This is a genomic window from Pseudomonas sp. Tof1, assembly GCF_055390395.1.
This window is the reverse complement of the sequence record NZ_AP024344.1, coordinates 5,768,327-5,881,027: the sequence shown is the minus strand read 5'-3', so window position 1 is coordinate 5,881,027 and position 112,701 is coordinate 5,768,327. Positions and strand designations below refer to the sequence as shown.

Annotated in this window: 100 protein-coding genes and 4 pseudogenes (1 of these 104 running past the window's edge); 49 read left to right on the top strand and 55 right to left on the bottom strand. The window is 63.8% G+C overall.

The features are described 5' to 3' along the window. Positions 1–76: 76 nt before the first annotated feature. The 4 genes from ACZ5KU_RS26450 to ACZ5KU_RS26435 form a co-directional block, all read right to left on the bottom strand. A complete protein-coding gene (locus ACZ5KU_RS26450; RefSeq protein WP_464736473.1) occupies positions 77–535 on the bottom strand; it encodes an REP-associated tyrosine transposase in 459 nt (152 codons plus the stop codon). A gap of 233 nt (positions 536–768) precedes the next feature. Next, positions 769–1,674: an acyltransferase gene (locus tag ACZ5KU_RS26445; protein WP_464736472.1), complete on the bottom strand. Its 906-nt coding sequence runs from the start codon at positions 1,672–1,674 to the stop codon at positions 769–771. Between the two features lie 101 nt (positions 1,675–1,775). Beyond that, a complete protein-coding gene (pta, locus tag ACZ5KU_RS26440) occupies positions 1,776–3,875 on the bottom strand; it encodes a phosphate acetyltransferase (RefSeq protein WP_054061736.1) in 2,100 nt (699 codons plus the stop codon). A gap of 56 nt (positions 3,876–3,931) precedes the next feature. Continuing rightward, on the bottom strand, positions 3,932–4,270 hold the full coding sequence (locus ACZ5KU_RS26435; protein WP_464736471.1) for a DUF3565 domain-containing protein: 339 nt from the start codon (positions 4,268–4,270) through the stop codon (positions 3,932–3,934). Here ACZ5KU_RS26435 and ACZ5KU_RS26430 point away from each other — a divergent pair. The 3 genes from ACZ5KU_RS26430 (at position 4,239) to ACZ5KU_RS26420 (ending at position 6,701) form a co-directional block, all read left to right on the top strand. After that, complete coding sequence (locus ACZ5KU_RS26430; protein WP_054057319.1) at positions 4,239–4,724, top strand: FKBP-type peptidyl-prolyl cis-trans isomerase; 486 nt, start codon at positions 4,239–4,241, stop codon at positions 4,722–4,724. The genes ACZ5KU_RS26435 and ACZ5KU_RS26430 overlap by 32 nt on opposite strands. Positions 4,725–4,860: 136 nt before the next feature. Further along, entirely contained in the window at positions 4,861–5,343 is a 483-nt protein-coding gene (locus ACZ5KU_RS26425; RefSeq protein WP_054057318.1) for a glutathione peroxidase, read from the top strand. 254 nt (positions 5,344–5,597) lie between these two features. Beyond that, positions 5,598–6,701 (top strand): NADH:flavin oxidoreductase, encoded by a 1,104-nt coding sequence (locus ACZ5KU_RS26420; protein WP_464736470.1) that lies wholly within the window; start codon positions 5,598–5,600, stop codon positions 6,699–6,701. A gap of 3 nt (positions 6,702–6,704) precedes the next feature. Here the strand turns inward: ACZ5KU_RS26420 and ACZ5KU_RS26415 are convergent, their stop codons facing one another. Further along, the gene (locus ACZ5KU_RS26415; RefSeq protein WP_416770492.1) at positions 6,705–7,883 is read right to left on the bottom strand and encodes a glycosyltransferase family 4 protein; all 1,179 of its coding nucleotides are present in this window, start codon (positions 7,881–7,883) and stop codon (positions 6,705–6,707) included. A gap of 147 nt (positions 7,884–8,030) precedes the next feature. On the opposite strand from ACZ5KU_RS26415, the gene ACZ5KU_RS26410 reads away from it, so the two are divergent. Next, positions 8,031–8,609: a hypothetical protein gene (locus ACZ5KU_RS26410; protein ID WP_054061733.1), complete on the top strand. Its 579-nt coding sequence runs from the start codon at positions 8,031–8,033 to the stop codon at positions 8,607–8,609. A 50-nt stretch (positions 8,610–8,659) separates the two neighbouring features. Here ACZ5KU_RS26410 and cysZ read toward each other — a convergent pair whose 3' ends face one another. Then, entirely contained in the window at positions 8,660–9,415 is a 756-nt protein-coding gene (gene cysZ, locus ACZ5KU_RS26405) for a sulfate transporter CysZ (protein WP_464736469.1), read from the bottom strand. Positions 9,416–9,717: 302 nt separating this feature from the next. Here cysZ and trxB point away from each other — a divergent pair, with 302 nt between their 5' ends. Next, a complete protein-coding gene (trxB, locus tag ACZ5KU_RS26400; protein WP_054057313.1) occupies positions 9,718–10,680 on the top strand; it encodes a thioredoxin-disulfide reductase in 963 nt (320 codons plus the stop codon). A gap of 169 nt (positions 10,681–10,849) precedes the next feature. Here trxB and ACZ5KU_RS26395 read toward each other — a convergent pair whose 3' ends face one another. The 6 genes from ACZ5KU_RS26395 to ACZ5KU_RS26370 form a co-directional block, all read right to left on the bottom strand. Next, the gene (locus ACZ5KU_RS26395; protein WP_010445219.1) at positions 10,850–11,188 is read right to left on the bottom strand and encodes a HopJ type III effector protein; all 339 of its coding nucleotides are present in this window, start codon (positions 11,186–11,188) and stop codon (positions 10,850–10,852) included. Further along, positions 11,181–11,477 carry a DUF1244 domain-containing protein gene (locus tag ACZ5KU_RS26390; protein WP_054057312.1) on the bottom strand — a complete coding sequence of 99 codons (297 nt, stop codon included), beginning with the start codon at positions 11,475–11,477 and terminating at the stop codon, positions 11,181–11,183. The genes ACZ5KU_RS26395 and ACZ5KU_RS26390 overlap by 8 nt, the downstream gene beginning before the upstream one ends. A gap of 76 nt (positions 11,478–11,553) precedes the next feature. Further along, the gene (gene folX / locus ACZ5KU_RS26385) at positions 11,554–11,925 is read right to left on the bottom strand and encodes a dihydroneopterin triphosphate 2'-epimerase (RefSeq protein WP_054057311.1); all 372 of its coding nucleotides are present in this window, start codon (positions 11,923–11,925) and stop codon (positions 11,554–11,556) included. Beyond that, positions 11,926–12,486 (bottom strand): GTP cyclohydrolase I FolE, encoded by a 561-nt coding sequence (folE, locus tag ACZ5KU_RS26380; RefSeq protein WP_054057310.1) that lies wholly within the window; start codon positions 12,484–12,486, stop codon positions 11,926–11,928. It abuts the gene before it with no gap. Between the two features lie 23 nt (positions 12,487–12,509). Then, on the bottom strand, positions 12,510–13,220 hold the full coding sequence (gene folM, locus ACZ5KU_RS26375; protein ID WP_054057309.1) for a dihydromonapterin reductase: 711 nt from the start codon (positions 13,218–13,220) through the stop codon (positions 12,510–12,512). Positions 13,221–13,312: 92 nt separating this feature from the next. Next, the gene (locus tag ACZ5KU_RS26370) at positions 13,313–13,882 is read right to left on the bottom strand and encodes an antibiotic biosynthesis monooxygenase (protein WP_054060562.1); all 570 of its coding nucleotides are present in this window, start codon (positions 13,880–13,882) and stop codon (positions 13,313–13,315) included. A 211-nt stretch (positions 13,883–14,093) separates the two neighbouring features. Between ACZ5KU_RS26370 and ACZ5KU_RS26365 the strand changes: the two genes are divergently transcribed. After that, positions 14,094–15,053, top strand: coding sequence for a MerR family transcriptional regulator (locus ACZ5KU_RS26365; protein ID WP_464736468.1), 960 nt, complete (start codon positions 14,094–14,096; stop codon positions 15,051–15,053). 19 nt (positions 15,054–15,072) lie between these two features. Here ACZ5KU_RS26365 and ACZ5KU_RS26360 read toward each other — a convergent pair whose 3' ends face one another. Continuing rightward, positions 15,073–15,678 carry a hypothetical protein gene (locus ACZ5KU_RS26360; RefSeq protein ID WP_054061730.1) on the bottom strand — a complete coding sequence of 202 codons (606 nt, stop codon included), beginning with the start codon at positions 15,676–15,678 and terminating at the stop codon, positions 15,073–15,075. Positions 15,679–15,745: 67 nt separating this feature from the next. Then, complete coding sequence (locus ACZ5KU_RS26355; protein WP_464736467.1) at positions 15,746–16,210, bottom strand: PAS domain-containing protein; 465 nt, start codon at positions 16,208–16,210, stop codon at positions 15,746–15,748. 154 nt (positions 16,211–16,364) lie between these two features. On the opposite strand from ACZ5KU_RS26355, the gene ACZ5KU_RS26350 reads away from it, so the two are divergent. Continuing rightward, the gene (locus ACZ5KU_RS26350) at positions 16,365–16,820 is read left to right on the top strand and encodes a flavodoxin (RefSeq protein ID WP_054061728.1); all 456 of its coding nucleotides are present in this window, start codon (positions 16,365–16,367) and stop codon (positions 16,818–16,820) included. Here the strand turns inward: ACZ5KU_RS26350 and ACZ5KU_RS26345 are convergent. Next, the gene (locus ACZ5KU_RS26345; RefSeq protein WP_054060567.1) at positions 16,801–17,697 is read right to left on the bottom strand and encodes a LysR family transcriptional regulator; all 897 of its coding nucleotides are present in this window, start codon (positions 17,695–17,697) and stop codon (positions 16,801–16,803) included. The two genes, ACZ5KU_RS26350 and ACZ5KU_RS26345, sit on opposite strands and share 20 nt — an antisense overlap. Before the next feature lie 98 nt (positions 17,698–17,795). Here ACZ5KU_RS26345 and ACZ5KU_RS26340 point away from each other — a divergent pair, with 98 nt between their 5' ends. The 6 genes and pseudogenes from ACZ5KU_RS26340 to ACZ5KU_RS26315 all read left to right on the top strand — a co-directional run bounded on the left by ACZ5KU_RS26340 (position 17,796) and on the right by ACZ5KU_RS26315 (position 26,456). Next, positions 17,796–18,182 (top strand): CidA/LrgA family protein, encoded by a 387-nt coding sequence (locus ACZ5KU_RS26340; RefSeq protein WP_054060568.1) that lies wholly within the window; start codon positions 17,796–17,798, stop codon positions 18,180–18,182. After that, complete coding sequence (locus ACZ5KU_RS26335) at positions 18,172–18,858, top strand: LrgB family protein (protein ID WP_054061727.1); 687 nt, start codon at positions 18,172–18,174, stop codon at positions 18,856–18,858. The genes ACZ5KU_RS26340 and ACZ5KU_RS26335 overlap by 11 nt, the downstream gene beginning before the upstream one ends. 148 nt (positions 18,859–19,006) lie before the next feature. After that, a pseudogene (locus tag ACZ5KU_RS26330) lies at positions 19,007–19,917 on the top strand (SDR family oxidoreductase). Between the two features lie 538 nt (positions 19,918–20,455). Continuing rightward, positions 20,456–22,240 carry a DUF1302 domain-containing protein gene (locus ACZ5KU_RS26325; protein ID WP_273825806.1) on the top strand — a complete coding sequence of 595 codons (1,785 nt, stop codon included), beginning with the start codon at positions 20,456–20,458 and terminating at the stop codon, positions 22,238–22,240. Between the two features lie 24 nt (positions 22,241–22,264). Beyond that, positions 22,265–23,631: pseudogene (locus ACZ5KU_RS26320) on the top strand (DUF1329 domain-containing protein). A 275-nt stretch (positions 23,632–23,906) separates the two neighbouring features. After that, a complete protein-coding gene (locus tag ACZ5KU_RS26315) occupies positions 23,907–26,456 on the top strand; it encodes a LuxR C-terminal-related transcriptional regulator (protein WP_464736466.1) in 2,550 nt (849 codons plus the stop codon). A gap of 124 nt (positions 26,457–26,580) precedes the next feature. On the opposite strand, the gene ACZ5KU_RS26310 is transcribed toward ACZ5KU_RS26315, so the two are convergent. Next, positions 26,581–27,375, bottom strand: a complete 795-nt coding sequence (locus tag ACZ5KU_RS26310; RefSeq protein ID WP_054060357.1) for an IclR family transcriptional regulator — start codon at positions 27,373–27,375, stop codon at positions 26,581–26,583. Between the two features lie 182 nt (positions 27,376–27,557). On the opposite strand from ACZ5KU_RS26310, the gene hmgA reads away from it, so the two are divergent. Genes hmgA through maiA form a run of 3 tightly spaced genes read left to right on the top strand, consistent with a single transcriptional unit; the run spans position 27,558 to position 30,815 of the window. Next, positions 27,558–28,856: a homogentisate 1,2-dioxygenase gene (gene hmgA / locus ACZ5KU_RS26305; protein WP_054060358.1), complete on the top strand. Its 1,299-nt coding sequence runs from the start codon at positions 27,558–27,560 to the stop codon at positions 28,854–28,856. A gap of 3 nt (positions 28,857–28,859) precedes the next feature. Then, positions 28,860–30,164, top strand: coding sequence for a fumarylacetoacetase (fahA, locus tag ACZ5KU_RS26300; RefSeq protein WP_054060359.1), 1,305 nt, complete (start codon positions 28,860–28,862; stop codon positions 30,162–30,164). A 12-nt stretch (positions 30,165–30,176) separates the two neighbouring features. Further along, positions 30,177–30,815, top strand: a complete 639-nt coding sequence (gene maiA, locus ACZ5KU_RS26295) for a maleylacetoacetate isomerase (protein WP_054060360.1) — start codon at positions 30,177–30,179, stop codon at positions 30,813–30,815. 44 nt (positions 30,816–30,859) lie between these two features. Here maiA and ACZ5KU_RS26290 read toward each other — a convergent pair whose 3' ends face one another. Next, positions 30,860–32,215 (bottom strand): Fic family protein, encoded by a 1,356-nt coding sequence (locus tag ACZ5KU_RS26290; RefSeq protein ID WP_464737436.1) that lies wholly within the window; start codon positions 32,213–32,215, stop codon positions 30,860–30,862. Between the two features lie 142 nt (positions 32,216–32,357). Further along, entirely contained in the window at positions 32,358–33,161 is an 804-nt protein-coding gene (locus ACZ5KU_RS26285; RefSeq protein ID WP_054060362.1) for a SirB1 family protein, read from the bottom strand. A 183-nt stretch (positions 33,162–33,344) separates the two neighbouring features. On the opposite strand from ACZ5KU_RS26285, the gene ACZ5KU_RS26280 reads away from it, so the two are divergent. Next, entirely contained in the window at positions 33,345–34,364 is a 1,020-nt protein-coding gene (locus ACZ5KU_RS26280; RefSeq protein WP_054060363.1) for a Leu/Phe/Val dehydrogenase, read from the top strand. A 9-nt stretch (positions 34,365–34,373) separates the two neighbouring features. Here ACZ5KU_RS26280 and ACZ5KU_RS26275 read toward each other — a convergent pair whose 3' ends face one another. After that, positions 34,374–34,640: a YebG family protein gene (locus ACZ5KU_RS26275; RefSeq protein ID WP_054060364.1), complete on the bottom strand. Its 267-nt coding sequence runs from the start codon at positions 34,638–34,640 to the stop codon at positions 34,374–34,376. Between the two features lie 311 nt (positions 34,641–34,951). Here ACZ5KU_RS26275 and ACZ5KU_RS26270 point away from each other — a divergent pair, with 311 nt between their 5' ends. Continuing rightward, positions 34,952–35,452, top strand: a complete 501-nt coding sequence (locus tag ACZ5KU_RS26270; RefSeq protein ID WP_054060365.1) for a phosphate-starvation-inducible protein PsiE — start codon at positions 34,952–34,954, stop codon at positions 35,450–35,452. 28 nt (positions 35,453–35,480) lie between these two features. On the opposite strand, the gene ACZ5KU_RS26265 is transcribed toward ACZ5KU_RS26270, so the two are convergent. Further along, on the bottom strand, positions 35,481–35,825 hold the full coding sequence (locus ACZ5KU_RS26265) for a YXWGXW repeat-containing protein (RefSeq protein ID WP_054060366.1): 345 nt from the start codon (positions 35,823–35,825) through the stop codon (positions 35,481–35,483). Between the two features lie 281 nt (positions 35,826–36,106). Here ACZ5KU_RS26265 and ACZ5KU_RS26260 point away from each other — a divergent pair, with 281 nt between their 5' ends. Together ACZ5KU_RS26260 and ACZ5KU_RS26255 are read left to right on the top strand one after the other, a co-directional pair. Further along, positions 36,107–37,642: a DUF1800 domain-containing protein gene (locus ACZ5KU_RS26260; protein WP_464736465.1), complete on the top strand. Its 1,536-nt coding sequence runs from the start codon at positions 36,107–36,109 to the stop codon at positions 37,640–37,642. Between the two features lie 8 nt (positions 37,643–37,650). After that, the gene (locus ACZ5KU_RS26255) at positions 37,651–38,850 is read left to right on the top strand and encodes a DUF1501 domain-containing protein (RefSeq protein WP_464736464.1); all 1,200 of its coding nucleotides are present in this window, start codon (positions 37,651–37,653) and stop codon (positions 38,848–38,850) included. On the opposite strand, the gene ACZ5KU_RS26250 is transcribed toward ACZ5KU_RS26255, so the two are convergent. Then, complete coding sequence (locus ACZ5KU_RS26250; protein WP_054059997.1) at positions 38,847–39,170, bottom strand: DUF3509 domain-containing protein; 324 nt, start codon at positions 39,168–39,170, stop codon at positions 38,847–38,849. The two genes, ACZ5KU_RS26255 and ACZ5KU_RS26250, sit on opposite strands and share 4 nt — an antisense overlap. A gap of 428 nt (positions 39,171–39,598) precedes the next feature. Between ACZ5KU_RS26250 and ACZ5KU_RS26245 the strand changes: the two genes are divergently transcribed. Next, positions 39,599–40,012, top strand: a complete 414-nt coding sequence (locus ACZ5KU_RS26245) for an HPF/RaiA family ribosome-associated protein (RefSeq protein WP_054059996.1) — start codon at positions 39,599–39,601, stop codon at positions 40,010–40,012. Positions 40,013–40,015: 3 nt separating this feature from the next. Here ACZ5KU_RS26245 and ACZ5KU_RS26240 read toward each other — a convergent pair whose 3' ends face one another. Continuing rightward, entirely contained in the window at positions 40,016–40,174 is a 159-nt protein-coding gene (locus ACZ5KU_RS26240) for a hypothetical protein (protein WP_464736463.1), read from the bottom strand. Between the two features lie 176 nt (positions 40,175–40,350). Here ACZ5KU_RS26240 and ACZ5KU_RS26235 point away from each other — a divergent pair, with 176 nt between their 5' ends. From ACZ5KU_RS26235 to dacB, 4 genes are all read left to right on the top strand, one after another. After that, complete coding sequence (locus ACZ5KU_RS26235) at positions 40,351–40,923, top strand: RNA polymerase sigma factor (RefSeq protein WP_081006049.1); 573 nt, start codon at positions 40,351–40,353, stop codon at positions 40,921–40,923. Next, the gene (locus ACZ5KU_RS26230; RefSeq protein WP_054061718.1) at positions 40,920–41,906 is read left to right on the top strand and encodes a FecR family protein; all 987 of its coding nucleotides are present in this window, start codon (positions 40,920–40,922) and stop codon (positions 41,904–41,906) included. The genes ACZ5KU_RS26235 and ACZ5KU_RS26230 overlap by 4 nt, the downstream gene beginning before the upstream one ends. A 174-nt stretch (positions 41,907–42,080) precedes the next feature. After that, positions 42,081–44,531: a TonB-dependent siderophore receptor gene (locus ACZ5KU_RS26225; RefSeq protein ID WP_464736462.1), complete on the top strand. Its 2,451-nt coding sequence runs from the start codon at positions 42,081–42,083 to the stop codon at positions 44,529–44,531. Positions 44,532–44,778: 247 nt separating this feature from the next. Then, a complete protein-coding gene (gene dacB, locus ACZ5KU_RS26220) occupies positions 44,779–46,299 on the top strand; it encodes a D-alanyl-D-alanine carboxypeptidase/D-alanyl-D-alanine endopeptidase (protein WP_464736461.1) in 1,521 nt (506 codons plus the stop codon). 42 nt (positions 46,300–46,341) lie between these two features. Here the strand turns inward: dacB and ACZ5KU_RS26215 are convergent, their stop codons facing one another. Then, positions 46,342–47,217 carry a helix-turn-helix domain-containing protein gene (locus tag ACZ5KU_RS26215; RefSeq protein ID WP_464736460.1) on the bottom strand — a complete coding sequence of 292 codons (876 nt, stop codon included), beginning with the start codon at positions 47,215–47,217 and terminating at the stop codon, positions 46,342–46,344. A 148-nt stretch (positions 47,218–47,365) separates the two neighbouring features. On the opposite strand from ACZ5KU_RS26215, the gene ACZ5KU_RS26210 reads away from it, so the two are divergent. Then, positions 47,366–48,268 carry a DMT family transporter gene (locus tag ACZ5KU_RS26210; RefSeq protein ID WP_054060421.1) on the top strand — a complete coding sequence of 301 codons (903 nt, stop codon included), beginning with the start codon at positions 47,366–47,368 and terminating at the stop codon, positions 48,266–48,268. Positions 48,269–48,354: 86 nt separating this feature from the next. Next, a complete protein-coding gene (locus tag ACZ5KU_RS26205; RefSeq protein WP_464736459.1) occupies positions 48,355–54,663 on the top strand; it encodes an NEL-type E3 ubiquitin ligase domain-containing protein in 6,309 nt (2,102 codons plus the stop codon). Between the two features lie 21 nt (positions 54,664–54,684). On the opposite strand, the gene ACZ5KU_RS26200 is transcribed toward ACZ5KU_RS26205, so the two are convergent. The 5 genes from ACZ5KU_RS26200 to ACZ5KU_RS26180 form a co-directional block, all read right to left on the bottom strand. Next, positions 54,685–55,659: a 2-hydroxyacid dehydrogenase gene (locus ACZ5KU_RS26200; protein ID WP_054060426.1), complete on the bottom strand. Its 975-nt coding sequence runs from the start codon at positions 55,657–55,659 to the stop codon at positions 54,685–54,687. 236 nt (positions 55,660–55,895) lie between these two features. Further along, entirely contained in the window at positions 55,896–56,852 is a 957-nt protein-coding gene (locus tag ACZ5KU_RS26195; protein ID WP_054060423.1) for a LysR family transcriptional regulator, read from the bottom strand. A gap of 97 nt (positions 56,853–56,949) precedes the next feature. Then, the gene (locus ACZ5KU_RS26190) at positions 56,950–59,247 is read right to left on the bottom strand and encodes a hypothetical protein (RefSeq protein ID WP_464736458.1); all 2,298 of its coding nucleotides are present in this window, start codon (positions 59,245–59,247) and stop codon (positions 56,950–56,952) included. Positions 59,248–59,253: 6 nt separating this feature from the next. Beyond that, on the bottom strand, positions 59,254–59,601 hold the full coding sequence (locus ACZ5KU_RS26185; protein WP_054060424.1) for a hypothetical protein: 348 nt from the start codon (positions 59,599–59,601) through the stop codon (positions 59,254–59,256). Positions 59,602–59,616: 15 nt separating this feature from the next. Further along, a complete protein-coding gene (locus ACZ5KU_RS26180) occupies positions 59,617–60,024 on the bottom strand; it encodes a hypothetical protein (protein WP_464736457.1) in 408 nt (135 codons plus the stop codon). 262 nt (positions 60,025–60,286) lie between these two features. Here ACZ5KU_RS26180 and ACZ5KU_RS26175 point away from each other — a divergent pair, with 262 nt between their 5' ends. From ACZ5KU_RS26175 to ACZ5KU_RS26160, 4 genes are read left to right on the top strand one after another with little or no spacing between them, the layout of a single operon-like run. Next, complete coding sequence (locus ACZ5KU_RS26175) at positions 60,287–61,798, top strand: efflux transporter outer membrane subunit (RefSeq protein ID WP_054061714.1); 1,512 nt, start codon at positions 60,287–60,289, stop codon at positions 61,796–61,798. Between the two features lie 10 nt (positions 61,799–61,808). Continuing rightward, complete coding sequence (locus ACZ5KU_RS26170) at positions 61,809–63,995, top strand: FUSC family protein (protein WP_464736456.1); 2,187 nt, start codon at positions 61,809–61,811, stop codon at positions 63,993–63,995. Next, positions 63,985–64,185 carry a DUF1656 domain-containing protein gene (locus tag ACZ5KU_RS26165; protein ID WP_010445139.1) on the top strand — a complete coding sequence of 67 codons (201 nt, stop codon included), beginning with the start codon at positions 63,985–63,987 and terminating at the stop codon, positions 64,183–64,185. The genes ACZ5KU_RS26170 and ACZ5KU_RS26165 overlap by 11 nt, the downstream gene beginning before the upstream one ends. Before the next feature lie 10 nt (positions 64,186–64,195). After that, entirely contained in the window at positions 64,196–65,056 is an 861-nt protein-coding gene (locus ACZ5KU_RS26160; protein WP_054060197.1) for an efflux RND transporter periplasmic adaptor subunit, read from the top strand. A gap of 92 nt (positions 65,057–65,148) precedes the next feature. Here ACZ5KU_RS26160 and ACZ5KU_RS26155 read toward each other — a convergent pair whose 3' ends face one another. The 16 genes from ACZ5KU_RS26155 to yaaA all read right to left on the bottom strand — a co-directional run bounded on the left by ACZ5KU_RS26155 (position 65,149) and on the right by yaaA (position 85,472). Beyond that, the gene (locus ACZ5KU_RS26155) at positions 65,149–65,973 is read right to left on the bottom strand and encodes an SDR family oxidoreductase (protein ID WP_054060198.1); all 825 of its coding nucleotides are present in this window, start codon (positions 65,971–65,973) and stop codon (positions 65,149–65,151) included. A 10-nt stretch (positions 65,974–65,983) separates the two neighbouring features. Then, positions 65,984–66,385 carry a thioredoxin family protein gene (locus ACZ5KU_RS26150; RefSeq protein ID WP_054060199.1) on the bottom strand — a complete coding sequence of 134 codons (402 nt, stop codon included), beginning with the start codon at positions 66,383–66,385 and terminating at the stop codon, positions 65,984–65,986. A 107-nt stretch (positions 66,386–66,492) separates the two neighbouring features. After that, a complete protein-coding gene (locus ACZ5KU_RS26145; RefSeq protein ID WP_054060200.1) occupies positions 66,493–66,957 on the bottom strand; it encodes a hypothetical protein in 465 nt (154 codons plus the stop codon). A 202-nt stretch (positions 66,958–67,159) separates the two neighbouring features. Beyond that, complete coding sequence (locus ACZ5KU_RS26140) at positions 67,160–68,611, bottom strand: mannose-1-phosphate guanylyltransferase/mannose-6-phosphate isomerase (protein ID WP_054060201.1); 1,452 nt, start codon at positions 68,609–68,611, stop codon at positions 67,160–67,162. A 139-nt stretch (positions 68,612–68,750) separates the two neighbouring features. After that, positions 68,751–69,416 carry an alginate O-acetyltransferase AlgF gene (locus ACZ5KU_RS26135; RefSeq protein WP_054060202.1) on the bottom strand — a complete coding sequence of 222 codons (666 nt, stop codon included), beginning with the start codon at positions 69,414–69,416 and terminating at the stop codon, positions 68,751–68,753. Positions 69,417–69,432: 16 nt separating this feature from the next. Beyond that, positions 69,433–70,611, bottom strand: a complete 1,179-nt coding sequence (locus ACZ5KU_RS26130) for an alginate O-acetyltransferase (protein ID WP_054060203.1) — start codon at positions 70,609–70,611, stop codon at positions 69,433–69,435. A gap of 11 nt (positions 70,612–70,622) precedes the next feature. Next, positions 70,623–72,179: an MBOAT family O-acyltransferase gene (locus tag ACZ5KU_RS26125; RefSeq protein WP_054060204.1), complete on the bottom strand. Its 1,557-nt coding sequence runs from the start codon at positions 72,177–72,179 to the stop codon at positions 70,623–70,625. 188 nt (positions 72,180–72,367) lie between these two features. After that, positions 72,368–73,477, bottom strand: a complete 1,110-nt coding sequence (locus tag ACZ5KU_RS26120) for a mannuronate-specific alginate lyase (RefSeq protein WP_301600503.1) — start codon at positions 73,475–73,477, stop codon at positions 72,368–72,370. A gap of 11 nt (positions 73,478–73,488) precedes the next feature. Continuing rightward, positions 73,489–74,922: an alginate O-acetyltransferase gene (locus tag ACZ5KU_RS26115; RefSeq protein WP_464736455.1), complete on the bottom strand. Its 1,434-nt coding sequence runs from the start codon at positions 74,920–74,922 to the stop codon at positions 73,489–73,491. Positions 74,923–74,933: 11 nt separating this feature from the next. Then, positions 74,934–76,523, bottom strand: coding sequence for a mannuronan 5-epimerase AlgG (gene algG, locus ACZ5KU_RS26110; protein ID WP_192842766.1), 1,590 nt, complete (start codon positions 76,521–76,523; stop codon positions 74,934–74,936). 26 nt (positions 76,524–76,549) lie between these two features. Beyond that, positions 76,550–78,034, bottom strand: a complete 1,485-nt coding sequence (locus ACZ5KU_RS26105) for an alginate export family protein (protein ID WP_054061710.1) — start codon at positions 78,032–78,034, stop codon at positions 76,550–76,552. Then, positions 78,031–79,434: an alginate biosynthesis TPR repeat lipoprotein AlgK gene (algK, locus tag ACZ5KU_RS26100; RefSeq protein ID WP_054061709.1), complete on the bottom strand. Its 1,404-nt coding sequence runs from the start codon at positions 79,432–79,434 to the stop codon at positions 78,031–78,033. The genes ACZ5KU_RS26105 and algK overlap by 4 nt, the downstream gene beginning before the upstream one ends. Before the next feature lie 9 nt (positions 79,435–79,443). After that, a complete protein-coding gene (locus ACZ5KU_RS26095; protein ID WP_054057818.1) occupies positions 79,444–80,622 on the bottom strand; it encodes an alginate biosynthesis protein Alg44 in 1,179 nt (392 codons plus the stop codon). A 37-nt stretch (positions 80,623–80,659) separates the two neighbouring features. Beyond that, positions 80,660–82,141, bottom strand: coding sequence for a mannuronan synthase (gene alg8, locus ACZ5KU_RS26090; protein WP_464736454.1), 1,482 nt, complete (start codon positions 82,139–82,141; stop codon positions 80,660–80,662). Between the two features lie 167 nt (positions 82,142–82,308). After that, complete coding sequence (locus ACZ5KU_RS26085) at positions 82,309–83,625, bottom strand: nucleotide sugar dehydrogenase (RefSeq protein ID WP_054057820.1); 1,317 nt, start codon at positions 83,623–83,625, stop codon at positions 82,309–82,311. A gap of 1,067 nt (positions 83,626–84,692) precedes the next feature. Then, positions 84,693–85,472, bottom strand: a complete 780-nt coding sequence (yaaA, locus tag ACZ5KU_RS26080) for a peroxide stress protein YaaA (RefSeq protein WP_054057822.1) — start codon at positions 85,470–85,472, stop codon at positions 84,693–84,695. Between the two features lie 239 nt (positions 85,473–85,711). Here yaaA and ACZ5KU_RS26075 point away from each other — a divergent pair, with 239 nt between their 5' ends. The 6 genes from ACZ5KU_RS26075 (at position 85,712) to ACZ5KU_RS26050 (ending at position 90,957) form a co-directional block, all read left to right on the top strand. Then, positions 85,712–86,836: a polysaccharide deacetylase family protein gene (locus ACZ5KU_RS26075; protein ID WP_054061708.1), complete on the top strand. Its 1,125-nt coding sequence runs from the start codon at positions 85,712–85,714 to the stop codon at positions 86,834–86,836. Positions 86,837–87,215: 379 nt separating this feature from the next. Continuing rightward, positions 87,216–88,610, top strand: coding sequence for a PhoH family protein (locus ACZ5KU_RS26070; RefSeq protein ID WP_054057824.1), 1,395 nt, complete (start codon positions 87,216–87,218; stop codon positions 88,608–88,610). Between the two features lie 105 nt (positions 88,611–88,715). Next, positions 88,716–89,189 carry a cyclic pyranopterin monophosphate synthase MoaC gene (gene moaC / locus ACZ5KU_RS26065; protein ID WP_054057825.1) on the top strand — a complete coding sequence of 158 codons (474 nt, stop codon included), beginning with the start codon at positions 88,716–88,718 and terminating at the stop codon, positions 89,187–89,189. Next, the gene (locus ACZ5KU_RS26060) at positions 89,186–89,431 is read left to right on the top strand and encodes a MoaD/ThiS family protein (RefSeq protein ID WP_054061707.1); all 246 of its coding nucleotides are present in this window, start codon (positions 89,186–89,188) and stop codon (positions 89,429–89,431) included. The genes moaC and ACZ5KU_RS26060 overlap by 4 nt, the downstream gene beginning before the upstream one ends. 1 nt (position 89,432) lies before the next feature. After that, positions 89,433–89,882 carry a molybdopterin synthase catalytic subunit MoaE gene (gene moaE / locus ACZ5KU_RS26055; protein ID WP_054057827.1) on the top strand — a complete coding sequence of 150 codons (450 nt, stop codon included), beginning with the start codon at positions 89,433–89,435 and terminating at the stop codon, positions 89,880–89,882. A 298-nt stretch (positions 89,883–90,180) separates the two neighbouring features. After that, on the top strand, positions 90,181–90,957 hold the full coding sequence (locus ACZ5KU_RS26050) for an ABC transporter substrate-binding protein (protein ID WP_054057828.1): 777 nt from the start codon (positions 90,181–90,183) through the stop codon (positions 90,955–90,957). Between the two features lie 52 nt (positions 90,958–91,009). On the opposite strand, the gene ACZ5KU_RS26045 is transcribed toward ACZ5KU_RS26050, so the two are convergent. The 5 genes from ACZ5KU_RS26045 to ACZ5KU_RS26025 all read right to left on the bottom strand — a co-directional run bounded on the left by ACZ5KU_RS26045 (position 91,010) and on the right by ACZ5KU_RS26025 (position 96,242). Then, complete coding sequence (locus ACZ5KU_RS26045) at positions 91,010–91,639, bottom strand: helix-turn-helix transcriptional regulator (RefSeq protein ID WP_054061706.1); 630 nt, start codon at positions 91,637–91,639, stop codon at positions 91,010–91,012. Positions 91,640–91,707: 68 nt separating this feature from the next. Then, entirely contained in the window at positions 91,708–92,835 is a 1,128-nt protein-coding gene (locus ACZ5KU_RS26040; RefSeq protein ID WP_464736453.1) for an NAD(P)/FAD-dependent oxidoreductase, read from the bottom strand. A gap of 129 nt (positions 92,836–92,964) precedes the next feature. After that, the gene (locus ACZ5KU_RS26035; protein WP_464736452.1) at positions 92,965–93,912 is read right to left on the bottom strand and encodes an ornithine cyclodeaminase family protein; all 948 of its coding nucleotides are present in this window, start codon (positions 93,910–93,912) and stop codon (positions 92,965–92,967) included. A 131-nt stretch (positions 93,913–94,043) separates the two neighbouring features. After that, positions 94,044–95,504, bottom strand: a complete 1,461-nt coding sequence (gene rhlB, locus ACZ5KU_RS26030) for an ATP-dependent RNA helicase RhlB (protein WP_419735239.1) — start codon at positions 95,502–95,504, stop codon at positions 94,044–94,046. An 81-nt stretch (positions 95,505–95,585) separates the two neighbouring features. Beyond that, positions 95,586–96,242, bottom strand: a complete 657-nt coding sequence (locus ACZ5KU_RS26025; RefSeq protein WP_054057833.1) for an alpha/beta hydrolase — start codon at positions 96,240–96,242, stop codon at positions 95,586–95,588. A 477-nt stretch (positions 96,243–96,719) separates the two neighbouring features. On the opposite strand from ACZ5KU_RS26025, the gene ACZ5KU_RS26020 reads away from it, so the two are divergent. The 9 genes and pseudogenes from ACZ5KU_RS26020 (at position 96,720) to ACZ5KU_RS25980 (ending at position 104,998) form a co-directional block, all read left to right on the top strand. Beyond that, complete coding sequence (locus ACZ5KU_RS26020) at positions 96,720–97,751, top strand: amino acid ABC transporter substrate-binding protein (RefSeq protein WP_017904198.1); 1,032 nt, start codon at positions 96,720–96,722, stop codon at positions 97,749–97,751. Positions 97,752–97,818: 67 nt separating this feature from the next. Then, a complete protein-coding gene (locus ACZ5KU_RS26015; RefSeq protein WP_054057834.1) occupies positions 97,819–99,000 on the top strand; it encodes an amino acid ABC transporter permease in 1,182 nt (393 codons plus the stop codon). Between the two features lie 10 nt (positions 99,001–99,010). Next, positions 99,011–100,105 (top strand): amino acid ABC transporter permease, encoded by a 1,095-nt coding sequence (locus ACZ5KU_RS26010; RefSeq protein WP_054057835.1) that lies wholly within the window; start codon positions 99,011–99,013, stop codon positions 100,103–100,105. A 10-nt stretch (positions 100,106–100,115) separates the two neighbouring features. After that, a complete protein-coding gene (locus tag ACZ5KU_RS26005) occupies positions 100,116–100,880 on the top strand; it encodes an amino acid ABC transporter ATP-binding protein (protein ID WP_054057836.1) in 765 nt (254 codons plus the stop codon). Positions 100,881–101,025: 145 nt separating this feature from the next. Further along, positions 101,026–101,685, top strand: a complete 660-nt coding sequence (locus ACZ5KU_RS26000; RefSeq protein ID WP_054057837.1) for a FadR/GntR family transcriptional regulator — start codon at positions 101,026–101,028, stop codon at positions 101,683–101,685. Further along, positions 101,675–102,987: pseudogene (locus ACZ5KU_RS25995) on the top strand (CynX/NimT family MFS transporter). Before ACZ5KU_RS26000 ends, ACZ5KU_RS25995 begins: the two are co-directional and overlap by 11 nt. Positions 102,988–103,089: 102 nt before the next feature. After that, positions 103,090–103,560: a nuclear transport factor 2 family protein gene (locus tag ACZ5KU_RS25990; RefSeq protein ID WP_416770441.1), complete on the top strand. Its 471-nt coding sequence runs from the start codon at positions 103,090–103,092 to the stop codon at positions 103,558–103,560. A 46-nt stretch (positions 103,561–103,606) separates the two neighbouring features. After that, on the top strand, positions 103,607–103,936 hold the full coding sequence (locus ACZ5KU_RS25985) for a GIY-YIG nuclease family protein (RefSeq protein WP_054057840.1): 330 nt from the start codon (positions 103,607–103,609) through the stop codon (positions 103,934–103,936). A 126-nt stretch (positions 103,937–104,062) separates the two neighbouring features. Beyond that, positions 104,063–104,998, top strand: coding sequence for a glutathione S-transferase family protein (locus ACZ5KU_RS25980; protein WP_054057841.1), 936 nt, complete (start codon positions 104,063–104,065; stop codon positions 104,996–104,998). 125 nt (positions 104,999–105,123) lie between these two features. Here the strand turns inward: ACZ5KU_RS25980 and ACZ5KU_RS25975 are convergent, their stop codons facing one another. Next, positions 105,124–105,474 carry a glutaredoxin family protein gene (locus tag ACZ5KU_RS25975; protein WP_054057842.1) on the bottom strand — a complete coding sequence of 117 codons (351 nt, stop codon included), beginning with the start codon at positions 105,472–105,474 and terminating at the stop codon, positions 105,124–105,126. A gap of 3 nt (positions 105,475–105,477) precedes the next feature. Continuing rightward, complete coding sequence (gene yejK / locus ACZ5KU_RS25970) at positions 105,478–106,485, bottom strand: nucleoid-associated protein YejK (RefSeq protein WP_054057843.1); 1,008 nt, start codon at positions 106,483–106,485, stop codon at positions 105,478–105,480. Between the two features lie 399 nt (positions 106,486–106,884). Here yejK and ACZ5KU_RS25965 point away from each other — a divergent pair, with 399 nt between their 5' ends. Further along, positions 106,885–107,166 (top strand): HU family DNA-binding protein, encoded by a 282-nt coding sequence (locus ACZ5KU_RS25965; protein WP_010445708.1) that lies wholly within the window; start codon positions 106,885–106,887, stop codon positions 107,164–107,166. Positions 107,167–107,238: 72 nt separating this feature from the next. On the opposite strand, the pseudogene rlmF reads toward ACZ5KU_RS25965, so the two are convergent. The 4 genes and pseudogenes from rlmF to ACZ5KU_RS25945 all read right to left on the bottom strand — a co-directional run bounded on the left by rlmF (position 107,239) and on the right by ACZ5KU_RS25945 (position 111,614). After that, positions 107,239–108,278 (bottom strand): annotated as a pseudogene (gene rlmF, locus ACZ5KU_RS25960) (23S rRNA (adenine(1618)-N(6))-methyltransferase RlmF). Positions 108,279–108,335: 57 nt separating this feature from the next. Further along, the gene (locus ACZ5KU_RS25955; RefSeq protein WP_054061698.1) at positions 108,336–109,157 is read right to left on the bottom strand and encodes a M23 family metallopeptidase; all 822 of its coding nucleotides are present in this window, start codon (positions 109,155–109,157) and stop codon (positions 108,336–108,338) included. 18 nt (positions 109,158–109,175) lie between these two features. Continuing rightward, the gene (gene xseA, locus ACZ5KU_RS25950; RefSeq protein ID WP_464736451.1) at positions 109,176–110,555 is read right to left on the bottom strand and encodes an exodeoxyribonuclease VII large subunit; all 1,380 of its coding nucleotides are present in this window, start codon (positions 110,553–110,555) and stop codon (positions 109,176–109,178) included. Positions 110,556–110,717: 162 nt separating this feature from the next. Next, positions 110,718–111,614 carry a LysR family transcriptional regulator gene (locus tag ACZ5KU_RS25945; protein WP_464736450.1) on the bottom strand — a complete coding sequence of 299 codons (897 nt, stop codon included), beginning with the start codon at positions 111,612–111,614 and terminating at the stop codon, positions 110,718–110,720. 101 nt (positions 111,615–111,715) lie between these two features. On the opposite strand from ACZ5KU_RS25945, the gene ACZ5KU_RS25940 reads away from it, so the two are divergent. Together ACZ5KU_RS25940 and ACZ5KU_RS25935 are read left to right on the top strand one after the other, a co-directional pair. Beyond that, on the top strand, positions 111,716–112,483 hold the full coding sequence (locus ACZ5KU_RS25940) for a sulfite exporter TauE/SafE family protein (RefSeq protein ID WP_464736449.1): 768 nt from the start codon (positions 111,716–111,718) through the stop codon (positions 112,481–112,483). A 92-nt stretch (positions 112,484–112,575) separates the two neighbouring features. Continuing rightward, positions 112,576–112,701, top strand: partial view of a hypothetical protein gene (locus ACZ5KU_RS25935; protein WP_054057406.1) — the 5' portion only. 423 nt of this gene lie beyond the right edge of the window; the window shows 126 of its 549 coding nt (coding positions 1–126); the start codon lies at positions 112,576–112,578; its stop codon lies beyond the right edge, outside the window.

The following is a 112,701-nucleotide window of genomic DNA, read 5'->3' as shown; positions in this document are numbered from 1 at the left end:
TTCACAGGACGGGGCACGACACAATCCTGTAGGAGCCGGGCTTGCCCGCGAATGCGTCCTCAAATCCACTACAAGATTAAAGCCAGACGGCATCCCAAAGCGGATAATCCCCAATCCGCTCCACCAACCCCGCCCGCAACGGATTAGCCACGATATAGCGTGCCGCCGCTCGCAAATCTTCCTCCCGACGCAACGCCCGGTCATGAAAACCTTTCTGCCAGAGCGCTCCGGTTCTCTGCATTCGCCGGTTTACCGCCAACGCCGTGCGGGATTTGGTCTTGCCCATCAGCTCACCGAGACTGGCCTTCTGCAGTTCGACCAGCCAGTGAAAATGGTCCGGCATCACCACCCAGGCCAGGGAAAGGGCCGCGTGTTCTTCCTGCGCGGTCCTGAAGCTCCGTACCAGCAGGCGGCCCAGGTGGAACTTGCTGAACAGCGGTTCGCGGTCGGACAGTACGGCAGTCAGCAGGTAGATCCGACCGGGTTCGGAATAGCGGCCGGTGCGCAGGTTCTTGGCTTTGTAGCGGTGCGTCATCCTCGCGGCTTCCGAGATATTGAGAAGATCTCAAGCTACAGCAGCGGGGACTGGGGATTGGAGGTGCGCAAGGGAACGGGAGGTGTCGGAGAGTTCTGAGGCGTTTTGGGGGATCTTGCGGGCCCATTCGCGGGCAAGCCCGGCTCCTACAGGGTTGTGCCGTACATCTGTTCGATAAACGGCGCGCCCGTGTAGGAGCGTGGCTTGCCCGCGAAGACGATCTCCCAGATACCTCAGGCCTTGGCGGGGTACTCACTGTGCAGGCGCGCGAGCAAGGCATCCTTGTCCGCCCACAGCTGGTTGATCCAGGCCTGGAACGCCTGGCGGTACTCGGCATCCTGTTCGTAGTTGCGGCCGATGAATGCCGCCGGGATCTGTAGTTCCTCGAAATGCACCACCACCTCACGCACCTTGCCGCACAGCAGGTCCCAGAACCCCGGCCGTCCCGCCGGATAGTGAATGGTCACATTGACGACGGACTCCAGCTGCTCACCCATCGCGTCCAGCACGAAGGCAATACCGCCGGCCTTGGGCCTGAGCAGGTAGCGGAATGGCGATTGCTGTTGCGCATGCTTGCCGGCAGTGAAGCGCGTGCCTTCGGCGAAGTTGAAGATACCCACAGGGTTGTTGCGAAATTTCGCGCAGGTCTTGCGGGTGGTTTCCAGGTCCTTGCCTTTCTTTTCCGGGTGTTTCTCCAGGTATGCCTTCGAATAGCGCTTCATGAAGGGAAAGCCCAGGGCCCACCAGGCCAGGCCGATCACCGGGACCCAGATCAGTTCCTGCTTGAGGAAGAACTTCAGCGGGCGGATCCGCCGGTTGAGCACGTACTGCAACACCAGGATATCGACCCAGCTCTGGTGATTGCTGGTGACCAGGTAGGAATGCTGGTAGTCCAGCCCCTCCAGACCGCTGAGGTGCCAGCGGGTCTTGCTGACCAGTTGCATCCAGGCCTTGTTGTTGCTGATCCAGGCCTCATGGGTGTGGTTCATCAGCCAGTGGCTCAAGCGCTGGGTCAGGGCAAAGGGCAGGGCCTTGAACAGTGCCGCGCCGAACAGGAACGAGCACAGCAGCAGGGTGTTGAGGGCCAGCAGCAGCGAGGCGAGCAGGCCGCGCAGGGGCGCCGGGAGGAAGTCGAGCATGGTGTCTTTCTCAGGGATACGTTCTTGTTTGAGCGAGCGGCCGCAGCCCTCACGCCTTATGGCATGAGGGTAGCGGACGTCGATGCGATCGTGCAGCCGGTTCAGATATCCACAGGTCGGTTGGCGGCCTGAATGGCCGTCAGGGCGATGGTGTAGACGATGTCATCGACCTGGGCGCCGCGCGGCAGGTCGTTGACCGGCTTGCGCAGGCCTTGCAGCATCGGCCCCAGGCTGACGCAGTCGGCACTGCGTTGCACGGCCTTGTGGGTGGTGTTGCCGGTGTTCAGGTCGGGGAACACGAACACCGTGGCGCGGCCGGCGACCTGACTGTTGGGCGCCAGTTGCCGGGCGACGTTTTCGTTGGCGGCGGCGTCATATTGCAGCGGGCCGTCGATCAGCAGGTCGCGCTGGGCTTCGTGGGCCAGCAGCGTGGCCTCGCGGACCTTCTCCACTTCCTCGCCGCTGGCCGATTCGCCACTGGAATAGCTGATCATCGCCACCCGCGGGGCGATGCCGAACGCCTGGGCCGAGTCGGCGCTCTGCAGGGCGATTTCCGCAAGCTCCGTGGCGGAGGGGTGCGGGTTCATCACGCAGTCGCCGTAGACCAGCACCTGCTCGGGGAACAGCATGAAGAACACCGACGACACCAGGGTGCAGCCCGGCGCGGTCTTGATCAGTTGCAGGGCCGGGCGGATGGTGTTGGCGGTGGAGTGGATCACCCCGGAAACCAGGCCATCGACCTCGTCCAGCGCCAGCATCATGGTGCCGATCACCACCGGGTCTTCCAGTTGCTGCTCGGCCATCGGCGTGTTGAGGCTCTTGTTCTTGCGCAGGGCCACCATCGGCTCGGCATAACGTCCGCGAATCTCGTCCGGGTCGAGAATCTCCAGCCCCGGCGGCAGCTCGAAACCGTGGGCCTTGGCCACCGCCTCGACATCCGCCGGCCTGGCCAGCAGCACGCAACGGGCGATGCCCCGCGCCTGGCAGATTGCCGCGGCCTGGACGGTCAGCGGCTCGCTGCCTTCGGGCAGGACGATGCGCTTGTTGGCCTGCTGGGCGCGCTGGATCAGTTGATAGCGGAACACCGCCGGCGTCAGGCGCATTTCCCGCGGGGTGCCGCAGCGCTGGTGCAGCCACTGGGCATCGAGGTGGCTGGCGACGAAATCGGTGATGATTTCCGCCCGCTCGCGGTCATCGACCGGGATTTCCTTGTTCAGGCTGTTGAGCTGGTTGGCGGTGTCGTAGGAGCCGGTGCTCACCGACAGCACCGGCAGGCCGGCCTGCAGGGCGCCGCGGCAGAGTTCCATCAGCCGCGGGTCGGGCTTGGTGTCGCTGGTCAGCAGCAGGCCGGCCAGCGGCACGCCGTTGAGTGCCGCCAGGCTGACGGCGAGGATGATGTCGTCGCGGTCGCCGGGGGTCACCACCAGCACGCCCGGCTTGAGCAGTTGCAGGGTGTTGAGGACGGTACGGGCACAGAGGATGATCTTCGACATGCGCCGGGTTTCGTAGTCGCCGGCATTGAGCACCTGGGCGCCCAGCAGTTCGGCGACGTCGCGGGTCCGCGGTGCGTTGAGTTCCGGCTGGTACGGAATGCAGCCGAGCAGGCGGAAGTCGCCGCTGCGCAACAGCGGCGAGTGTTCCTTGAGACGGGCGGCAAAGGCTTCCATGCTCTCGTCGGTGCGCACCTTGTTGAGGATCACGCCGAGAACCTTGGGGTCCTTCGGGCCGCCAAACAGTTGCGCCTGCAACTCGACCCGGCCGGACAGTTCGGTCAGCACTTCGTTTTCCGGTGCCGAGACCAGGATCACCTCGGCGTCCAGGCTTTTCGCCAGGTGCAGGTTGACCCGCGCGGCATAGCTGGCGCTGCGGGTCGGGACCATGCCCTCGACCACCAGCACGTCCTTGCCGATTGCGGCCTGCTGGTAGAGGGTGATGATTTCTTCCAGCAGTTCGTCGAGCTGGCCGTCACCGAGCATCCGCTCGACATGGGCCAGGCCCAGTGGCTGGGGGGGCTTGAGCCCATGGGTACGGGCCACCAGTTCGGTCGAGCGTTCCGGCCCGGTATCACCCGGATGCGGCTGGGCGATGGGCTTGAAGAAGCCGACCTTCAGGCCGGCGCGTTCCAGCGTGCGGACCAGCCCGAGGCTGATCGAGGTCAGGCCCACGCCGAAATCGGTGGGCGCGATAAAGAAAGTTTGCATGCGTAGTCTCTTGTGGAGCGCAACTGCGGGGACCGATGGTTGATCCCCTGCGATGTTCAGACGCCAAGGTTAGCGCTAACCGAGCCCTGTGCGCACCAACCACATTCAAAGGGCTGGCCGATTCGCGCCGAACGCTGCGTCGGGGCCTGCACCCAGGCACGCGACTGCCACGGCGGCTGGTGGCGCAGGTGCTGGGTGTGGCCGCAGGACAGTTCGGCGACCCAGTGGCCGTCCTCGTCCTGATGGAAACCGAGGATGAAAGATGGGGTTGGTTCAACCCGTCCGTCCGGGTTCCGTTCGCTTTCGGACGAATCCTTGTTTAGACTTGTCCGTTCTTCATTCTTCTGCAAAAGGTCTCGCCCCATGCTGATCGCCGCCAATAAGGCTGTGTCCATCGACTATACCCTGACCAACGACGCTGGTGAGGTCATCGACAGCTCTGCCGGCGGCGCGCCGCTGGTGTACCTGCAAGGTGCAGGCAACATCATTCCAGGCCTGGAAAAGGCCCTGGAAGGCAAGGCCGTGGGTGACGAACTGAACGTCACCGTCGAGCCTGAAGATGCCTACGGCGAATACTCCGCTGAACTGGTCAGCACCCTGAGCCGCAGCATGTTCGAAGGCGTCGACGAGCTGGAAGTGGGCATGCAGTTCCACGCTTCCGCTCCGGATGGCCAGATGCAGATCGTCACCATCCGTGACCTGGACGGCGACGACGTCACCGTCGACGGCAACCACCCGCTGGCTGGCCAGCGCCTGAACTTCAAGGTCAAGGTCGTCAACATCCGTGACGCGAGCCAGGAAGAAGTCGCCCATGGTCACATCCATGGCGAAGGCGGCCATCACCACTGAGTTCTGCTGCTAAGCTCTGGTTGTAGGAAGGCGCCCACGGGCGCCTTTTTAGTCCGCCGCGGTTTCGTCGCTGGAAACCGGTCGTGGTGTCGGGCAACAATGTCGGGACGTAACAGGGGATTATCGGGAGTTCGCCATGAGTGCTTTTCACGACCTTACGCTGGTGGCGCTGGACGGCCAGGACCTGCCTCTCGCTCCCTTCAAGGGGCATGTCGTGCTGGTGGTCAATGTCGCCTCCAAATGTGGCCTGACGCCGCAGTACGCGGCACTGGAAAACCTCTACCAGCAGTACAAGGGCCAGGGGTTCACGGTGCTGGGCGTGCCGTGCAACCAGTTCGCCGGCCAGGAGCCGGGTTCCGAAGACGAGATTCGCGAGTTCTGCAGCCTCAACTACGGGGTGACCTTTCCGTTGAGCCGCAAGCTGGAAGTCAACGGCCATGATCGTCATCAGCTCTATCGGCTGCTGGCGGGCGAGGGGGCCGAGTTTCCCGGGGACATCACCTGGAACTTCGAGAAGTTCCTGATGGGCAAGGACGGGCGCGTGCTGGCGCGTTTCTCGCCGCGTACGGCGCCGGATGATCCGGCGGTGATCCAGGCCATCGAAAAGGCGTTGGCCTGATACCGGTCCGTGACAGCCGGACTGCCTGGGGCGGACCAGTGGGAGCGGGCTTTGGCTTGACCGTGAAGCTTTTGGCGGCCTTGCGCTCCCCTTCGCGGGCAAGCCCGCTCCTGCAGGGTTCAGCGTTTTTCGGGCGCGGCCGGTTTCCTCACACTTTTCGAGCTTGATCACTCAGATCAATAGTGCTGGGCGTGGCGCTGACGGCGGAATATTATCCTGATCATAAATTCCCCTTCAGCCGTGGAGTGCCACCCATGTCGGTCCAAGCCTTGTTCAAACCTTTCCACCTTGGTGCCCTGGAACTGCCGACCCGGGTGGTGATGGCACCGATGACCCGTTCGTTTTCCCCAGGCGGCGTGCCCAATTCGAAAGTCATCGAGTACTACCGCAAGCGGGCGGCGGCGGGTGTCGGCCTGATCGTCACCGAGGGCACCACCGTCGGCCACCCGGCGGCCAACGGGTACCCGAACGTGCCGCATTTCTATGGCGAGGCGGCCCTGGCCGGCTGGAAGAAAGTGGTGGAGGCGGTACACGCCGAAGGCGGCAGGATCGTTCCGCAGCTCTGGCACGTGGGTAACGTGCGGCGCCTGGGTACCGAGCCGGATGCCAGCGTTCCCGGCTACGGCCCGAGCGAAAAACTCAAGGACGGCCAGGTGGTGGTCCACGGCATGACCCACCAGGACATTCAGGACGTGATCGCCGCGTTCGCCCAGGCGGCGAAGGATGCCAAGGCCATCGGCATGGACGGTGTCGAGATCCACGGCGCCCACGGCTACCTGATCGACCAGTTCTTCTGGGAAGGCAGCAATCAGCGCAGCGACGAATACGGCGGCAGCCTGGCCAACCGTTCGCGCTTCGCCATCGAGTTGATCCAGGCCGTACGCGCCGCCGTCGGCTCGGGCTTTCCGATCATCTTCCGCTTCTCCCAGTGGAAGCAGCAGGACTACACCGCGCGTCTGGTGCAGACACCGGAGGCGCTGGGTGAGTTCCTCAAGCCGTTGGCCGATGCCGGCGTGGATATCTTCCACTGCTCCACCCGACGTTTCTGGGAGCCGGAGTTCGAGGGTTCGACACTCAACCTGGCCGGCTGGACCCGCAAGCTGACCGGCAAGCCGACCATCACCGTGGGCAGCGTCGGCCTGGATGGCGAATTCCTGCAGTTCATGGTCAATACCGACAAGGTGGCCCAGCCGGCCAGCCTGGAAAAGCTGCTGGAGCGCCTGAACAACGATGAGTTCGACCTGGTGGCGGTGGGCCGTGCGTTGCTGGTCGATCCGGACTGGGCGGTGAAAGTGCGCGACGGGCGCGAGCAGGACATCCTGCCGTTCAGCCGCGAGGCCCTGGCCAGCCTGGTCTGAGGGCTATCGCGGAACCGGGGGCGCATGGGGCGTCCCCTGTTCCGCTTCGCAGGCGCCGCGCAACTGCATCTCGAACTGTTCGACGATCGCCCCCCAGCTCTGCCGGCTGGCATGCTGGCGCGCGTTCAGGCGCACGTTACGCAGGGTTTCCCCGCCTTCGAGCAGCCAGCAGGCGGCGTCACGAAAGGCCTCCTCATCGCCGGGCATCGCCAGCACGCCGTTGTAGCCATGGCGGATATGCTGGGCCGCCGCCGCCTGGTCATAGGCGACCACCGCCAAACCCGAGGCCAGCGCTTCGAGCACCACATTGCCGAAGGTTTCGGTCAGGCTGGGAAACACGAACAGGTCGCCGCTGGCATAGTGCGCCGCCAGGGTCTCGCCACGCTGGGTGCCGCAGAAAATCGCCCCGGGCAGTTCCTTCTCCAGCGTGGCGCGCAGTGGACCGTCGCCAACCACGATCAGCTTCAGCGTCCGTTGTGGATAAGTCGTCTGCAGGGCCTGGAAGGTACGGCCCAGCAGGCCGAGGTTCTTCTCGGTCGCCAGCCGTCCGACATACATCACGGCGATATCGTCCTGCGCCAACCCCCAACTTTCCCGCAGTGCATGCTGCCGCTTGGCCGGGTGGAACAGTTGGCTGTCGACGCCCCGCGACAGCAGTTCCAGGCGTTCGAAGTGCCGCCGCTCCAGTTCCAGGCGCTGGCTGACACTGGGCACCAGGGTCAGCTTGGAGCGGTTGTGGAACCAGCGCAGGTAATGGGTCAGCAAGCGCGTCAGCATCCCCAGGCCGTACTGGTGGGAGTATTGCTGGAAATTGGTGTGGAAACCGCTGACCACGGAGATTCCCAGGCGGCGTGCCGCGCGCAACGCGGAGAGGCCCAGGGGCCCTTCGGTGGCGATGTACAGCACGTCCGGGCGCTGGCGTTTCCAGCGGCGCAACAGCTTGTGCATCGACGACTGACCCCATTGCAGGCCCGGATAGCCCGGCAGTGGCCAGCCGCGACACAGCAACAGTTCGGTGTCACTGGGACGGGTCTGGTCGCAGCTCTGGCGCGGGCGCACCAGCTCGATCTGGTGACCCCGGGCGCGCAAACCCTCGCACAGGCGGCCAAGGGTATTGGCCACGCCGTTGATTTCGGGTGGGAAGGTTTCGGTGATCAGGGTGATATGCAGAGCTGTCGTCATGGTTGCAGTATTCACCCGGGCCCGTTGCGGGGTTGTGGCATTTGGGTGATGGATTTGTGACGGAGGCTCCAGACTGCCCTTCGCGTCCTCGATATCCGGGTCACTGGCTCGTTATCATCAGGCGTCCACCACGTTCAAGGAGATCCCGTGACCGACAATATCTATGCGCCGCCCCAGGCGGACCTGAATGCACCGCGCAGCGAGGCCATCGGCCGCTTCTACGTGGTTTCGAAAACCAAGTTCTTCCTGCTGTTCATCTTCAGCCTGGGGATTTACCAGATCTACTGGTCCTACAAGAACTGGAGCCAGTACAAGGCATCGACACAACTGGATATCTGGCCGGCTGCCCGCGGGCTGTTCGCGATCTTTTTTGTCCACGCGCTGTATCGCCATGTCGAAAAGAGCATCCTGGCCAGCGGCCGCGGCTATCGCTGGGATGCCTCGCTCTGGGCGACCCTGTTCGTGGTCTTCGCGGTACTCGGCAACGTGCTGGAGATGCTGGTCAGGAAGAATATCGGCGGCTCGCTCCTGGTGGTGCTCAGCACCTTCTGGGTGTTTGCCCAGGTCTTCGTCACCTGGCAGGGCCAGCAGGCGATCAATTTTGCCAGCGGTGATGTCGAGGGTGACAGCAACGCCAGCTTCAGCCCGCTCAATTACCTGGTTATCGTGCTCGGCGGTATCGTCTGGGTGCTCGCCCTGATCGGCATCTTTGCACTCCCGAGCTGAAATGAGCACCGGGCCGATGACTGGCCCGGTGCCATGTGACTGGCCTGGCGTCAGCGTGCAACCGGCGCCAGTGCCTCATCCCCGCGTTCCCGTACCCAGAACAGCGTTGCCCCGGCAATCGCCGCCGGCATCATCAGCAGGTTGACCACCGGAATCAGCAGCGCCAGGTAGACGCTGCCACCGAAGCTCATGCTCTGCCAGCGCTTGCTGCGCAGCCAGGCGAGCATGTCCTGCCAGCTCATCTTGTGGTTGTCCGCCGGATAGTCGATGTACTGGATCGCCATCATCCAGACCCCGAACAGCAGCCACAGCGGTGCGGCGATGATGTTCACCACCGGGATGAACGACAGGATGAACAGCCCGATGGCCCGTGGCAGGAAATAGCCCAGCTTGCGCATTTCCCGGGCCAGGGTCCGTGGCACCATCGCCAGCAGTTCGCCCCAGCTGAAGGCTGGGAAGTTGTCATTGCCGCGCACCACCACCTCGACCTTTTCCGCAAGAAAACCGTTGAACGGCGAGGCGATGATGTTGGCCAGCATCGTGAAGGTGAAGAACACCATCAGGATCACCAGCACCACGAACAGCGGCCAGAGGATGTAGTTGAGAAAGCTCAGCCAGCCGGGCAGGGTCGGCATCAGGTGATCGACCCAGAGGCTGAACTCATGGCCGGCGAAATAGATCAGCCCGACGAACAGCACCAGGTTGACCAGCAGCGGCAGCAGGACAAACAGGCGCAGCCCCGGGCTCAGGACCAGTTTGAGGCCCTCGCGCAGGTAGTGTGGGCCGGACATCACGGGTGCGGGCATAACGGGCTCCGAAGCAGGTGAAAACGCGCCGACCTTACCGGCTTTGCACAGGCGGTGAAAGCGTCGACATTTAAGGTAACAAAGGGATCGGGCAGAACGTCCCTATGGATAGAGACCTGCTATGAGCTGGATTGTTATTGCGTATTTCCTTAATCTTTGCCCCCTCGTTACGCTGCACAACATTATTTTTCAGGACTGTGTGCTACAAGCCTTCCCCAAGCGCTTTCGCAGTCCTTTTTTATTCCAGCCGGTTCGCCGGCGTTCCGTCCCGGTGCCATACGGGCGGTCGACAGGAGTGAGTCATGTCTGAAGTACGTCATTCGCGAGTGATTATTCTCGGTTCCGGCCCTGCCGGTTACAGTGCTGCGGTCTATGCGGCTCGGGCCAACCTCAAGCCGCTACTGATCACCGGCATGCAGGCCGGCGGCCAACTGACCACCACCACCGAAGTCGACAACTGGCCCGGTGACGTGCACGGCCTGACCGGCCCGGCGCTGATGGAGCGCATGCGCGAACACGCCGAGCGTTTCGAAACCGAAATCGTCTTCGACCACATCAACGCGGTGGACTTCGCCAAGAAGCCCTACACCCTGGTCGGCGATAGCGGCACCTTCACCTGCGACGCCCTGATCATCGCCACCGGCGCCAGCGCCCGCTACCTGGGCCTGCCTTCGGAAGAGGCCTTCATGGGCAAGGGCGTTTCGGCCTGCGCGACCTGCGACGGTTTCTTCTACCGCAACAAGCCGGTCGCCGTGGTCGGTGGTGGCAACACCGCCGTGGAAGAGGCGCTGTACCTGGCCAACATCGCCAGCACCGTGACCCTGATCCACCGTCGCGACACCTTCCGCGCCGAGAAGATCCTGATCGACAAGCTGCACGCCCGTGTCGCCGAAGGCAAGATCATCCTCAAGCTGAACGCCACCCTGGACGAAGTGCTTGGCGACAACATGGGCGTGACCGGTGCCCGCCTGAAGAACAACGATGGCAGCTTCGACGAGATCAAGGTCGACGGCGTGTTCATCGCGATCGGCCACACCCCGAACACTTCGCTGTTCGAAGGCCAGCTGGAACTGAAGGATGGCTACCTGGTGGTGCAGGGCGGCCGTGAAGGCAATGCGACCGCCACCAGCGTCGAGGGTATCTTCGCGGCGGGCGACGTGGCTGACCATGTCTACCGCCAGGCGATCACCTCGGCCGGCGCCGGCTGCATGGCGGCACTGGACACCGAGCGTTACCTGGACGGTCTGCAGAACGCATCGTTCTGAGTGAACCTGAAATGAAAAAACCGGCCCTTGGCCGGTTTTTTTGTATCTGTGCCAGGCAATGCTGTTCTGTGGCACTTGTTCGCGGATAAATCCGGCTCCCACAAGAGCCATCTGCCGCACACCACATAGGTGCCTGACGGGACCATTGTGGGATTTATCCGCGAAAGCCTCAGCGCCGGGTCAGCGGCTGCGCGGTGAACTTCACGCCGGCCAGGCCGTGCTTGATCAGCGCACGGATGTTGCCGTGATCGCTGCCTTCAGGGGTCGCCAGCACCGAACGGTAATGCTCGCCAAACGCCAGCAGCGCCTGCTGGTCACTCAGGCCTTCGAGCAGGGCCAGGCCCAGGGTCTTGCACGAGCCCTCGTTCTGCCCGGCGGCATTTTCCACGCCACCATTGTTGAAGGCCTGTGGCTGGTAGTCGTAGCCGGCGGCGATGAAGGCCAGGGTGTCGGCAAAGACGTGCTCGCCGCTCTCTAGGCTGGCGCGCAGGGTGTTCAGATCAGTCATGGGGTTTTCCTTTGGCGAATGCCGCCTGTTGTTCGGCACTGGCTTCTTTCTGGTATTGGGCTTTCCACTCGGCGTAAGGCATGCCGTAGACCACTTCACGGGCCTCGTCGAGGCTCAGCTCGATCCGGCGCTCGTCGGCTTCGGCCTTGTACCACTTGGACAGGCAGTTGCGGCAGAACCCGGCGAGGTTCATCAGGTCGATGTTCTGCACGTCCTTGCGGTTGTCCAGGTGGGCGACCAGCCGGCGAAAGGCGGCGGCTTCGAGTTCGAGGCGTTCTTGCTCGGTCATGATGGGCTCTGTGCTTGGGGAACGTAGGGCGCGATGATATGAGCCTGGCGCCGCTAGCGCCAGGCAGCTCAGGTTTTCAGCGGTTTGCCGCCAGGGTGATCGATACCGACTCGGCGAACCGCAGGGCGTGCGGCTTGTCGACTTCGACCTCGGCGTAGAGCACCGCCTGGTTGCTCATCACCAGGTCCAGCAGTTCCTGGGTCATGCGTTCGAGCAGGGCAAAGCGGTTGCCCTCCACGTGCTGGATGATCGACTTGGTGATGGTGCGGTAATTCAGCGCATGATCGATATCGTTGTCACGCACCGCCTCCTGGGCGGCGTACAGGATGGTCAGGTTGATCAGCACATCCTGCTTGTTGAGGATCTCTTCCTCATTGATCCCGATGAAGGTGCGCAGGCGCAGGTCCTTGACCCGGATCCGGGCCATTCCCGGTTGAAGTTGTGGCATTTACTTGCTCCGTCCGATCAGTTGCAGGAACTCCATGCGGGTGGTGTTCGAGTCGCGGAAGGCGCCGAGCATCACCGAGGTGTTCATGGTCGAATTCTGTTTTTCCACGCCGCGCATCATCATGCACATGTGCTGCGCCTCGATCACCACCGCGACTCCGGCAGCGCTGGTTACCTGCCGGATCGCCTCGGCGATTTCCCGGGTCAGGTTCTCCTGGATCTGCAGGCGCCGGGCGAACATGTCGACGATCCGGGCGATCTTCGACAACCCCAGCACCTTGCCGGTCGGTATGTAGGCGACGTGGGCCTTGCCGATGAACGGCAGCAGGTGATGTTCGCACAACGAGTACAGCTCGATGTCCTTGACGATCACCATCTCGTCGTTGTCCGAGGCGAACAGCGCCCCGTTGACCACCTCGTCGAGGGTTTCGGCATAGCCGTGACACAGGTACTGCATGGCCTTGGCCGCCCGTTTCGGGGTATCCAGCAGACCCTCGCGATCCGGGTCTTCACCCAGGCCGAGGAGGATCTCGCGGTAATGCTCGGGCAGTGATGCGCTCATTGCGTGGTTTCCTCGCGGGCGGCCTACTTGAGGTGCCGGCCGCCATTGACGGTCAAGGTTGTGCCGGTGACATAGGGATTGTCCAGCAGATAGCGCAGGCTCTGGTAGATCACCTCGGCACCGGGCTCGATGCCCATGGCCGACTTGGCCAGGGTCTTGGCGCGGTACGCCGCGTCGTCGTCGGGGTTGAACATCAGCAGGGCCGGGGCGATGCCGTTGACCTTGATCCGCGGGGCGTATTTGGCCGCGAAGGACAGCGTCAGGCTGTCGAGCCCGGCCTTGCTGGCGCAGTAGGCGATGTGCTTGCTGCTGCCCTTGCGGGTCACGTCATCGCTGATATGAATGATGTCGGCCTGTGGCGAACGGCGCAGCAGCTCGGCGCAATGCAGGTTGATCAGGTACGGCGCGAGCATGTGGATGCCGAACATCCGGGTGAAGGCTTCGCTTTCGTCTCCCGGGGTCTCGGCCAGCCACGCCGAAGCATTGTGGACGATCGCCCGCAGGCTGTCGGCGTGCTGCTTGAGGCTGTCGATGAAGGCCAGGATGCCGGCTTCGCTGGCGAAGTCGGCGAACAGCGTGATCGCGCCCTGTTCCCGCAGGCTCTGCAGGCCCGGGCGCTCGCTGCGGTAGCTGACGATCACCGGGCAGCCGTCGGCCAACAGCCGCTCTGCGCAATGCAGGCCGACGCGCTGGCTGGCGCCAGTGATCAGGATCGGGGCGGAGGACGATGGCATCGAAGGCTCGCGGCAGGCTGTGAAGGGGTGACTGGAGTCAAACTATACCAGCCACACGCCTTCCACAACCATGCCGCGAGCCCGCGCCAGCCTCAGCGGCTGCGGGTGGGCGCCGTGCCCGGCAGCGTCCGCGGCGGGGTGCCGTGCAGCCAGCCGGCGAGCAGTCGGGTCGACAGGGGAATGAAGCAGTACACCATCATCGGTGTCAGCATCAGGGTGCTGACGAGAATCCGCGGCACCAGTTCCAGCTCGGCCAGTAGGGGCCCCAGCACGAAGTTGAACAGCAGCGACACCGGAAAGAATGCCAGCCAGATCGCCACGCTCTGCTTCCAGCGTGGCGGGCGCTGGTCGGTGTTGCCGAACCAGCCTTCCAGGCCGCTGACACGATGTTCGGAAGGCCGTGCGAACAGGTCGCCGCCGCGTTCCAGCCAGGCCTTGCGCGAGGCGGAGTGCTCCCAGGCGTGCAGGGTGTCGGCGTCGCTGAAGCGGAAAATCATCTGGAATTCGTTGTCGCCGGGAGGTGGCGCGAGTACACCGGAACCCAGGTAGCCGGGAAAGTCGGTAGCCAATTGTTCGCCTTCCTGGAGCCAGGCGAGCATGTCGTGATAACGGCCGTCGGCGACGCGACGGGCCACCATCATGGTGACGGGTGAGGTAGACATCATGTATCTCCACAAGACGGGCAGGCTGTCCGGGTAGGACCACTGCGAAATGCAGCGCCGGGGTGTTGGGCTGCACCTGGAGGTAGTGCAAGAATCATTCCCTGTTGCGGGAAAAGCACAAGTTGTATTAAACGTAGTGTTTCATGTTTGAAGAAACGGGTGCGGTATAGGCTAGAATATCTGGAAAATTTTACACATTGATGTGAAAAACATGTCTGTCATCAGCGAACGTGACGCGATCGAGCTGCCGTTGCCGGCTCTGAAGCAGGAAGAGCTGTTTCCCATCCGCGAGGTTTCGCGCCTGACCGGTGTGAACCCGGTGACCCTGCGTGCCTGGGAGCGGCGCTATGGCCTGATCCAGCCGACACGCACCGAAAGTGGGCATCGTCTCTATGCCATGAGCGATATCGAGACGGTGCGCAGCATTCTCGGCTGGATCGAGCGTGGGGTGGCCGTCAGCAAGGTGGGCAAGCTGCTGGCGAAGCAGGCGGCGGTGCGGGTGCCCGAGACTGAACGGTTGTTGCCGTTGCCGCTCGAGGACTGGCAAAACTGCCAACTGCAACTGGGCGGCGCCATCAGCCGCTTCGACGAACTGGCGTTGGAGCGCCTGTACGGGCAGATTTTTTCCAGCTATCCGCTGACGGTGGTCTTCCAGAATATCCTGATGCCGCTCTGGCAGGAGTTGCGTGCCCAGTGCGACGCCTACGGCCAGACCAGCGAATGGCTGTTTCTCGACAGCTTCCTGCGTGGCCGGGTGTTGCAGCGGTTGCAATCGGTCAGGGGAGGCACCGGCGAACGGATCGTTCTCGCCGCCTTGCCGGGCGATTGCCGCGAACTGGAACTGCTGGTCGCTGGCCTGCTGCTGGGCAATGGCGAATGGCCGATCAGCGTACTGGCCATCGGGCAGCCGTTCGACGAGTTGCCGCTGATCTGTGAAAAGGCCCGGCCTCGGGCGCTGGTGTTGTACTCCAACCGCTCACCGGCCTCGGACATGCCCCGGCGGTTGAACCGCCTGGCGCTGGCGGTGGAGTGCCCGGTGATGCTGGCCGGCGATGCCTCGGATCTGCTGCAGGATACGCTGGAAGGCACCAGCATCGGTTGCCTGGGGCACGACGGCCAGTCGATGCGCCAGCGCCTTCAGCAGTTGCTGGCCGGCAAGCTCGATACCTGATGATCGGCCGTGCAGGCCTTCAGGCGTGAAATTCCGGGTGCGCCAGGCGGTGCTGTTGCAGGATGTACTGGCGCAATCGCTGGATTTCGTCCGGGTTGCTCTGGTTGAGTCGGTAGGCGTACAGGCCCTGTTCGGTTTCGCGCTCGAAACGTCCCTGCAGGGCGATACGTTCATAGCCTGACGGGCTGAACCACTGGTTGAACTGCCGGGGCGGCTTGAGACCATTGCGCAATTCCAGCAATACCCCCTTGAACGAAATCTCGCGGACCGCCAGTGCTCCAGGCTCGCCGCGGACGTTCTCCAGGTACACCGGGGTTGCCAGGGCCAGGCGCCACGGCCGGACCCGCGGACCGTCCTCGAAGATGCTCGGCACGCCCAGGCGCAGGTGCTGGGCATGGAACTCGTCCTCGACCAGGTGCAGCGGAAAACTCATCTTCTGGTTTTCGAAATTGGCCTGGAGGGTGACCTGCTCATGGGCCGCCAGCCTCGTCAGCAGGTCGCGGATCTGCGACACGCCGTTGACCAGCAGGCTCGACGAATTGTCGCGCTTGTTGAGCTGCGGGTTGTGCTGCATGTTCCGGATGAAATCCAACTCGTCCTGAGTCAGAAGGGCAGTGCGGGGCATGATCGGGCTCGAGAAAACAAGGCGGTCTGGTTGAGGCGGCTGACGCTGCATAAGACAACGGATTGCATCATTGGTTGACGCCACTGGTCGCCCGGAGGGCTTCGAGTTCGGCCTTGACCTCGGCCAGTTGCGCCTCCAGTTGGGCAGCCCGTTGCTGGGCCTTCACCTGGGCCGTGACATCCTTCTGCACACCGACGAAATAGGTCAGTTGGTCGCTTTCGTTGAACACCGGCGAAATCGACAGTTCGTTCCAGAAATGCGTTCCATCCTTGCGATAGTTGCGAATGATATGGCGGCACGGCTGGCGTGTGCGCAACGCTTCGCGAATCAGCGCCAGGGCCGGCTGGTCGCGATCGCCGGACTGCAGGAAACGGCAGTCCTGGTAGAGAATTTCCTCCTTGCTGTATCCGGTAAGGCGTTCGAAGGCGGGGTTGGCGTAGATCAGGATGTTGTCTTCGCCTTCCTGCTCCGCAACCACGATACCTTCGTTGGAGGCATCGATGACAAGTTGCAGCAATTTCGAATTGATCATTGTCGGAGAAATCCACAGTCCATTGGCACGCCATTCAAGTTTAAGAGAATGTCCCGGCGGGTCAATGCCGGCCGGGACGTGTGGAGGGAATTTCAGTGGGAATATTTCTCATCTGGTAATATCCCCGGCTTTACACAGCTCCAGGATGAGATTGATGAAAGTCGCCATTCTTTCCGGCTCGGTCTACGGCACCGCCGAAGAAGTAGCCCGTCACGCCCAGCGGATCCTCGACAAGGCCGGCCTCGAGGCCTGGCATGACCCGCGTGCGAGCCTGGCCGACGTCCAGGCGTTCGCCCCCGAGGCCTTTCTGGCGGTGACCGCCACGACCGGCATGGGCGAGCTGCCGGACAATATCCAGCCGCTCTACTACGCCATTCGCGATCAGTTGCCAGCGGCCTGGCGCGGCCTGCCGGGTGCGGTGATCGCCCTCGGCGATTCGAGTTATGGCGACACCTTCTGCGGTGGCGGCGAACAATTTCGCGAACTGTTCGCCGAACTCGGCCTGCGTGAGGTCCAGCCGATGCTGCGCCTGGACTCCAGCGAAACGGTCACCCCTGAAACCGACGCCGAGCCCTGGCTGGCCGAGTTCATCAGCGCACTGAAAGGTTGACCGGCCGCTCGCGCAGCAGCGCCAGCCAGGCCTGCGCGGCTTGTGACAGATAGGCGCCACGGCGCCATATGAAGGCGATATCCCAACGCAGGTCGGTGGGCGAACTGAGGCTCAGGCGGACCACGCCGGGCCGCACCAGCGAGCGGGCGACCACGCTGGGCATCAGCGCCACGCCTTGCCCGGCGGCCACCAGTGCCGCGAGGAAGTCCGCCTGGCCGCTGCGCCCGCTTTCCCTGGGGGTGAACCCCAGCCGCTCGCAGGCCTGGATCAGCCGATGGTTGAGCACGAAACTGCGCTGATACAGCAGAAAGGGCGTGTCGGCCAGTTGCTCCAGGCGAATCGAGCCTTCCTCGGCCAGTGGATGGTCGATTGCCAGCAGTACATCCAGGGGCTCGTCGCAGAACGCCTGGCAGTCGAACGCCGGGTTGCTTGGCGTGAGACCGGCACCCAGCTCCAGCTCGCCACTCAGCACCGCCGGTTCGATGTTCAGGCTGCCGCCCTCGAGCAGTTGGATGGCGATATTCGGATAGCGTCGCCGATACTCGGCGAACAATCCGGCGAACAAGGTATCGCCGCCCAGTTGCGGCAGCCCCAGGCGCAACTCGCCCCGGGCCAGTTGGCTCAGGTCATCGAGTTCGTGCAGCAGCCCGTTGCGCAGGCGCAACATTTCCTCGGCCCGTTGCAATACCACCCGGCCGGCAGCGGTCGGCAGCACCTGTGGGCCCTGGCGGTCCAGCAGCATGACCCCGAGGCTGTGTTCCAACTGGGCGACCTGCTTGCTCACCGCCGACTGGCTGATGTGCAGGGTCTTGGCGGCCTGGGTGAAGCCGCCCTGGTGAACCACTTCGACAAAACTGCGCAGTTGCTTGAATTCCATGGGCCAATTCCAATTTGGAATGGATGTCAGTCTAACAATTCGCTTTTGGGATGAAAGGCCCGGCTCTAGAATTTTCGCCATGGGAGGGCCTGAATCCGATGAACAGATCACTGCTGAAAAAAACCGCGCGTCTGCTCGCCGAACTGTCGGTGTTGTGCGGCCTCTATCTGCTCGGCGGTCAGGTGGCGGCCTGGACCGGCTGGCCGATTCCCGGCGGGGTGATCGGGCTGGCGCTGCTGTTGCTGCTGTTCGCCTCGGGGCGGGTCAAGCCGGCCGCGCTGCAACTGGGCGCCGGCTGGCTGATGGCGGAGATGCTGCTGTTCTTCATCCCGGCGCTGATGAGCCTGCTGGACTATGGCGCCATGCTGCGCCAGGACGGTTGGCGGATCCTGCTGGTGATCATGTGCAGCACCCTGCTGGTGATGCTTTCGACCGCGTTCACCGTCGAATGGGTCTGCCGCTGGAGCAGCCGCCGTGAAGCTTGAGTGGATGTCGCTGTTCTGGCTGGCGTTGACCCTGGGCGCCTATGCCTTCAGCCGCTGGAGCTACCGACGCACGGGGCGTTACCTGTTGTCGCCGCTGATCCTGGTGCCGATCATCCTGCTGGCGGTCGCCGTTCCGTTGCACACCGCCTATGCCGAATACTCGCGCGACACCCATTGGCTGGTCCTGGTACTGGGGCCTGCCACCGTGGCCTTCGCGGTGCCGATCTGGCAGCAGCGTGGCCTGCTCGTTCGCCATTGGCCGGCGCTGTTGCTGGGCATGCTGGCCGGCAGCGTGGCCTCCATCGGCAGTTCCTACGGGCTGGCCCGTGCCCTGTCGCTGGACAGTGCCCTGGCCCTGTCGCTGGTGCCGCGCTCGATCACCACGCCCTTCGCCATGCCGCTGGCCCGTGATCTGGGCGGTGTACCCGACCTGACGGCGGTGTTCGTGCTGGTCACCGGGGTGTTCGGCGCGATGGTCGGTGGCGTCCTGCTCAAGTGGCTGCCATTGCGCAGCAGCCTGGCGCGTGGTGCGCTGTTCGGCGTCGGCGCGCACGGTGCCGGGGTCAGCCGGGCCCGTGAAGCCGGAGGCGAGGAGGGTACGGTCGCCGGCCTGGTGATGGTCCTGACCGGCCTGCTCAACCTGTTTTGCGCGCCACTGCTGGCTATGCTGATCTGAATCGGCCGGGCTGATGCCAGCGGGGAGGCGCGGACTATCCCTCTGCCTTATCGCGCACCATTCACCCCCAGCCGTATTTATTGTGACCGGATGCCACGTGTCCGACACTCAGGCTCTATATCCCATTGCCCCTGGCTGGAGAGCTGTCATGAGTGAGTCTGTGCGCTTCGAAGATAAAGTGGTGATCGTCACCGGTGCCGGCGGTGGCCTGGGGCGGGCCCACGCGTTGCTGTTCGCCCGCCACGGTGCGCGGGTGGTGGTCAACGATCTGGGTGGCTCGACTCACGGCGAGGGCGCCAGCGCCTCGGCAGCGGACCGGGTAGTAGCGGAAATCCGCGAGGCTGGCGGCACCGCCGTGGCCAATCACGATTCGGTAACCGACGGCGACAAGATCGTGCAGAACGCCCTGGATGCCTTCGGTCGGGTCGACGTGGTGGTGAACAACGCCGGCATCCTGCGCGACAAGACCTTCCTCAAGATGGAGGACGCCGACTGGGACCTGGTCTACCGGGTGCATGTCGAGGGTGCCTACAAGGTCACCCGCGCCGCCTGGCCGCATCTGCGCGAGCAGAACTACGGCCGGGTGATCTTCACGGCCTCCACCTCCGGCATCTACGGCAACTTCGGCCAGTCCAACTATGGCATGGCCAAACTCGGGCTGTATGGCCTGACCCGCACCCTGGCGATCGAGGGGCGCAAGAACAACATCCTGGTCAATGCCATCGCGCCCACCGGCGGTACCCGCATGACCGAGGGGCTGATTCCGCCGCAGGTGTTCGAACTGCTCAAGCCGGAACTGATCAGCCCGCTGGTGGTGTTCCTCGGCAGCGAGCAGTGCGAGGAAACCGCCGGCCTGTTCGAGGTCGGTGGCGGCTGGATCGGCAAGACCCGCTGGGAGCGCAGCCTGGGCGTCGGTTTCGATCCGCACAACGGTTTCGGCGTGGACGAGGTCGCGGCCAACTGGCAGAAGATCTGCGACTTCGACAATGCCGTGCACCCCGCGGATACCCCGAGTCCCTGCAACAGATGATGGCGAACCTGCAAAAATACAGCGGCTGACAGGCGTCGCCGGTGAGCGAACGCCGGCCATAAAAAAGGCCGCTGTAATCACAGCGGCCAAGGAAAGACGTTTGATCAAGGAGCGATAAATCAACGTCAGTGAAGCAGGTGACCATCGGTTCGCCGGCGAGCCGATGTCGAAACCGGGGCGGCCGCACTGGCCGCAACCGCCTTCAGTGCAGAGTCGATGACTCGATGCCCGAACCTCTCCCGAAGCTTTGACCCTCCGAGCGATTCCCCTGAAAGCCAGGCCAGGATAGGGAATTGTCGCGCCCTGAAACAGTGCGCTTCATGACAATCACTGTTGCAGCGGGCGTAACAGTCGCGAATGACTGTGCCGAGGTCGCACCTTGTGTCGGCGAGCCTCATCCATTCCCCCTATGGCGTGCCATCCAGCCCTTCGATGGTCCCCTGCAAGCCCGCGCCGGTGCGGCCATTCATCCTTTGGAGGTACAACGAAAATACCTCCTTGGTGCGCTTATCGCTCCCGCTGGCGCTGGGTAGGGTGAAGCCTTCTGTCACTCACCGGGGAAGACGCATGACAAAAACAACAATGCGCGCCATCTTCACGCCGCAGGCGCTGGCGGTAGCCGTGGCTCTGGGGGCGAGCGCCCAGGCCAATGCGGTTTCGTTCAATATCGGGGAGATCGAGGGCAAGTTCGACTCGTCCCTGTCGGTCGGTGCGAGCTGGGGGATGCGCGATGCCGACAAGTCGCTGGTCGGGGTCTCCAACGGCGGTACCGGCCAGGCGTCCACCGGTGATGACGGACGGCTGAATTTCAAGAAGGGCGAGACCTTCTCGAAGATCTTCAAGGGCATCCACGATCTGGAACTGAAGTACGGCGATACCGGTGTATTCGTCCGTGGCAAGTACTGGTACGACTTCGAACTGGCGGACGACGACCGTGAGTTCAAGGACATCAGCGACCATCATCGCGACGAGGGCGCCCGCTCTTCCGGCATCGAACTGCTCGATGCCTTCGTCTACCACAACTATTCGATTGCCGATCTGCCGGGCACCGTGCGCCTGGGCAAGCAGGTGGTCAGCTGGGGCGAAAGCACCTTCATCGGCAACTCGATCAACAGCATCAACCCCATCGACGTTTCGGCCTTCCGCCGGCCCGGCGCCGAAATCAAGGAGGGGCTGATTCCGGTCAACATGTTCTTCGCCTCCCAGAGCCTGACCGATTCGCTGACCGTCGAGGGCTTCTACCAACTGAACTGGCAGAACACGGTTGTCGATAACTGCGGCACCTTCTTCGGCAACGACGTGGTGGCCCATGGTTGCAACAACAACTACACCGTCGGCAGCCCGGCCATCGCGCCGCTGCAGCCGGTAGCCGCGGCCTTTGGCCAGGGCTTCGAGGTCACCTCCGAAGGCGTGGTGGTGCAACGCAGCAAGGATCGTGAAGCCCGTGATGGCGGCCAGTTCGGCGTAGCCCTGCGCTGGCTGGGCAATGACACCGAGTACGGCCTCTATTTCATGAATTACCACAGCCGGACCCCGACCGTCGGTACCACCACGGCGGGCCAGGCCACCATCAACTCCCTGGGCAGCATTCTGCCGCTGGTGCCTGCCGCCTTCCGCACCGGCCTGGCCCAGAGCATCATGCTGGGGCGCGGCCAGTACTACCTGGAGTACCCGGAGGATATCCGTCTCTACGGCGCAAGTTTCTCCACCACCTTGCCCACCGGCACCGCCTGGAGCGGCGAGATCAGCTACCGGCCCAATGCGCCGGTGCAACTCAACACCACCGACCTGACCCTGGCCCTGGTCAACCCGATTGCCGGTGGTGCCGCCTCGCCGATCCGCACCACGGCCGGCTCCGACAACACCGGCTATCGCCGCAAGGAAATCACCCAGGCGCAAACCACCCTCACGCAGTTCTTCGACCAGGTGCTGGGCGCCGATCGCCTGACCCTGGTGGGCGAGGCCGGGATCACCTACGTCGGCGGCCTGGAGTCCAAGGACAAGCTGCGCTACGGGCGTGACTCGGTCTATGGCGCCTACGGCTTCCAGGGTGATACCGGCGGTTACGTCACCGCCACTTCCTGGGGCTACCGTGCCCGGGCGATCCTCGACTACAGCAACGTGATTGCCGGGATCAACCTCAAGCCCAATCTGTCCTGGTCCCACGACGTCAAGGGCTACGGCCCCAACGGCCTGTTCAACGAGGGCGCCAAGGCGGTCAGCATCGGCGTGGATGCCGACTACCGCAACACCTACACCGCGAGCCTGAGCTACACCGACTTTTTCGGTGGCCGCTACAACACCCTGATTGACCGCGATTTCCTGGCGCTCAGCGTCGGCGCGAACTTCTGATCAAGGCTGAATAAGGACTACTTCATGCGCAAGATGATTCTGCAATGCGGCGCCCTGGCCCTGAGCCTGCTGGCGGCCAACGTGATGGCGGCGGTTTCCCCGGAGGAAGCGGCCAAGCTGGGCACCACCCTGACCCCGATCGGCGCGGAAAAGGCCGGCAACGCCGATGGTTCGATTCCGGCCTACACCGGCGGCATTCCGAAAAACGCTGGCGCGGTGGACAGCAAGGGCTTCCTCGCCGATCCGTTCGCCAATGAAAAACCGCTGTTCGTGATCACGGCGGCCAACGCCGAGCAGTACAAGGCCAAACTCTCCGATGGCCAGTTGGCGATGTTCAAGCGTTATCCACAGACCTACAAGATTCCGGTCTACCCCAGTCATCGCACCGTGGCCCTGCCACCGGCGGTGCTCGAGTCGGCCAAGCGCAGTGCCCTCAACGTCACCGCGATCAACGACGGCAACGGCCTGGCCAACTTCACCGGCAACCGCTACTACGCCTTCCCGATTCCGAAGAACGGCGTGGAGGTCCTGTGGAACCACATCACCCGCTACCACGGTGGCAACCTGCGCCGCACCATCACCCAGGCGACGCCGCAGACCGACGGTTCCTTCACCCCGATCACTTTCGAGGAAGAGGCTGCGGTGCCCTCTGAGATTCCTGATCTGGCGCCGGACAAGGGTGCCAACGTGCTGACCTTCTTCAAGCAGGAAGTCACCGCGCCGGCGCGTCTGGCGGGTAACGTGCTGCTGGTGCACGAAACCCTCGACCAGGTGAAGGAGCCGCGCCTGGCCTGGGTCTACAACGCCGGCCAACGCCGTGTGCGCCGGGCCCGCAGGTCGCCTATGACGGGCCGGGTACCGCCGCCGATGGCCTGCGTACCTCGGACAACTTCGACATGTTCTCCGGCGCGCCGGATCGTTACGACTGGAAACTGATCGGCAAGAAGGAGATGTACATTCCCTACAACAGTTACAAGCTGGACTCGCCCAGCCTCAAGTACACCGATGTGATCAAGGCCGGGCATATCAACCAGGACCTGACCCGCTACGAGCTGCATCGGGTCTGGGAAATCGAGGGCACGGTCAAGCCGAGCGAGCGGCACATCTACGCCAAGCGTCACATGTACATCGACGAGGACAGCTGGCAGGTCGCGCTGGTGGACCACTACGACGGTCGTGGCCAGCTGTGGCGGGTGGCCGAAGGGCATGCGCAGTTCTACTACGATCACCAGGTGCCGGCCTACACCGTCGAAACCCTGTATGACCTGATTGCCGGTCGCTACATCGCCCTGGGCATGAAGAACGAAGAGAAGCACAGCTTCCAGTTCGGCTTCGTCGGCAAGGCCGCGGACTACACCCCGGCGGCGCTGCGGGCCAGCGGCGTGCGCTGATAACAGTCGCCACGGAACTCGTGGCCGCTGTGGAGTCCATGGGAGCACACGTGCCGGTGGGAGCTGGATGTACCCGCGAAGAACGATCACGCACTTATCCTGGATAAACGCGTGGTTGGGTTCGCGGATAAATCCTGCTCCCACTGAGGCCGGCTCCCACAACCTTTCTCTCCTGAAGCTTTTTTATGAGGTCCGATCAGCCTCCTGAATACTTGTTCATGCCGGTGCCCGAACAGGAATAGGGTAAGCGGATAAAACCAAGAAAGGCTGCCGCCATGACCGCCATGACCCCGCGTCTGGATCGTCCCGGGTTCCTGCCTCGCCTGTCCTCCCGTCATCTGTCGCGCCCACGCCTGAGTATTCCCCTGATCGAGTCCCAGGCCCGGGTCCGTCTGCTTTGCGCCCCCGCCGGCAGCGGCAAGAGCGCGCTGCTTGCCGAATGCCTGCTGCAGGCGCCCGCCGAGTGCGGGGTGTGCTGGCTGCCTCTGGCCGGGGCGAACCTGGCGACCGAGGCCTTCTGCAGCGCCCTGGCCGAAGCCCTGGGCCTGGACGGCCCATGTGACGAGTCGAGCCTATTGGCCCGGCTGGCCCGCTGGAGCACACCGACCTGGATTTTCCTCGACGACTATTGCCGCCTGCCCGACCCGGCACTGGATCAGTTGCTCGACCGCCTGCTGGCGGTCAGCAGCCCGATGTTGAGCTGGTGGCTGGGTGGACGGCGCCGGCCCCACTGCAACTGGCCACGACTGTTGCTGGAAGGCGAACTCCATGAGGTCGGGGCCGCGCAACTGGCTTTCGAGCGCAGCGAGATCGAACGCCTGGTGGTCAACCCGACGAGCCAGGTGTCCCCCCAGTGCATCGAGCGGATCAGCCAGTACACCGGCGGCTGGTGTGCCGGCGTGCGGGTGGCGTTGCTGGAGGCGCCGGCCTGGATCGCCAACGACCCGGATGCCGGTTCGCGGCGCTCGGCGACCCTGCTCGATTACCTGCAACACGAACTGTTCGACGTGCTGGCGCCCGAACTGGCCGAGGCCTGGCGGGTACTGGCCCATTTGCCGCGGTTCAACGCCGACCTGTGCGAGCACCTGTTCGGTGTGGGCGAGGGGGCCCAGTGGATGCGCACCCTGCAGGAGCTGGGGTGCTTCGTCGAACCCTGGGAGGAATCCGGCGAATGGCTGCGGATATTCGCCCCGCTGACCCTGCTGCTGCGTGACGAGCCGTGGCCGGCCGCACGCTCCTGGCATCGGCGGGCCTGCCAGTGGTTCAGCGCCCGGGGTGACTGGCAGGCGGCGGTGGAGCAGGCCCTGGCGGCCGAAGAGCTGGAAGTCGCGGCGAGCCTGCTGCACAACTTCAGTTTCGACTACCTGTTCGAGGGCCAGAACGTCCCGTTGCTGTTGCGCCTGCACGAGCAGCGCCCGGACGAGCTGTTGTTCGGTACCCCGCATCTGCTTGGCCTGATCACCACCGCGCTGCTGTTCGCCGGACGTTTCGACGAGGCGGCGCGGAGCATCGAGCAGATGGCCCGCTTCGCTCCACAACCGTCGGCGGCGGCCCAACGGCAGTTGGTTGCGCGTTGGCAGGCGCAGCAGGGTTGGCTGTTGCACCTGCAGGGACGGGCGGCAGCGGCCCGCGAGCATTTTCTCGACGCACTCCAGGACCTGCCGCCGGCGGCCTGGCCGGCGCGGCTGTTCTGCCTGTCGGGCTTGACCCAGCAGGCCCTGCTCAATGGTGAACTGGAGCAGGCCCATGCCTTGAGCCGGGAGGCCCTGTGCCTGGCCCGGGCGCAAGGCTCGCTGCTGTTCGAGGCGTTGCTGGAACTCGACCACGCGCAATTGCTGGAGCAGCGCGGGGCCTTGCAGCGCAGCGAGGCGCTGTTGGAGAACATCCAGGCGCTGCTGCTGGCCAAGCATTACGTGACCGGTCCGTTGCGCGGGCGTGTGGCCCTGCGCCAGGGGCGTCTGGCCCTGCGCCAGGGCCATGACCAGCAGGCCGCCGAATACTTCCGGACCGGGCTCGATGAATGCCTGCGTTGCCACGATAAACGGGGGCTCTACGGCTTTCTCGGGCTGGCGTTGCTGGACGCCAACCAGGGTAATTATCCCCAGGCCTTCGTACGCTTGCGCGATGCCGAGCGGCTGATGCAGCAGCGGCATATTCCCGACACGGTATACCGGGCGGTGCTGCTGATGATCAGCAGCCATTTCTGGTTACAGCAGGGACGTCCCGAACTGGCGGATGAAGCGCTGACCCGGGTGCTGCGCCACTATCGCGGGCCGAACGCGGTACAGGCGCCGCCGGCCACCCTGGAGCTGATTCCACGGCTCGAGTATCTGCTGGTGCTGGCCCAGGTCTACCAGCACAAGCCTTGTGCGGCGCTGGAGTCGCTGGCCCGGCAACTGGAGCAGGCCCAGCACCGGGGCATGCAGGGCATCGAGACGGAGATTCGCCTGGCCCTGGCGGAGGTGGCGTTCCTGCAGGGGCAGGTAAGCCTGGCCCGGACTCATCTCGGCGAGGGCCTGGCACTGGTCGGTCGCTGCAATCTGCAACAGGCGCTGCGCGAACTGCGCCTGCGTCAACCGGGCCTGCTGGCGGCGCTGGGGGTCGAGGAGGAACTGGTGGCCAGCGGCGACAACCCGTTGAGCCAGCGCGAACTGGAAGTGCTCAGGCTGATCGCCCAGGGCAGTTCCAACCTGCAGATTGCCGACCAGTTGTTCATCTCGCTGCACACGGTGAAGACCCATGCCCGCAGGATCCACAGCAAGCTCGGTGTCGAGCGCCGCACCCAGGCGGTGGCCAAGGCCAAGGCGCTGGGCCTGATGGGCTAGGACAAGGCTGATGTCGTGGGCGTTGGGCTCAGCTGCGCAAGCGCTAGCCTGTGGGAGCCGGATGTATCCGCGAAGCCTTTGGCAGTCCCAAGGGCCTATTCGCGGATAAATCCGGCTCCCACAGTCACGGGCTTTTCTGGTAGCCCATCCGCCAACTGATCGCCTCGCTGGCCGCCAGCAGGCGCTTGGCCGCCGGGCCGTTTTCATCGGCATGGAACAGCGACGTCGGGCCCACCACCGTCAGCACCGCCACCACCTGGCCCAGGGCATTGAACACCGGTGCCGACAACGCATCGACCCCCGGCATCAGCAGGCCATGGACGAAGTGCAGCCCACGCTGGCGGATCTGTTCGCAGGTCGCGGCGTAGGTGGCGGCATCGGCCAGGGGATGCGGGTGGCCGGCCTTGAGCTCGGCCTCGCGCAGGTCGACGGTCTCGCGATCCGGCAGGAAGGCGTTGAACACCAGGCCGGTGGATGAACTGAGCAGCGGCAACACCGAGCCCAACTGCGTGACCACGGTCACCGCACGCACCGCCGGCTCGATATGCACCACGGTCGCCCCGTGATTGCCCCAGACCGCCAGGAAGCAGCTTTCATTCAGGTCATCGCGCAGCTCCGCCAGGGGCATCGCCGCCACCTGCAGCACATCCATGCCGTTCAGCGCCGCGAGACCGACCCGCAACGCCTCGCGACCGAGGCCATAGTGATTGGTGGCGACGTTCTGTTCGGCGAAACCGCTGGCGATCAGCGCCTGCAGGTAGCGGTGCACCTTGCTCGCCGGCATCTGCACATGCTCGGCCAGGCGCGACAGCGAGGTGCTGGGCGACAGCTCGGCGAGGGCCTTGAGGATATCGGTGCCGACCTCGGCCGAGCGGACTTTCTGTTTGGCGTTGCTGTCGCTGCTGCGCGGCTTTTCCATGGAGGCGATGTGATCCCGGGACGAATGGGCGTCTTTATAGCTTGACGAGCACAGGCAATCAAATTACGTTTTGCATAATCGAATTACGCAATTCATAAATTTCGATCCAATAAAAACAACCGACCTTGCTGCCTGTCCGTGATTGGGGGAGCCGGCACGGGTCCACTCCACCAGGAGGCTCCATGAACCTCGACTCCACGACGCTGGCCTACCAGTCCGGCTTCGGTAACGAATTCAGCAGCGAGGCGCTGCCCGGCGCGCTGCCGGTCGGCCAGAACTCGCCGCAGAAAGCCCCTTACGGGCTCTACACCGAGCTGCTGTCCGGCACCGCGTTCACCATGGCCCGCAGCGAAGCCCGGCGCACCTGGCTGTATCGCATACAGCCCTCGGCCAACCATCCGGCGTTCGCCAAGCTGGAGCGACAGCTGGCCGGCGGCCCTCTGGGCGAGGTCACGCCCAATCGCCTGCGCTGGAACCCGTTGCCGATTCCGGAGCAACCCACGGATTTCATCGATGGCCTGGTGAGCATGGTCGCCAACTCGGCAGCGGATAAACCGGCCGGCATCAGCGTCTACGGCTATCGCGCCAACCGCTCGATGGAGCGGGTGTTCTTCAACGCCGACGGCGAACTGCTGCTGGTACCCGAACAGGGGCGCCTGCGCATCGCCACCGAGCTGGGGGTGCTGGAACTCGAACCGCTGGAAATCGCCGTGCTGCCCCGTGGCCTGAAATTCCGCATCGAACTGCTCGATGCAACGGCTCGTGGTTATGTCGCCGAGAACCACGGCGCGCCGTTGCGCCTGCCGGACCTGGGACCCATCGGCAGCAACGGCCTGGCCAACCCACGCGATTTCCTCGCGCCCGTGGCCCATTACGAGGACCGCCGGCAGCCGACCACCCTGGTGCAGAAATTCCTCGGCGAGCTGTGGGGCTGCGAGCTGGATCATTCGCCACTGAACGTGGTCGCCTGGCATGGCAACAACGTGCCGTACAAATACGACCTGCGGCGCTTCAACACCATCGGCACGGTCAGCTTCGATCACCCGGACCCGTCGATCTTCACCGTGCTGACCTCGCCGACCAGCGTGCCGGGCATGGCCAACCTCGACTTCGTGATCTTCCCGCCGCGCTGGATGGTGGCGGAGAACACCTTCCGTCCGCCGTGGTTCCACCGCAACCTGATGAACGAATTCATGGGGCTGATCCAGGGCGCCTACGATGCCAAGGCCGAAGGTTTCCTGCCCGGCGGCGCGTCCCTGCACAGTTGCATGAGCGCCCATGGGCCGGACGGCGAGACCTGCAGCAAGGCGATCGCCGCCGAGCTGGCGCCGAGCAAGATCGACAACACCATGGCCTTCATGTTCGAGACCAGCCAGGTACTGCGTCCGAGCCGCTTCGCCCTCGACTGCCCACAGTTGCAGAACAATTACGACGCCTGCTGGGCAAGCCTGCCCAACACCTTCACCCCGGATCGGAGATAACCCATGACTCAACCCAACCTTGCGCGCAGCTGGGTCGCATCCGCCAACGGGCATGCCGACTTCCCGTTGCAGAACCTGCCACTGGGCATCTTCAGCCATAAGGGCTCGGCCCCACGCAGCGGCGTGGCGATCGGCGAGCATATCTTCGACCTGCAGGCGGCGCTGGAAGCCGGCCTGTTCGACGGTGCGGCCAAGGCCGCGGTCGAAGCCACCCGTGGCGGTCAACTGAACGCCTTCTTCGAACTCGGCCGCAGTGCCCGCCAGGCCCTGCGCCAGCGCCTGCTGGAACTGCTCGGGGAAAACAGCAGCCTGCGGGGCCGGATCGAAGCCGAAGGGGCGAAGCTGCTGCCGCTGGCGGCGGACTGTGTCATGCACGTGCCGGCGAAGATCGGCGATTACACCGATTTCTACGTCGGTATCCAGCACGCGCAGAATGTCGGCAAGCTGTTCCGCCCCGACAACCCGCTGCTGCCCAACTACAAGCATGTGCCGATCGGCTACCACGGCCGGGCCTCGACCGTACGTCCATCCGGTACCGAGGTACGTCGGCCCAAGGGTCAGACCCTTCCTGCCGGGCAGAGCGAACCGGTGTTCGGACCTTGCGCCCGGCTGGACTACGAGCTGGAGCTGGGGATCTGGATCGGCCAGGGCAATGCCATGGGCGACTCGATCGCCATCGCCGACGCCGCGGAGCATATTGCCGGCTTCTGTCTGCTCAACGACTGGTCGGCGCGTGACGTGCAGGCCTGGGAGTACCAGCCGCTGGGGCCGTTCCTGTCCAAGAGTTTCGTCACCAGCATCTCGCCCTGGGTCGTCACCGCCGAGGCCCTGGAGCCGTTTCGCAAGGCCCAGCCGGCGCGTCCCGAGGGTGATCCGCAGCCGCTGCCGTACCTGCTCGACCCGCGGGACCAGGAAACCGGTGCCCTCGATATCGAGTTGGAAGTGCTGCTGCAAACCGAGGCGATGCGCGAGCAGCAGTTGCCACCCTTGCGCCTGGCCTTGAGCAACACCCTGCACATGTACTGGACCGTGGCGCAGATGGTTGCGCATCACAGTGTCAACGGCTGCCAGTTGCAGCCCGGCGACCTGTTCGGCTCCGGCACCCTGTCCGGCCCCGAGGCCGGCCAGTTCGGCAGCCTGCTGGAAATCACCGAGGGCGGCAAGAAAGTGGTGGAGCTGCCGTCGGGCGAAGTGCGCCGGTTCCTCGAGGATGGCGACGAAATCATCCTGCGTGCTCGCTGCCACCGCGAAGGCTTTGCGTCGATCGGCTTCGGCGAATGCCGTGGCAGGATCCTGCCGGCGCGTTGAGAGGAGCGAGCCATGGAGCTTTACACGTACTACCGCTCGACCTCGTCCTACCGGGTGCGGATCGCCCTGGCGCTCAAGGGCCTGGACTATCACGCGCAACCGGTCAACCTGATCGCGCCGGGGGGCGGTGAACACCGCCAGCCGGCGTACCTGGCACTCAACCCGCAGGGGCGGGTGCCGGCATTGCGCACCGATGCCGGGCACCTGCTGACCCAGTCGTCGGCGATCATCGAGTTTCTGGAGGAGCGTTATCCACAGGTGCCGCTGTTATCCCGCGACCTGGCGACCCGGGCCCAGGAGCGGGCGGTGGCGGCGTTGATCGGCTGCGACATCCATCCGCTGCACAACGTCAGCGTGCTCAACCTGCTGCGCCAGTGGGGGCATGATGAGCAGAAAGTTCAGGAGTGGATCGGGCACTGGATCACCCAGGGGCTGGCCGCCGTCGAGCAGTTGATTGGCGAGACAGGCTACTGCTTTGGCAATGAGCCGGGATTGGCGGACGTCTACCTGATTGCGCAACTGTACGCAGCCGAGCGCTTCAAGGTGCCGCTGGAGGCCTATCCGCGTATCCGCCGGGTCGCGGCGCTGGCACAGCAGCATCCGGCGTTCATCCAGGCTCACCCGGCCAATCAGCCGGATACTCCGGCCTGAGGAACGCCATGAGTGGGCCTCGATGTTCCTGATCGGGGCCTGCTTCATGCCTTCCAGTTTTTCTGGATGGCTGTCGCCTCGATCATTTCATAGATCCATTCATTGCCCACCTTGCGCTTCCTGAACAGATTCAGCTCGACGAGACCGTTCAATACCGCCGCCGCCGTGTTGTAGGCGCAACCGAGATTGTCTTTCACGCCAGTGACGGTGAATTGTTGCGCCACACCGGATTTTGCGACATTGAACACGACCCGCTGTTTTTCCGAAAGCTTCGCGTAGAGGCCGGATTCGTACAGGAATGTACTGAATCGGTTCATCGACTCGACAGTGGCGTCGTAAGTTTTCTTGAACTCTCCTATGGCACGGGTGATGACACGGCACTGATAGTCAACGAAGTAAGTCAGGTCCATGTCATCCGTTTCCGTGTACAGGTAGCTCTTTCCATATTGTATGGGCGCCGATTTCAGCAAGGTGCTGATGGCGATGTAACGGAACGCGCCAAACCCCCTTTTGAACAGATACCAGTAGAACAGCGAGCGGGCGACGCGGCCGTTACCATCATGGAACGGGTGCTCGAACCCTATCGCGAAGTGAAGAATGATCGCCTTCATGAGCGGGTGGATGTAGCTGAGGTTGCTCATGTCCGAATGGCTGGTATTGATCCATTCGCAGATCTGACGAAGGCGTGCGACGAGATTTTCTGCGGGAGGCGGTTGGTGGACCACATCGCCCCTGCCATCCTCGATGACGATACTGTCGTCATCCCTCAGGGCACCGGGGTGATAGTGTTGGTCGTCGATGCCTTCGACCCCCACCTGATGCAGCTCGGTGATCAGTTCCAGCGAGAGTTCACGGTCCCTGCATTCCCAAGCCAGTTTCATCATCTTGAAGTTGCCGATGATCATTTTTTCATCAGGTGTTCTCGGGCCCCGAGCCCGCTTCAACAGTTCCTTGGCCGCCCTTGTGGTGGTGGCTGCACCTTCCAGCTGGCTGCTGCTGATCGCTTCGTCTTCAACCAGATCCTTGAGCAGGTATTGCAGGTGTTTTTCCTCGCCAATTTTCGAACACATCCATTCCAGGGCAGCATTAGTCGTGTGCTGGTCACAGGCGGAAATGGCGATATGCATCGCTGGTGTATAGAACAGGGGGCAAGGAAGTAACGGATCGCCTAGCGAGAGCACGGCCCTTTGTTGTTTCTTGCGTTCTACCTTGACGACAGCCCAGGCCAGTTGCGGGTCCACCGCCTTGGGCCAGCGATAACGCAGTTCGTCGAAATGCCGGTAGCGCCCCCTGGCATCGACTGCCTGTGCGAGTTCCAGATACACCTCGAGCATCCCCATATGCTTTTCGATGATGGTTGCATAGGGACTGAGAAGAGTCGGTGGTGGAGCCTTGATCAGATTCATTTCAAGAAAACTCTCATTTGAAATGAGCATAGCGATGAGAGGAGTGCATTTCAATAAAGCCAAAAAATGAAATGCTGAATCTGATGGTTGTCCGCGAATGCTCGATGACCGCGATTGATCCGTACCCGGTGTCCTGCTAATGCACGACGGTATCGGGCGGCATGCGCCCAAGGCGTTCGGTCAGGCGCAGGCGCTGGATCGGGTCGTCGCTGAGCAGCAGGGCGCGTTCCAGGTCATAGCGTTCGGCCCGCGGACAGTCGAGTTTCTGGTACAGGCTGGCACGGGCCAGGTAGTCGCTGGCGTTGCCCTGGCCCAGTTCCAGGACCCGTTCGGCATCGCGCAGGCCGGCGAGGAAGTCATCGTTGGCCAGGTGCAGTTGCCGCAGGTTGCGCGACAGGCGCTGGAGCATGTCCACCGGTGACGCCGTCTGCATGTGTTCGGCACTCAGGAGCAGGGTCGGGCCGTACTGGCGGCTGAGCAACTCACGGCAATCGTTGGGGTAGAGACGGCGGCCGCCGCAGGGATCGAGCAGGTGGTCCGCGCCCGGTACCCGCAGCAGGAAGTGCCCGGGAAAGTTGACCCCCACCAGCGGAATCTCCAGGCCTCGCGCCAGCTCCAGGGCAATCAGTGCCAGCACCAGCGGTTGTCCGCGACGACGTTGCAGGACCTTGTCGAGCAGGGCGGCATGGGGGCGTAGCGGGGTGAACTCGTCCTGCTGGAAACCCAGCTCGTTCATGCGCCGCAGCAGCGGTTGCGCCAGCTCGCTGACCGGCAGCAGTGGCAGCCCCGCGCTGACCCGCTGTTGCAGATCCTTGAAATCGCGCAGCAGGCTTTCGGGCTGCACCTTGGAATCATGCTCGGCGGCGATCCACAACGCCGCTTCGAACACCGCGGGCGGCGTACGCTCCAGACAGGCAAAAAAAGCTTGGCGGGGGTTCATCGAAATCTCCGGCAGATGCTCTGTTTTAGCGCTGCGGCGGGGTTTCGTCCAGTGGTTTGGGCACCCCGGCGGGTTATGTCATAAAGCCTGCAATGCTGGCCGGCTTATTCCCCGGTACTTCGGCATTCTTTGCGGGCAGGCCTATACTCGCTGTGTACAAGAAGTGATCAGGGGGGCTATTCGATGTTTGCTCTCATGCAAAGCACTCGCCTTGAATCGCTGCACCTCAGCGTCGACCCGGTGACCGGGTTGAAGGCGGTGATCGCCATCCATAACCGTCGCCTGGGGCCTGCCCTGGGTGGTTGTCGTTACCTGGCCTACCCTGACGACGAATCCGCCATGACCGACGCCATCCGCCTGGCCCAGGGCATGAGCTACAAGGCGGCTCTCGCCGGCCTCCCGGTGGGCGGTGGCAAGGCGGTGATCGTCCGGCCTGCCCATGTCGAGAGCCGGGCCGCGCTGTTCGAGGCCTTCGGCCGCTGTATCGAACAGCTCGATGGCCGCTACATCACGGCGATTGACAGCGGCACTTCAACGGCCGACATGGATTGCATCGCCCAGTACACCCGGCATGTCACCAGCACCACCAGCGCGGGCGACCCTTCGCCTTACGCGGCCCTGGGGGTATTCGCCGGCATCCGTGCCACGGCCATGGCGCGCCTGGGCAGCGACAATCTCGAAGGCCTGCGCGTGGCGGTCCAGGGGCTGGGCAATGTCGGTTATGCCCTGGCCGAACAACTGCACGCGGTGGGGGCGGAGTTGCTGGTCAGTGACAACGACCCGGGCAAGGTGCAGTTGGCGATGGAGCAGTTGGGCGCCCACCCGGTCGCGACCGAGGCGTTGATCAGCACACCCTGCGATATCTTCGCGCCTTGCGGCCTGGGCAACGTCCTGACCAGCCAGAGCGTGATGCAGTTGCGTTGTGCGGCTGTCGCCGGTTCCGCCAACACGCAATTGACCAACCTGAGCGTCGCCGACCAGTTGGAAAAGCGCGGGATCCTCTATGCGCCGGATTACGTGATCAACTCCGGAGGGTTGATCTATGTGGCGCTCAGGCACCACGGGGGGGAGCTGTCGGACATCACCGCGCACCTGTCACGAATCGGTGCGCGGCTGACCGAGGTCTTTGCCCATGCCCAGGCGGAAAAACGCTCGCCAGCGCGGGTCGCGGACGAGCTGGCGGAACGCCTGCTGTACCGCTGAGGTCCCGGGTTACTCGGCGTCTGCCGGGGCCGAGAGCAGTTCGGACAGGGCGTCCGGCTGGCTCTTGAAGGCCTTGGCGAATACATCGCGGTTCTTCGCCATGTAGATGCCGACTTCTTCCACCTGTTGCTCGTTCAGCGAAGGCACGGCCTTCTGCAGGACTTCAGCCAGCAATTCGGCCAGTTCGAGCATCTTGTCATGACGGTCAGCTTCGGCTTTATCCATGAACAAACGCTCCAGATCTCGGCTGCTGCGGTATACCACTTCGACGGCCATTTACCACCTCACATGCCTTCTCGATAGGTTGTCTTGTGCGATTACTGTATTTATATACAGTTGAGAGGATATGCGAATCCTCGAGGTTTGGATAGTGGCTTTTTAATGTAGACCTGTTTCGGGTTTTGTCAGGGGGTGCGGCTTCCGGTCGCGGGCAAAGCCGCCGTCATAGGCCGGGGGCACGTGCCTCGAAGGCCGCGGTCACCATCTCACTCCAGCCCCTGGCCTTTTTTCTGCATGGCTTTTACGTGCAGTGAAACAGTCACCTTCAACCCGCATCATCCGATCGAGCCGATCTAAGGACGTGCACCGTGAAAATCAATTGGGCCGAGAAACTGCGGCAAAACGTGCATCAGGTGGCCGAGTCCCTGGGCAATCTGTTCGTCGAGTCCTTCCATTACCTGGCACTGTTCGCCATCGGTGGGGTCACGGCCTGGGCGGCCGTGATGGAGTTCCTGCTGATGATCGAGGAGGGGCACATCAAGATCGATGACATCCTCCTGTTGTTCATCTACCTCGAGCTGGGCGCGATGGTCGGGATCTACTTCAAGACCAACCACATGCCGGTGCGCTTCCTGATCTACGTGGCGATCACCGCGCTGACCCGCCTGCTGATCTCCAATGTGTCGCACCACAACCCACCGGACATGGGCGTGGTCTACGTGTCCGGGGCGATCCTGCTGCTGGCGTTCGCGATCCTGGTGGTGCGTTACGCCTCGTCGCAGTTCCCCTCGGTGAAGATCGAGCACCCGCAGCGCAAGGTCGGCGAGGGTTCGGCCGAACATCCTGAAGTGGAAAAAGGCGAGCTCTGAGCCCGCCTTCCAGGAACGCTCCCGTGGGTCAGTTGATCCACATCCCGGCCCGCAGGTGCCAGCCATCCCCACGCTGCTCCCAGTGCGGGTGCACGTAGCGGTAGCCGGGTCGCACCGGCTCCCAGTGGCCGTGCACCGCCACATAGCGGCGACCATCCCAATGCCAGTAGCCGCGGGCCCAGATGAAGCCCGGACGGTAGGCCGGCTCGACTTCGATGACTTCCTGCGGTGGCGGTTGTGGCGCCACCACCTCGACGTACCTGACCGGCGCAGGACGCTCGACGATCACCGGGCGTTCACGTACCACCCGTTCCTGCACACAGCCCGCTGCGGCGACCACAGCGATGGCCAACACGGCATAACGAAAAAACATCAGACCTCCTCGGACTCTTCCTGGCATGGCGTGTCTGTAGTGAACGACGGAATTTTCAGGTTCGGCCGTTGAATAGGTTGTAACAGTGTGTGTCTGTCCGTTGGCTGAACCCGAAGGCGCTTTGTTCCGTGTCGGCTGCCGTTTGTCGGGTGGGATGAAAGGGGCGTGGTCAGGCGCCTCAGGCGGCCCGATGAGTGAGGGGCCGTCAGGTTTCATACAGGCAGGCGGATGGACACTGGTCCTGTCGTGGACAATATTTTCCCTGCAAGGAAATCTCCCGCATGTCGCTTGCCCGTGCTGTTTTTCGACCTCTGTGCTGCTGGCTGCTCGTCTCTCTTTTCTGCCCCGTGGCCGCCATGGCGGCGGCCGCGCCCCTGAGCCCGGCTGATGCGGCCTGGCTGCGGCGTGACGGTTTCGACCTGGATGCAGCCAATGTCGCCCGCTTCCGGGCCATGGGCCGTACCGGGCTGTTGCAGGCGCAACTGAACGATCGTCTCCACGATTCGTTGCCGCCCGCCATCGAGGCCCAGTTGCAGGCCTATCCGATCCTGGCGACCCCGTTGCAGGCGACCCTGCTGGCCTTCCGGCAGGCCCAGGAGCAGGTCAAGGCGATGCCCACGGGCGATCCCCAGGCCGAGGCGAAGAAGTCCTTGCAGCGACAGGCCAACGACGCCGCCGACCAGGCCCGGCAGATCGTCCTGCTGCGGGCGGTCTACGGCAGCAACCCGCTCCAGGAACAGCTGGTGTGGTTCTGGCTCAACCACTTCAGCGTCTTCGCCGGCAAGGGCTTGGTGCGGCTGATGGTGGCCGACTACGAGGAACGGGTGATCCGCCCCCACGCGCTGGGCAAGTTCAAGGATCTGGTATTGGCGACGCTCAAGAGCCCGGCCATGCTGGAATACCTGGACAATGCGCAGAACGCCCGGGGCAAGGTCAACGAGAACTACGCCCGTGAACTGATGGAGCTGCACACCCTGGGTGTCGGCTCCGGCTATACCCAGCAGGATGTCCAGCAACTGGCGCTGATCCTCACCGGTGCCGGGGTGCTGCCGCTGGATGGCCGGGTGCAGAAGTTCGGCCCGCGGGTCGCGCCGCTGGTGGTGCGCGACGGCCTGTTCCAGTTCAACCCCAACCGGCATGACTTCAGCGACAAGGTGCTGCTGGGCCAGCCGATAGCCGGCAGCGGCTTCGACGAGATCACCCGCGCGGTGGAGTTGATCACCCGGCAGCCGGCCTGTGCCCGCTTCATCTCGCGCAAGCTGGCCGAATACTTCGTCGCCGATCAGCCACCGCAGGCCCTGGTCGATCGCATGAGCGCCACCTTTCAGCGCACCGACGGCGATATCGCCCAGGTCATGGGCACGCTGTTCGAGTCGCCGGAGCTGCAGCACAGCGCCGGCAGGAAATTCAAGGATCCGATGCAGTTCCTGGTCTCGGCCGTACGCCTGGCCTACGACGGCAAACCGATCGCCAACCCGCGTCCGCTGCTCAACTGGCTGAACCAGCTGGGCGAGCCGTTGTTCGGCCGTCTGACGCCCGATGGCTGGCCGCTCGATGCGGCCGGCTGGGCCAGTTCCGGGCAGATGTCAAAGCGCTTTGAAATCGCCCGGGCCATTGGCGCGGGCAGCAATCGGCTGTTCACGCCCGAGGGCAGCCAGAGCATCGGTGCCGGATTCCCGCTGATCACCACGCCGCTGTACTACGACGCCATTGAGCCGCATCTGTCGGCGGCCACCCTTGGGGCGCTGAATCAGGCCCGGTCGCCGCAGGAGTGGAACACCTTTCTGCTGTCCTCCCCCGACTTCAACCATCGCTAGGTGCCCTGATGAATCGTCGAGACTTTCTGCTGGCCTGTGCGGCAGGCGCGGTGACGCTGCCGGGCCTGTCGTTTTCCACCCGGCTGTTCGCCGCCCCCGCGTCGGCCCCGCGTTTTCTGCTGGTGTTCCTGCGCGGTGGCTACGATTGCAACAACCTGCTGGTGCCCTACGCCAGCGACTTCTACTACGAGTCGCGTCCGAGTCTGGCGATTGCCCGCCCGGATGCCCACAACGCCGACAGCGCCATCGCCCTGGATGGCCACTGGGGCCTGAACCCGGTGCTGCGGGATTCGATCTATCCGCTGTGGCAGCGCAAGCAGATCGCCTTTGTGCCGTTCGCCGGGACCGACGACCTGTCCCGCAGCCATTTCGAGACCCAGGACAATATCGAGGCCGGGCAGCCGGCCGGGCAGCAGGCCCATTACCGGTCGGGCTTCCTCGCCCGCCTGGCGGGCGCCGTCCCCGGCAGCGCGCCGATCGCCTTCACCGACGCCCTGCCGGCGAGCTTCCAGGGCGGCCGGGATATCCCCAACCTGTCGCTGCGTGGGCTGTCCAGCCCGGTGTTCGATGAGCGCCAGTCGAACATTCTCGCCTCGATGTACCAGGGCACGCCGCTGGCGGCGTCGGTCGCCGACGGCCTGGAACTGCGCCAGCAGGTTTCCCGAGAGTTGCAGGAGGAAATGCAGAAGGCCGGGCGCGGCGCACCGACGGCCCGCAACTTCGCCGCCGAAACCCGGCGCATCGCCACCCTGTTGCGCGATCAGTACCGCCTGGGTTTCGTCGATGTCGGCGGCTGGGATACCCATGTCAATCAGGGGGGCGTCCAGGGGCAACTGTCGAACAACCTGGCCAACCTCGGCCAGGGCCTGGCCGCGTTTGCCGAGGCCATGGGCGAGCAGTGGAAAGACACCACGGTGGTGGTGGTTTCGGAGTTTGGCCGAACCTTTCGCGAGAACGGCAACCGCGGCACCGACCACGGGCACGGCACGGTGTATTGGGTGCTGGGCGGCAGCTTGCGGGGCGGGCGGATCGCCGGTGAGCAGGTGGCGGTGAACGCGGCCGGCCTGCTGCAGAACCGCGACTATCCGGTGCTCAACAACTACCGTGACCTGCTGGGTGGGCTGCTGGGGCGGACCTGGGGAATGTCCGCTGCGCAGTTGCAGGTCGTTTTCCCCGGCGCGCGCCCCAATGGGCTGCAATTGGTCTAGATCGCCAGGTAGCCGAGCTCCGGCCGGGGAAGCCTGGCAGGGCGGGCCAGCAGCTTGAGATTGTCGTCATCGGTCATGGCCGTGAGAATCTCCAGGGCGCTGTGGCCCTGCTCGATGGCGATGCCGAACTGCACGCTCTGTATCAGGCGTTTCAGGCGCTGCGGGTCGTTGCGTTGCGCCGGGCTGATCATCCGCTTGGCGACCACGCCGTCGGCATTGGACAGAGTCAGCAGGATGCTGCCATCCAGGCCCTGCAGGCTCAGGTTGACCCGGTACTCGGGCTGGAAGGCGTCGTTGATCAACTGGAAGGGATTGTCCATGGTTTTCACCGTTCTGATCGGAACATGCAGGCATTGACTACGTGGAAACCGGATTGGTTCGTTATTCCGGACCACTGGCCATCCGTGGTCCTGGCTTCATGCCGGAACCGTCGAACTGGAGAATGACAAAGCAAGCCCTGTGCCGGATCGCGGGCGGGGCGTTCGCCATGAGCGGGGAGGTCGATTCGGTGGGGATTTTCAGCTGACGTTGTGTCGGGAAATTTCAGATGCTAAGGCCTGACCCAATTCCCGACCATACCAGTGCTTTTGCGGCTTGTCCGGCTTTTTTTGTCGAAAAATATTTATCTTTTCAAAGGGCTTGAATTGTTTTTCCAGCTGCCCAACTCTGTAGACAAGAGGCTATGTTTCGCACTGCCTCCAGCGGTGCGGCGAACCTCTTGCGAGCTAGCTGAAATAAGGGAAGAACTATGCAAATCCAAGTCAATAGTGATAACCATATTCAAAGCAGCAAACGACTGGAGGAGTGGGTCCGTACGACCGTTGAGAGCACGCTCGAACGCTACGAAGACGACCTGACCCGGGTCGAAGTCCACCTCGGGGATGAGAACGGCGACAAGCCCGGCCCCCACGATATTCGTTGCCAGATCGAAGCCCGGCCAAAAGGCCGCCAACCGATTTCCGTCACCCATAAGGCCGATACGCTGGAACAGGCGATCGACGGCGCGTCCAGCAAACTGGAGCATGCACTGGAACACCTGTTCGGCAAACTGGCGGCCAAGCGCGCCACCATCGTCAGGGGCGAGCGCCGCGACCTGGGTGATGCCCTTCTGGAAGAGGAGTTCGAAGAGAAAGAGCGCGTACGCCTGGCCGCCAATGGCTGACCGTCAGCGCTGAAGAAAAGGGCCTGCATTTGCAGGCCCCTTTTTTTTGCCTGGCGTAATCCCCATCGCGGTGTCGTCGATGATCAATGAAATATTCGTTTGGTACCTTTGCGTATGAGAATATTTATCATTAGTATTGCCTGACCATTTGTCGCGACTCATCGGAGACTTCCCCGTTGTCGTCTCTCGCTTCTTCCTCTTTTCCCAGGTTGGTCCATGAATAGCAGCGCTGATGGGCTGTCGGTTTCCTATGGTCTGCTTGCCTATTCGCAGGTGAACGCGGCGCCGCAGGGCCTGGTGTCCCGCCCGGCGGCTGCGCGAGTGCTGGCTTGAACCTGATGCTGACGCCACCCGAATCGCCACAAGGCAATGACCTGGAAAGCAGTGCCGGGCGCGCGCATTTCCTGCGGGTATTCCTCTCCCAGCGTTCGCAGATGGAAGCCCTGGTCAGCCGCCGCGTCGGCTGTCGGGCGACGGCGGCCGACCTGGTGCAGGACCTGTTCCTGCGCTTCTGGCGCCGGCCGCTGGTGCAGGTGGAGGAGTTGAGCACCTACCTGCTGCGCTGTGCCGGCAACATTGCCATCGATCATCTGCGCAGCGAGGGGGCCCGGGTGCGAGTCAATGAAGGCTGGTTGCCCGAGCAGCCCACCGAGAGCCACGAGCCCGAGGCGGCCTTGGAAGCCGGCAATGACCTGCGGCATGTCGAAGCGGCGTTGCGGGCGCTGCCGGAGCGCACGCGGCAGATTTTCCTGCTGAACCGCATCCATGGGCGCAAGTACGCCGAGATCGCCCGGGCCATGGGGTTGTCCCAAAGTGCCGTGGAAAAACATATGATGCGCGCCCTCGAAGCCTGCAAGGCCAGCCTTCGTGATCCCCAGATACCGCGCACGCCAGGGAATGCCTCGAAATGAACCGCTCCAGCGTCCAGGTGACGCCCGCTCAGGAACAGGCCGCGCTGGTCTGGTTGAGCCGCTTGCACGACCAGCCCGGCAGCGCCGAGCAGGCGATGTTCAGCCGTTGGTTACAGGCTGATCCGGCCCATGCCGAGGCCTATGCCCAGGCCCAGGTGCTCTGGGAACTGAGTGAGGTGCCGGCCAGCCGCCTGGCGCAGGAAGAGGCCTTCGCCCTGCAGGGGTTGCTCAGGGAAATGGACCGTCCGCGTCGTAGCGTCTTGCGCCGCTGGTCCGGGCCGTTGGCAATGGCCGCCTGCCTGTTGTTGATGATCGCCATCGGCGCCGGTTGGCAGCCGCAGCGCTGGCTCGACGATCTGGGCGCGGATTATGTGTCGGCGCCGGGGCAGGTGCGTACGGTGACCCTGGCCGATCGCTCCGAGGTGACCCTGGACACCGACAGTGCCATCGCCGTGGATTTGCGCGGCGGCGAGCGGCATGTTCGGCTGCGTCGTGGTTCGGCGTTCTTCAGTGTCAGCCACACCGGCGAGCCGTTCGTGGTCGAGGCCAGGGGCGGCGAGGTGCGGGTACTGGGGACTCAGTTCGAGGTCCGCCTGCAGGGCGAGGGCGCGCGGGTCACCGTGCTGTCCGGGCGGGTCGGGGTTACGCCCGCTCAGGGCGCGGCGCAACAGGTGCTGACCGCCAACCAGCAGCAGGCCTATGCCGACGGCGCGGCGCAACCGCTGCAGACGGTGGACAGCGATCTGCAACTGGCCTGGCGCCAGGGCTGGCTGAACTACTCGAAGGCGCCGCTGGCCGAGGTGGTGGACGACCTGCGACGCTACTACCCGGGGCGCATCCTGCTGTTCAACGACGCCCTGGCGGCGCGGCGGATCAGCGGCAGTTTCCCCAATCGGGACCCGCAGGCGGTGCTGGATTCGCTGCAGGGCGTGCTGGGGTTCGAACAGCACAGTCTGCTGGGGCGGGTCATCGTGTTGCGCTGAGTGTCCTGGCCTGGACCTGAGCATCAGCCGCGGCTCCGGATAATCAAGCCATCACCCTGCGAGCCCTGAAAATATTTTCAAAAAGGAGGTGAGGTAAACCCGGACGTCATTCGTGTAGTGGGTGAAAGTGCGATGCATTCGCATCAACGGCTTATCTATACACGGGTCTCCAGCATGAAGTCCAAGGCAAAATCGGTGGCAGGCAATTCGGTCAAACAGTGGCTCGGCGCTTCGGCGCTGGCGGTTTCAGGGCTGGCCCTGTTGCCGTCGAGCGTGGTCCGGGCGGTTGAAGCGAGCACGCAGCAAAGTGCAGTCTTCAACTTTTCCATCGCCGCCAAGCCGCTGCCCCAGGCCCTGAACGATTTCAGCCGGGTCACCGGCCTGAGCGTGGTCTACACCGATGAGGCGCCCTACAACCTGCAGGCCCCGGCGGTCAGCGGTCAGTTGAGTGCCGAGCAGGCCATGCAGCGCCTGCTCGGCAACTCCGGTTTCACCTTCCGTCGTACCGACGAACACACCCTGGCCCTGGAGCCGCTGCCGACCGAAGGTGCGCTGAACCTCGGCGCCACCACCATCAACGGCAACCGCCCGAACGATGGGGGCGGCACCAGCTACCAGCCGCCGCAGGTCACCTCGATTGCCCGCTCCAGCGCCTCGCTGCAGGAGATCCCGCAGACCATCAACATCGTCCCGGCCCAGGTCATCCGCGACCAGACGCCGCGCAATCTGGACGATGCGTTGAGGAACATCAGCGGCATCACCCAGGCCAACACCCTCGGCAGCACCCAGGACGCGGTGATGATCCGTGGTTTCGGCGACAATCGTAATGGCTCGATCATGCGCGACAGCATGCCGGTGGTGCAGGGCCGTGCCCTGAACGCCACCACCGAGCGGGTCGAAGTGCTCAAGGGTCCGGCGTCGCTGCTCTACGGCATCCAGGACCCGGGCGGGGTGGTCAACCTGGTCAGCAAGAAGCCTCAACTGGAGCAGTACAATGCGGTGACGATCCGCGGCTCGACCTATGGCTCGGGCAAGAACGGCAGTGGCGGCAGCCTCGACAGCACCGGGGCGATCGGCGACAGCAACCTGGCCTACCGGATGATCGTCGATCATGAAGACGAGGATTACTGGCGCAACTTCGGCACCCACCGCGAGACCCTGATCGCACCGTCCCTGGCCTGGTTCGGCGACAACACCAAAGTCCTGTTCGCCTATGAACACCGCGAGTTCCTGACCCCGTTCGACCGTGGCACCGCCATCGACCCGAAGACCAACCATCCGCTGAATATTCCGGCCGACCGCCGCCTGGACGAGCCGTTCAACGACATGGAAGGCCGTTCCGATCTCTACCACTTCGAGGTCGACCACGACCTGAACGACAACTGGAAAGCCCACTTCGGCTACAGCTGGAACCGCGAGACCTATGACGCCAGTCAGGTGCGTACCACTTCGGTGAATGCCAACGGCACCCTGACCCGCAGCATGGACGGCACCCAGGGCGCACTGACCACCGACCGCTTCACCACCGCCAGCCTCGAAGGCAAGGTACAACTCGTCGGCCTGCAGCATGACCTGGTGTTCGGCGTGGATGACGAGTACCGCAAGGTCTACCGGGCCGAGCTGATCCGCCAGAACCAGCGCCGCGCGTTCAACTACCTCAATCCGGTGTATGGGCGTGAAGTGGAGGGAACCACCGTCAGCGCCAAGGACAGTGCCCAGACCGATCTGCTGCGCAGCGATGCCGTGTTCCTGCAGGACTCGATCCACCTCGATGACCAGTGGATCCTGGTCGCTGGCGGGCGTTTCGAGACCTTCGACGAATATGCCGGCAAGGGCCAGTCGTTCCAGGTCAACACCAATACCAACGGGCAGAAGTTCTCGCCACGTTACGGCCTGGTCTACCGCTACACCGACGAGCTGTCGTTCTATGGCAGTTACACCGAGTCGTTCAAGCCCAACTCGACCATTGCCCCGCTGTTCACCACCGGCACCCAGCGCCTGGTTCTCGACGGCTCGATCGATCCGGAAGAGTCCAAGTCCTGGGAACTGGGCGCCAAGCTCGACATGCCGGGCCGGGTGACCGCCACCGCGGCACTGTTCGATATCCACAAGCGCAACGTGCTGGTCACCGTCGCCGAAGGCGCGACCAACGTCTACAGCGTGGCCGGGGAAGTGCGTTCCCGTGGCCTGGAAATGGATGTCAGCGGCCAGTTGAGCGACCGCTGGAGCGTGATCGGGAGCTATGCCTACACCGATGCCCAGGTCACCCGGGATGCCAACTTCCAGGGCAACGACCTGCAGAACGTGGCGAAGAACAGCGGCTCGTTGTCGGCGGTGTACGACTTCGGCACGATCATCGGTGGCGACCAGCTGCGCGTCGGCGCCGGGGCCCGTTATGTCGGCGAGCGTGCCGGTGATGCGGCCAACACCTTCGAACTGCCGGGCTACACCGTGGCCGATGCCTTCGCGACCTATGACACCAAGGTCGAAGGGCAGAAGGTCAAGTTCCAGCTCAACGTGAAGAACCTGTTCGACAAGACCTACTACACCTCGGCGGCCAGCCGGGTCTTCGTCTCCATGGGGGATTCGCGGCAGGTCTCGCTGTCCAGCACCCTGGAGTTCTGAGCAGGTATACGGTTCGCCTGCCGGGTATCGCCGGCAGGCTCACCCTCTGGCACCTTAACCGCAGCTGTCCGAGCGCTTCATGTCCCGGGAAAGCCGGCTATCCTGCATGGATTCCCGGGGCCCTGTTACCGCATAATTCCTTCTGTTGACTCGATAAGTACCTTTTCCTATGTGCCTCGTTGAGTGATGGGCCGCGCCTTGCCGCGCGGCTCTTCTGTGTCTGTGTCAATTGAAGTTGGGGCATTGGATGAATTGGCTACAAGGTTTCACCGGCAGGGGCGTCGTGGTCGTCTGCTGCGCATTGCTCGGGGCCTGTTCCAGCAAGGCGCCGCCAGCACCCGAGCCGGTGCGTACGGTTATCCTGCAGGCGGCGCAGTTGCCGTTGCCGCTGCCACGTTCGAATTTCTGCGCCGGGCTCGACAACACCCTGCGCAGCCCGGTCATGCAGGGGGCGGTGACCTCGCTGGTGGTGCGTGAGGCGGGCAGCGGCAGTCTGGTCTGCGAATACAACGCCCAAAGCCGGCTGGTGCCGGCTTCGAGCATGAAGCTGGTGACCACGGCGGCGGCCATGGACGTGCTGGGCGCCGACTTCCGTTTTTCCACCACCGTGCTGAGCACCGGCGTGCAGCAGGGTGGGCTGCTGGTCGGCGACCTGTACCTGCGCGGCAGCGGCGACCCGAGCATGCGTCAGGAGGATTACCAGGCCCTGGCGGCGGATCTCGCCCGCAAGGGCATCACCCGGGTGCGGGGCCGGCTGATCCTCGACGACACCGCTTTCGACCGCCAGCGCCTCGGGCTCGACTGGGACCCGGCGGATGAGCAGCAGTACTTCGCCGCGCAGATTTCCGCGTTGAGCGTGTCGCCGAATGCCGACTTCGATGCCGGCTCGATCCTGGTCAATGTGCGGGCCGCGGGTGTACGCCAGCCTCCACGGGTCAGTTTCACTCCAGAGAACCGCTACATGACCCTGGCCAATCGCGCGATCACCGGGCGTGGTGGTCCGCTGGTGGTCAGCCGGGCCTCCGGCAGCAACCTGCTGCAGATCAGCGGGGCCTTGCCCAAGGGCGCCGAGCGTGTGGTGCAGCTGAGTGTCTGGGAGCCGACCGGGCTGGTGGCCGACGTGTTCCGTAGCGCGCTGCTCCAGCGCGGTATCGTCGTCGAAGGTGGCAGCGTGCTGGGACTGACCACGCCAGCCCAGGCCCGGCCGCTGGCGGAGCACCAGTCGCCGGTGCTGGCGGAGCTGATGCCGCCGTTGCTCAAACTGTCGAACAACAACATGGCGGAAATCCTGCTCAAGGCCATGGGCCGCAAGACCGCCAACAGCGGCACGGCGGTGGCGGGCGCGGCGGCGGTGAGCGGTTTCCTGCAGCGCCAGGGCGTCTCGCCGGCCGGTTTGCAGCAGTTCGACGGTTCCGGCCTGTCCCGGCGTAACCAGGTGTCGGCGCGGACCCTCAGCGATCTGCTGCTGGCGGTGCGCAACCGGCCCTGGTTCAACGCCTGGTACGCGGCGCTGCCGGTGGCCGGCAACCCCGAGCGGATGGTCGGCGGCACCTTGCGCAAGCGTCTGCGCGGCACGGCGGCGGCGAACAATGTGCACGCCAAGACCGGCAGCATGCGTGGCGTGTCGTCGCTGGCCGGGTACGTCACCAGCGGCAACGGACAACCGCTGGTGTTCGCCATGTTGACCAACAACTACCGGGTGGGCGGCTGGGCGATCAAGGACATCGAGAATCAGGTGGTGACGGCGCTGGCCAACAAGACCGATTGAGCCCTGGCCTGTGGGGGCAGTCCAGGGAGCAGTGTTCGACCTTCAGTACAGAAATGCCTGCCGGTACTGGCCGGGCGTGGCCCCCAGTACCTGGCGGAAGCGGTTGGTGAAGTGGCTGGCACTGGCGAAACCACAGGCCAGGGCGATCTCTCCGAGTGGCCGGGCACTGCCGCGCAACAGCACCCGCGCCCGTGCCAGGCGGCGCGCCAGGACATACTGGTGGGGCGGCAGGCCGAAGCTGTGGCGGAACATCCGCGCGAAGTGATATTCGGACAATGTACATAACCCGGCCAGCTCGCCAAGGCTCAACGGCTGTTCCAGCCGGTGGTCGATGTAGTCCACCAGCAGGCGCCGCTGATGCGCGGCCAGCCCGCCCTTGAGCCGCAATCCCTGGCGCAGGCCGACCTGGTTGAGCAGCGCATGATCGAGCAGGTCATGGGCCAGGCTGCTGCCGAGCAGGCGTTCCGCCGGTTCGTTCCAGTCCAGCCCGATCAGTTGGCGAAAGCGGCCGGCCTGCTGCGGGTCTTCGAGAAAGGTGTGCTCCTGCAACTGCAGTTCACGCGGCTCGCGGTCCAGCAGGGTGACGCAACCGAGGGCGAACTGCTCCGGGCTGAAGTACAGGTGCGCCAGCCGGATGCTGCCGTTGATCACCCAGCCGGACTGGTGTTCGGCCGGCAGGATGCACAGCTTGTCCGGGCCGCCCTTGGTCTCGGGCCGGCCACGGCGGAAGGTGCCGGTGCCACCGGCGAGGTAGCAGGACAGGGTGTGATGGCCGGGCGCCTCGTAATCCTGGGCATCGTGGTGGTTGCTCCAGATGGCGGCCGCCAGCCCGTCGCCCAGCTCGGCGCTGTGTTCCAGGCGCGAATGGGGCGAGCGGTTGAGGGCTTGAAAGACTTGCAGGGTATCCAGTGCGGACATGGTCTGTTCTCCAACGTCTCGCATGCTACTCCCTCGCGGGCCGGCTGCCAGCCCCAGGCGATGACCGTCGCGACAAAAGCGCAAGTTTCTGCAAGCGCGAGCCTGCGCCATGGCCGCAGACTGGGCCGGACTTTCAGGAGCCCGCACCATGAACCTCTTTCTCTATCTGCTCACCGTACTGATCTGGGGTACCACCTGGATCGCCTTGAAACTGCAACTGGGCGTGGTGGCGATTCCGGTGTCGATCGTCTATCGCTTCGGCCTGGCGGCGCTGGTGCTGTTCGTCATGTTGCTGCTCAGCCGGCGCCTGCAGCCTATGAACCGGCGGGGTCACCTGATCTGCCTGGCCCAGGGCCTGTGCCTGTTCTGCCTGAATTTCATGTGTTTCCTCACCGCCAGCCAGTGGGTTCCCAGTGGCCTGGTGGCGGTGGTGTTTTCCACCGCGACCTTGTGGAATGCCCTGAACGCCCGGGTATTCCTCAGGCAGCGGATCGCCCGTAACGTGCTGCTGGGCGGCGCCCTGGGCCTGCTGGGGCTGGGCCTGCTGTTCTGGCCCGAACTGTCCGGGCACAGCGCCGGCCCGCATACCGCGCTGGGCCTCGGCCTGGCGTTGCTCGGTACCCTGTGCTTCTCGGCCGGCAACCTGCTTTCCAGCCTGCAGCAGAAGGCCGGGCTCAAGCCACTGACCACCAACGCCTGGGGCATGCTCTACGGCGCGGCGATGCTCGGCACCTACTGCCTGCTCAGCGGCATTCCCTTCGCCATGGAGTGGAACACCCGCTATATCGGCTCGTTGCTGTACCTGGTGATTCCGGGCTCGGTGATCGGTTTCACCGCCTACCTGACCCTGGTCGGTCGCATGGGGCCGGAACGGGCCGCGTACTGTACGGTGCTGTTCCCGCTGGTGGCGCTGAACGTCTCGGCCTATGCCGAGGGTTACCACTGGAGTGCCCCGGCACTGCTCGGGCTGCTGACGGTGATGGCCGGCAACGTGCTGGTGTTCCGCAAGCCCGCTGCCCCACGGCCTGCGGTGGCGGTGAAGACAGCATGAGCCCGGTCGGCGTGATACCCGGCTAACGCCCGGCGACCGTCGCGGTTTTCTAGGCTGGCGTTTTCAACGCTTGCCAGGGAGGCCGAATGAGCCCGCCGGAACCACCATCGCCAACCACCGCGTTACTCCCAGCCGATATCGCTGCGGGCGTCGACCCGCAGCTCGACGCCTTCGTCGCCCGCCAGAACCCGGGCCTGCATTCCCGTGACAGTTGGGCCCGGCAGCAGGTCCTCGACCATATCACCCAGACGTTCCAGGCTTCCATGGGCCCGCTGAACGAGAGGGAGCAGCGCACCTGGCTCGGTCTTTTCCATTCATTGAACGCGACCGGAAATGCCCTGGATACCGAGAGCCGGCGTCTGCTCGACGAGTTCGAACAGAACGGTCTGCGCGAGTTGCGCAAGTGGCTCAAGCAGATCAGCCGCCTGGACCTCGACCCGCAAACCACCTATCTGCACACCGCCTATGCCCTGGATCCGCAGACGCCTGGCAGCTTGCCATCGATCTTCAAGCGGGCACTCGATACCAGTAGCGTGACGGTCGTGGAGGTGGCGACGCTGTCGCTGTGGGACGCCGCACGCCTGAACTTCGCCTTCTTCGACTTCCCTGAAGTGAAAGGCCGCTGGATCAGCCATGACCAGGGGGCAGAGAGTGTCAGCAAGTACGGTCTGCTCGAGGTGGACGATTTCATCCGCATCGTCCGGGAACTGAACCTGGGCGCCGACCTGCGCCAGCGGGTCGAGAAGGCCCTGGCTCCCGATGCCGGGCTGAGCCGGGCGATCAGCGCGCACATGCACGACCTGTTCCGCTTCAACCTCTATGACGCGCCACGCAATGCCAACAACAGCGGCCTGAGCCGGGAACTGTTCGACGCCTTGCGCGATGCGCTGGAACTCGGCCTGCCCTGGCTGAAGGTCGAGCATGTGTCGCTCAAGCTGCCGGACTCGCTGCCGGGCCGTATCGCCGAGGTGGAATTCACCATCGAGGAGGCGATCCTGCAGCTGTTTTCGTCGAGTCCTTCGGACCACGGGCGTTTCCATTTGCCGTTGCTGATCATCCGGGTCCCCGGGGTGGTCGGGCTGTACAGCTATTGTGCCGAACGGCCGGGCGGGGTGTTGCGTCACCACGTGTCGCAGGCGGCCTTCGAACATGAGTTCAAGGCCCTGCTCCAGGTCGACAACGCCCGCGGACAACTGGGCTGGCTGATCTCCTCGCTGTCCTTCGAGCAGCAGGGCCGGCTCTGGCCACTGCTCGATCCCGAGCACAAGCCAGAGGGCCTGAACTGGGCCGCCGGGAAACTCTACGACGCCTTTCACTGGGTGTTTCCGGTCCGGACCCTGGATGACCTGGAGTTTGCCTACCAGCCCACCGGGCAGGATCCACAGCAGGCGTTGAGCACGTTCTACAGTTGGCGTTTTCGCGTCAATGTCGAGGCGATGGCGGTGTCCAAGGGGCAACAGGATTGGCGGGCGGTCAAGGAGGGGGTGGTCACCTTCATGCACCATTTGCTCGACCTGTTGCTGACGCCGGTGCCGGGAGGGCTGGGCAGTATCGGCCGGATCGTCACGGCTGCCCTGGGCATGAATCTGGTGATGGAGCTGTACGAAGGGATCGAGCAGGCCGGGCAGGGCCATCCGGAAAGCCTGCTGCAGGCTGGGCTGGAAATCGGCAGCCTGTTGCTGATGGGCGGCTTGCATGGCTATGCCGGGCGCCTGGCTTCGCGACACATTGCCAGCGAGTTCGCCCAACTGGACCGGTACCGCATGGTGCCGGGTGGGAGCACGGTCACCCGCCTGTGGAAAGACAGCCTGATTCCTTATGCGCGCAAGCGTCTCGAACTGGCCTCGGTGTTCGATGGCGACGGGCTGGGCCGCCAGGGTGGCAAGCTGTATGGCCAGGCCAGGGAGAACGATCAGGAACTGACGGTCGAGCTGCAGTACGACAAAATCCTGCCGGGTTATCGGGCGGTCCCGGCCGACCCTGCGGCATTTCACCCGCCGATGGCCTACGATCCCGAGTCCCGGCGCTGGTCGGTGTCCCTCGACGACAGTCGAACGCTTTCGGATACCCGCCTGCTCGAGCGCATGGTCGCTCTGAAAGGGGGGACCCCGGAGCAGTTGCGGCGGGTTCTGGAGACCAGTGGCGTTTCCCGCGATCACCTGGACCAGGTCTGGTCGGGGCAATCGCCGCAACCGGCACTGGTTGAAGCGCTGGAGCGTTTCGAGGTCGAGCAGGGGATCGCCGGGATCGTGGCCGCCGACGAAGAGCAGGGCCTGCTGTCGCCCATGTCCCTGCGTGTGCTGTTCTGCCTCTTGCCTCACTTGTCACTCTGGCCCGAGGACCTTTGCCTGCGGGTTCATGACAGCAACGGCGAACTGCAGCAGGTTTATGGCCGGCGCCAGCGCCTGGGCATGTTCAGTCGCTCGGTGAAAATCAGGCAACTGGCGCAGGGCGGTTTCGTCGAGCATTCCGGGGTGGCCGGCGCGGCGATGACCACCCTGGCCCATGAAGCCGGCGTGCTCGACCTGATCCTCGGCCTGTTGCCCGGTGAGACACTGATCGGCGGCATGGAGCCGGTGGTGCGACGTGTGCTGGTGGGCGAGGTGCGTCTTCAACTCGGCGTGATGGCGCGTGAACGTTCGGCAGAACTGTTCGAAGCTCTGGGCATGTATTCGGGCTGGTTGAAGATCGATGCCGGCACCAGTACCCATGCCTCGAGCAGCGGCGCCATCGGCTACCTGCCGGTATTCCTCGGCGGCATGCCGCATTCGGTGGTGACCCTGCGCCTGTTGTATCCACACCTGTCGTTGCCCAGGCTGGCGCGGTTTCTGCGCGACCATCCGCTGTCGTCGACGCAGGTCGGGGAGTTGCTGGACGCTCGACGTGTGCCTTATCGGCTGCGCTACAGCCTGGATCGCGAGCAGCAGTTCAGCGTCCTGGGACGTGTGCTGGATGGCATTCGCCAGGTGCGTTCGTTCCATGAGTCAACGGATGCCTGGTTGCAATGCATCGCCGACGACTTTCTCCATGATCGCCTGGGCAGCGGCCTGAGGTGGGTCGAGGGTGACAGTGCGGCCCTGCCCGTGGCGGACCGGTTGTCGCTGCGTCGATACGGGCAAGGCACCTACTCCACGTTGCAGGCACGCCACCAGCCGAACGTCGACCTGTCGGTGCCGAGCCAGAGTTTCTATCTGGCACTGGCCGCGTCGCTCTCGACGCGGGAGCAGGGACTGCTGGGGATGTCTTCGCCGCAGGACATCCAGTCGCTGCGCGACGGCATCTTTGCCTATCTGCTGACGTTGCGTCGGGAGGACGGCAGCCTGGGGCTTCGGCTGGAACAGTATGCGCGCCCGCTTCCGGTCAGCCCCCTTGCGGTGGCGGCTGTGCCAGGGCTGTACACGCTGGATCGGCGTTGGCTGGTACGCCTTGGCGAAGACTTTCATGAAGTCGAGTGGGATGGTTTGTTCGGTGAGTGGCGGGGGCGGCACCCGACGGCCATGGGCGCCTATGGGCCCTTGCTGGAACACAATGGGCGCGGCGGCTGGTGGCATGAGTTCGAGCAGCCGTTGGCCTGGAGCGCGGAGCGGGCGCTGCGGCGCCTGCTGGGGGACGGCCCGGAGCTTTCCGAGAGTCTGGTCCGCCAGGTGCTGGGCACCAGTGGGGTGCCGGACAGCCTGCCCGGTCGGCTGCTGTTCGAGAACCAGGTGCCGGTGCCGCTGCTGGACGAGGTCAGCCGGCACTTCGGCCTGGCCCGCCCGCCGGCCCGTGCTGAGGCCTCCAGTGAACTCGCGCCCTTGGTGAGCGTTGTCCGGGAGCAGTTTCCGTCACTGAGTGAGGAACTGGCGCAGGCCATGCTGGAGCAGGCGGAGTCGTCCGAATGCCGGCTGATTCGCGAGTCCCGGCGGCTGCCGCTGGGGTTGGCCGAGGAGGCCCGCTACCTGAGTGGCGAGATCGACGTCTGCCGGCTGTACGAGAGCCTGTGCCTGCCCACCGAGAGAACCGACGTCAACGATACGTTGCTGTTGCAGTTGCTCGAACATTTGCCCGGTTGGGAGCCGAGCCTGCGGATCGAGTTGCGCCGCGATACGGCGGCCGGTCCGTTGATCGCCCGTGTCGGGGTCGATACGGCCATGACTCGCCGGATACTGGTCAAGAGCGATGCGGGTTATGAATCGTTCGCCATGGAGCGCGATGGTGCCCGCAGCCTGGCGACGGTTCATGAGGATCCGTTTTCCGCCGTGCTGCTGGCCTTGCCGCAATTGCGGCGTACCACTCTGGGGATCGCTCATCTCGGCGAGACGGTCGAGCAGGATCTGAAAAGGGTGATGTTCCAGAGGGCGGCAAGTGATCGCAATCAGCTCAGGCGCCTGCTCGGACAATCTCCGGTCATGCCCTGGGCCCACCTGCCGCAACGCCTGGTGCGCCTGGTCGGTGGCACGCTGGGCTATCCGCTGACCGGACGGGCAAGAGCGAGCGGCTATCCGCCCGGCCTGCTCAGAAAGCTCAGGGGGCTCTATCGCGGTTGTAGCGATGCGCAGTTGTTCAGCATTCTGGCGGACCTGGGCCGCACGACCGAGGAACGCACCCGGGCTGTCGAGGGGCTGCAGGCCGAGTATCGCCGGCTCAGGAAGGAACTGGCTGCCTGGGTGGCTGCACCGCTGCTCTATGAGCCCGAGTCTTTCTCTGTCGATAGCCGGGTCGTCCCGCGTCGGGAGATTGCCCGGCGTATCCGGCGCTGCTGGCGTCGCCAGAGCACCGGGGCGCAATCGCCGTTGTCCTACGTGTTGGTGCTCGACGGCCTGGAAGTCGAGGATCTGCCGGAGCTGAATGCCGATTTCAGCCATGTCACGCTGCTGTCGATGAACAACATGGGACTGGAAGGCGTTCGCTACCTGAGCCGGTTCCTGAGAAGCTTCACCGGGCTGACCACCTTGCGCATGGAGCGTAGCGGCTTGAGCAGCCTGCCCAACGGTATCTCCCAGTTGCAGAAGCTGCAGGTGCTGTCGCTGGAGAACAACCGCGTGCGCCTGATCCGGGGTACTGCACGGGAGCTGGAGGGATTGACGCAACTGCTCGAACTCAATCTCAATGGCAACCCGCTGGCCGTGCTCCCCGATTTTGCCAGCCTGCAGCGTTTGCGGGTGCTGCGGCTCAGTCACACCGGTATTCACGAATGGCCCCCCGGATTGCTTGGGCTCAGGGATCTGGTGAGGGTTGAGCTGCGGATGAACACCATCAGCGATCTGCCGGTGCAGTTGTTCAATGGGAACGATCAGCTCTGTCATGGGACCGATCTGTCGGGTAATCCACTGTCCTCCCAGGCACTCAGTGCGATTCTCAACTACCGGCAACGGCATGAGCAGCAGGTGAACTTCGGCATTGAGGACCTGCCGGTATCGTCCACGTTCGGGATCGACCGTTGGGCGGTGGGTGGCGAAAAGACCCCGCACAGGATCGCACTGTGGCGTCAGCTCAGGGATCTGCCGGGGGCGGACGTGTTCTTCCTGCTGTTCGAGCGCATGAGCTCGCCGCCGACCTTCTTCAGTGTGCACTATCAGGGGGCGCGCAACGATCTGAGTGCGCGGGTCTGGCGAGTGCTCGAGGTGGCCTCGCAGAGCCTGAGCCTGTGCAACCGGTTGTTTCAGATCGAGGGGCACTGGCGTTATTCGGGGTCCACCAGTTACCAGATTTTCAACCGCCTGGAGTTTGCCGTGAATTGCCACGAGGCCTTGAAGCTGGAGCCTCAGGCCGCCGAGTCCCGCTTGCTGACACTGTTGAGAGGGCAGTTCCGCCTGGAGGCCATGCGCCTGGCAAGCACTGTCCGGCATACGTCGCCGCTTTTCTGGTATCGGGCCTACTATGATGCACTGGCGCGGGACCTGGCCTTGCCCGACCAGTTCAATGGCCTGTTCAGCACCAGCCCGGTACGGCTCAGCCCACGACAGATCGAAGAGATGAAGGCGCAGGTGCTGAGCCAGGAGCTTGCCGTGCAGTCTCCCCAGTCACCGGTCACCGATCCGTCACGGATGTTGCTGAGTGAGGTACTCGAAGAGTTGCCCGAGGAGGTTGCGCCGGAGCCGCCCGAGGTGTTGCCCGAGTACCTGCCCCAGGAGGATGCCATGCCGGTCGAGGATGGCAGTTCTGCGCTGGTGCGGTTCCTGGTGAGCAACGATGTCTGGAGCAATTTCCTGATTCATGCCCATGACGCCGATTTTCAACGGGTCTTCGGCAAGCTGCTGGCGTACGACAGCCATCCGGAAGACAACGAGTATCGCCTGCTCTGGCGTACCCGGATGAGCCAGTTCCAGTACAACACGCGGCGTTCGGTCTGGGTCAGGTACTGGACCATCCGGGCACTGCTCAAGGAGGGGGTATCGGCCTTGGGCAGTGCCTGAGGCCGATCGGTCGCAAACGCCTCAGCCTTTCCAGACCTGCGGGTTGACCAGGTCCTGCGGGCGCTCGCCGAGCAGGGCGCTGCGCAGGTTGGCCAGCGCCCGGTTGGCCATGGCTTCGCGGGTTTCATGGGTGGCCGAGCCGATATGCGGCAGGGTCACGGCATTCTTCAACTGGAACAGGGGCGATTCGGCCAGCGGCTCCTTCTCGTAGACATCCAGCCCGGCACCGCGCAGGGTGCCGGCCTGCAGCGCCTGGATCAGTGCCGGCTCGTCCACCACCGGGCCGCGGGAGATGTTCACCAGGATCGCCCCCGGTTTCATCAGGCCCAGCTCACGCTCGCCAATCAGATGGCGGGTCTTCTCGCTGAGCGGCACCACCAGCACCACGAAGTCGGCTTCGGCCAGCAAGGCGTCGAGGCTGCGGTACTGGGCCCCCAGTTGCTGCTCCAGCTCGGTCTTGCGGCTGTTGCCGCTGTAGAGAATCGGCATGTTGAAACCGAAGTGGCCGCGGCGGGCGACGGCGGCGCCGATATTGCCCAGGCCGACGATACCCAGTGTCTTGCCATAGACGTCGGTGCCGAACAGGTCCGGGCCGATGGTGGCTTTCCACTGGCCGGCCTTGGTCCAGGCATCCAGCTCGGCCACCCGGCGAGCGGTGCTCATCAGCAGCGCGAAACCGACGTCGGCGGTGCTTTCGGTGAGCACGTCGGGGGTATTGGTGAGCATGATCCCGCGTTCGCTGAGGTAGGCCACGTCATAGTTGTCGTAGCCGACCGAGACACTGGAAACCACTTCGAGCCTGCCGGCGTTTTCCAGCTGGGCGCGGCCCAGCTTGCGCCCGACACCGATCAGGCCGTGGGCATGGGGCAGGGCTTCGTCGAACTGGGCACTGAGATCGCCAAGCTTGGGATCCGGGACTATCACCTCGAAATCCTGGCGCAGTTGCTCGACCATGGCAGGGGTGATGCGGCTGAAGGCAAGTACGGTTTTTTTCATCGCGAAGCTCATCGAACGGCGGGGATAGCAAGCACGCTATCATTTTTCGCCGGGGGGCTGTAGGGGCGAGTAAGGCTTGAGGGCCCCTTCGCGGGCAAGTCGGATCGCTGCACCGCCGGCTCCTACAGGTCATCAGTCGCTTGCGGATTTGTGGTTCGACACGGACCTTGTAGGAGCGTGGCTTGCCCGCGAAGGGGCCCTCAAGCCTGCACACAATCCTGGGCTCTTCCACCGTCTCAGGTCGCCAGGCGTACGCTGCTCAGTTCATAGGCGGCCAGCTCGGCCTGGTGGGCGGCGAGGATTTCCGGCAGCGAGCCGCGCAGGTACTCGACCCAGGTCTTGATCTTGGCATCCAGGTACTGCCGCGATGGATAGATCGCGTACAGGTTCAGTTCCTGGGAACGGTACTCGGGCATCATGCGCACCAGGCTGCCGTTGCGCAGGCCTTCGATGGCCGCGTACACCGGCAGTACGCCGACGCCCATGCCGCTGGTGATCGCGGTTTTCATCGCGTCGGCGGAGTTCACCAGGAACGGCGAGCTGGACAGGGTCACCGCCTCCTGGCCATCCGGGCCGTTGAAGGTCCAGTTGTCCAGGGCCGTTACCGGGCTGACCAGGCGCAGGCAGGCGTGGTTGAGCAGTTCGCTGGGCTTGCGCGCGCAGCCGTTGGCCTTCACGTACTCGGGCGAAGCGCAGACGATGCTGTAGGTGATGCCCAGCCGTTGCGAGACGAAACCGGAGTCGGGCAGCTCCTTGGCGAGCACGATGGACACGTCGTAGCCCTCGTCCAGCAGGTCCGGCACGCGGTTGGCCAGGGTCAGGTCGAAGGTCACGTCCGGGTGGGTCTTGCGGTAGCGGGCAATCGCATCGATCACGAAATGCTGGCCGACCCCGGTCATGGTGTGCACTTTCAGCAGCCCGGCCGGCCGCGCATGGGCGTCGCTGGCTTCGGCCTCGGCTTCCTCGACGTAGGCCAGGATCTGTTCGCAGCGCAGCAGGTAGCGCTTGCCGGCTTCGGTCAGGGCGATACGGCGGGTGGTACGGTTGAGCAGGCGGGTTTGCAGGTGGGCTTCCAGGTTGGAGACCGCGCGCGAGACGTTGGCCGTCGTGGTGTCCAGTTGTACGGCGGCGGCGGTGAAGCTCCCGGCTTCGGCCACGCAACTGAAGGCGCGCATGTTTTGCAAAGTGTCCATGGGGCTCTCTCTGGGGCGATGGTAAATTGTGACACGAAGTAACAGGGCGATGTGCAGCTTGTCTCCGCCCGAATGTGGCGCTTTTGCGCCATCGGCTTCATTCGACCCGCCAGGCCCTCTTCACCTTGGCGTCATAGTAGTCGTCGATGTAGGCGAAAAACACCTCCTTCAGGGCTTCCCGGGCCAGTTGCAGGTGGTGCTCGTCCAGGTTGTCGCGGGCGGCCTTGGCGGCCTCGAACAGGCTATCGACGACGTGGCTTCCAGCCGGTGAGATGCGCCTCCTGATTTCTTCGAGCTCCTGAACGATCAGCGTCTTTTCGCTGCCATTGGCAATATTGTTCAGCAGCTTGTCGAAGGCGTTCGCATGCTTGTGAACATAGCCGTCCCACCAGTCGATGTCGGCCTGCGTGCGCTTGCTCAGTTTGCCCAGGGCGAGCGGTAACAACAGGTCCAGCGACTGGCTGCCCAGCTGTTCCCCGAGCAGGCTGTGCAGATGGCCGCCGAGGCCGACCTCGACCGTCAGCGGGGTGGGGGTATCGATGGTCCGATTGACATTGTCGGTTTGCGTGAGGAGTTTCTGGCTCAACAGCAACACCGGTTTCCCCTCCTTGATCTTCAGCGAGAACGTCGCCGAGACGCCATGTTGCTGATACACCACCGTGCCGGCGATCATCGCCACGATAGGCGCCGGGTCGAAGCCGTTGACGCCGAGCCGGGACAGGCCGCTCGAGACCAGGTTCTGCAGGCTTTCCAGGCTGTTGAACTGGCCGTTGAGCGTAAGGTCCAGGTAGGTCCCGCTCAGGTGCGGGTCATCGTCCTTGACCGACGACAGGCTGAGTTTCACCGAGGTTTGCGCACTGGCACCGGCGGCGACCTTGAGTTTTGCTTCGGTGCTGATGCTCCGGGTTTCGGTGTCGGCCTTGGCCGTATGGATCTTCAGGCTGTCCGGGCGCAGCAGCAGTGCATGCTCCGTGAACCGCTGGCTGATGGCCCGGTCCTCTTTCGAGTCTTCAGCGATATCGTTGCTGATCTTGAGATGGATGTATTGGTTGGCCAACTCCCGGGAGCGGCTGTCGACTGCCTCTGTGAGCTCTTTTCGCTTGCGGGAGTCCAGATTGCGCAGTACCGCGCTGGTCAGTTGCTCGCTGCTGTTGTCGACATGTTCGTCTATGGCGCTGATTAATTGCTGCGCTGTGGTGTTGTCGCGGTGTGTTCTATCAAGGCGCGTTCTGGCGAGCTCCGGGTAGCTGTCATGCAACCCGATGATATCCATCGCCTGGTTTTTCGTGGTGTGCAGGATGTCCGCCTTTACCGTCGCCCCCAGCGTGACGACGCCCAGGCCATCGAATTCGGCGCTACCGGTCAGGGCAACCCGCGTGCCGCGTTCGATCTGGAACGGCTGGGCCTTGGGGCTGTGTCGCTCGAACCCCGGCGAGGCGAGGCCGTTTTCCCGCAGCTTTTTTTCCAGGTAGAGCTGGCTCTGGGCGGCAAGCCGGATGTTGCGCTTGTAGTGGTTGCAACTGGCGAACAGGTTGCGGCTCTGGGTGAGCATGTCGCGCTTGGAGCCGTTCCACCAGGTCCATTTGGAGCGGCTGCGGGCATTGGCATAGGCGTCGATATCGCCGTACTTGCGGACGGTGGACTTCTCGACCGACACACCTGCCTTTGCCGAGGCCACTCTGGCTGACAACTTTGCCGTCACCCCCGCGCTGACGCTGGTGGTATCCCTGATGATGCGGCCCTGGGTGGTGCTCAGTCCCGTGGACAGCTCCATGCCTGGCACGATACTGGCCATGCCCGGTACCCCCATGCCCACTCCCAGCCGGGTCTGGTTACCCAGTGAGCCACCCTCGGCCACCGTGGCCCGGCTTTTGGCCAGGGCCTGGTCCAGCACGGTTTTGCTGCGCTGGTCGCGGCTGGCACGAAACTGCCATTTGAGCATCCGGCACAGGTCGCGTTGCTCCTCGTGCTCCTGGCGTTGTGGTTCGGCGCCGGTGCGGGCGAGTTCGTCAAATGATTGCTGGGCCGCCTTGAAGTACTCGTAGCAGGCCTGTGCCTCCTTTTTGCCGAGGCTGGCCGGGTCGGGGGCGCCGCTGGTGCGCGACAGCAACTGTCGGTAGAGCTTTTGCTGGGTGGCACGCCGGGCAGGCGGGCTGTCTGCCAGCTTTTCCAGGAAGTGATGGGAAAGCGTGCCAACGGTTGTCGGGGGGCGGTCCTGGCTGGCAGGGGCCGCTTGGACGCCTTGCAGGTGTTGCGTGAGGTCCTGCGGGGACGGGTTCAGCGACGGGGCTTCGTCGTGGTACGAGTCCATGCGGGTGAAGCTGAGCAACCTGGGGGCTGCAGGATCGCTGGGAAACAGGGCCTGCTTGTTTTGCACCGCGCTGGAGAGCTTCATGGTTCGTCACTCCGGCGCCTGGCAGCGTCGCAGGAAAAAATCGCAGGCGTCGAGGATGCCGGTCCTTTCGCCCAGGCAGGGTTCGACGAACAGGGCCTTGACCGCCTGGTCGCGGAACCAGGTATCGAACAGCAGCATCACGGGGGCATCGGGGCCCTGGACGATAAAGTCGGGCGAGCCACTACCGGCCGGTGCATCGGGGCGGGCGAGCATGAGCAGCAGTCTTGGCCGGTCGTACTCCAGCCAGAGCCGGTGCTGATCCCAATCGGTGGCGAGTTGGAAGTAGTCGGCCGGCGGGTCCGGCAGTTGGCGGCTCAGAAGGCGGATGAAGTCATCACGGATGGCTTCGGACATGGTGAGCGTCCTGTTTCAGTCGGCGGAGTGTTTGGCGGCACTGGAGAGGTTGAAGAAGGTGGTCAGTTCTCTCAGTACCTGTTCCGGGGAGTGGGCCGGGCGGATCAGCCCCCTGACGACGGGTGTCGTCTCCTGGCAGTCGATGCTCATGTGGCTGCGGCACAGGCTCAGGTTGAGCTGTTGCCAGTGCCGTACCGCGACGTGCCCGACGCCCTGCAATGCCCGGCTGACCCGGTAGCCGTCGGCGTACTCGAGGGTGCAGGGATCGCCATCCAGAGTCAGCAGGTGCAAGCGGTCTTCGCGCCGTTCGACCGCGATTCGCAAGTCGTCGAGCAGGCAGTGTTGCAATGCATCCAGGGGATCGGGAGGGGCGAGGGAGCGGTAAAGACCACAGCGCTTGCGTAGTTCGAGAGACAGATTCATGGAATGCCTCTGACTTGTGTTTTTTATTGTCAGTCCGGTGACAACGTCGATATGGATTCAGACTGGCATGGCGGTTGGGTCGCCAATATCACAATGCGCTCATGGACCGGGTCGCTCCGGCACGTCATTTCGCCATCGCCTGCGACGGATTATCGCGGGAACGGTAACAAATATTCGCAGGAATCCACGCTTATCGCCGTGCCGGGCGCCCCCTAGAATTGCCGCTCCAAAGCTTCTCCATCCATGTCGGGAATTCGCAGCAGTGCCGCGTCGCATCAGCAGAGAGTTGAAGACTCTCAGTGTTTGGGCTTTATCCTTGGCTATCAGCGGCTGCATCGGAACCGGAGGAATTGCCCCACAAGGCAAGAGCCTCGCCGCCAACACCCTTTCCACCGACGAAGCGATCCGCAGCGCCGCGCGCGATGCCCACTGGCCGACAGCCCGTTGGTGGCAGGCCTATGGCGATCCGCAACTCGACCAATGGCTCGACCTGGCCCTGCAAGGCAGCCCGAGCCTGGCCATGGCCGCCGCCCGGGTGCGCCAGGCGCGGGCCCTGGCCGGTCTGGCCGAATCGGCCGAGGCGCTGCAGGTCAACGGCCAGTCGACCCTCAAGCGCCACAAGTGGGCCACCGATCCGTTCTACGGGCCCGGTGATTTGGCTGGCTCCAACACCTGGGACAACAATGCGGCCCTTGGCCTGAGCTATTCCCTCGACCTCTGGGGCCGCGAGAGTAACGCGACCGAACGCGCCGTGGACCTGGCACACATGAGTGCCGCCGAGGAACGCCAGGCCCGCCTGGAGTTGCAGGGCAACATCGTGCGGGCCTACATCCGGTTGTCGCTGCATTACGCCCAGCGCGATATCGTCGAGGCGACCCTGACCCAGCAGACGCAGATTCTCGACCTGGCACAACGCCGCCTGGCAGGCGGCATCGGTACCCAGTTCGAAGTCAGCCAGGCCCAGGCGCCGTTGCCGGAAACCCACCGCCAGCTCGATGCGCTGGACGAGGAAATCGCCCTGAGCCGCAACCAGCTGGCGGCCCTGGCCGGTTTCGGTCCGGGCGAGGGCGCGCGCCTCAAGCGTCCATCGCTGTCTCTGCGCACCGCACTGAAACTGCCGTCGGCCCTGCCGGTCGACCTGCTCGGCCAGCGCCCCGACGTGGTCGCCAGCCGCTGGCAGGTCGCGGCCCAGGCCCGCGGCATCGACGTGGCCCATGCCGGTTTCTACCCCAACGTCGACCTGGTCGGCAGCCTCGGCTACATGGCCACCGGCGGCGGCATGCTGGAGTTCCTGGCCGGGAAGAAATTCAACTACAGCGTCGGCCCGGCGATCTCGTTGCCGATCTTCGATGGCGGCCGCCTGCGTGCCGAACTGGGCGAAGCCACGGCCGGCTACGACATCGCCGTGGCTCATTACAACCAGACGCTGGTCAATGCCCTCAAGGGTATTTCCGATCGATTGATCCGCCGCGAGTCGCTGGACAAGCAGCAGGCCTTTGCCGCCGAGTCGGTGGCGGCGGCGCAGAAAACCTACGACCTGGCGATGATCGCCTACCAGCGCGGCCTCACCGACTACCTCAATGTGCTCAATGCGCAGACCCTGCTGTTTCACCAGCAGCAGGTCGAGCAGCAGGTCCAGGCCGCGCGCCTGAGTGCCCACGCCGAGCTGGTCACCGCCCTGGGCGGTGGCCTCGGTGCAGGCAACGATGTACCGGCGCCGGAGCGCAGCATGCCGTCCAGACCACCCGCCGTAATGGCCGCCTTCGATCACTGAGAATCGCCCCATGACTCCCTTGCCCGCCCCGGTGCGCTGGCTGTACTCCCTCGAATGGCGTCGCGGTTTCTTTGACTGGGCGCGTAGCGATGGCGTGACCTGGGTCTATATCTTCAAGGTCCTGGCCGCCGCCTTCCTGACCCTCTGGCTGGCCATGCGCCTGGAGTTGCCGCAGCCGCGCACGGCGATGATCACCGTGTTCATCGTCATGCAGCCGCAGAGCGGCCACGTGTTCGCCAAGAGTTTCTATCGCCTGCTCGGCACCCTGGCCGGCTCGGCGATGATGGTGTTGCTGATCGCCCTGTTCGCGCAGAACACCGAGCTGTTTCTTGGCGCCCTGGCGATCTGGGTCGGGGTCTGCTCGGCCGGTGCGGCGCGCAACCGCAACTTCCGCGCCTACGGTTTCGTCCTCGCCGGCTACACCGCGGCGATGGTCGGCCTGCCGGCCCTGGCACACCCGGAAGGGGCGTTCATGGCGGCGGTGTGGCGGGTGCTGGAGATCGCCCTGGGGCTGGTCTGCTCGACCTTCGTCAGCGCCGCGATCCTGCCGCAGAGCGCCAGTGCGGCGATGCGCAACGCGCTCTACCAGCGCTTCGGCGCCTTTGCCGGGTTCGTCAGCAGCGGCCTGCGTGGCCCCCATGCCAGCGCGGCGTTCGAAACCGCCAACATCGGTTTCATCGCCCAGGCCGTGGGCATAGAGGGCCTGCGCAGCGTCACCGTCTTCGAAGATCCGCACATGCGTCGGCGCAACGGTCGCCTGAACCGGCTGAACAGCGAGTTCATGGCCCTGACCACCCGCTTCAATGCCCTGCACCAACTGCTGGAGCGCTTGCGCGGTGACCAGGCCCCGACGGTGTTCGCCTTGATCGAGCCGGGCTTCCGGGGCCTGGCCGAACTGCTCGACGGTTTTGCCGGGCGCGGCCTGACCGACGCCGATGCCGCACGCCTGGCGCAGCAACTGGCCGACTACAAGGCGAGCCTGCCGGAGCAGGTGCGCAGCCTGCGTTCGGCGTTCCTGGAGCGCGAGCCGGACGAAGCCGACCTGCTGGATTTCCACACTGCCTTCGAACTGCTCTACCGCTTCGTCGAGGAACTGCACAGCTATGCGTTGACCCACGCGTCCCTGGCCGACCACCGCCACGAACGCGAGCAGTGGGACGAATCCTTCGTGCCCAAGACCAACTGGCTGGCGGCCTCGGCGTCGGGCCTCCGGGCCGCGTTCATCCTGCTGGTGCTCGGCAGTTACTGGGTCGCCACCGCCTGGCCGAGCGGGGCGACCATGACCCTGATCGCCGCCGCCACGGTCGGCCTGTCGGCCGCGACCCCGAATCCCAAGCGCATGTCGTTCCAGATGGCCTGCGGGACCTTTCTCGGCGCGCTGATCGGCTTTGGCGAGATGTTCTTCGTGTTCCCCTGGATCGACGGCTTCGCGCTGCTGTGCCTGGTGCTTGCCCCGGTGTTCGTGCTGGGCGCCTTCCTCGCCTCGCGCCCGGCCTACATGGGAGTGGGGGTCGGCCTGCTGATTTTCTTCAGCACCGGCTCGGTCCCGGACAACCTGACGGTCTACAACCCCTACACCTTCATCAACGACTACATCGGCATGGTCATGGGCATGCTGGTCTGCGCGGCGGCGGGCGCGATCATCCTGCCGCCCAACAGCCGCTGGCTCTGGCAGCGGCTGGAGCAGGACCTGCGCGAGCAGGTGGTGTTCGCCATCAGCGGCAGGCTCAAGGGCCTCGGTTCGGCCTTCGAAAGCGGTACCCGCGACCTGCTGCACCAGGCCTACGGTTTCGCCGCGGGCCAGCCGCAGGTGCAGAGTTCGCTGTTGCGCTGGATGTTCGTGGTGCTGGAGGTCGGCCACGCGATCATCGAGCTGCGCAAGGAACAGGCGATCCTGCCGGTGCATCCGGCCTATGCCGAATCGCAGCCGTGGCGCCAGTCGATCCGGGTCATGGGCCGCTCGCTGATGCGCCTGTTCATCCAGCCGGGCGCCAGCAACCTGGAGCGCGCACTGGTGGCGGTGGACCACGCCATCAGCCGGGTCCAGGCCACCGACGAACCCTTTGCCCGCCACTTCGACACCTCGGTGCTGCGCCGGGTGCAGAGCTACCTGCACTTCATCCGCACCTCGCTGCTGGACCCGCGTTCGCCGCTGGCGGCCCTGGGCCACCCACAAGGAACTGCCCATGCTTCGTGAAATCGCCTTCCACGGCCTCTACCTGCCGACCGTGACCCTGGTGTTCCTGGTGGCCGCCGGGGTGGGCTGGGCACTCGACCGCTTCATCGCCAGCCATGACCTGTACCGCTTCTTCTGGCATCCGGCGCTGCTGCGCCTGAGCCTGTTCAGTTGCATCTTCGGCGCCCTGGCGCTCACTGTTTACCGTTGAGAACGACCCGATGAAAAAGCTCTTCAGCCTGCTCGCCACCTTGCTGGTCCTGGCCCTCGCGATCTGGATCGGCCGGCTGCTGTGGGTGCAGTACATGGAAACCCCCTGGACCCGCGACGGCCGGGTACGCGCCGACATCATCAACGTCGCGGCGGACGTCACCGGCGAGGTGGTGGACGTGCCGGTGCGTGACAACCAGGTGGTGAAGAAGGGCGACCTGCTGATGCAGATCGACCCCGAGCACTATCGCATCGCGGTCAAGCAGGCGCAGTCGCTGGTGGACTCGCGCAAGGCCACCTGGGAGATGCGCAAGGTCAATGCCCATCGTCGCGCCGACCTGGACAACATGGTGATTTCCAAGGAAAGCCGCGACGATGCCGGCAACCTCGCCGACGCGGCCCTGGCCGACTACCAGCAGGCCCAGGCGCAACTGGAGGCGGCACAACTGAACCTGGCACGGACCCAGGTGCGCGCGGCGGTGGACGGCTACGTCACCAACCTCAACGTGCACCGCGGCGACTATGCGCGCATGGGCGAGGCGAAGATGGCGGTGGTCGACATGAACTCGTTCTGGGTCTACGGCTTCTTCGAGGAGACCAAACTGCCCCATGTGAAGGTCGGCGACCCGGCGGACCTGCAACTGATGAGCGGCCAGGTGCTCAAGGGGCACGTGGAAAGCATTTCGCGGGGTATCTACGACCGCGACAACCCCGAGAGCCGCGAACTGATCGCCGACGTCAACCCGACCTTCAACTGGGTACGCCTGGCCCAGCGGGTGCCGGTGCGGATTCACATCGACGAGGTGCCGGACGGTGTCTTGCTGGCGGCGGGGATCACCTGCACGGTGGTGGTCAAGCCGACCGCGCAGTGACCTGGGGCAGCGGCAGGCTGCAAGGGCCCCGAAGATCACCGCCAACGCCTGGCTTCACTCGGTCGTTGTGGGGCCATCACGGCGGATGGTGCCTAGAGCCGGCCTCCCAAGCCGAACTTCTTCATCAGCACCTTCTCCAGCAGGCCCTTGGGCAGCAGGTTCGCCATCAATGGCAAGGCCCGGCTGCCGTTGCCCAGGCGCAACAGACGTGGCGGATTGGGCTGGCTGGCGGCCCTGAGCAGGCCGGCGGCAAATTCGCTGGCCGGCGTCGGCCGGTTCTGCGACGCGTTGGCCCGCGCGCGGATGCCCTCACGCAACGGCCACCAGGGCGACTCCTCGGCAATCAGTTGCTCGGCCTCATGGCTGGCATTCCGGGCGAAATGGGTGTCGATCGCCCCGGGCTGCACTTCCATCACCCGCACACCAAAGGGGGCCAGTTCCATGCGCAGCGCATCGCTCAGGGCATGCACCGCCGCCTTGGACGCGCAGTAGGCGCCGGCGAACGGAGTGACCAGTACGCCCGAGACACTGCCGACATTCACCACCAGCCCACGGCTGCGGCGCAGCGCCGGGAGCAGGGCGCGGGTTACGCCGACGACGGAAAACACATTGGTTTCGAACTGTCGCTGCATGGCCTCGACACCGCCATCGAGCAGCGGACCCATGGCGCCGTAGCCGGCGTTGTTGATCAGGATGTCCAGGCCCGCCGGCTGCTGCCCGATACGTTCGGCCAGCTGTTGCAGGGCCTTGCCATCGTTGACGTCCAACTGCACGGCGGTGAACCCGGCGGCGGCCAGGGCAGCGACATCCTCGGCCTTGCGTGCGGTGGCCCAGACCTCATGGCCGGCCTGTCTGAAACTGTCGGCCAAGGCGCGGCCGATACCGCTGGAGCATCCGGTGATCAAGGTGACGGGCATGGGCACATCCTTATGAGGCCTGGGAGTCGAAGACCTCCGAGAATACCTTGTCCGTGACAAAAAGGAGTGAATCGAGCCCCTGTTTGATCTTTTCCCGGTTGGTGCCGTGCATGCGGCTCTGGCCACCGTGACCATCGAGAAAGAACAGGGTGGGTACGAACTCGATCTCGATAGCCGGTTGCATCAGCTTGAAGATCGGATAGCTGAGCTGGAAAAACGCCACCTTGTCCCGATAGGGCCCGGCGGCCAGTGCCGCGATTTGCGGCTTGAGTTGTTCGCAGGGCGGGCAGCCGCGACCGTAGATCAGCACGACCGAGGGCTTGGGGCGGATGAGCGGCACTTCCAGACTGCCCAGCTCGCTGCGGAACGCGCGCCGGGTCTTTATCTCGGTCACTGAGGTGTGGCTCTTCATTCTGACTCCCTGCCTGGGTTGCACCGCCAAAGGGTTATTCAACGGCAAAATCAGAGGGTTGTAACCTGTCAAAAATGACAGGTGGCCAAGTGCCATCATTGTCGGTTTCAGCCGGAAAAACTGCCCTGCAGACGCTCTGCGCGAAACTCCAGAGTCTGTGGACGGTAGCCGGGACGCAGGGGCGGCATTGGCAGGCAATCTTCCCAGACTCCTGCGGCCTGCAACTGGCCAGGACCGCGATAGCGGGGGGCGCTGTAGCTGTTTTCGGCGAGGTTGACGGTGTCGCCCGGAGCGTAGGCGGCGATGCGCCAGCGCAGTTCCACCAGGGGCACGCTGTTGTCGTTTTTCATCTTCAGTTGCAGCGGTCGGTCGGCCGGGCAGTGCTCGGGGGCGTAGCTGATACGCATCTCCAGGCGCGCCAGTTGCCGGGCTTCGCGGGTATCCATCCAGGCCACCCAGGCGGCCACCATGCCCAGTCCGGCCAGCGCGGCCAGGGAGACCGGCAAGGCCTTGGCCGGGTAGCGCAACAACAGGATCAGCCAGGTGATGATCAGCAGGACGCCGATGAACATGAACGGATGCCTCGATAATGCGGGAAGCCTCATCCTGACAGTGTAGGTGGCGCGGGTCCATCCTGGAGATTTGCCCACCTGTCAGGGAGCGTGGCTCTTACAATTCGGGGGCAGTGTTGTGAGCGCAATGGGGGGCACCCGCGCCCTGCCCGCCGCGGATAGGGGACGCGGCGGGCAGGGCTCAGGTGGTGGAACGCGGGAGTCACTGGGCGATGGTTTTCACCGAGACGCCCCGCTCGACCGGAGTCGAACGGCCGTAGATATCTTCGAAACGCTCGATATCGTCTTCGCCCAGGTAGCTGCCCGATTGCACTTCGATGATCTCCAGCGGGATCTTGCCCGGGTTGCGCAGGCGGTGCACCGAGGCGATCGGGATGTAGGTGGACTGGTTCTCGCAGAGCAGGAACACGTTTTCGTCACAGGTCACTTCGGCGGTGCCGCTGACCACGATCCAGTGTTCGGCGCGGTGGTGATGCATCTGCAGCGACAGGCACGCTCCCGGCTTGACCGAGATGTGCTTGACCTGGAAGCGTCCGCCCATGTCCACCGAGTCATAGGAGCCCCATGGCCGGTAGACTTCGCAGTGGTTCTGGGTTTCGCTGCGGCCCTGTGCGTTGAGGGTGTTGACCAGTTGCTTGACGCCCTGGACCTTGTCCTTGTGGGCGATCATCATCGCGTCCTTGGTCTCGACCACCACGATGTTCTCCAGGCCGATCACCGACACCAGTTTGCCGTTGCCGTGGATCATGCAGTTGCGGCTGTCCTGGATCACCACGTCGCCCTTGCTGACGTTGCCGTTCTCGTCCTTCTCGTGCACATCCCACAGCGACGACCAGCAACCGACGTCGCTCCAGCCGGCGGTGAGCGGCACCACGCAGGCGCGCTGGGTCTTTTCCATCACCGCGTAGTCGATCGAGTTGTCCGGGCACTGGGCGAAGGTGGCTTCGTCGAGGGTCACGCTGTCGGCATCCTGCTGGCTGCGTTCGAGGGTCAGCAGGCAGGTGTCGTAGATGTCCGGATCATGCTTTTTCAGCTCTTCGAGGAAGCGGCTGGCGCGGAACAGGAACATGCCGCTGTTCCAGTAGTAGCCGCCGGCCTCGACGAACTCGTTGGCGCGTTTTTCATCGGGCTTCTCGACGAATTGCGAGACCCGGCTGACGCCTTCCGGCAGCAGCGCGTCGTTGCTCGACTTGATGTAGCCATAGCCGGTTTCCGGCTTGGTCGCCGGCACGCCGAACAACACCATCTCGCCACGTTCGGCGGCCACGGTGGCCAGGGCCAGGGCGCGCTGCAGGCCCTTCTGGTCCTCCAGCACATGGTCGGCGGGCAGCACCAGCATCAGCTCGTCGCGGCCTTCATTGACCAGCAGCATGGCGGTCAGGGCCACGGCGGGTGCGGTATTGCGGCCGAAGGGCTCCATCAGGATGCGCTGGGCTTCGAGCTGGCGTGCCTGCAACTGTTCGCTGACGATGAAGCGGTGGTCCTTGTTGCAGACCACGATCGGGGTGTCCATGCCTTCGAACACCAGGCGTTCGATGGTCTGCTGGAACAGGGTCTGCTCGCCGGTCAGGGCGAGGAACTGCTTGGGAAACTGCTTGCGCGACAGTGGCCAGAGACGGGAGCCGCTACCACCAGAGAGGATTACCGGGATCATGCTGTTACTCCTTTAAACGATATTGGGTTCAGAGCTACTGTGTGCTGTCTTGTTGTTGTCCAGTGCCGGACGATGCGCGTTGGCGGGAGCAGCACCTGTCGAGCCCGCACGCTCAGGTCGCGTTCGTCCGGCGAATTCATCAGCGGGTCGACACCGGGCGCTTGACCCAGACCGGCGACAGGCTGCTGCCGCTGCCGGTGACGTAGAGCACCGCCGCTTCGCCGCGTTCCAGCGCGACCGGCTTGAGGTCACTGACCTTCTGGTTGCCGTCGTACAGGGCGAAGCTGACCTTCACCGGGTTGATCTCGCGTTCGCCACGACCCTTGGCGGCCACCGACTGGACCACGTCGGTCTTGCCATCGGCGGTCTTGAGGGTCAGCGCCTTGTCGCTGAGGTTCTGCACGCGTACCAGGGACTTCTGCTTGTTCTTGAACGGTGGTTCCTCGATCAGCTGTGGCTGGCCGCTGGCGTTGTTGACCAGGGTGTAATAGTGATCGGGGGCGAGTTTCACCGGCAGGCTCTGGCTGCCGACCTTGGCGCTGTAGTCACCGCCGGGCATGAAGCTGAAGTCGCTGCTGGCCAGTGGGGCGACGTCGTTGAGCGCGGTGGCCCCGACGGTGGCGCTGACTTCCTGGTTGCTGGCGTTGTACAGGCGTACGAAGCTCGAGCCTTTCGGTGCGGTCGGGCCGTACAGGGCGGCGTCGCCGGCGGCCCAGACCTGCAGCGAGAGCAGGCTCAGGCCGGCGGCCATGGCCAGGGTCTTGAGGGTACGGCCGTGGGTGTTACCAGTAGTAGTAAAAGTCATGGTGCATACCTCTTTTTCAGTTTTGCGCCTGTGCAGGCGACTCGGATCGGGTTGTGTTCAGAACCAGGTTCTGTTGGCGGATACCCGCGGCTTTCAATTGCGCGACCCACTGCGGGTCGGCATCGCCGATTTCGTTGTTGACCGGCAGGTAGCGCTCCGGGAATTCCCAGATCAGCACCTGTGGCGGGTTGTTCTTGAAGGCGTCGCTTTTCAGGTAGGCGAGCATCGGCAGGATGGGTCCATGGCCGTCCTCGGCGTAATTGACCACGTCGCTGTGCAGTGCCTGCTTCAGGGCGCCGACGAAGTTCCATTTCGGGTTGGCGCTGTAGCTGGTGCCGATCAGTGCCACCGGCACTTCGTTGTCGGCGAACAGGGCGTCGCCGCCGGCCGACTCGCTGTCGACGGCACGGGTGACACGTTTTTCCAGCGGCTCCTCGGCCGGCATCAGGTTCTCGAACAATGGGTCCAGCGGCAGGAACTGACGCAGGTCGCCCTTGTGTTCCTCGGTCTTCCCGGCCTCGGTGACGAAGCGCTGCGGCTGGCCGCTGAGCGGCATGGCCTGGGCTATCGCGTTGGCCAGTTGGTTCGCGGCGACCTGGGCACCGTCCGGGGTCCAGTGGGTGTCGGTGCGCAGAAATACCTGCTGGCCGTTCTGCTTGGCCTGCTGCAGCGGGCCGAGCAGGTCGGGGGCGAGGATGTGCCCGGCGGCGACGCGGGCGTGGAAGTCACGGTACAGGTCGGCATGGATGCTGGCCGGACGCTCGTCGCCGAGGTGTTCCGGATACAGCCGGACCTTGGCCGGAACGATCGCCATCACCAGGTTCACGCCCTTGGCCTTGAGGGTCTGGCGCACGCCTTCGACCAGTGCGTAGTTGTCTTGCAGGTTCTGCTGCTGGCCGGCGGTCGGCTTGAATTCCTCGTCGCTGTAGAGCCATTGGTCACGGCCCAGTACCACGCCGGGACGGCCTTCGTTGAACAGCTTGAAGTCCAGCGCGGCCCAGAGGTTGGTGCCCAGGCGCTTGATCGGGAACTCGTCGTCGTAGCGGGTCTCGACGGCCTTGGCCCAGCGCCCGTTGAGGAACGTGGCGTCGGGGTTGGTGCTGAAGCCGATGAGGCCGCGCAGGGACCACAGGCCCAGCGCCAGCAGCAGGGCGAGGAACAGCGCGATATAGAGGATGCGTAATGAGCGGGTCATGGTCGGCTCCCTCAGAACTGGAAGTAGAGGAACGGCGAGAAGCTCTGCGCCGAGAGTTTGAGAATCGAGGCGATGAACAGCAGCAGCACCAGGGCGCGCATCAGGTAGCGCGGCCAGTCGGCGACCCAGTAGGCCGGTTGCACCTGGGCTTCGACGCCGACGGTGTAGCCGGGCTCATGGATGCTGCCGGCCGCCTCGCCGGGCGCGGCCTTGATCAGGCCGGGTTGGGCGCTGGCCGGGCCATCGGCCGGCTTGCCTTTCGCCTTGGCGGCGGGCGGGTCGCGGTACAGGTCGCGCAGGCCGAAGAACGCCAGGGTCGCGTAGGCCACCACCAGGGTCGCCACCTGCAGGCCGGTGAGGCTGGCGCGGTTGAGTTCCGACAGCGACCAGTCGCCGAAGCTGAACATGGCACCGTACATGCGGCCGGCCACGTGCAGGTTCTCGGCACGGAAGATCACCCAGCCCATGATCACCAGCAGGAAGGTCAGGGCCCAGCGGATCGGGTTGAGGCTGCGCGGGGTGGTGTTGATGCCCAGGGCCTTTTCGATCGCCAGCCACATGCCGTGCCAGGCGCCCCAGACGATGTAGGTGATGTTCGCCCCGTGCCACAGGCCGCCCAGCAGCATGGTCAGGAACAGGTTGCGGTAGGTGATCAGGGTGCCGCGGCGGTTACCGCCGAGGGTGATGTACAGGTAGTCGCGCAGCCAGGTCGACAGGCTGATGTGCCAGCGCCGCCAGAACTCGGTGATCGACTGGCTGATGTAGGGCTGCTTGAAGTTCTCCATGAAGCGGAAGCCCATCATCAGGCCCAGGCCGATGGCCATGTCGCTATAGCCGGAGAAGTCGAAGTACAACTGCGCGGTATAGGCCAGCGCGCCGAGCCAGGCATCGCCGGTGGTCGGATGTTGCAGGGCGAAGCAGTGGTCGGCGACCACCGCCAGGGTGTCGGCGATGAACACCTTCTTGATGAAGCCCTGCATGAACCGCGTGGCACCTTCGGAGAACTTGTCGAGGGTGTGGGTGCGGTGGTTGAACTGGTCGGCCAGGTCACGAAAGCGCAGCACGGGACCGGCGATCAGGTGCGGGAAGATCGCCACGAAGGCCGCGAAGTCGATCAGGTTGCGGGTCGCCGGGGTGTCGCCGCGGTACACGTCGATGATGTAGCTGATGGACTCGAAGATGTAGAACGAGATTCCGATCGGCAGCAGCACGTGGGTCAGGATGAACGGTTCCAGACCGAACGAGGTCATGATCGCGTTCAGGCTGTCGACGCCGAAGTTGGCGTACTTGAAGTAGCCGAGGATGCCCAGGTCGACGGCCACGCCCAGCAGCAGCCAGCGCTGGGCCGGTTTGCTGCGTACGCCGGCGGCACCGACTTTCAGGCCGATCCAGTAGTTCCACAGGGTCACGCCGGCGAACAGCGCCAGGAAGTCGACCCGCCACCACGCGTAGAACACGTAGCTGGCGACCAGCAACAGCAGGTTGCGATAGCGTTGCCCGCTCAGGTAGTACAAGCCGAGAAAGATCGGCAGGAACAGGAACAGGAACACGTTGGATGAGAAGACCATCCCGATCTCTCCTTGTCTGATCAACAGTCCGGGGCCAAGGCCCCCCCAAACCCCCCATGCAATCCGGGGGGCGTCGATCGTTCCCACGCTTTGCGTGGGAACGCCTCTCAGGACGCAGGGCGTCCGCTTTGTGACTCAGGGCGTCACGGGCTGCGTGCCCACGCGGAGCGTGGGCACCATCGGGTTCGTTAGCGGTTACCCTTCTCGTGCGCCGGGTCGTAGACCCGGGTCAGGTCGCCGCCGAGGCGGAAGGCCTTGAACGGCTGCATCCCGTGCTTGCGCTGCAGCACATCGTCCGGGCAGGTGTAGAGCGTGCAATAGGGCTCCAGCCAGGCGAATTTGCTGTCGACCTTGAGATCGGTCATGTCCTGCTCGCGGCCGTTGCGGGCCTGGAACTGGCTGGGGTCCTGGACGCCGGCCAGCACCCGGTCGCCGAGGCGCTTGAGGGCAGCGTTGTTTTCCTGGCGCAGGTCGACGCCGTTGGCCAGGGCGAAGCTGGCGATCATCGCCAGCGGCGGCAGCGCATAGTTGTGGTAGGCCAGGGCGCGTTGCTGGCGCTTGAGTTCGTTGGGCAGGAAACCCTGCGGGTCGACCTGGTTGGCACCGACCTTGTATTCCTTCACCGCCCAGTCGAACAGGTCACGGCGGTCGGTGGCGATGGCGGTTGCCATCACCGCCCAGGCGGCCCAGTACGAGTGGTTGTTGGTCTTGTCCAGCGGCAGGTTGTCCCAGTCGCTGACCACCTGGTCGGCCAGCTTGCCGAACCAGGCCTCGATCTGCTGCGCCTCCTTCTGGTGGGTCGCCAGCGGACGGGAGTCGGAGAACTTCAGGCGCAGGTAGGACGAGGCCATGCTGCCCAGCGCCCATTTGCGCATGGACTTGCCGGTGTGGTTGAAGTCCCTGGAGGTCAGCGCATCGGCCTGGGCCCAGGCGGTCAGCCAGTTCAGCGTACAGCTCAACTCCTGCGGGCGGCCGTCACGCATGAACTGCATCACCTGTTTGCTGGTGCCGCGCTCCATGCTGGTGATGTCGGCGGTGCTGTCGCGAAAGGCCTTTTCCGACTGCACGTTGAGGGTCGCCCGGGCCTTGTCGGAACCCTCGTACTTGCTGCGGAACTGCAACTGGCCGGTGTAGGGCTGGGGCATGGCCTCGCAGCCCTCGCTGCTGTCGCCGCTCTTGACCTTGTCGACGGCGGCGAAGTAACCCTGCGGCGGACGCAGTGGCGCCGCCGCCTGGGCGGAGCCGGCGACGATCGCCAGGCCCAGCAGGGAAGGAACGAGCAGTGTGCGGATAGTCATCTTCAGGCACCTCATAACCCGGCCTGGGCCCGGTGGGGCTCGGCGCTGGGGAATACGTTGCGTTTGCAGATCTTCGCCTCGACCTTCTGGGGCGCGGTGCCCGGTTCCGGGCCCTGGACTTCCACGGCCAGCAGGTTCTGGTTGGCCCAGTCCTCGTCGGTGCGCAGTTCGAAGGCGAAACGTCCGTCCGTGTCCGATGTTTCCGGTTTCTCGATCTTGATGTCCTCGTGGCGACCGTTCATGTACCAGAGGGTGGCTTGCAGGGTTTTCACCGAGGTGTCGGCGAAACGGATGTCGACCTGGTGGCCGCTGTTGCGCAGGTCGCGGTTGTTGCTGTTGACCAGCAGCTCGTTCTTGCCCGGCTTGACCGTGGTGCTGGCACTCATGTCGGCGTTCTTGCCTTCGCAGCCGTTGTCGAGCAGGGACATCATCTGCCGGTAGATGGTTTCCTGGTCCAGGCGGTAGAGCGGCGAGAACTCCCAGATGAGGATCTTCGGTGGTTTCTTCTGGAACTCTTCGCTGCCCAGGTATTGCAGCATCGAGCCGTCCAGGCCGCCGCCGGGGAAGGCCACGTTGAGAATGTCGGCACCGATGTACTGCTGCAGAAAGCCGGCGAAATTGTAGTTCTTGCCACTGTGGCTGGTGCCGACCAGGGTGATCTGCGGGTCGCCGGCGTCACCGAACAGGTCGCCGTCTGCTGCCTCACCCTTGGGCTCGGTGGCGAACTGTTCCATGTACTGGATCGCATAGCTGGTGCCGCACAGCTGGCCGGCCATGTTGTGCAGGGTGCCGGTCTTGCCCATGCGGCCGGAAACGTGGGTCTCGAATTCGCGATGGGGGATGTCGGCGAAGCCGGGGACCTTTTTCACCGTCTCGGCGACGATCTTCGCCGTGCGTTCGGCACCGTACGGGGTCCAGTGCTGGTCGCCACGGAAGTAGAAGTCGTGGGCCTGCTGCTCGTTGGTCAGTGGCGACAGGTCGGGCACGTGGTAGCCCATTTTCGCGAAGCGGCCGAGCATCGCCTGGTAGTTGTGCAGGGCCTTCTGGTAGTCGAACTTGTCGCGCTCGGCGGGGAACAGCTTGTTGCGGTTCACCAGGCCACGGGTCGGCTGGTAGACCACCACCAGTTCGACGCCCTTGCTCTTGAAGGCATCGTGCAGTTGCTGCAGGCGCTTGTAGCCGGCCGGCGTGGTGTCGAACTCGGTACGCAGGTCTTCCTGGGTACGGAACAGCCAGTCGCCCTGGGCCTGGACCAGGGTGGTGAAGTTCTGCTGGTAGCGGGTCACGTAGTTCTTTGCATCATGGGCCGCGGGGCACAGGCTGCAGCAAGGCTCGGCGGTGAATTTCGGCGCTTGCACTTCCTCGGCCCGCAGGTTGCCGCTGGCGGCGAGGATCGCGGTGGCAAGGGCAGAGAGGCCGAGCAGTTTGATCAGGTGTGGGTTCATTAAGGTCGTCCTCAATCGCGCATTTCGGTCTGGCGTTCGACGGGGTCGATCAGCACGGCTTTCTGCTGGCGCACCAGCAGGTCGAGAATTTCATCCTGGCGATCACCCAGCACGCCGGTGAAGGTGATGCCGCTGCTCTTGGCCGGGGCGAGCATCGACACCCGGTACAGTTCCAGGCTCAGCGGCGAGTCGATGGACAGCGGGCCGCTGCCGTTGCCGGCCAGTTCGCCGCCGACCACGATCAGCGAGACTTCGGCGTCGAACGGGTCGAGCTTGATGTCGCGGTCGGTGTCGCTCAGGTCCTTGATGTGGCCGTAGATGCCGGTCAGGCCGTTGGCCATCGAAAGGTTCTCGTACAGGCGCACGTTGACGCTGTTGCGGATGCGGATGCCGTGGCGCTTGTTGCCGATCAGCCGGTTGGCGTAGATCAGGTTGTCGGCACTCTCGTAGAGGGTGATGCCGTCGGTATGGTTCTTGTAGATCTCGTTGTAGGCGATCAGGTTGTTGACGCTGTTGCGGTCGATCACCAGTCCCGAGAGGTGGTTGTCGTAGCTGCGGTTGTTGAAGATGAAGCTGTCGTTCACTTCCCGGGAAATGATGATGCCGTGCTTCTTCTTCGTGCCGTACACGGTGTTGTCGGCGATGATCAGCCGGTGCGAGCGGTCGTGGGGGTCGATGCCGTAGACGATGTTGTCGCGATAGGTATTGCCCTTGAGCACGAAGTCACGGGTTTCATAGCAGTAGAAGCCGTACCACATGTCGCTGAATTGCGAACCGATGATCCAGCCGGTCGGTTCGGGACGCTTGAGCACCTTGGCCATGTTCGGCGTGTACTGGGAAATACTCACACCGTAGGACTTGCTGTTGGAGTAGCCGAAGCTGGCCATCGTGCTGTTGACGATATAGGTCTCGGTGCCGCCCCAGGCCAGCAGGAACGGACGGAATTCCTTCGGCGAACGGAAGGTCGCCGGGCCGTTGTCGGCCTCGCGCCAGCCGGTGACCTTGGTGTCGCGCACGAACAGTTGCCCGTCGTTGACCAGGAACGCGCCGCCTTCCTGGGACAGCCGCAGTTCCTGGGTCTGACCGTCGATTTCGAGGATGCCCTTGCGCCCGACCACGATCGGAATCCTGGCCAGGAATACGCCCGGCGAGGTTTCGCTGATGTACTTGGCCGGCAGCTTCTTCACCAGGTCCTTGAGGTTCAGGTAACCGTCGTCGATGAAGATCGCCTGGGGGATGCCGTGCTGGCGCACCACCCATTCGGCCATCTTGTTGTCACCGCCGATGAAGTCCTTGAGGGCGTCCTCCTGCATCATCCGGCGCACGCTGATCTTGCCCGGCTGGCCGCGCACGATCTTCGCCGCGACGGCCTCGGCGGTGTAGCCGCCGAGGTCCGGCAGCTTGGGCTTTTCCAGGTGCAGCGGTTCGCTCGGCGCGGTGCTGACGGTATAGGTCTTGGCCTGTTGCAGTTCCTTGGCAATGATCGGCGCCTGGCCGCTGGCGGTGGCCGGCTTCTCGACGTTGGCGAACGCCGTGCTGCCGGCCAGCAACAGGGCGGCAGCGAGAGCGCTGAGCGAACCTTGCATGGCGATCTGATTCATCTTGGAAACTCCCTTGGCGGCCGGCATCAGAAGCGCCAGATCACGTCGATGAATGCGCGGTGCATGTAGGAATCGACGTCGTGGCCGTAGGCGCTGCCCGGCTTGAACACGCCGCCGCGAAAGCGCACCAGCGCCGAAGGCTCGTCGATCGACTGGCTCAGGGCTGCCGGCAGCAGGCCCTGCTTGAAGTACTTGGTGACCACCAGATCCATCTCCTGGCCCATGTCCTTCTTGCCGTCCTGCAGCGGCAGCGAGGTGCTGGAGAGCAGGGCGCCGGTGCTGTCGTCATAGGTGTTCTGCGCGGCGTTGATGCCGTTGCTGCCGACGTCCTTGTTGCCGTCGACACGCCAGAACTTGTGGTAGACCAGGCTGGCGTCGTAGTCCTCGCGCAGCTGCCAGGAGCCGAACAGGGTGGCGGTCTGCAGGTTGTTCAGTTCGCCACGGAAGGCTTCGCCGAAGCGGTGCATGCGTGAGCGGGTGCCGGTGAAGTTCGAGCGGTTGCTTTCCAGGCCGTTCTGTTCGTAGTCACCGCTGGCACGGGCGTAGGCGGCACCGACCTGCCAGTTCGGGTCCAGGCGCAGGCGCACGCCGAGGTCGGTGGCCCAGCCGTTGACGCTGTCGCCACGCTTGGCTTCGGCCGGACGGGTACCGTCGGCGTTGAGCGGGTTGACGCTATCGCGGTGGCCGCTCATGCCGGTCAGGCTGGCCCAGTAGTTGATCGTGTTGGTGTTGCGGAAGTTGTAGGCGTCGCTGTTGGCTTCCAGGCCGAGCCAGGTCAGGTTGCCGTTTTCCTTCTTGTCCAGCGGGTCGCTGGCGACACCCGGGGTCGGGTAGTCGAGCTTGCCGTCGTCGTGGCTGTGGTGGGCGCGCAGGCCGACCCACTGGCCCGGGGTCCACTGGTAGGCGACGTCGCCGTAGACGTGCAGGCGGTCCTTGTCCTTGGGCGCGAGTTCGGTGAGGTCGGTGCGGTATTCGCTGAAGCGTTCGGCGGTCCCCAGGTTGGCGCGCAGCAGGGTGGTGTCGAAGGTCCAGTTCAGCGCTTCGATATTGGTGTCGCGCCACTGTCCGTCGTCGTTGCGCAGGCGCTGGCGACCGAACTTGAGGATCTCGCCGGGGTAGGGCGTGAAGCCCTTGTAGCCGACCCAGAACTCACGCAGGGCCAGGTAGCTCTTGTCCGGCTTGCGGGCGTCGTTGCTCGAGCTTTCCTGGTCGCCATTGGCCTGTTGCAGGGTGTCGGTCTCGATGATGTCGGTGGCGGTCACCGCCTGGCCCATGGCGTAGGCGCTCCAGTTGCCGCTTTCGCCGTAGACCCAGGGGCGCAGGTCGAGGCCGATGCCGTTGGCGTCGCCACCCTTGAGGGTGCCGAGGTCGCGATCGTCTTCCGACTGCGCGGTGATCTTCGCTTCCAGGCCGAAATTCTGGGTTTCGGTGAGGGCGGCCAGGGTCGGCGTGGACCAGGCCAGGGCAAAGCTCAGGCCGATGCCGGCCTTCACGAAAGGATTGAAAGTCATAGGGTCTTTTCCTCGCTGTCGCCTTCCTGCAGGACTTGTTGCAGGTCCAGCGCGTTGCGGCTCAGGGTGCCGCGCAGGCGCTGCTCCTGCTGCAACAGGCGCTGGGCGTCGGCGCGCTGGGCAGGCGGCAGTTGTTCGTCGAGTTGCTGGGCCAGCTCATTGGCTTGCGGCGTGTCCTGGGTTTTTGCCAGTTGGCCGAAGACATAGGCGTTGAGCGGGTCGGGCTTGGTCCCGCGACCCTGGGAAAACAGTTGGGCAATGGCGTAGTCGGCGCTGTTCTGGCCGTTGCGGGCGGCCTTGAGCAGGTGGTCGAGGGCTTTCTGCGGGTAGACCTGGCCGAGGTAGCCGCGGCGATAGATCTGCCCCAGGTAGTAGTCGGCGGCGACTTCGCGGCCGACGGCTTTCTGGAAATGCGCCTCGGCCTGTTTCGCGTCCGCCGGCACCCACTTGCCTTCGTAGTAGAGCTTGCCCAGCAGCAGTTCGGCCCGCGGCTGGTCGGCGGCGCGACCGTTGTTCAGGTACTCCATCATCTGGTCGACGTTGCCCAGGTCGGGGTAGTCGTAGAGCAGTTGCGCCAGGCTGACCCAGGATGCCGGGTAGCCGGGGGCGATCTTCTCGAGCAGTGCCTGCGCGGTTTTCGTATCCGGCTGGCCGAGGCTCGAGTCGGCCAGTACCCGGGCGACGCTGTCGACCCGCTGGGCACCGACTGCACCGCGGCTGTAGGCGGCCTGCAACTGCTTGAGCAGTTCGGCCTGCTGGTCCGGCTGGGCGCGTTTCTGGTAGACGGTGGCCAGCTCGACGTAGCAGATGTCGGTGCTGTTGAGCGCGGCCTTGCAGATTTTCTCCACCTCGTCCAGGTGCTGGTCGTAGGTACCCTGGGTGCGATAGAGCAGGACCTGGGCCAGCCCCGCTTCCGGGTAGCCGGCGCTGCGCCACTGGTCGATCTGGCGCTGGGCGTTGACCTCGGGGAAGCTCTGCGGGAATTGCAGGTAGAGCATCGCCAGGGCGATCAGGGTGTTGCCTTCACCATTGGCGAAGGCCTTTTTCAGCAGGGTCTCGGCCTCGTGGTGCTCGGCTTCGGTCGCGCCGGGCTTGGCCACCAGCAGGCGCCCCAGGCGGGCCTGGGCACGGGGCGAGGTGTCGGCGGCGGCGCGGTAGGTCGCCTCGGCCTGACGGATCTGTGCCGGGTCGCGGCTTTCCACCTGGATATCGGCCAGGCCGACCTGTGCGTCGCTGTAGCCCAGGTCCGCCAGTTGGCGGTAGTTCTGCTCGGCCAGGGCGGTGTCGCCGCGCTTGAGCGCCTCGTTGGCCAGGCGCTGGTCGGGCAGACCGGCGCAACCGGCCAGGCCGATCGCCATGGCCAGTGTCAGGGGCAGGGGTCTGAAGGTCGTCACAGGCATGTCCTCCGCTTACAGTCCGGCGGCCATGGCTTTGTCGATCAGCCAGTTGAGGTTCGGGCCACGGTCGCTGTGCACTTCCACCGGACGGCCGGCGAGGCTGCTGTCGAGGCTTTCATCCGGCTTGATCAGCACGCGGATGTCGGAGGACAGGTCGTCGCTCTTCAGGCTGGAGCTGCTGACGATCCGGCCCTGGCGCACCTGCTCTTCGCCGGCGACCTGGAAGTTCACGCGGGTGCCGGGACGTACTTCGCCGAACTGGCGATAGGAGAAACGTGCCTCGACGTTGGCCACGCTGTTGCGTGGCACCAACTGGAAGATCACGTCGCCCTTGCTGGCGTACTGACCGTTGGCGACCAGTTGCTGGGCGACCACGCAGTCGCACGGCGAGGTCAGGGTACCGGTCATCTGCTTGCCGAACAGTTCCTCGACCTTGGCCGGTTGCAGCTGGTCTTCGTCCAGGTGGCCCTTGAGCACGTCGAGCATGCTGGTGCTGAAGCTCGCCAGTGGCGCGCCCTTGGCGGCGATGCCGTCGTCCTTGAGCAGGCTCTGCACGGTACCGTCGCGCGGCATGGTGACGTTCACCCCCGGCACGCTGACCAGGCCGGCCTGAGCGTGGCTGACGAAGTACATGCCGTAGATCGACTTGAGCACGAAGCCGAACGCCGCCAGGCCGACGACGAACACGCCGACGCTGAAGGTCACCGCACGCAGGCGGCCAAGCGGGCTCAGGCCGGTGCCGTCGTCCTTCTTGCGCCGGGCCTTGGTGAAGTTGTCGCGCTGCAGGGTGGCGAGCACGTCGCCCATGCTGACGATATCACCGGCCAGGTGCGAGGTGATCAGGTGGCGCAGGGTGGCGATGTCCTGGGGTTCCAGGTTCTGGAACTGGCAGCCGACGCGACCGTGCTGGCGGTCGTAGGCGCGGATCTGCAGTTCGACATCCATGCCCAGGCCGAGGTTGTCGATGACGAACATCAGACGGCCCTTGTACACCTCGCCGAGGGTCAGTTCCTGTTGCTGCTGCGGCGGCAGGTTGAAGCTCAGGCCGCCGGCGGACAGGTCGTGCACAGGCACTTCCATGGGCTTGCCCGCGCTACCGAAGAAACGCAGCTTGGCCGGGATCTTCACCCGGGCGTGCTGGCGCTGGGCTTCGGATTCGTGGACGACGTTGGCGTTGACTTTAGAGTTCATGAGTTAAAGCTCCATTGGCTAATTCAGGCGAGTCGGGTCAGACCATCGTCATCAGCACGGCGATGAAAATGCTGCCGGCGGAGAAGGTCATGGTCCGGGACGACCAGGTGTTGAACCAACCTTGAAAGCTGGCGAGGTCGCGGCTCAGTTTGGTGTCCTGGCGGGTCCAGGACTGGCGGTCGAGGCGGAAGAACACGTAGATCTTCATCAGTGCGCCGACGATCTGGTTGTAATAGAGGATCGCCGGGTAGGCCGGGCCGATGCTGTGGCCCGAGCAGGCCAGCAGGATCGTCAGGATCAGGCGGGTGATGCCGATCCACAGCAGGTAGGCGAGGATGAATTCGATGCCGTACTTGAAGCTGGCGATCAGCGCCACGGTCAGGCCCAGCAGCGAGGTCCACATCGACACGCGCTGGTCGAACAGCACCACGCTGGTGAACAGGCCGAGGCGGCGGATACCCAGGCCCAGGGCGCGGGAGTTCTGGCGCAGGTTGTTGCCGTACCAGCGGTACATCAGCTTGCGGCTGGACTTGATGAAGCTCTTCTCCGGCGGGTGCTCCACGGTATGGATCGCCGCGTCGGGCACGTAGAAGGTGTCGTAGCCCAGGCGCATCAGGCTGTACCAACTGGACTTGTCGTCACCGGTGAGGAAGCGGAAGCGGCCCAGGCGCCAGTGTTCCAGCGAGTCGCTCTCGACGTCGGCGATGAAGCCGGCATCGGTGACCACGCTGGCGCGGAATACCGACATGCGCCCGGTCATGGTCAGTACGCGCTTGGACAGGGCCATGGAGCACATGTTGATGTGGCGCTGGGCGAAGCGCAGCTTGTGCCATTCGCTCATGATGTAGCCGCCGCGCACTTCGCAGAATTCGTTGGTGGTCAGGCCGCCGACGTTGTCGAACAGCTGGAACCAGGGCACGGTGCGGCGCACCACGCCTTCGCTGAGGACGGTGTCGCCGTCGATCACCGCGACCACGGCACGCTCGTCCGGCAGGTGACGGGAGATCGCCCGGAATCCGTAGGCCAGGCCGTCGCGCTTGCCGGTGCCGGCGATGCGGACGAAGTCGAGGGTGACGCGCTCCGGCGGGTTCATCCGCGCCCAGAGGCTCTTGACCAGCAACTCATCGGACATTTCCACCAGCGAGCAGACCACGGTGGTGGGGAAGCCGCAGTCGATGGCTTCGCGGATCACCGATTGGTAGACCTGGGCGGTGGTGTGGGCGTCGATGCGAAAGCTGGTGACCATCAGGAACACGTGGGACGGGTCCGTGGCCTTGCCCAGCTTGCGCAGTTTGCGCCGCAGGTGCGGGTAGACGATGTAGAGGAAGATCATCCCGCGCACGAAATGGGTGGCGCCCATGGAGTAGCGCCAGATACCCACGGCACCGATCAGGAAGATGAAGTCCTTGGATTCGGCATCGAAGGTCGAGGTGGGCAGCAGTGAGGCCAGGCCCATCAGCAACGTCAGGTAGAACAGCCAACCGGCGGCCTGGAGGAGGCCATGTTTCAGCCTGTACATAATCTGCATCCATCTGTGTCTCGGGCGAGGCCCGATGGGGTCGTTAGCAATCCTGGGGGCGAGGCGCCCGGTGGGGCGCCATCGTCAGCAAGCCGGCTCCCGCGGGGAGGGGAGGGACCCGAGGGGCCGGCCTGCTGGCGATCAACCGCGTTGCGGTTGCCGCGGGTTTACCAGCAGATCCCTTCGGCGCGGCCGCCGGCGCTGGTCGGCTTGGACATGAAGCCGACCAGGTCGATGACCTGCTTGCCGTGTGGCGCGTTCTCGGCCAGGTCGCGGAACTTCTCGTCGCGGTTGCCGAGGATGATCACGTCGCTGTTGTCGATCACGGCGTCGAAGTCGGCGTTGAGCAGGGACGACACGTGGGGAATCTTCGATTCGATGTAGTCCTTGTTCGCCCCGTGGACGCGGGCGTACTCGACGTTCTTGTCGTAGATGCTCAGGTCGAAGCCCTTGCCGATCAGCATTTCCGCCAGTTCCACCAGCGGGCTCTCGCGCAGGTCGTCGGTACCGGCCTTGAAGCTCAGGCCGAGCAGGGCGACCTTGCGCTTGTCATGGCTGGCGACGATGTCGAAGGCGTTCTGTACCTGAGTCTCGTTACTGCGCATCAGCGAGTTGAGCAGTGGCGACTCGACGTCCAGGGAGCCGGCGCGGTAGGTCAGGGCGCGCACGTCCTTGGGCAGGCAGGAGCCGCCGAAGGCGAAGCCGGGGCGCATGTAGTACTGGGACAGGTTGAGGGTCTTGTCCTGGCAGACCACGTCCATCACTTCGCGGCCATCGACGCCGACGGCCTTGGCGATGTTGCCGATCTCGTTGGCGAAGGTCACCTTGGTGGCGTGCCAGACGTTGCAGGTGTACTTGATCATCTCGGCCACTTCGATGTCCTTGCGGATGATCGGCGCGTCGAGTTCTTCGTAGAGGGCCTGCAGGACATCGCCGGAAGCACTGTCGAGTTCGCCGATGACGGTCATCGGTGGGTAGTCGTAGTCCTTGATCGCGGTACTTTCGCGCAGGAACTCGGGGTTGACCGCGACGCCGAAGTCGACGCCGGCCTTCTTGCCCGAGCAGTCCTCGAGAATCGGGATCACCACGTTCTTCACGGTGCCCGGCAGCACGGTGCTGCGTACGACGATGGTGTGGCGGGTGGTCTTGTCGCGCAGGACGAAACCGATTTCACGGCACACCGATTCGATGTAGTTCAGCTCCAGGTCGCCGTTCTTCTTGCTTGGCGTACCGACACACAGCATCGACAGATCAGTGGCCCGAATCGCCTCGGCGAAGTCGGTGGTGCCGCGCAGTCGACCACTGGCAATACCCTGGGCCAGCAGCGGCTCCAGACCCGGTTCGACAATCGGCGACTTGCCGTTGTTGATCAGGTCGATCTTGTCCTTGGAGATATCAACGCCAACGACATCATGGCCTCGTGCAGACAGGCAACCGGCACAGACTGCACCGACGTAACCCAAACCGAATATGCTAATGCGCATTGCATTTACCTCTATCTTAATTACGCCATCAAATGGCGGAAGTTAATGTAGCCAGTAGTCGTAATGCACTCGAAAGTCTCACCGGAAGAGGTTGCTCTACCGAGTGCAGGCATATAAATATCGAGTGGCTAAATAATTGCACTCAAGCTGTGCGCAACTTGGCCTTGTTATGAGGGACATGCCCTTTAATGTGGCCGACCTTCTTCAGGACGGTCCTTGTCAGCGGGCTTGCCGTCCGCTTATGCCCGTGGCAGAGCCTTTGGGGTATAAGCCGGCAAGTGTCTGACTGGTGCATTGTCTGGGTGGCCGCCCTGGCCTTCGTAGGGGATATTAATGATGCGTATCTCCTGTCCTTTGATGGATTGCAATTGGCTGGGCTCTTTCGTAAGTCCTAGGTTCAAACTTAAACAAGTTATCCAGCCTGCCTGTAAGTCATCTCTTACAAAATCGTTGAGACTCGTCACGGGTGGTATGAGCAATGGAGGGGAACATAAGTTCCGATCCGCTCATCCTGTTTTCGGAAAATTCTTGAAATATTGTTGGAGATGGCACTGCTTTCATATTGATAGCACTTCTCGTTTCGCCCTTTGATTACGGGGACGAAAAACGCTGCGATGGTTCTATGCCATCATGGGAAAAATTTTTTGGTGCCACTACGAAAAAAAATGAAAAAAGTCGAGTGAAAGAATTTTCATTGTTGTTACGGTCAATTTTATGGCGTCAGAAAAATGGATTTCCGGGGTGGCGCACGAAGGGGAGGAGAGGAAATCGTGGGTTCTACACATTGCGTGCAGTGCACCAGGTCGGGGCAGGGTAACAGAAAAATCGCCTTGGGCCGGCAATCATTTTCCTCAAGGGGAGAATCGCCTGCGAGAGCCAATGGGCTTTGACTCCCCGGCGACGAGCGTTCAAGCCGGCACCCGAGAGTAAACCGGCGCCCGTTGTTCGCGGAGCTGCTGCCATGATTATTGTGGGAGTGGGGCTTGCCCGCGAAGCTTTTGCCGCTCTCGAAGACGCCTTCGCGGGCAAGTCCGCTCCCACCGTGCAGGGGCTGTGCCTTGAAACGGTTACTCCGGCGCGTGGTCGCGGAGGAACACCAGGTTGTCCGGCTTGGAGAGTTCTGCGCTGAAACGGTAGCCTTGTTCGTCGAACGTCTTCAGATTTTCAGGGTTGGTGATGCGTTCGCGAATCACGAAGCGGGCCATCATGCCGCGGGCCTTTTTGGCGTAGAAGCTGATGATCTTGTACTGGCCGTTCTTCTGGTCACGAAACTCGGTATTGATGATGCGGGCGTTGAGCGCCGAGCGTTTGACCGCCGAGAAGTATTCATTCGAGGCCAGGTTCAGCAGTACGTCGTCACCTTGTGCGGCCAGGGCTTCATTGAGCCATTCGCTGATGCGCGTGCCCCAGAAGGCGTAGAGGTCCTTGCCGCGGCCGTTGGCGAACTTGGTACCCATTTCCAGGCGGTACGCCTGCATCAGGTCCAGGGGGCGCAGCAGGCCGTAGAGCCCGGAGAGCATGCGCAGGTGGGTCTGGGCGAAGTCGAAGTCGGCGTCGCTGAAATCCTCGGCGTTCAGGCCGGTGTAGACGTCGCCCTTGAAGGCCAGCAGGGCCTGCTTGGCGTTGTCCGGGGTGAAGGCCGGGGTCCAACTGCCGAAGCGCGCGGCGTTGAGGCCGCCGATCTTGTCGGAGACATGCATCAGCTCGCTGATCTGTGCTGGGCTCAGCAGGCGCAGTTGTTCGATCAGCTCCTGGGAGTGGTCGAGGTATTGTGGCTGGGTATAGCGTTTCGTCACCGGTGGTGTTTCGAAATCGAGGGTCTTGGCGGGGGAAATCACCATCAGCATGAAGTCGTCTCCTGTAATCGTCGGGGATTCTAGGGGTTGGGCGGTTTGGCTCCACCTATGATGCCGATAGCGGCCGGGTGCTTGTCTTTGGGGCTTGGCGATTTTTACGCAGGATTGTCATGCGACCCGGGACTGCAGGAGCCGGGCTTGCCCGCGAATGGGCCGGAACACGCGCGGCAGGAGGGGCGGACGTTGAGATCGGCTATAGTGCGCAGGTTCCTGTCACGGAGACATCCTCCTTGCGTTTTCTTCTTTTATGCTCGGCCCTGCTGGCCTGCCTGGGCGCCGCGGCCGCGCCGAACGACGTCGCGACCCTGGATCGCAGCACCTGGCCCGAGGCGCTGAGCAGCCCGGCGCTGTTCGATGTCGCCTCGCGGGCGGAAATCCTCACCTTCGCCCATGCCCTGCTGGTCAGCGAGATGACCGACGAGCCGGCCCTCAGGCAGCGCCTGGGGCTCAGGCAGATCAACATGGCGTCGATCAACCGGGTGCGTGCCCGTCTCTGGTCGCGCCTACTGCAGAACTACAACTTCGCCCAGCAGAGCTGCGAGCAGGACGCTTCATTCTGCTATTACGTCGAAGACATGGACAGCCTGCGCGAACAGGCCGGCAAGTTCCGCGTGCCGGAAGACTCCTTCTATATCCGCTGGGCCGAGCCGAGCCGGGCGTTTCACGAGCGCTACCTGGATGAACTGCTGCGCATGGCCGCGCTGTTTCCCCAGACCAGCAGCGAAATCGCCCTGTTCGGCGAGCCCGAGCGCAATGGCGAGGATTTCCATGATCGACTGTTCCTGCTGAGCTTCGACGGCGGTCCCGGTCCGGTCGCGGGCAATACCGACAAACTGACCGGGTACCTGCGCCGGCAGAAGATGAATGGCCTGTTCCTTGTCCTGGGCGGCGCCCTGCAGGCGCGGGTGGACAAGAGCTCGATCATGGCCGTACGGGAGCTCTATAAACAGCAGTGCGTAGGTATCGAGGGCTGGCAGTATCGCTCCCACAGTCACTGGCAGGACTGGCAGGATTCGGTGCAGCGCAGTGCCGCGCTGGCACAGAGCGTGTTGCCGGAGAACTACCTGCCGTTGTTCCGCCCGCCTTATGGCCAGCGCCAGGCGGACAGCGGGGCGTTCTTCAGGAAGCAGGGCTTGCAGGTGGTGTTGTGGGACATCGATTCGGCCGATGGGAGTGGCAAGCTCAGCGCCGAGCAGTCCGCCCAGCGGGTGATGACCCTGATGCTGTTGTGGCGGCGTGGTGTGATCGTGTTCCACGATGCCCAGGACAAGGCGCTTGGTGCATTGCCCTGGCTGTTACGGCAGACGGCGGAAAGTGGCCTGGGTTGGCGTGATTGCAACGACGCGTTTCGCTAGTGCGTTGTGGGAACGTCCGCCGTGCTCGCCAACCGTGCCATAAGCTGGGTTCTCGTGGCTTGAAGGCTCGGGATGTAGGAAATTTCGAAGGAATTCGCGGCAGGTGGACTTCCGACTTTAACGGGGTCCGGCCTGCTCGCCAAGGGCTATTCGTCACTCTGAAAAATAAACTTCAAAAAGTCGTCAAAGTGCTTTTTCCTGTCACGGGTTTTGCGGTATTACGGAGTCAGACCGCCGAAACCTGCAACACAGGTGGCGTCTGCCAAGACCCCACCTTGTGCACAGAGCGCCTGCCCCTTCCAGGCGAGTTCGGCGGTCACTTCGAGGCGCGATGCCGTCCAGGCGTCGCGTCGACTGGCTCCCACAAAGGTGACCGAGTATGGATGATCACGGACGCACGCCTTCTTCCAACCAGCCAATCCTTTACGTGCTCGATACCAACGTACTGATCCACGATCCAAACGCGTTACTGAACTTCGAGGAGCATCACGTCGCCATCCCGATGACGGTCCTGGAGGAACTCGACAAACTCAAGAGCGGCCACCACAGCGTGGCTTCCGAATGCCGTCAGGCGATCCGCCTGATCGACAAGACCCTGGGCGATGCCAGCCCCGAGGACGTCGAGCGGGGAGTGCCTATCCAGCGGGGCAAGAGTGGTCCCAAGGGGGCGCTGTCGATCCTGATGAGCAAGCGCAACGAGCCCAATCTGTTGCTGCCGGAGAACCTCAACGACAACATCATCATCAACCAGTTGGTCGACCTGCATGCGCGTGACAAGGGGCTGCGCCTGGTACTGGTGACCAAGGACATCAACATGCGCCTCAAGGCGCGTGCCTGTGGCATCGCGGCCGAGGACTACAGCACCGATCAGTTGGTCGATGACGTGGACCTGTTGCCCAAGGGCTTCCACAACGTGCCCGGCTCGTTCTGGGACCGGGTCAGCAAGGTCGAGACCCGTCAGGGGCATGGGCGCACCTGGCACCAGGTGCAGATGACCGACAACCTGCCGGCTGTGCACGTCAATGAGTTCATCATCGATGAGCAGGGTTTCGTCGGTTGGGTGAAGGAGATCGATGCCGATGTGCTGCTGATCCTCGACCTGCATCAGGAACCGCTGCTGCACCAGGAGGCCTGGGGCCTGAAACCCCGCGACATCTACCAGAGCCTGGCGCTGTACGCCTTGCTCGACCCGGACATCCACCTGGTCAACCTGACCGGTGCCGCCGGTTCCGGCAAGACCATCCTGGCCCTGGCGGCCGCCATCGAGCAGACCATGGTCAGCAAGCGCTACCGGCGTATCATCGCCACCCGCAGCGTGCAGGGCCTGGACCAGGAAATCGGCTTCCTGCCCGGTACCGAGGCGGAGAAGATGGAGCCCTGGCTGGGAGCGATCACCGACAACCTCGAAGCCCTGCACATGGATGACGAAAGCACCCATGGCAGCGTCGACTACATCCTCAGCAAGGTGCCGTTGCAGTTCAAATCCCTCAACTACATCCGGGGCCGCAGCTTCCAGCAGAGCCTGATCCTGATCGACGAATGCCAGAACCTCACGCCGCACCAGATGAAGACCATCATCACCCGTGCCGGCGCCGGTTCCAAAGTGGTGTGCCTGGGTAACCTGGCACAGATCGATACTCCCTACCTGTCCGCGACCAGTTCCGGGCTGACCTACCTGACCGAACGCTTCAAGGACTTCCCGAACGGCGTGCACATCACCCTGCAGGGCGTGCCGCGTTCGATCCTGGCCGAATACGCCGAATCCCACCTGTAACCGCAACCCGGGCGGCCGCGCGCCGCCCGGTCCGGTGCCCATCTCGGGCGTGCGGAAAACTGACCCGCGGGTTTACAATCGACGCTCCTGATCAGGAGTATCGCCGTGCTGACTCATCTCGATTCCCAAGGTCGCGCCAATATGGTCGACGTCACCGACAAGGCCGTGACCTTTCGCGAGGCGCTGGCCGAAGCGCGGGTGCGCATGTTGCCGCAAACCCTGCAAATGATCGTCAGTGGCGGTCACCCCAAGGGTGACGTGTTCGCCGTGGCGCGTATCGCCGGGATCCAGGCGGCGAAGAAGACTTCCGAACTGATTCCGCTCTGCCACCCGCTGATGCTCACCAGCGTCAAGGTCGAGCTGAGCGCCGAGGGCGAGGATGCCGTGCGCATCGTGGCGCGCTGCAAGCTGTCCGGCCAGACAGGGGTGGAGATGGAGGCGCTGACGGCGGCCAGTGTCGCGGCGTTGACGATCTATGACATGTGCAAGGCGGTCGACCGTGGCATGACCATCGAGAACGTGCGCCTGCTGGAGAAGCTCGGCGGCAAGAGCGGTCACTATCAGGCGGATGCGTCATGAAGCTCGATGTGCAGTTCTTTGCCCGCTACCGGGAAGTACTCGGGGTGGATGCCGAACAGGTCGAGGGCGAGTTCGCCACGCTCGGGCACTTGCGCGACCACCTGCTGCAGCGCGGTGGCAACTGGCAGGTGCTGGCCGAGCAGGGCCTGATGTGCGCGCGTAACCAGGAACTGTGCGGGGTGGGCGAGCCGCTGGTCGACGGGGACGAGGTGGCGTTCTTTCCTACCGTGACCGGAGGCTGAGATGGCGGTTCGTATCCAGGCCGGAGCCTTCGATCCGGGCGCCGAAGTCAATGCGTTGCACGCGGCGAATGTGGGTATCGGCGCGGTGGTCAGCTTTGTCGGCTATGTGCGTGACTTCAATGACGGGCGCGAAGTGGCCGGGATGTTTCTCGAACATTATCCGGGTATGACCGAGAAGGCGCTGGGCAAGATCATCAGCGAGGCCGAGCAGCGCTGGCCGCTGCTGCGGCTGGAGGTTCTGCATCGGATCGGGGCGCTGGAGCCGGGGGAGCCGATCGTGTTCGTCGGTGTGGCCAGTGCCCACCGCCAGGCGGCGTTCGACGCCTGCAACTTCGTCATGGACTATCTCAAGACCCGGGCGCCGTTCTGGAAGAAGGAAAACACCGCCGAGGGGCCGCGTTGGGTCGAGGGGCGGGCCAGCGACCAGGCGGCGGCGCAACGCTGGAAGTAGCGGTCTGCTTGAGGGCCTCTTTGCGGGCAGGTCCGGCTCCTGCAGTCAGTCGTCGTTCACCCGCTCTGTGTACGCCAAAGGCCTGCTGGAACTGGGGCCTGTCGGTTGCCGCATCCCCGCGAAGACCGCGGTGAAATCACGGTAAATCTCCATTCACGGCCACCTCGGGCCGGCTGCATTTGCTCGTTGACGGATTGTACATATAAGTCCAGTATGGATTTATAAGTACAAAATCAAGTTGTTTTCTTCTGTCTACTGCCGTGTCACAACACCTCCAATAACCAGCGGGAGCCCCAGCATGAAGAAGTTCACCCGGATCTGTGCCGTTACCCTGAGCCTGCTCACCAGCGCCAGCCCGTTCGCCGCCGAGAAGACCTTGCGCATCGGCATCGAGGCGGCCTATCCGCCGTTTGCGTTCAAGACCGCCGAAGGCAGGATCGGCGGCTTCGACTACGACATCGGCAATGCCTTGTGCGCGCAGATGCAGGTCAAGTGCGAATGGGTCGAGGGCGAGTTCGACGGGCTGATTCCGTCGCTCAAGGTCAAGAAGATCGATGCGGCGCTGTCGTCGATGACCATTACCGACGAGCGCAAGAAGTCGGTGGATTTCACCCACAAGTACTACTTCACCTCCTCGCGGCTGGTGATGAAGCAGGGTGCGGTGGTGGATGATCAGTACACCAGCCTCAAGGGCAAGACCATTGGCGTACAGCGTGCGACCACCACTGACCGCTACGCCACCGAGGTCCTGGAACCGCGGGGTATCAAGGTGGTGCGCTATGGCAACAACGAAGAGATCTATATGGACCTGGCGTCCGGGCGTCTGGATGGCATCTTCGCCGACACCATTCCGTTGAGCGATTTCCTGGCGATGCCGCGGGGCGCGGGCTATGCCTTTGCAGGGCCTGAACTGAAGGACCCGAAATATGTCGGCGAAGGCGCGGGGATCGCCGTGCGCAAGGGCAACAGCGAGTTGCTGGGACAGTTGAACAAGGCCATCGACGGTATCCGCGCCAGTGGCGAATACCAGAAGATCGAAGGGAAGTATTTCAAGTCGGATATCTACGGCGACTGAGTGCCGGAGCCCGCTCGCCACAATGGGGGTCTGTCTGATAGCTCCGGCTGCTTCAGACCTCTGCCTTCAATTCCTTCAGGTGCTTGTAAACGGTCGCCCGGCCCATGTTCAGCACGTTCGCCACATAGTTGGCCGCGCTCTTGCCCTTGAACGCGCCCTCGGCATGGAGGGCCAGCACCAGCTCGCGCTTGTGGTCGCGGGTCAGCAGGTTGAGCCCCAGTTGCCGCTGGCGCAGCCAGTTGTGCAGGAAAGTGTTGATCCGTTCCTGCCAGTCATCACGAAACAGTGCATCCGGTTGCGGCACCAGCTTGCTGGAGGAGAGGAACAGGTCCAGCGCAGCCTTGACGCTTTCAAACAGGGAAATATTCAGATTGATGCACAGCACCGCCAGCGGAGTGCCCTGGCTGTCACGCAGGACGGTGCTGACACTGCGAATCTTCTGGCCATCCCAGTTGAGCTTCTCATAGGGGCCGATATTGCGCTCGCTGACTTGCCCGTCAAGCATGTCCTCCAGGGCGGCATCGTCGCCAATCTCGCGTTTGGAGATATTGTTGGCGATGTAGTCGACCTTTTGTGTGCGCAGGTCGTGCAGCACCACTTCCGCATGGGGAAAGAACAGCGTGGCAATGGCGTCGGCAATGGCTCGGAAATTATCCAGGGCGGGATCCTGTCGGGGTGTCATGGTCTTCTCCAGGCGGCGTCAGCGCCCCGGTAAGGGCGCTGGCAGTGTGCCGTAATCGCCGGCGGTCGTCATCCCAGGCGGGCAGGCGAGAGCATCGCGGCGGTCAGGCCGAAGTGTTCGAGGTGGGCCGGCAAGGCCTGGCCACGCACCAGGGCAGCGCTGGCCTGGCCCATGGCGGGAGAGGTCTGGATGCCGTAACCGCCCTGCGCCGCCACCCAGAACAGACCTGTGACCGAAGGGTCGAAACCGGCCACCAGGTTACCGTCGCTGACAAAACTGCGCAGGCCGGCCCAGGTGCGGGTCGGGCGGCGGATGCTCAGGGTGGTGGCTTCCTCGATCTGGTAGATGCCCATGGCAATGTCCAGTTCCTCGGGTTGTACGTCGTGGGGTTCGACCGGGTCGGCGTTGGCCGGCGAGCCCAGGAACATGCCGGCATCCGGTTTCATGTAGAACGATTCGTCCAGGCTCACCAGCATGGGCCAGTGATGGGTTTCCAGGCCTTCGGGCGGTGCGAAGATAAACGCGGTCCGACGCTTGGGCTGCAGGCCCAGCGCGGCGGCACCGGCCAGATGACCGATATGATCGGCCCAGGCGCCGGCAGCGTTGATGATCACCGGGGCGCTGAAGGTCTGTCCGTTGGTCAGAACTTGCCAGCGGCCGTCGGCATCGCGCTCCAGGCCGAGGACTTCGCAGTCGGTGTGGATTTCCCCGCCTTGGCGACGGATGCCGCGCAGGTAGCCCTGGTGCAGGGCATCGGTGTCGATATCGCTGGCGCTGGGGTCATAGAAGGCGCCGTGGACCTTGTCCCGGCGCAGGATCGGCAGGCGTGCGCAGGCATCGTCGGCGCTGAGCTTCTGTACCTCGGGGACGCTGGCCTTGGCGCTCAGGTACTGCGACTGCAGTTCGTCCGGGTCGCCGTTGAAGTCTACTGTCATCTCGCCACGGGCGGTGAGCAGCGGGTGTTCGGCGAAGCCGGCGGGTGGATGGTCGAAAAAGTCCCGGCTGGCGAGGGTGAGCGCGCGTACCTGGGCGGTGCCGTAGGCGGCACTGTAGAGGGCAGCCGAACGGCCGGTGGAATGGTAGGCCGGATGCGACTCGCGCTCGAGCACGATGACCCGGCCGTGTGCGGCGAGCCAGAAACCGGTGGACGCGCCGGCAATGCCGCCGCCGATGATGATGAAGTCTGCCTGGCTCATTCAAGGTCTCCTGAAAGGTGAGGTTGGGGGGCGGGCCTGTCGAAAAAGGGCTGGGCAGTCTTTGCGGCGGGTCGCGTTATCGTTCTTCCCGGGCAAGCCCGCCCCCACAGTGCGGGGAACAAGGTGCGATCAGCGGGCGTTGTGCAGATGATAGAGCGCATTGGCCAGCGCGATATCTTCCAGGCCCAGGCCGATGGAGCGGAAAAAGACATGCCGTGCGTACTCCGGGCGCGGGACCTGTCCACTCAGCAATTCGGCCAGGTCGCCACGAATGCTGTCGGCCTCCCAGTCGTGCTTGCAACTGGCAATCAGCATCTCTCCCGCCGAGTCCGGGGTGGTCTTGCGGTAGTCGCAGTAGACCTCCATCGCTTCCAGGGCTTGCGGCGGGATTTCATGGGCGCGCGGCGCATTGGTGCTGATGGAGGTGATCAGGGCCGGTTTGCCCAGTGTGCGCGGATCAATGACCGGGGTCGCGGAGGAGGTGCAAAGCATGATCACATCGGCCTCCTCCAGGGCTGCGTCGAGGTGCGCGACGAGTTCCAGGTGGGGTTCGATCTCCAACAGGCGCCCGCGGGTTTCGGCACCGAGGTTGGGCGAATACAAGCGTATGCTCCGCCATTCACGCAGGTTCCTGGCATAACGCAGGTGTGCCTGGGCCACCGGGCCACTGCCGACGATCGCCAGGCGGCTGGCGCTCGGCGCAGCCAGGGCGTCCACGGCCACTGCGGTGGTCGCCGCGGTACGGGCAGTCGTCAGCTCGCCGGCGTCGCAAAGCAACAGCGGCTGGCCGCTGTCCATGGACATCAGCAGGGTCCAGGCGGTGACCAGCGGACCCTGCTCGCGCACGATATAGGGCGAGGTCTTGATGCCGTAGACACGCTCCTCGGCCAGCACTCCCAGGTAGTTGATGAAATCACCGTCACCTTGTGGAAAACCGACCTGTTGCTGGGCCGGTTGCACCGCCTTTGCGGCTGCGAGATCACGGAACAGGCTGCGCATGATCTGCGGTACGTCGAGTTGCTGCAGTAACTGATGCGCCTGCGGCTGTGCAATCACGTAAGGGGTGGGGCTGGGCATGCGTGGGGCTCCCTTGGATTTTATTGAACTGTTTTGTCTATTATGGACTTTTAGTTCAATTCAGCAATCCGCAGGCGAAAAAAAACGCCGACTGCGAACAGGCGGCGTTCTTGCGCGGTGCTTGGGGGGCGTCAAGGACGCTGACGCACCACCGGTCGCAGCAATTCCGTCGGCGGCATCTCGCAACTGATCTTGCGCCCCAGCAGTTCCTCGATCGACGGCAACTGGTAGGAGTCGTCCTCGCCGGCGAAGCTGATGGATACGCCATCGGCCCCGGCACGACCGGTACGCCCGATACGGTGTACATAGTCATCCGGCACTTCCGGCAGGGTGAAGTTGATCACGTGGCTGATGCCGTCGATATGGATCCCGCGCCCGGCGACATCGGTGGCCACCAGTACGCGGATCTTGCCTTCGCGGAAACCTTCCAGGGTCTTGATGCGCTTGTGCTGTGGCACGTCGCCGGACAATTGGGCGGCGTTCACGCCGTCACGCACCAGGCGTTCCTCGATACGCCGCACCTCGTCCTTGCGGTTGGCGAAGACCATCACCCGTTCCCAGCCGTTGTCGTTGACCAGGTTGTACAGCAGCTTGTACTTGTCGGCCGAGGCCACCGCATAGATGTGCTGCTCGACATTCTGGTTGGCGACGTTCTGCGATTCGATCTCGACGATCGCCGGGTCGGTGGTCCATTGCCGGGCAAGGTTCATCACGTCGTCGGTGAAGGTCGCGGAGAACAGCAGGGTCTGGCGTTCGCTTTTCGGCGGGGTCTGGCGAATGATCTGGCGAACCTGCGGGATGAAGCCCATGTCGAGCATGCGGTCGGCTTCGTCCAGCACCATCACCTCGACCATGTCCAGGTGCACCTCGCCGCGCTGGTTGAAGTCCAGCAGGCGGCCCGGGGTGGCGACGAGAATGTCGCAATGACGGGCTTCGAGCTGCTTGAGCTGCTTGTCGAAATCCATGCCGCCGACGAACTGCATGACGTTCAGGCCGGTGTACTTGGTCAGGTCGGCGGCGTCCTTGGCGATCTGCACCACCAGTTCACGGGTCGGCGCAATGATCAGTGCCCGCGGCTCGCCCATGTAGCGCTCGGCCGGAGGTGGCGTCTGCAGCAACTGGGTGATGGTCGAGATCAGGAAGGCGGCGGTCTTGCCGGTGCCGGTCTGGGCGCGGCCGATCGCATCCTTGCCGGCCAGGGTGTAGCCCAGCACCTGCGCCTGGATAGGCGTGCAGTAGGGGAAGCCCAGGTCGTGGATGGCGTGCATCAGTTCCGGTGCCAGCCTGAAGTCGTGGAAGCGGGTCTTGCCTTCCTGGGGTTCGACGACGAAGTCCTCCAGCTTCCACGGTGCCGGTTTTGGCTTCGGCGCCCGCTCGCGGCGTGGCTGGGCGGCCTTGGGCTTCCCGGCGCTGGGCTGGCCGGAGGGCTGTGGGGCGGCGGTCGGCTGGGCTTTCGGTTTGGCCGCGGGCTCGGCACGTTCCGACGACTGGCCGGTCAGGCGGCTTTCTGGTGGGGGAGTCGGAGTGCCGGTACCTGGTGCGAGCTGCTCAGTCTCGCCTTTACCGAATATTTTTTTGAGTGCTTTGAGCACGGTCGTCTCATCAATTGGTTAAGGAATGTACGCCGGCCAGTGTAATGCAAGAATCGGGCGCGGCGTAGTGCGTTACGGCGATCAGCGCAAACGAGCGGCCAGCCAGGTGCCGATGTCGTTGATTTCCTCCGGTAACACTTCGTGGCCCATTGGGTATTCCTGCCATGTCGCGGTGACATCATTGCGCTTCAGGTGCTCGTAGGCGGTGCGACCCATGGCGTTCTGCACCACCTCGTCGTAATGGCCATGCAGGCAATACACCGGAATCCGTTGCTGGCTGGCCGAAAGCTGCAATTCGTCACTGAAGGTCGGGGCGTAGGTCGACAGGGCCAGCACGCCACCGAGGGCGCCCTGCCACCTCAGGAAAGCGGTGTGCAGCACCACCGCGCCGCCCTGGGAGAAGCCGGCGAGGAAGATTCGCGTCGGGTCGATACCTTCGGCCCGCTGGGCCTCGATCAGTGCGATCACGCTGTCTGCCGAGGCCTCGAGCTCTTCGTGGCTGATGGAGCGCGCCGGGCTCATGGCCAGGATGTCATACCAGCTGGGCATGGCGTAGCCGCCGTTGATCGTGACGGCGCGGGTTGGAGCCTGGGGTAGCACGAACCGGGTGCTCGGCAGGCGCTCCTGCAGGGCCTCGGCCACGGGCAGGAAGTCGTAGCGATCGGCGCCCAGGCCGTGAAGCCAGATGACACAGGCATCGGCGGGTTTGGCCGGGTGGATGATCAGGGGATCGGTCATATCTGCTCCATTTGCTCCATTAATGTGCGTGCGCTCCGATTGGGTGCGTGATTGCAGTGCACAGCTGGCGTATCTGTTAAGAAGATGTCGCAACTTTGAAAGTTTTCTTGTTGACCTCTGGCTGAATCGCTTTACCCATCACTGTGGTACGGGCTTTGCTATGGGAGATTCGAGTGTGTGCTTTCCCCCGCTGGCGGTAACACTAACAGGCTAGCGTCAGCAGTGGGATAGCACGAATCCGGCTAACGGATTCGGATTGATGTTCGCCACCGGCCGGGAAGGCTCCGCGAACACAGGGCGCAAGCCGTTCGGCCGATTGGCGGGCAATGAGTGCACCCCGGGGATGTCCCCCAACTAGACTCATGGCTCAAAGTCTTTGTCGCTGACCCAAAAATAAGCCAACCCGGGTCAACTAACGCCTCATAAGGGTGCGACAAGGCTCTAGCTCCGACACAACAAGAGCAACTGGAGGTTTGAATGAAGATGTTGAAATCCACCCTGGCAGTCGTGACTGCTGCTGTCGTCCTGGGTGTCAGCGGTTTTGCACAAGCGGGTGCCACCCTCGATGCCGTTCAGAAGAAGGGTTTTATCCAGTGCGGTGTGAGTGATGGTCTGCCAGGTTTCTCGGTACCTGACGCCAGCGGCAAGATCATCGGTATCGACGCCGACGTCTGCCGCGCCGTTGCCGCTGCCGTGTTCGGCGATGCGACCAAGGTCAAGTTCAGCCAGTTGAATGCCAAGGAGCGTTTCACCGCCCTGCAGTCCGGCGAGATCGACATCCTTTCGCGTAACACCACCATGACCAGTTCCCGTGACGCGGGCATGGGCCTGAAATTCCCCGGCTTCATCACCTACTACGACGGCGTGGGCTTCCTGGCCAACAACAAGCTGGGCGTGAAGAGTGCCAAGGAACTGGATGGCGCGACCATCTGCATTCAAGCCGGTACCACCACCGAACTGAACGTGTCCGACTACTTCCGTGCCAATGGCCTGAAGTACACCCCGATCACCTTCGACACCTCCGACGAAAGCGCCAAGTCGCTGGAATCCGGTCGTTGCGACGTACTGACTTCGGACAAGTCCCAGCTGTTCGCCCAGCGCAGCAAGCTGGCTTCGCCGAAGGACTACGTGGTTCTGCCGGAAACCATTTCCAAGGAGCCTCTGGGCCCGGTCGTGCGTAACGGCGACGACGAGTGGCTGGCCATCGTGCGCTGGGTCGGCTACGCGCTGCTCAACGCCGAGGAAGCCGGTATCACCTCGAAAAACGTCGAGGCTGAAGCCAAGTCGACCAAGAACCCTGACGTAGCCCGCCTGCTGGGCGCCGACGGTGAATATGGCAAGGACCTCAAGCTGCGCAAGGACTGGGTTGTGCAGATCGTCAAGCAGGTCGGTAACTACGGCGAGATCTTCGAGAAGAACCTCGGCAAGAGCACTCCGCTGGAAATCGATCGTGGCCTGAACGCCCTGTGGAACAACGGCGGTATTCAATACGCACCTCCTGTGCGCTGATTGATCTGTCGCCCGGCGGGCCAACCGCCGGGCGATCTTCCCTGTTCCGTTTTTTCTGGGGCACTTCATGCAAAATCAAGTCGGCGCACCAAAGCAGAGGCTCAGCCTCAGCGATCCGCGAGTGCGTGCGTGGTTATTCCAGATCATCACGGTTGTCGCGGTGATCGCCTTGGGCTGGTACCTGTTCCACAACACCCAGACCAACCTGCAACACCGGGGCATCACCTCGGGCTTCGGTTTCCTCGAGCGCAGTGCCGGTTTCGGTATCGCTCAGCACCTGATCGACTACACCGAATCCGACAGCTATGCGCGTGTATTCGTCATCGGTCTGCTCAACACCCTGCTGGTGACCTTTATCGGTGTGATCCTGGCGACGATCCTGGGCTTCATCATCGGCGTCGCGCGGCTGTCGTCGAACTGGATCATCAACAAGCTGGCGACCATCTATGTCGAGGTGTTCCGCAACATCCCGCCATTGCTGCAGATCCTGTTCTGGTACTTCGCGGTGTTCCTGACCATGCCGGGGCCGCGCAACAGCCATAACATCGCCGATACGTTCTTCGTCAGCAGCCGGGGCCTGAACATGCCGGCGGCCATCGCCGCGCCAGGCTTCTGGCCGTTCGTGGTCAGCCTGGTACTGGCCATCGTCGCGATCGTCTTCATGACCCGCTGGGCCAACCGGCGCTTTGAAGAAACCGGCGAGCCGTTCCACAAGTTCTGGGCCGGGCTGGGGTTGTTCATCGTTATCCCGCTGCTCTGCACGCTGGTCTTCGGCGCGCCGGTGCACTGGGAAATGCCCAAGCTGCAAGGCTTCAACTTCGTTGGCGGCTGGGTATTGATCCCTGAACTGCTGGCACTGACCCTGGCCCTGACGGTGTACACCGCGGCGTTCATCGCCGAAATCGTCCGTTCGGGTATCCGTTCGGTCAGCCATGGCCAGACCGAGGCAGCGCGCTCCCTGGGGCTGCGCAACGGTCCGACCCTGCGCAAGGTGATCATCCCCCAGGCCCTGCGCGTGATCATTCCACCGCTGACCAGCCAATACCTGAACCTGGCGAAGAACTCGTCCCTGGCGGCCGGTATCGGTTATCCGGAAATGGTTTCGCTGTTTGCCGGTACGGTGCTCAACCAGACCGGGCAGGCCATCGAAGTCATTGCCATCACCATGAGCGTGTACCTGGCGATCAGTATCAGCATTTCCCTGCTGATGAACTGGTACAACAAGCGCATCGCGCTGATCGAGCGGTGAGGAAAGGCCCATGAGTTCCCATACCTTCAAACCTGACATGCCCCCACCGAGCAGCAGCATCGGCGTGGTCGCATGGATTCGGGCCAACATGTTCTCCAGCTGGATCAACACGCTGCTGACCCTGTTCGCCTTCTATCTGATCTATCTGGTGGTGCCGCCGATCCTGCATTGGGCGATCCTGGATGCCAACTGGGTCGGCACCACCCGTGCCGACTGCACCAAGAGCGGTGCCTGCTGGGTGTTCATCCAGCAGCGTTTTGGCCAGTTCATGTACGGCTACTACCCGCAGGAACTGCGCTGGCGCATCGATTCGACGGTGTGGCTGGCGATCATCGGTGCGGCGCCGCTGTTCATCTCGCGCTTCCCGCGCAAGGCGATCTACGGCCTGTGCTTCCTGGTGGTGTTCCCGATCGTCGCCTTCATCCTGCTGCACGGCGGCTTCGGCCTGGAAACCGTGGCGACCAGCCAGTGGGGCGGCCTGATGCTGACCCTGGTGATCGCTACCGTCGGTATCGCCGGCGCCCTGCCGCTGGGCATCCTGCTGGCGCTGGGACGACGTTCCAATCTGCCGGCGATCCGTGTGGTCTGCGTGACCTTCATCGAGTTCTGGCGCGGCGTGCCGCTGATCACCGTGCTGTTCATGTCCTCGGTGATGCTGCCGTTGTTCCTGCCCGAGGGCATGAACTTCGACAAGCTGTTGCGGGCACTGATCGGGGTGATCATGTTCCAGTCGGCGTATGTCGCCGAAGTGGTGCGTGGCGGCCTGCAGGCCATTCCGAAAGGGCAGTACGAAGCCGCGGCCGCGATGGGCCTGGGCTACTGGCGCGCCATGGGCCTGGTGATTCTGCCGCAGGCCCTGAAGCTGGTGATCCCCGGCATCGTCAACACGCTGATCGCATTGTTCAAGGATACGAGCCTGGTGATCATCATCGGTCTGTTCGACCTGCTCAACAGCGTCAAGCAGGCCGCCGCCGACCCGAAATGGCTCGGCATGGCTACCGAGGGCTACGTGTTCGCCGCCCTGGTGTTCTGGATTTTCTGTTTTGGTATGTCCCGCTACTCCATGCATCTGGAGCGCAAGCTGGACACAGGCCACAAGCGTTAGGAGTCAAGTGATGAGCGAAGCGATCAAACAGCCTGTGGGTCCTGAAGGCATTATTCAGATGCAGGGCGTGAACAAGTGGTACGGGCAGTTCCACGTACTGAAGGACATCAACCTGAACGTGCGGCAGGGCGAGCGTATCGTGCTCTGCGGTCCGTCCGGCTCGGGCAAGTCGACCACCATCCGCTGCCTCAACCGCCTGGAAGAGCACCAGCAGGGCCGCATCGTGGTCGATGGCGTGGAACTGACCAACGACCTCAAGCAGATCGAGGCGATCCGCCGTGAAGTCGGCATGGTGTTCCAGCACTTCAACCTGTTCCCGCACCTGACCATTCTGCAGAACTGCACCCTGGCGCCGATGTGGGTTCGCAAGATGCCCAAGCGCAAGGCGGAAGAAATCGCCATGCACTACCTGGAGCGCGTGCGTATCCCGGACCAGGCGCACAAGTTCCCCGGGCAGCTCTCCGGCGGCCAGCAACAGCGTGTGGCGATTGCCCGTGCACTGTGCATGAAACCGAAGATCATGCTGTTCGACGAGCCGACCTCGGCCCTCGACCCGGAAATGGTGAAGGAGGTTCTGGACACCATGATCGGCTTGGCCGAAGACGGCATGACCATGCTCTGCGTGACCCACGAAATGGGCTTTGCCCGTACCGTGGCCAACCGCGTGATCTTCATGGACAAGGGCGAGATCGTCGAACAGGCGGCCCCGAACGACTTCTTCGACAACCCGCAGAACGATCGGACCAAGACGTTCCTCAGCCAGATCCTGCATTGATCGACTGGCGTTGAATGAAGAACCCGGACCTGGTCCGGGTTTTTTTATGGGGCGGCATCGACTGTCGCCTGCGGCTTGAGCGCCCGCCGGTTTCTGGGATAGGCTAGTGAAAATTCATCCTATGATTGGATGTCAAGGCGAGACCATGTCCCCAAGCATTCCCCTGATCAGGCGCTCCCTGGTCGACCAGGCCCTGGAGCAATTGCGCGAACGCATCACCCGCGGCACCTGGGTGGTGGGCGAACGCCTGCCGACCGAGCCGGAGTTGGCGGCCGAGCTGGGCATCAGCCGCAACACCATGCGCGAGGCCATGCGTGTGCTGGCGTTTTCCGGGTTGATCGAGATTCGCCAGGGCGACGGCAGTTATGTGCGGGCCACCACCGATCCGCTGGCGACCATGCAGGCGTTGTCGCGCTGTTCCCTGGACCAGGCGCGCGAGACGCGGCACAGTTTTGAAGTCGAGGCCATTGGTCTGGCGGCCCTGCGTCGTACCGATGAGGACCTCAAGGGGTTGCGTGAAGCCCTGGATGCCAGCAGCCACCACTACCATGGTGATCTCGACTGCTTCATCTCCTGCGACCTGGTCTTTCACCAGCGGCTGATCGACGCCGCGCACAACCCCATGCTCAGCGAGCTGTATCGCTACTTCTCCAGCGTGATCGCCAGCGCCTTGCGCCAGACCCTCGACATCACGCCCCGCCGCCAGTCGGTGTTCGATCTGCATGTCGCGCTGCTCGAGGCAGTCGAGCAGCGCGATCCCGAACGCGCCAAGGCCCTGTGCAGGACCCTGATCAATGAACCTTGAATCCGAGACCATCATGCCCCGTTCCATTTCCGAGGCCGGCGCCTCGACGCAGCCGCGCCGAGGCGAACTCGATCCGCTGCTGATCGATGCCGAAGCCGATGACGCCATCGTCCAGCAGGCTCACCCGGTACTGCGCCGTCCCTGGCTGTTGCTGCTGGGGCTGGTGCTGGTGGCGCTGAACCTGCGCCCGGCGCTGTCGAGCATGGCACCGATGCTCAGCGAAGTGTCCCGCAGCCTCGGCTTGTCGGCGGCCAAGGCCGGCCTGCTGACGACCCTGCCGGTACTCTGCCTGGGCCTGTTCGCGCCCCTGGCGCCGGTGCTGGCCCGGCGTTTCGGCAGCGAGCGGGTGGTTCTGGGGATTCTCCTGACCCTGGCCGGCGGCATGCTCCTGCGCAGTTCCCTGGGCGAGTTCGGCCTGTTTGCCGGCAGTATCCTGGCCGGCGCGAGCATTGGCGTGATCGGCGTCCTGCTGCCGGGGATCGTCAAGCGTGACTTTGCCAGGCATGCCGGGACCATGACCGGGGTCTACACCATGGCCCTGTGCCTGGGGGCGGCCATGGCGGCGGGCTCGACCGTGCCACTGAGTCAGCACTTCGGTAACAGCTGGTCGCTGGGGTTGGGCTTCTGGGTGGTGCCGGCCCTGGTGGCGGCCGTGGTATGGCTGCCGCAGGTCGGCAGCCGGCAGGGGGCGCACCAGGCGGCCTATCGTGTGCGTGGCCTGTTGCGTGATCCGCTGGCCTGGCAGGTGACCCTGTACATGGGCCTGCAATCGTCGCTGGCCTACATCGTGTTCGGTTGGCTGCCTTCGGTGCTGATCGGCCGTGGCCTGACGCCAACCCAGGCGGGGATCGTGCTCTCCGGTTCGATCCTGGTCCAGCTGGCCAGTTCCCTGGCGGCGCCCTGGCTGGCGACCCGTGGCAAGGACCAGCGACTGGCGATCCTGGTGGTCATGCTGCTGACCCTGGGTGGCCTGTTCGGTTGCCTGTACGCGCCCCTCGACGGCCTGTGGGGTTGGGCGATCGTGCTGGGGCTTGGGCAGGGGGGACCTTCAGCCTGGCACTGACCCTGATCGTCCTGCGTTCGCGCGATGCCCATGTGGCGGCGAACCTGTCGAGCATGGCCCAGGGCATCGGCTACACCCTGGCGTCGATGGGCCCGTTCGCGGTGGGCCTGGTGCATGACCTCACCGGCGGCTGGCAGGCGCTGGGCTGGATTTTCGCGGTGGTCGGCCTGGGTGCGATCGCTGCCGGGCTCGGGGCCGGGCGGGCGCTGTACGTGCAGGTCAACAGCGAAAAACTCTGAATGGCCCCGTACTCCCGGTATTCGAATGGCGAATGCCGATAGTCAGCGGCGCATTTGCGGACTATCGTGCAGGCGATCCTTTTACCTGCACGGAGCCCGTACATGAGTGATACCCACAGCGCGTTGATTACCGAGTTCTACAAGGCCTTCCAGCGGCTGGATGCCGAGGCGATGAGCGCCTGCTACACCGAGGATGTGCTGTTCAGCGACCCGGCCTTCGGTGAGTTGCGCGGTCGTGATGCCGGCGACATGTGGCGCATGCTCACCACCCGGGCCAAGGACTTTTCCCTGACCTTCGACAATGTCCGTGCCGACGAGCGCAGCGGTGGTGCCCATTGGGTGGCGACCTACCTGTTCAGCCAGACCGGCAACGTCGTGGTCAACGATATCCAGGCCCGCTTCGTGTTCCGCGACGGCAAGATCTGCGAGCATCACGACAGTTTTGACCTGTGGCGCTGGGCCCGCCAGGCATTGGGGGCCAAGGGCTTGATCCTGGGCTGGACGCCGCTGGTGAAAAATGCCGTGCGTGGCCAGGCGCTCAAGGGACTCAAGGCATTCCAGGCAGGCCGCTGAGGTCTGTTAAGATCGTTTCCCCGTTTCCGCTCAAGCCGCCTGCCACGTGAACACCAGCCCGGAACCCGTAGTCATCGCCGAGACCGTCGTGCCGGCGACCAAATCCTGGTTCGTCTATCTGGTGCGGGCGGCCAACGGTTCGTTGTACTGCGGTATCAGCGACGACCCGCAGCGGCGTTTCGCCTCGCACCAGAGCGGTAAGGGCGCGCGCTTCTTTCACTCGAGCCCCGCGGTGGCGCTGGTCTACGTCGAAGCGTGCCGTGACAAGGGCGATGCCCTGCGCCAGGAGCGTCTGATCAAGAAACTGCGCAAGAGCGCCAAGGAGGCGTTGGCGGCGAGCTTTTGCCTGGAAGCCTTTTCGGCCGGGCGAAAATGACCCGCACTCCCTGGCCGCACCTTCGGCCATTAGTGCCTTCGATAGGGCGATATCAGTCAGGGCGGGTAGGCTGGCGCCGATTTGCAGGCTAAGCTGCGGACTCCTACTCGTACGGCGGATCCCGGCATGTCTGAGCTGATTCTTCACCACTATCCAACGTCCCCCTTTGCCGAAAAGGCTCGGCTGCTGCTGGGTTTCAAGGGGCTGTCCTGGCGCTCGGTGAACATCCCGCCGATGATGCCCAAGCCTGACCTGACGGCCCTGACCGGTGGCTATCGCAAGACTCCGGTGCTGCAGGTGGGCGCGGACATCTACTGCGATACCGCGCTGATCGCCCGTCGCCTGGAGCAGGAAAAGGCTTCGCCGGCGTTGTTCCCCGAAGGCCGGGAGATGGTGGCCACGACGTTCGCCGCCTGGGCCGATTCGGTGGCCTTCCGGCATGCCGTGGCTCTGGTGTTCCAGCCGGAATCGGCGGCGGTGCGTTTCGCCCGGTTCTCCCCGGAACAGGCCAAGGCCTTCATGGCTGACCGTGCCGGGTTGTTCAGCGGTGGTTCGGCCACCCGGGTTCCGCTGGAGGAAGCCAGGCATTCATGGCCGGCCTTCATGGCCCGACTGGAACAGCAACTGCAGCGTGAGGAAGGTGACTTCCTGTTCGGCGAGCCGTCCATCGCCGATTTCTCGATGGCGCATATCCTGTGGTTCCTCAAGGCTACGCCGGTCACTTCGCCGCTGGTGGATGAGTACCCGGCAGTGCTGGCCTGGTTCGAGCGGGTGATGGGCTTCGGGCACGGTGCCTCGAACGTGATGACGGCCGAGGAGGCGGTACAGGTGGCACGGGAAGCTGTGCCGGCAGACCTGCCCGAGGAACCTTTCGTCGATCCGAACGGCTTCACCGCGGGGCAGCAGGTGGTGATTGCCGCCACGGACTACGGCGTCGACCCGGTGGCCGGCGAGCTGCTGTTTGCCGGCAGCGAGGAACTGATCCTGCGGCGTGAGGATGAGCGGGCGGGGGTGGTGCATGTGCACTTCCCGCGGCTGGGGTTCCGTATCGAGCCGCGTTGAGCGGCGTGGGCCCCGCGTGCAGCACCATTCTGTAGGAGCCGGCGGTGCGGCGTCCGACTTGCCCGCGAACAGGCCCGTGCGGCCGCTGAAAGCTTCGCGGGCAAGCCCGCTTCTACAGGGCGGAGTCACTTGAGGGCAGCGAGGATGTCGTCTGGTCGATAACCGCGAATCAGCGTGCCGTTGACGTCGAGTATCGGAATCCCGCCGCCGCCCAGGGCCTGGTAGGCCTTGCGCGCCTGCGCGTCCTTTTCGATATCGAATTCCTTGAACGGAATGTCCTTCTGGTCAAGAAAGCGCCGGGTCGCCTGGCAGTAGCCACACCATTCGGTGGCGTAGAGCACCACCCGGGCCTGGCTGCGGGTCTGCTCGGACACCACCGATTCGGGGTGGAACACCCGCTCGATCCTGCCCCAGTTCTGGTAAACCACGACCACAAGCAGGATCAGCAGGAACTTCTTCAGCACGCCAGCGAGCATCGATCAGTCCTTGCGGCGTTTGAGCTGATCGGTGAGCTGGGTCGGCAGGCCCTTGATGATCAGTGTGCCGGCTTCCTCGTCATACTCGATCTTCGAGCCCAGCAGGTGTGCCTCGAAGCTGATGGACAGCCCTTCGGCCCGGCCGGTGAAGCGGCGGAACTGATTCAGGGTGCGTTTGTCTGCCGGGATTTCCGGGGACAGGCCGTAGTCCTTGTTGCGAATGTGTTCGTAGAACGCCCGGGGACGATCCTCGTCGATCAGCCCCGAGAGTTCCTCCAGGGCCACCGGCTCGCCGAGTTTCGCCTGGCTGCTGGCATAGTCGACCAGGGCCTTGGTTTTCTCGCGGGCGTCGTCTTCGGGCAGGTCCTCGCTCTCGACGAAGTCGCTGAAGGCCTTGAGCAGGGTACGGGTTTCGCCCGGGCCGTCGACGCCTTCCTGGCAGCCGATGAAGTCGCGGAAGTACTCCGAGACCTTCTTGCCGTTCTTGCCCTTGATGAAGGAAATGTACTGCTTGGACTGCTTGTTGTTCTGCCACTCGGAAATATTGATCCGCGCGGCCAGGTGCAACTGGCCCAGGTCCAGGTGCCGGGACGGCAGGACGTCCAGTTCGGCGTTCACCGCCACGCCTTCGCTGTGGTGCAGCAGGGCGATGGCCAGGTAGTCGGTCATGCCTTGCTGGTAGTGGGCGAACAGCACGTGGCCGCCGGTGGAAAGGTTGGACTCCTCCATCAGCTTCTGCAGGTGTTCGACCGCCACCCGGCTGAAGGCGGTGAAGTCCTTGCCGCCATCGAGGTACTCCTTCAGCCAGCCGCTGAACGGGTAGGCACCCGATTCGCCGTGGAAAAGACCCCAGGCCTTGCCTTGCTTGGCGTTGTAGCTTTCATTGAGATCGGCCAGCAGGTGCTCGATGGCCTGGGACTCGCTCAGTTCGGAGTCACGGGCATGGAGCACGGCGGGTGTGCCATCGGGTTTCTTGTCGATCAGGTGGACGATGCAATGACGGATCGGCATGGGCTTCTCGGCTGGTGGTCGGGGGGAGAGGCGCGGCTCCCCGGGTAAAGCCGTCAGTGTACCGTACCGTGGCGCTGAAGCAGCGTTTGGCGGAACAAACATGACCAATCAGCGGTTTCTGGCAGTTTTTTTTCGAAAACGAGCGCAAAAGCTGACCAAATGGCTAGGTAGAGGCGGATATTTCCCCGTCTCTGTGCTAGCTTTGCCCCGTCTTGCGCCAAGGTATGCGCGCAAAGCGTGTTTTCAGCAGGTGTCAGGTCGAACCAAACCCCGTTTTTGTTATCTACATCCGCGATCCGTCGCGGTTTATCAGCGGGGTGTCAGGTCCAAAAGGCTTGGCTCGATGGCTGGCACTGCACTCTGCAATCCAAATGAATTTGATAGGGAAGGAACATCTCAATGGCTATTACCAAAGACCAACTGATCGCCGATATCGCCGAAGCTACCGCTCTGCAGAAGACTGAAGTGCGCAAGGTTCTCGAGCAACTGACCGATATCGTTGCTGATCAGCTGGAAAACGGCGGCGAAATCACTCTGCCAGGCGTTGGCAAACTGAAAGTGACCGAGCGTCCTGCCCGTACTGGCCGTAACCCTTCGACTGGCGCTGCCATCGAAATCGCTGCCAAGAAAGTGATCAAGCTGGTTGTAGCCAAGGCCCTGACCGACGCTGTCAACAAGTAAGATGCCGTGAAACCGTGCCTTGGAGCGATCCGGGCACGGTTTTTTTTCGCCTGCGAAATGGCGTTGTTCGATTTATCCCCGGCTTGGCCCGCCGGCAGGCATCCAGCGTTCCTGGCGCCAGGCCTGTTGCCGGGCCTTGTCCTGGAAGGTCCAGGCGACGAAGCGGCTCTGCTTCTGGCCCTGGGACATCTCCACGACCCGGCTTTCCAGGACACCGGCCTTCTTCAGGGCCGCCTCGATGGCAGGCAGGTTCGAGGCCTTCGATACCAGCGTACTGAACCACAGCACCTGGTTCGCCAGCGGCGAGCTTTCGCTGATCAGTTGCGCCACGAAGCGCGCCTCGCCACCTTCGCACCACAACTCCGCCGCCTGGCCGCCAAAGTTCAGCACCGGCAGCTTGCGCTTGGGGTCGGCCTTGCCGAGGGCCTTCCATTTACGTCGACTGCCACTCCGGGCCTCATCGAGGGAGGCGTGAAACGGCGGATTGCACAGGGTCAGGTCAAAATGCTCGTCACTGCCCAGCAGGCCGCTGAGGATGTGTTTCGGGTTGTCCTGCTGGCGCAGGCTGATGGCCCTGTTCAGGCCGTTGGACTGGACGATCGCCTTGGCGGCGGCAAGGGCCGTGGGGTTGATGTCGGAGCCGAGGAACTGCCAGCGATAGTCGCCATGGCCGATCAGCGGGTAGATGCAGTTGGCCCCGACGCCGATATCCAGCACCCGCACGGCAGCACCACGGGGAATCACGCCGTCGTTGTGTTCGGCCAGCAGGTCGGCGAGGAAGTGCACGTAGTCGGCCCGGCCCGGTACTGGCGGGCAGAGGAAGTCCGCCGGGATGTCCCAGTGGGCGATGCCGTAGAAGGCCTTGAGCAGGGCCCGGTTGAACACGCGCACGGCCGCCGGGTCGGCGAAGTCGATGCTTTCCTTGCCGTAGGGGTTGATGATCACGAACTGGCCCAGCTCCGGGCAGCCCTTGATCAGTTGCGGGAAGTCATAACGCCCCTGGTGACGGTTACGCGGATGCAGTGCGGCTTTTTCGCGTGGCTGTGCCGCCTTGGCCGGGGCGGCCTTGGCGGGTTTTTTACGGGGGGCTTGGGTTTGCTTGGGGCGTTCATGGGCAGGGTCGGTTCAGGTAAGGCTCGATTGACCGGCATTGTCCCACATTCGCCCGCTCAGGGCTGGAATGCGCCGATGAAGATCGCCGGGTCGACCCGTGCGTCGTTCAGGCTGATGTTCCAGTGCATGTGCGGCCCGGTGGCGCGTCCGGTGGCGCCGACCTTGCCGACCACGGCACCGCGGGCCAGGGTCTGGCCGACCTGCACGTCGATCTTCGACATGTGGCAGAACATGCTGATGAAACCCTGGCCGTGATCGACGAACACGGTGTTGCCGTTGAAGAAGTAGTTGCCGGTGAGGATCACCTTGCCGGCGGCCGGTGTCTTGATCGGCGTACCGGCCGGCACCGCGAAGTCCAGCCCGGCGTGGGGGTTGCGTTCCTCGCCGTTGAAGAACCGGCGTACGCCGAAGCGGCTCGACAATGGGCCGTTCACCGGTTTGTCCAGCAGCAGGTTGCTCGGCGTGCCCGGACTGAAGCTGCGATAGGCGCGCAGTTGCACCGCCAGTTCCTCATCGATGCGCTTGAGGTCGGCCGGGTTGGGATTGACCTGGCGGGTGTTCTTCAGCGTGATGTGCTGTTCCGGGTATTGCTTGCTGCCGACGCTGAAACCGAGATTACGGCTGCCCGAACTGATCTGCTGGTTGCCGGGCTTGACGCTCAGCGGGATGCCGACGATCGCCAGCCAGTTGTTCTGCTCTTTGACCACCAACACCGGTTTGCCCTGGTAACTGGCCTTGGGCGCCTGGGCCGCCGTGCCGAGGTCGACCACGGCGACGCCGCCGGGCACCGGTTTGTTCAGCAGGCGGGTGATGTAGCTGTCGGCGTGGGCATTGCAGGCCAGGCCCAGGAGCAGCAGGGCGGCAAGAAAACGCGGCATGTTCAGATCCCTTGAAAGTCAGTCCAGTAGCGAGAGGGTCACGGGTGTCAGGTGGTTGTCCTCGACCCGCACCTGCAATTCGCCCTCGGCCAGTTTCGCCTTCAGCCGTTGGCCGGGGCGGGTCTGCCCGGCATTGCGGATGGCCTGGCCGCGTTCGTCCAGCAGGATGCTGTAGCCGCGTCCGAGGGTCGCCAGCGGGCTGACCACATGCAGGGTTTGCATCTGGCTCTGCAACTGCAGGCGCCGCGCCTTCAGGCCCTCGCGCATGGCTCGGGGCAGGCGTTCGGCAAGGCTGTCCAGGCGTTGGCGCAGCAGCGCCAACTGACGGCCCGGATGCTGGCCGGCGAGGCGGGTTTCCAGGCGCAGGAGCTTTTGTCGGCGATTATCGAGCTGGCGTTCAAAGGCCCGGCGCAAGCGCATGTCCAGGTCATCCAGGCGCTGGGCCTGCTGACGCAGGCGTTCGCCCGGATGCCGCAGGCGCCGGGCCAGGCCGTCCAGGCGCAGGCGCTCACGCGCCAGTCGGTCCTGCATGCGCATCACCAGGCGACGATGCAGGTTCTCGACCCGGCGTTGCAGGTCGCTGGAATCGGGGGCCAGCAGTTCGGCCGCGGCCGAGGGCGTCGGGGCACGCACGTCGGCGACGAAGTCGCTGATGGACACATCGGTTTCGTGGCCGATGGCGCTGACGATCGGCGTCACGCAGGCATCCACGGCGCGGGCGACCGCTTCTTCGTTGAAGCACCAGAGGTCTTCCAGCGAGCCGCCGCCGCGGGCCAGGATCAGCGCGTCGAAACCCTTGGCGTCGGCGATTTTCAGGGCGCGAACGATCTGCGCGGTGGCCTCGCGGCCCTGGACCGCAGTGGGGATCAGGGTCAGTTCCACCTGCGGTGCGCGCCGACGGAAGACGCTGATGATGTCGCGGATCACTGCGCCGGTCGGCGAACTGACGATACCGATCCGTTGGGGGTGGGCCGGCAACGGGACCTTGCGCTGCGCGCTGAACAGGCCTTCGGCACCGAGCTTTTCCTTCAAGGCTTCGAACGCCAGGCGCAGCGCGCCATCACCGGCCGGTTCAACGGTGTCGAGAATCAACTGGTAATCGCCGCGGCCCTCGAACAGCGAGACCTTGCCGCGCACCTTGACCGCCAGGCCATCCTTCAGGGCCTGGCGTACGCGGGCGGCGTTCTGCCTGAACAGCGCGCAGCGCACCTGGGCGCCGCTGTCCTTGAGGGTGAAATACACGTGGCCGGAGGCCGGGCGGGCGAGGTTGGAGATTTCGCCTTCGACCCAGACATTGCTGAACACGTCTTCCAGCAACACCCGCGCGCGGCCGTTGAGCTGACTGACAGTAAGGACTTCGCGGTCGAGGCCCAGACGGGGAAAGGGGTCTTTGATCATGGCGGGCATGATAAAGGCATTTGCTGGCCGATCACCATGCTCTGTGAATGGAGGCCACTATTCTTGTGGGTTTATCAGGATGGCTTTTGTGCGGCCACTCAACAGGAACTTCCGTGTCTGGAAGGGCGCAATCGCCAGCCAGCCTGGCCCCACAAGGGGCAATCAGTGTTGCAGGTGCTGCCGGAAGCACTCGACGAACTGTGCCACCAGCGGTGTCGGTTCCTGGCGGCAGGCCAGGGCCAGGGTGCTCTGGCAGTCCGGGTCACTGAGTGGCAGGAAGTGGATGTTGGCCGGGGCGATGTCCCGCATCGACTCCGGCAGCAGGGCGATGCCGAACCCGGCCTGGATCAGTTGCAACTGAGTGGTCTTGCGCGATACCACTCGGGCCGCCTTGGGAAAGAACCCCTGGCGCATGCACAGCTCGGCCGACAGGTAACTCAAGCCACCCCGCTGGGGATGGGGGATGGAGATGAAGGCTTCGTCCCTGAGCAGTGCCAGGTCAATGCCTTCGGTCGAACCCGCCAGCGCATGGTCCGGTGGCACGGCCAGCAACAGGCGCTCGCTGAACAGCGGCAGGATCTGTACGCCTTCGCGCTGGCGCAGCACCGGCAGGCGCAACAGGCCGACATCCAGCCGACCCTCGGCCAACTCTTCAAGTTGCGCCTCGGAAGACAACTTGGCGATATCCATCGAAGCGCCCGGGCTCTGCTCCAGGTAATGACCGATTGCCCGCAGCAGGCGTCCGCTCATCGGCACGGTGCTGGAATGGCTCAGGCGCAACGTGCCCAGTTGGCCATTGCCGACCTGGGTCGCCAGCTCGCTGGCCTTGTTCAATTCGTTCAGCAGGTTTCTCGCCCTTGGATAGAAGGCCTCGCCAGCCGCTGTCAGCCGCGGCTGGCGTGCGGTGCGCTCGAAAAGGGGCGTTTGCAGGTTATGTTCCAGTTCCTTGATCTGCCGGCTCAAGGCGGACTGGGCAATGAACAGGCGCTCGGCGGCCGCACTGAAACTGCCGGAGTCGGCGATTTCGACGAAGTAACGCAACTGGCGGGTGGAAATCACAAGTCATGCCTTTTCGAGATGAGTGAAGGGCTTTGAACATATTAGTCGCAAGGCTCGCCAATGGCTAAAGTCAAGCGAACCCATTGTGGAAGTCGTTTCTCATGAGTGTCGTCGCGTTGTTGAGCCAGTGGCCGTTCAGTGCCACCGACTGGCTGGTGGTGGAACTGGGTGTCGCCCTGGCCTATATCGTCTTTGGCGTGGCCGGTTTCGGTACGGCGCTGGTGGCCGGTCCGATCCTGCTCCTGTTCATGCCGTTGTCGAAGATCGTGCCGTTGCTGGTGTTGCTGGATTTCGTCGCGGCGTTCGGCAACCTGCTGCCGTCGCGCAAGGATGTCGCCCGCTCGGAACTGTTGCGCCTGTTGCCCTGCATGGCGGTGGGTTGCACCCTGGGCGTGGTGTTCCTGCTCAACCTCAAGTCCGACATCCTGCTGTTGCTGATGGGCCTGTTCATCAGCGCCTATGCCCTCTACAGCCTGCTGATCAAGGTTCGGCCCACACAGTTGAAGGCTGGCTGGGCAGTGCCCATGGGGACGGTGGGCGGGATGTTCGGCGCGTTGTTCGGCAGTGGCGGCTTTCTCTATGCGATCTACCTCAACAGCCGGCTGCCCAAGGATGCGGCCCGGGCCACGCAGAGCGCGCTGATCAGTTGCAGCACGGTGGTGCGTCTGTCGCTGTTCGTGATCGCCGGGGTCTACGCCGAACTACCTTTATTACTGTTGGCGCTGTGCCTGCTGCCGGCAATGGCGTTGGGGCTGTGGATCGGCCGGCGGGTGACGGCGAGATTGTCCCGTGAAGCCTTCGTGCGTCTGGTGACCTGGCTGGTGCTGGTCAGTGGCATTGCGCTGATCAGCCGCTACTTCAGTGCTTGACCTGGGGGGGCAGGGGATTAAGCTGCTGCGCCGGGTTGCCGAAAAGCTGTTCTCTCCCGACGCACCCGCCCGTAGCCATGAAGTCCCTGAGCATGAACACCCAAAGCATCATCGTCCCGAAAATCTCCACCCTGCCGGTTCACGAACCTCGTGCCCGGGCGATCCTGCGTTGGCTGGTACGCAAGAACATCGTCGAGGAGCAACTGAGTACCTGCGGC

Excerpts from the sequence above, each read along its gene's own strand:
- ACZ5KU_RS26450 (WP_464736473.1), bottom strand. The coding sequence starts at position 535 with ATGACGCACCGCTACAAAGCCAAGAACCTGCGCACCGGCCGCTATTCC.
- ACZ5KU_RS26445 (WP_464736472.1), bottom strand. The coding sequence starts at position 1,674 with ATGCTCGACTTCCTCCCGGCGCCCCTGCGCGGCCTGCTCGCCTCGCTG.
- pta (WP_054061736.1), bottom strand. The coding sequence starts at position 3,875 with ATGCAAACTTTCTTTATCGCGCCCACCGATTTCGGCGTGGGCCTGACC.
- ACZ5KU_RS26430 (WP_054057319.1), top strand. The coding sequence starts at position 4,239 with ATGCTGATCGCCGCCAATAAGGCTGTGTCCATCGACTATACCCTGACC.
- ACZ5KU_RS26435 (WP_464736471.1), bottom strand. The coding sequence starts at position 4,270 with ATGGACACAGCCTTATTGGCGGCGATCAGCATGGGGCGAGACCTTTTG.
- ACZ5KU_RS26425 (WP_054057318.1), top strand. The coding sequence starts at position 4,861 with ATGAGTGCTTTTCACGACCTTACGCTGGTGGCGCTGGACGGCCAGGAC.
- ACZ5KU_RS26420 (WP_464736470.1), top strand. The coding sequence starts at position 5,598 with ATGTCGGTCCAAGCCTTGTTCAAACCTTTCCACCTTGGTGCCCTGGAA.
- ACZ5KU_RS26415 (WP_416770492.1), bottom strand. The coding sequence starts at position 7,883 with ATGACGACAGCTCTGCATATCACCCTGATCACCGAAACCTTCCCACCC.
- cysZ (WP_464736469.1), bottom strand. The coding sequence starts at position 9,415 with ATGCCCGCACCCGTGATGTCCGGCCCACACTACCTGCGCGAGGGCCTC.
- trxB (WP_054057313.1), top strand. The coding sequence starts at position 9,718 with ATGTCTGAAGTACGTCATTCGCGAGTGATTATTCTCGGTTCCGGCCCT.
- ACZ5KU_RS26395 (WP_010445219.1), bottom strand. The coding sequence starts at position 11,188 with ATGACTGATCTGAACACCCTGCGCGCCAGCCTAGAGAGCGGCGAGCAC.
- ACZ5KU_RS26390 (WP_054057312.1), bottom strand. The coding sequence starts at position 11,477 with ATGACCGAGCAAGAACGCCTCGAACTCGAAGCCGCCGCCTTTCGCCGG.
- folX (WP_054057311.1), bottom strand. The coding sequence starts at position 11,925 with ATGCCACAACTTCAACCGGGAATGGCCCGGATCCGGGTCAAGGACCTG.
- folE (WP_054057310.1), bottom strand. The coding sequence starts at position 12,486 with ATGAGCGCATCACTGCCCGAGCATTACCGCGAGATCCTCCTCGGCCTG.
- folM (WP_054057309.1), bottom strand. The coding sequence starts at position 13,220 with ATGCCATCGTCCTCCGCCCCGATCCTGATCACTGGCGCCAGCCAGCGC.
- ACZ5KU_RS26370 (WP_054060562.1), bottom strand. The coding sequence starts at position 13,882 with ATGTCTACCTCACCCGTCACCATGATGGTGGCCCGTCGCGTCGCCGAC.
- ACZ5KU_RS26365 (WP_464736468.1), top strand. The coding sequence starts at position 14,094 with ATGTCTGTCATCAGCGAACGTGACGCGATCGAGCTGCCGTTGCCGGCT.
- ACZ5KU_RS26360 (WP_054061730.1), bottom strand. The coding sequence starts at position 15,678 with ATGCCCCGCACTGCCCTTCTGACTCAGGACGAGTTGGATTTCATCCGG.
- ACZ5KU_RS26355 (WP_464736467.1), bottom strand. The coding sequence starts at position 16,210 with ATGATCAATTCGAAATTGCTGCAACTTGTCATCGATGCCTCCAACGAA.
- ACZ5KU_RS26350 (WP_054061728.1), top strand. The coding sequence starts at position 16,365 with ATGAAAGTCGCCATTCTTTCCGGCTCGGTCTACGGCACCGCCGAAGAA.
- ACZ5KU_RS26345 (WP_054060567.1), bottom strand. The coding sequence starts at position 17,697 with ATGGAATTCAAGCAACTGCGCAGTTTTGTCGAAGTGGTTCACCAGGGC.
- ACZ5KU_RS26340 (WP_054060568.1), top strand. The coding sequence starts at position 17,796 with ATGAACAGATCACTGCTGAAAAAAACCGCGCGTCTGCTCGCCGAACTG.
- ACZ5KU_RS26325 (WP_273825806.1), top strand. The coding sequence starts at position 20,456 with ATGACAAAAACAACAATGCGCGCCATCTTCACGCCGCAGGCGCTGGCG.
- ACZ5KU_RS26315 (WP_464736466.1), top strand. The coding sequence starts at position 23,907 with ATGACCGCCATGACCCCGCGTCTGGATCGTCCCGGGTTCCTGCCTCGC.
- ACZ5KU_RS26310 (WP_054060357.1), bottom strand. The coding sequence starts at position 27,375 with ATGGAAAAGCCGCGCAGCAGCGACAGCAACGCCAAACAGAAAGTCCGC.
- hmgA (WP_054060358.1), top strand. The coding sequence starts at position 27,558 with ATGAACCTCGACTCCACGACGCTGGCCTACCAGTCCGGCTTCGGTAAC.
- fahA (WP_054060359.1), top strand. The coding sequence starts at position 28,860 with ATGACTCAACCCAACCTTGCGCGCAGCTGGGTCGCATCCGCCAACGGG.
- maiA (WP_054060360.1), top strand. The coding sequence starts at position 30,177 with ATGGAGCTTTACACGTACTACCGCTCGACCTCGTCCTACCGGGTGCGG.
- ACZ5KU_RS26285 (WP_054060362.1), bottom strand. The coding sequence starts at position 33,161 with ATGAACCCCCGCCAAGCTTTTTTTGCCTGTCTGGAGCGTACGCCGCCC.
- ACZ5KU_RS26280 (WP_054060363.1), top strand. The coding sequence starts at position 33,345 with ATGTTTGCTCTCATGCAAAGCACTCGCCTTGAATCGCTGCACCTCAGC.
- ACZ5KU_RS26275 (WP_054060364.1), bottom strand. The coding sequence starts at position 34,640 with ATGGCCGTCGAAGTGGTATACCGCAGCAGCCGAGATCTGGAGCGTTTG.
- ACZ5KU_RS26265 (WP_054060366.1), bottom strand. The coding sequence starts at position 35,825 with ATGTTTTTTCGTTATGCCGTGTTGGCCATCGCTGTGGTCGCCGCAGCG.
- ACZ5KU_RS26260 (WP_464736465.1), top strand. The coding sequence starts at position 36,107 with ATGTCGCTTGCCCGTGCTGTTTTTCGACCTCTGTGCTGCTGGCTGCTC.
- ACZ5KU_RS26255 (WP_464736464.1), top strand. The coding sequence starts at position 37,651 with ATGAATCGTCGAGACTTTCTGCTGGCCTGTGCGGCAGGCGCGGTGACG.
- ACZ5KU_RS26250 (WP_054059997.1), bottom strand. The coding sequence starts at position 39,170 with ATGGACAATCCCTTCCAGTTGATCAACGACGCCTTCCAGCCCGAGTAC.
- ACZ5KU_RS26245 (WP_054059996.1), top strand. The coding sequence starts at position 39,599 with ATGCAAATCCAAGTCAATAGTGATAACCATATTCAAAGCAGCAAACGA.
- ACZ5KU_RS26240 (WP_464736463.1), bottom strand. The coding sequence starts at position 40,174 with ATGAGTCGCGACAAATGGTCAGGCAATACTAATGATAAATATTCTCAT.
- ACZ5KU_RS26235 (WP_081006049.1), top strand. The coding sequence starts at position 40,351 with ATGCTGACGCCACCCGAATCGCCACAAGGCAATGACCTGGAAAGCAGT.
- ACZ5KU_RS26230 (WP_054061718.1), top strand. The coding sequence starts at position 40,920 with ATGAACCGCTCCAGCGTCCAGGTGACGCCCGCTCAGGAACAGGCCGCG.
- ACZ5KU_RS26225 (WP_464736462.1), top strand. The coding sequence starts at position 42,081 with ATGAAGTCCAAGGCAAAATCGGTGGCAGGCAATTCGGTCAAACAGTGG.
- dacB (WP_464736461.1), top strand. The coding sequence starts at position 44,779 with ATGAATTGGCTACAAGGTTTCACCGGCAGGGGCGTCGTGGTCGTCTGC.
- ACZ5KU_RS26215 (WP_464736460.1), bottom strand. The coding sequence starts at position 47,217 with ATGTCCGCACTGGATACCCTGCAAGTCTTTCAAGCCCTCAACCGCTCG.
- ACZ5KU_RS26210 (WP_054060421.1), top strand. The coding sequence starts at position 47,366 with ATGAACCTCTTTCTCTATCTGCTCACCGTACTGATCTGGGGTACCACC.
- ACZ5KU_RS26205 (WP_464736459.1), top strand. The coding sequence starts at position 48,355 with ATGAGCCCGCCGGAACCACCATCGCCAACCACCGCGTTACTCCCAGCC.
- ACZ5KU_RS26200 (WP_054060426.1), bottom strand. The coding sequence starts at position 55,659 with ATGAAAAAAACCGTACTTGCCTTCAGCCGCATCACCCCTGCCATGGTC.
- ACZ5KU_RS26195 (WP_054060423.1), bottom strand. The coding sequence starts at position 56,852 with ATGGACACTTTGCAAAACATGCGCGCCTTCAGTTGCGTGGCCGAAGCC.
- ACZ5KU_RS26190 (WP_464736458.1), bottom strand. The coding sequence starts at position 59,247 with ATGAAGCTCTCCAGCGCGGTGCAAAACAAGCAGGCCCTGTTTCCCAGC.
- ACZ5KU_RS26185 (WP_054060424.1), bottom strand. The coding sequence starts at position 59,601 with ATGTCCGAAGCCATCCGTGATGACTTCATCCGCCTTCTGAGCCGCCAA.
- ACZ5KU_RS26180 (WP_464736457.1), bottom strand. The coding sequence starts at position 60,024 with ATGAATCTGTCTCTCGAACTACGCAAGCGCTGTGGTCTTTACCGCTCC.
- ACZ5KU_RS26170 (WP_464736456.1), top strand. The coding sequence starts at position 61,809 with ATGACTCCCTTGCCCGCCCCGGTGCGCTGGCTGTACTCCCTCGAATGG.
- ACZ5KU_RS26165 (WP_010445139.1), top strand. The coding sequence starts at position 63,985 with ATGCTTCGTGAAATCGCCTTCCACGGCCTCTACCTGCCGACCGTGACC.
- ACZ5KU_RS26160 (WP_054060197.1), top strand. The coding sequence starts at position 64,196 with ATGAAAAAGCTCTTCAGCCTGCTCGCCACCTTGCTGGTCCTGGCCCTC.
- ACZ5KU_RS26155 (WP_054060198.1), bottom strand. The coding sequence starts at position 65,973 with ATGCCCGTCACCTTGATCACCGGATGCTCCAGCGGTATCGGCCGCGCC.
- ACZ5KU_RS26150 (WP_054060199.1), bottom strand. The coding sequence starts at position 66,385 with ATGAAGAGCCACACCTCAGTGACCGAGATAAAGACCCGGCGCGCGTTC.
- ACZ5KU_RS26145 (WP_054060200.1), bottom strand. The coding sequence starts at position 66,957 with ATGTTCATCGGCGTCCTGCTGATCATCACCTGGCTGATCCTGTTGTTG.
- ACZ5KU_RS26140 (WP_054060201.1), bottom strand. The coding sequence starts at position 68,611 with ATGATCCCGGTAATCCTCTCTGGTGGTAGCGGCTCCCGTCTCTGGCCA.
- ACZ5KU_RS26135 (WP_054060202.1), bottom strand. The coding sequence starts at position 69,416 with ATGACTTTTACTACTACTGGTAACACCCACGGCCGTACCCTCAAGACC.
- ACZ5KU_RS26130 (WP_054060203.1), bottom strand. The coding sequence starts at position 70,611 with ATGACCCGCTCATTACGCATCCTCTATATCGCGCTGTTCCTCGCCCTG.
- ACZ5KU_RS26125 (WP_054060204.1), bottom strand. The coding sequence starts at position 72,179 with ATGGTCTTCTCATCCAACGTGTTCCTGTTCCTGTTCCTGCCGATCTTT.
- ACZ5KU_RS26120 (WP_301600503.1), bottom strand. The coding sequence starts at position 73,477 with ATGACTATCCGCACACTGCTCGTTCCTTCCCTGCTGGGCCTGGCGATC.
- ACZ5KU_RS26115 (WP_464736455.1), bottom strand. The coding sequence starts at position 74,922 with ATGAACCCACACCTGATCAAACTGCTCGGCCTCTCTGCCCTTGCCACC.
- algG (WP_192842766.1), bottom strand. The coding sequence starts at position 76,523 with ATGAATCAGATCGCCATGCAAGGTTCGCTCAGCGCTCTCGCTGCCGCC.
- ACZ5KU_RS26105 (WP_054061710.1), bottom strand. The coding sequence starts at position 78,034 with ATGACTTTCAATCCTTTCGTGAAGGCCGGCATCGGCCTGAGCTTTGCC.
- algK (WP_054061709.1), bottom strand. The coding sequence starts at position 79,434 with ATGCCTGTGACGACCTTCAGACCCCTGCCCCTGACACTGGCCATGGCG.
- ACZ5KU_RS26095 (WP_054057818.1), bottom strand. The coding sequence starts at position 80,622 with ATGAACTCTAAAGTCAACGCCAACGTCGTCCACGAATCCGAAGCCCAG.
- alg8 (WP_464736454.1), bottom strand. The coding sequence starts at position 82,141 with ATGTACAGGCTGAAACATGGCCTCCTCCAGGCCGCCGGTTGGCTGTTC.
- ACZ5KU_RS26085 (WP_054057820.1), bottom strand. The coding sequence starts at position 83,625 with ATGCGCATTAGCATATTCGGTTTGGGTTACGTCGGTGCAGTCTGTGCC.
- yaaA (WP_054057822.1), bottom strand. The coding sequence starts at position 85,472 with ATGCTGATGGTGATTTCCCCCGCCAAGACCCTCGATTTCGAAACACCA.
- ACZ5KU_RS26070 (WP_054057824.1), top strand. The coding sequence starts at position 87,216 with ATGGATGATCACGGACGCACGCCTTCTTCCAACCAGCCAATCCTTTAC.
- ACZ5KU_RS26060 (WP_054061707.1), top strand. The coding sequence starts at position 89,186 with ATGAAGCTCGATGTGCAGTTCTTTGCCCGCTACCGGGAAGTACTCGGG.
- moaE (WP_054057827.1), top strand. The coding sequence starts at position 89,433 with ATGGCGGTTCGTATCCAGGCCGGAGCCTTCGATCCGGGCGCCGAAGTC.
- ACZ5KU_RS26050 (WP_054057828.1), top strand. The coding sequence starts at position 90,181 with ATGAAGAAGTTCACCCGGATCTGTGCCGTTACCCTGAGCCTGCTCACC.
- ACZ5KU_RS26045 (WP_054061706.1), bottom strand. The coding sequence starts at position 91,639 with ATGACACCCCGACAGGATCCCGCCCTGGATAATTTCCGAGCCATTGCC.
- ACZ5KU_RS26040 (WP_464736453.1), bottom strand. The coding sequence starts at position 92,835 with ATGAGCCAGGCAGACTTCATCATCATCGGCGGCGGCATTGCCGGCGCG.
- ACZ5KU_RS26035 (WP_464736452.1), bottom strand. The coding sequence starts at position 93,912 with ATGCCCAGCCCCACCCCTTACGTGATTGCACAGCCGCAGGCGCATCAG.
- ACZ5KU_RS26025 (WP_054057833.1), bottom strand. The coding sequence starts at position 96,242 with ATGACCGATCCCCTGATCATCCACCCGGCCAAACCCGCCGATGCCTGT.
- ACZ5KU_RS26020 (WP_017904198.1), top strand. The coding sequence starts at position 96,720 with ATGAAGATGTTGAAATCCACCCTGGCAGTCGTGACTGCTGCTGTCGTC.
- ACZ5KU_RS26015 (WP_054057834.1), top strand. The coding sequence starts at position 97,819 with ATGCAAAATCAAGTCGGCGCACCAAAGCAGAGGCTCAGCCTCAGCGAT.
- ACZ5KU_RS26010 (WP_054057835.1), top strand. The coding sequence starts at position 99,011 with ATGAGTTCCCATACCTTCAAACCTGACATGCCCCCACCGAGCAGCAGC.
- ACZ5KU_RS26005 (WP_054057836.1), top strand. The coding sequence starts at position 100,116 with ATGAGCGAAGCGATCAAACAGCCTGTGGGTCCTGAAGGCATTATTCAG.
- ACZ5KU_RS26000 (WP_054057837.1), top strand. The coding sequence starts at position 101,026 with ATGTCCCCAAGCATTCCCCTGATCAGGCGCTCCCTGGTCGACCAGGCC.
- ACZ5KU_RS25990 (WP_416770441.1), top strand. The coding sequence starts at position 103,090 with ATGAGTGATACCCACAGCGCGTTGATTACCGAGTTCTACAAGGCCTTC.
- ACZ5KU_RS25980 (WP_054057841.1), top strand. The coding sequence starts at position 104,063 with ATGTCTGAGCTGATTCTTCACCACTATCCAACGTCCCCCTTTGCCGAA.
- ACZ5KU_RS25975 (WP_054057842.1), bottom strand. The coding sequence starts at position 105,474 with ATGCTCGCTGGCGTGCTGAAGAAGTTCCTGCTGATCCTGCTTGTGGTC.
- yejK (WP_054057843.1), bottom strand. The coding sequence starts at position 106,485 with ATGCCGATCCGTCATTGCATCGTCCACCTGATCGACAAGAAACCCGAT.
- ACZ5KU_RS25965 (WP_010445708.1), top strand. The coding sequence starts at position 106,885 with ATGGCTATTACCAAAGACCAACTGATCGCCGATATCGCCGAAGCTACC.
- ACZ5KU_RS25955 (WP_054061698.1), bottom strand. The coding sequence starts at position 109,157 with ATGCCGCGTTTTCTTGCCGCCCTGCTGCTCCTGGGCCTGGCCTGCAAT.
- xseA (WP_464736451.1), bottom strand. The coding sequence starts at position 110,555 with ATGATCAAAGACCCCTTTCCCCGTCTGGGCCTCGACCGCGAAGTCCTT.
- ACZ5KU_RS25940 (WP_464736449.1), top strand. The coding sequence starts at position 111,716 with ATGAGTGTCGTCGCGTTGTTGAGCCAGTGGCCGTTCAGTGCCACCGAC.